This window comes from Sphingomonas sp. LC-1 (assembly GCF_025371035.1).
In the GTDB taxonomy this organism is placed as follows: Bacteria; Pseudomonadota; Alphaproteobacteria; order Sphingomonadales; family Sphingomonadaceae; genus Sphingomonas; species Sphingomonas sanguinis_E.
Genome location: NZ_JANZXB010000002.1, coordinates 335,544 through 446,976, shown reverse-complemented (window position 1 = coordinate 446,976; position 111,433 = coordinate 335,544). Strand labels below are relative to the sequence as shown.

The 111,433-nt window shown below is 66.4% G+C and carries 109 protein-coding genes (1 of these 109 running past the window's edge); 61 read left to right on the top strand and 48 right to left on the bottom strand.

The window, feature by feature from the left end; genetic code table 11:
* The 3 genes from cobT to NZL82_RS04860 all read left to right on the top strand — a co-directional run.
* A protein-coding gene (gene cobT / locus NZL82_RS04870) for a cobaltochelatase subunit CobT (RefSeq protein WP_261268634.1) crosses the window boundary here: on the top strand, positions 1-1,570 show its 3' portion. It extends 254 nt beyond the left edge of the window; only the last 1,570 of its 1,824 coding nucleotides appear in the window; the start codon falls outside the window, past its left edge; the stop codon is at positions 1,568-1,570.
* On the top strand, positions 1,567-1,812 hold the full coding sequence (locus tag NZL82_RS04865; protein WP_261268633.1) for a ribbon-helix-helix domain-containing protein: 246 nt from the start codon (positions 1,567-1,569) through the stop codon (positions 1,810-1,812). The genes cobT and NZL82_RS04865 overlap by 4 nt, the downstream gene beginning before the upstream one ends.
* Positions 1,813-1,988: 176 nt before the next feature.
* Positions 1,989-3,065 (top strand): PepSY domain-containing protein, encoded by a 1,077-nt coding sequence (locus NZL82_RS04860; RefSeq protein ID WP_261268632.1) that lies wholly within the window; start codon positions 1,989-1,991, stop codon positions 3,063-3,065.
* On the opposite strand, the gene NZL82_RS04855 is transcribed toward NZL82_RS04860, so the two are convergent.
* Positions 3,008-3,364, bottom strand: coding sequence for a GntR family transcriptional regulator (locus tag NZL82_RS04855; protein WP_261268631.1), 357 nt, complete (start codon positions 3,362-3,364; stop codon positions 3,008-3,010). The genes NZL82_RS04860 and NZL82_RS04855 overlap by 58 nt on opposite strands.
* A 73-nt stretch (positions 3,365-3,437) precedes the next feature.
* On the bottom strand, positions 3,438-4,037 hold the full coding sequence (locus NZL82_RS04850; protein ID WP_261268630.1) for a nitroreductase: 600 nt from the start codon (positions 4,035-4,037) through the stop codon (positions 3,438-3,440).
* A 128-nt stretch (positions 4,038-4,165) separates the two neighbouring features.
* On the opposite strand from NZL82_RS04850, the gene NZL82_RS04845 reads away from it, so the two are divergent.
* Positions 4,166-5,752, top strand: coding sequence for a peptide MFS transporter (locus NZL82_RS04845; protein WP_261268629.1), 1,587 nt, complete (start codon positions 4,166-4,168; stop codon positions 5,750-5,752).
* Positions 5,753-5,879: 127 nt separating this feature from the next.
* Here NZL82_RS04845 and NZL82_RS04840 read toward each other — a convergent pair whose 3' ends face one another.
* Together NZL82_RS04840 and NZL82_RS04835 are read right to left on the bottom strand one after the other, a co-directional pair.
* Complete coding sequence (locus NZL82_RS04840) at positions 5,880-6,872, bottom strand: aldo/keto reductase (protein WP_261268628.1); 993 nt, start codon at positions 6,870-6,872, stop codon at positions 5,880-5,882.
* Positions 6,869-8,113 (bottom strand): dicarboxylate/amino acid:cation symporter, encoded by a 1,245-nt coding sequence (locus NZL82_RS04835; protein WP_261268627.1) that lies wholly within the window; start codon positions 8,111-8,113, stop codon positions 6,869-6,871. The genes NZL82_RS04840 and NZL82_RS04835 overlap by 4 nt, the downstream gene beginning before the upstream one ends.
* Positions 8,114-8,208: 95 nt before the next feature.
* Between NZL82_RS04835 and glmM the strand changes: the two genes are divergently transcribed.
* The 5 genes from glmM (at position 8,209) to NZL82_RS04810 (ending at position 12,511) form a co-directional block, all read left to right on the top strand.
* Positions 8,209-9,549: a phosphoglucosamine mutase gene (glmM, locus tag NZL82_RS04830; RefSeq protein WP_261268626.1), complete on the top strand. Its 1,341-nt coding sequence runs from the start codon at positions 8,209-8,211 to the stop codon at positions 9,547-9,549.
* On the top strand, positions 9,549-9,773 hold the full coding sequence (locus NZL82_RS04825; protein ID WP_261268625.1) for a DUF1272 domain-containing protein: 225 nt from the start codon (positions 9,549-9,551) through the stop codon (positions 9,771-9,773). The genes glmM and NZL82_RS04825 overlap by 1 nt, the downstream gene beginning before the upstream one ends.
* A gap of 66 nt (positions 9,774-9,839) precedes the next feature.
* Positions 9,840-10,526, top strand: coding sequence for a 2,3-diphosphoglycerate-dependent phosphoglycerate mutase (gpmA, locus tag NZL82_RS04820; protein WP_261268624.1), 687 nt, complete (start codon positions 9,840-9,842; stop codon positions 10,524-10,526).
* A 445-nt stretch (positions 10,527-10,971) separates the two neighbouring features.
* On the top strand, positions 10,972-11,451 hold the full coding sequence (purE, locus tag NZL82_RS04815) for a 5-(carboxyamino)imidazole ribonucleotide mutase (RefSeq protein ID WP_261268623.1): 480 nt from the start codon (positions 10,972-10,974) through the stop codon (positions 11,449-11,451).
* 4 nt (positions 11,452-11,455) lie between these two features.
* Positions 11,456-12,511, top strand: coding sequence for a 5-(carboxyamino)imidazole ribonucleotide synthase (locus tag NZL82_RS04810; protein ID WP_261268622.1), 1,056 nt, complete (start codon positions 11,456-11,458; stop codon positions 12,509-12,511).
* A gap of 10 nt (positions 12,512-12,521) precedes the next feature.
* Here NZL82_RS04810 and NZL82_RS04805 read toward each other — a convergent pair whose 3' ends face one another.
* The 4 genes from NZL82_RS04805 to NZL82_RS04790 all read right to left on the bottom strand — a co-directional run bounded on the left by NZL82_RS04805 (position 12,522) and on the right by NZL82_RS04790 (position 18,593).
* Complete coding sequence (locus tag NZL82_RS04805) at positions 12,522-13,334, bottom strand: energy transducer TonB (protein WP_261268621.1); 813 nt, start codon at positions 13,332-13,334, stop codon at positions 12,522-12,524.
* A 46-nt stretch (positions 13,335-13,380) separates the two neighbouring features.
* The gene (locus NZL82_RS04800) at positions 13,381-15,186 is read right to left on the bottom strand and encodes a DUF885 family protein (protein ID WP_261268620.1); all 1,806 of its coding nucleotides are present in this window, start codon (positions 15,184-15,186) and stop codon (positions 13,381-13,383) included.
* A 240-nt stretch (positions 15,187-15,426) separates the two neighbouring features.
* Positions 15,427-15,726: a hypothetical protein gene (locus NZL82_RS04795; RefSeq protein WP_261268619.1), complete on the bottom strand. Its 300-nt coding sequence runs from the start codon at positions 15,724-15,726 to the stop codon at positions 15,427-15,429.
* 26 nt (positions 15,727-15,752) lie between these two features.
* Positions 15,753-18,593, bottom strand: coding sequence for a pitrilysin family protein (locus tag NZL82_RS04790; protein ID WP_261268618.1), 2,841 nt, complete (start codon positions 18,591-18,593; stop codon positions 15,753-15,755).
* A gap of 210 nt (positions 18,594-18,803) precedes the next feature.
* Between NZL82_RS04790 and clpB the strand changes: the two genes are divergently transcribed.
* Entirely contained in the window at positions 18,804-21,383 is a 2,580-nt protein-coding gene (clpB, locus tag NZL82_RS04785) for an ATP-dependent chaperone ClpB (protein WP_261268617.1), read from the top strand.
* Positions 21,384-21,449: 66 nt separating this feature from the next.
* On the opposite strand, the gene NZL82_RS04780 is transcribed toward clpB, so the two are convergent.
* From NZL82_RS04780 to NZL82_RS04760, 5 genes are all read right to left on the bottom strand, one after another.
* The gene (locus tag NZL82_RS04780; protein WP_261268616.1) at positions 21,450-24,680 is read right to left on the bottom strand and encodes a TonB-dependent receptor; all 3,231 of its coding nucleotides are present in this window, start codon (positions 24,678-24,680) and stop codon (positions 21,450-21,452) included.
* Between the two features lie 413 nt (positions 24,681-25,093).
* Entirely contained in the window at positions 25,094-28,165 is a 3,072-nt protein-coding gene (locus NZL82_RS04775; protein WP_261268615.1) for a TonB-dependent receptor domain-containing protein, read from the bottom strand.
* A gap of 525 nt (positions 28,166-28,690) precedes the next feature.
* Positions 28,691-29,986, bottom strand: a complete 1,296-nt coding sequence (locus tag NZL82_RS04770; RefSeq protein ID WP_261268614.1) for an aspartyl/asparaginyl beta-hydroxylase domain-containing protein — start codon at positions 29,984-29,986, stop codon at positions 28,691-28,693.
* A gap of 110 nt (positions 29,987-30,096) precedes the next feature.
* Entirely contained in the window at positions 30,097-30,252 is a 156-nt protein-coding gene (locus NZL82_RS04765) for a hypothetical protein (RefSeq protein WP_261268613.1), read from the bottom strand.
* A gap of 146 nt (positions 30,253-30,398) precedes the next feature.
* Positions 30,399-33,344 carry a TonB-dependent receptor domain-containing protein gene (locus NZL82_RS04760; RefSeq protein WP_261268612.1) on the bottom strand — a complete coding sequence of 982 codons (2,946 nt, stop codon included), beginning with the start codon at positions 33,342-33,344 and terminating at the stop codon, positions 30,399-30,401.
* Positions 33,345-33,566: 222 nt separating this feature from the next.
* Between NZL82_RS04760 and NZL82_RS04755 the strand changes: the two genes are divergently transcribed.
* The gene (locus NZL82_RS04755) at positions 33,567-34,079 is read left to right on the top strand and encodes a hypothetical protein (RefSeq protein ID WP_261268611.1); all 513 of its coding nucleotides are present in this window, start codon (positions 33,567-33,569) and stop codon (positions 34,077-34,079) included.
* Positions 34,080-34,096: 17 nt separating this feature from the next.
* On the opposite strand, the gene NZL82_RS04750 is transcribed toward NZL82_RS04755, so the two are convergent.
* Genes NZL82_RS04750 through xseA form a run of 3 tightly spaced genes read right to left on the bottom strand, consistent with a single transcriptional unit; the run spans position 34,097 to position 36,676 of the window.
* Positions 34,097-35,005 (bottom strand): M23 family metallopeptidase, encoded by a 909-nt coding sequence (locus NZL82_RS04750; RefSeq protein ID WP_261268610.1) that lies wholly within the window; start codon positions 35,003-35,005, stop codon positions 34,097-34,099.
* Positions 35,002-35,202: a DUF2093 domain-containing protein gene (locus NZL82_RS04745; protein ID WP_261268609.1), complete on the bottom strand. Its 201-nt coding sequence runs from the start codon at positions 35,200-35,202 to the stop codon at positions 35,002-35,004. Before NZL82_RS04745 ends, NZL82_RS04750 begins: the two co-directional genes overlap by 4 nt.
* Before the next feature lie 19 nt (positions 35,203-35,221).
* A complete protein-coding gene (xseA, locus tag NZL82_RS04740; RefSeq protein WP_261268608.1) occupies positions 35,222-36,676 on the bottom strand; it encodes an exodeoxyribonuclease VII large subunit in 1,455 nt (484 codons plus the stop codon).
* Here xseA and purD point away from each other — a divergent pair.
* Genes purD through NZL82_RS04725 form a run of 3 tightly spaced genes read left to right on the top strand, consistent with a single transcriptional unit; the run spans position 36,675 to position 39,306 of the window.
* Entirely contained in the window at positions 36,675-37,958 is a 1,284-nt protein-coding gene (gene purD / locus NZL82_RS04735) for a phosphoribosylamine--glycine ligase (RefSeq protein ID WP_261268607.1), read from the top strand. The genes xseA and purD overlap by 2 nt on opposite strands.
* A gap of 50 nt (positions 37,959-38,008) precedes the next feature.
* On the top strand, positions 38,009-38,710 hold the full coding sequence (locus NZL82_RS04730; RefSeq protein WP_261268606.1) for a hypothetical protein: 702 nt from the start codon (positions 38,009-38,011) through the stop codon (positions 38,708-38,710).
* Positions 38,711-38,745: 35 nt separating this feature from the next.
* The gene (locus NZL82_RS04725) at positions 38,746-39,306 is read left to right on the top strand and encodes a hydrolase (RefSeq protein ID WP_261268605.1); all 561 of its coding nucleotides are present in this window, start codon (positions 38,746-38,748) and stop codon (positions 39,304-39,306) included.
* 87 nt (positions 39,307-39,393) lie between these two features.
* Here NZL82_RS04725 and NZL82_RS04720 read toward each other — a convergent pair whose 3' ends face one another.
* A complete protein-coding gene (locus NZL82_RS04720; RefSeq protein WP_261268604.1) occupies positions 39,394-40,269 on the bottom strand; it encodes a hypothetical protein in 876 nt (291 codons plus the stop codon).
* A gap of 238 nt (positions 40,270-40,507) precedes the next feature.
* Here NZL82_RS04720 and NZL82_RS04715 point away from each other — a divergent pair, with 238 nt between their 5' ends.
* Complete coding sequence (locus NZL82_RS04715; RefSeq protein WP_261268603.1) at positions 40,508-40,810, top strand: hypothetical protein; 303 nt, start codon at positions 40,508-40,510, stop codon at positions 40,808-40,810.
* On the opposite strand, the gene NZL82_RS04710 is transcribed toward NZL82_RS04715, so the two are convergent.
* Positions 40,797-42,098 carry a hemolysin family protein gene (locus tag NZL82_RS04710; protein WP_261268602.1) on the bottom strand — a complete coding sequence of 434 codons (1,302 nt, stop codon included), beginning with the start codon at positions 42,096-42,098 and terminating at the stop codon, positions 40,797-40,799. The two genes, NZL82_RS04715 and NZL82_RS04710, sit on opposite strands and share 14 nt — an antisense overlap.
* Positions 42,099-42,242: 144 nt before the next feature.
* Here NZL82_RS04710 and NZL82_RS04705 point away from each other — a divergent pair, with 144 nt between their 5' ends.
* Together NZL82_RS04705 and NZL82_RS04700 are read left to right on the top strand one after the other, a co-directional pair.
* A complete protein-coding gene (locus NZL82_RS04705) occupies positions 42,243-42,920 on the top strand; it encodes an OmpA family protein (RefSeq protein ID WP_261268601.1) in 678 nt (225 codons plus the stop codon).
* A 231-nt stretch (positions 42,921-43,151) separates the two neighbouring features.
* Positions 43,152-43,286 carry a hypothetical protein gene (locus tag NZL82_RS04700; RefSeq protein ID WP_261268600.1) on the top strand — a complete coding sequence of 45 codons (135 nt, stop codon included), beginning with the start codon at positions 43,152-43,154 and terminating at the stop codon, positions 43,284-43,286.
* Between the two features lie 7 nt (positions 43,287-43,293).
* On the opposite strand, the gene NZL82_RS04695 is transcribed toward NZL82_RS04700, so the two are convergent.
* Both NZL82_RS04695 and NZL82_RS04690 read right to left on the bottom strand, forming a co-directional pair.
* A complete protein-coding gene (locus tag NZL82_RS04695) occupies positions 43,294-43,722 on the bottom strand; it encodes a nucleoside deaminase (RefSeq protein ID WP_261268662.1) in 429 nt (142 codons plus the stop codon).
* Positions 43,723-43,808: 86 nt separating this feature from the next.
* Entirely contained in the window at positions 43,809-44,021 is a 213-nt protein-coding gene (locus NZL82_RS04690) for a hypothetical protein (RefSeq protein WP_261268599.1), read from the bottom strand.
* A 161-nt stretch (positions 44,022-44,182) separates the two neighbouring features.
* Between NZL82_RS04690 and rpmB the strand changes: the two genes are divergently transcribed.
* Positions 44,183-44,491, top strand: coding sequence for a 50S ribosomal protein L28 (rpmB, locus tag NZL82_RS04685; protein WP_056432158.1), 309 nt, complete (start codon positions 44,183-44,185; stop codon positions 44,489-44,491).
* A gap of 183 nt (positions 44,492-44,674) precedes the next feature.
* Here the strand turns inward: rpmB and NZL82_RS04680 are convergent, their stop codons facing one another.
* Positions 44,675-45,688: an esterase-like activity of phytase family protein gene (locus tag NZL82_RS04680; RefSeq protein WP_261268598.1), complete on the bottom strand. Its 1,014-nt coding sequence runs from the start codon at positions 45,686-45,688 to the stop codon at positions 44,675-44,677.
* A gap of 190 nt (positions 45,689-45,878) precedes the next feature.
* On the opposite strand from NZL82_RS04680, the gene NZL82_RS04675 reads away from it, so the two are divergent.
* Positions 45,879-46,217, top strand: coding sequence for a glycine zipper 2TM domain-containing protein (locus tag NZL82_RS04675; RefSeq protein ID WP_261268597.1), 339 nt, complete (start codon positions 45,879-45,881; stop codon positions 46,215-46,217).
* 112 nt (positions 46,218-46,329) lie between these two features.
* Here the strand turns inward: NZL82_RS04675 and phbB are convergent, their stop codons facing one another.
* The 3 genes from phbB to NZL82_RS04660 all read right to left on the bottom strand — a co-directional run bounded on the left by phbB (position 46,330) and on the right by NZL82_RS04660 (position 50,364).
* On the bottom strand, positions 46,330-47,052 hold the full coding sequence (gene phbB / locus NZL82_RS04670) for an acetoacetyl-CoA reductase (protein ID WP_261268596.1): 723 nt from the start codon (positions 47,050-47,052) through the stop codon (positions 46,330-46,332).
* An 85-nt stretch (positions 47,053-47,137) separates the two neighbouring features.
* Positions 47,138-48,151: a ferrochelatase gene (hemH, locus tag NZL82_RS04665; protein ID WP_261268595.1), complete on the bottom strand. Its 1,014-nt coding sequence runs from the start codon at positions 48,149-48,151 to the stop codon at positions 47,138-47,140.
* Positions 48,151-50,364 carry a xanthine dehydrogenase family protein molybdopterin-binding subunit gene (locus NZL82_RS04660; RefSeq protein WP_261268594.1) on the bottom strand — a complete coding sequence of 738 codons (2,214 nt, stop codon included), beginning with the start codon at positions 50,362-50,364 and terminating at the stop codon, positions 48,151-48,153. Before NZL82_RS04660 ends, hemH begins: the two co-directional genes overlap by 1 nt.
* 313 nt (positions 50,365-50,677) lie before the next feature.
* On the opposite strand from NZL82_RS04660, the gene lgt reads away from it, so the two are divergent.
* From lgt to NZL82_RS04635, 5 genes are all read left to right on the top strand, one after another.
* Positions 50,678-51,559, top strand: a complete 882-nt coding sequence (lgt, locus tag NZL82_RS04655; protein WP_405051344.1) for a prolipoprotein diacylglyceryl transferase — start codon at positions 50,678-50,680, stop codon at positions 51,557-51,559.
* A 40-nt stretch (positions 51,560-51,599) separates the two neighbouring features.
* A complete protein-coding gene (locus NZL82_RS04650; protein WP_261268593.1) occupies positions 51,600-52,682 on the top strand; it encodes a class I SAM-dependent methyltransferase in 1,083 nt (360 codons plus the stop codon).
* On the top strand, positions 52,679-53,188 hold the full coding sequence (locus tag NZL82_RS04645) for a GNAT family N-acetyltransferase (protein ID WP_261268592.1): 510 nt from the start codon (positions 52,679-52,681) through the stop codon (positions 53,186-53,188). The genes NZL82_RS04650 and NZL82_RS04645 overlap by 4 nt, the downstream gene beginning before the upstream one ends.
* Complete coding sequence (pgeF, locus tag NZL82_RS04640) at positions 53,185-53,949, top strand: peptidoglycan editing factor PgeF (protein ID WP_261268591.1); 765 nt, start codon at positions 53,185-53,187, stop codon at positions 53,947-53,949. The genes NZL82_RS04645 and pgeF overlap by 4 nt, the downstream gene beginning before the upstream one ends.
* An 80-nt stretch (positions 53,950-54,029) precedes the next feature.
* Positions 54,030-55,361 (top strand): cystathionine gamma-synthase family protein, encoded by a 1,332-nt coding sequence (locus tag NZL82_RS04635; RefSeq protein WP_261268590.1) that lies wholly within the window; start codon positions 54,030-54,032, stop codon positions 55,359-55,361.
* Positions 55,362-55,394: 33 nt separating this feature from the next.
* Here NZL82_RS04635 and NZL82_RS04630 read toward each other — a convergent pair whose 3' ends face one another.
* Both NZL82_RS04630 and NZL82_RS04625 read right to left on the bottom strand, forming a co-directional pair.
* On the bottom strand, positions 55,395-55,970 hold the full coding sequence (locus tag NZL82_RS04630; protein WP_261268589.1) for a TetR/AcrR family transcriptional regulator: 576 nt from the start codon (positions 55,968-55,970) through the stop codon (positions 55,395-55,397).
* 2 nt (positions 55,971-55,972) lie between these two features.
* Positions 55,973-56,434, bottom strand: coding sequence for a nuclear transport factor 2 family protein (locus NZL82_RS04625; RefSeq protein WP_261268588.1), 462 nt, complete (start codon positions 56,432-56,434; stop codon positions 55,973-55,975).
* A gap of 248 nt (positions 56,435-56,682) precedes the next feature.
* Here NZL82_RS04625 and NZL82_RS04620 point away from each other — a divergent pair, with 248 nt between their 5' ends.
* Together NZL82_RS04620 and NZL82_RS04615 are read left to right on the top strand one after the other, a co-directional pair.
* Positions 56,683-57,105, top strand: coding sequence for a globin family protein (locus NZL82_RS04620; RefSeq protein WP_261268587.1), 423 nt, complete (start codon positions 56,683-56,685; stop codon positions 57,103-57,105).
* A 149-nt stretch (positions 57,106-57,254) separates the two neighbouring features.
* Complete coding sequence (locus NZL82_RS04615; protein ID WP_261268586.1) at positions 57,255-57,902, top strand: methyl-accepting chemotaxis protein; 648 nt, start codon at positions 57,255-57,257, stop codon at positions 57,900-57,902.
* A 480-nt stretch (positions 57,903-58,382) separates the two neighbouring features.
* Here NZL82_RS04615 and NZL82_RS19775 read toward each other — a convergent pair whose 3' ends face one another.
* Complete coding sequence (locus NZL82_RS19775; RefSeq protein ID WP_314732869.1) at positions 58,383-59,237, bottom strand: cold-shock protein; 855 nt, start codon at positions 59,235-59,237, stop codon at positions 58,383-58,385.
* Between the two features lie 298 nt (positions 59,238-59,535).
* Here NZL82_RS19775 and NZL82_RS04600 point away from each other — a divergent pair, with 298 nt between their 5' ends.
* From NZL82_RS04600 to NZL82_RS04570, 7 genes are all read left to right on the top strand, one after another.
* Positions 59,536-60,156: a ribonuclease D gene (locus NZL82_RS04600; RefSeq protein WP_261268585.1), complete on the top strand. Its 621-nt coding sequence runs from the start codon at positions 59,536-59,538 to the stop codon at positions 60,154-60,156.
* A gap of 28 nt (positions 60,157-60,184) precedes the next feature.
* Positions 60,185-60,811 carry an LPS export ABC transporter periplasmic protein LptC gene (gene lptC, locus NZL82_RS04595; protein WP_261268584.1) on the top strand — a complete coding sequence of 209 codons (627 nt, stop codon included), beginning with the start codon at positions 60,185-60,187 and terminating at the stop codon, positions 60,809-60,811.
* Positions 60,812-60,829: 18 nt separating this feature from the next.
* A complete protein-coding gene (locus tag NZL82_RS04590; protein ID WP_261268583.1) occupies positions 60,830-61,372 on the top strand; it encodes an LptA/OstA family protein in 543 nt (180 codons plus the stop codon).
* A 60-nt stretch (positions 61,373-61,432) separates the two neighbouring features.
* Positions 61,433-62,233, top strand: a complete 801-nt coding sequence (gene lptB, locus NZL82_RS04585; protein ID WP_261268582.1) for an LPS export ABC transporter ATP-binding protein — start codon at positions 61,433-61,435, stop codon at positions 62,231-62,233.
* Between the two features lie 66 nt (positions 62,234-62,299).
* Complete coding sequence (rpoN, locus tag NZL82_RS04580; protein WP_261268581.1) at positions 62,300-63,784, top strand: RNA polymerase factor sigma-54; 1,485 nt, start codon at positions 62,300-62,302, stop codon at positions 63,782-63,784.
* A 71-nt stretch (positions 63,785-63,855) separates the two neighbouring features.
* Positions 63,856-64,221 (top strand): hypothetical protein, encoded by a 366-nt coding sequence (locus tag NZL82_RS04575; RefSeq protein ID WP_261268580.1) that lies wholly within the window; start codon positions 63,856-63,858, stop codon positions 64,219-64,221.
* A gap of 690 nt (positions 64,222-64,911) precedes the next feature.
* The gene (locus tag NZL82_RS04570; protein WP_261268579.1) at positions 64,912-65,412 is read left to right on the top strand and encodes a MucR family transcriptional regulator; all 501 of its coding nucleotides are present in this window, start codon (positions 64,912-64,914) and stop codon (positions 65,410-65,412) included.
* A gap of 279 nt (positions 65,413-65,691) precedes the next feature.
* On the opposite strand, the gene NZL82_RS04565 is transcribed toward NZL82_RS04570, so the two are convergent.
* The 13 genes from NZL82_RS04565 to flgB form a co-directional block, all read right to left on the bottom strand.
* Positions 65,692-66,582, bottom strand: a complete 891-nt coding sequence (locus NZL82_RS04565; protein ID WP_261268578.1) for a flagellar motor protein MotB — start codon at positions 66,580-66,582, stop codon at positions 65,692-65,694.
* 3 nt (positions 66,583-66,585) lie between these two features.
* Positions 66,586-67,449, bottom strand: a complete 864-nt coding sequence (motA, locus tag NZL82_RS04560) for a flagellar motor stator protein MotA (RefSeq protein WP_261268577.1) — start codon at positions 67,447-67,449, stop codon at positions 66,586-66,588.
* A gap of 114 nt (positions 67,450-67,563) precedes the next feature.
* The gene (gene flgL / locus NZL82_RS04555; protein WP_261268576.1) at positions 67,564-68,454 is read right to left on the bottom strand and encodes a flagellar hook-associated protein FlgL; all 891 of its coding nucleotides are present in this window, start codon (positions 68,452-68,454) and stop codon (positions 67,564-67,566) included.
* A 5-nt stretch (positions 68,455-68,459) separates the two neighbouring features.
* A complete protein-coding gene (gene flgK / locus NZL82_RS04550; RefSeq protein ID WP_261268575.1) occupies positions 68,460-69,803 on the bottom strand; it encodes a flagellar hook-associated protein FlgK in 1,344 nt (447 codons plus the stop codon).
* Positions 69,804-69,818: 15 nt separating this feature from the next.
* Entirely contained in the window at positions 69,819-70,127 is a 309-nt protein-coding gene (locus NZL82_RS04545) for a rod-binding protein (protein WP_261268574.1), read from the bottom strand.
* Positions 70,128-70,135: 8 nt separating this feature from the next.
* Positions 70,136-71,233, bottom strand: a complete 1,098-nt coding sequence (locus NZL82_RS04540; protein ID WP_261268573.1) for a flagellar basal body P-ring protein FlgI — start codon at positions 71,231-71,233, stop codon at positions 70,136-70,138.
* Positions 71,234-71,244: 11 nt separating this feature from the next.
* Positions 71,245-71,904, bottom strand: a complete 660-nt coding sequence (locus NZL82_RS04535) for a flagellar basal body L-ring protein FlgH (protein ID WP_261268660.1) — start codon at positions 71,902-71,904, stop codon at positions 71,245-71,247.
* Positions 71,905-71,978: 74 nt separating this feature from the next.
* On the bottom strand, positions 71,979-72,767 hold the full coding sequence (gene flgG, locus NZL82_RS04530; protein WP_261268572.1) for a flagellar basal-body rod protein FlgG: 789 nt from the start codon (positions 72,765-72,767) through the stop codon (positions 71,979-71,981).
* 13 nt (positions 72,768-72,780) lie between these two features.
* Positions 72,781-73,536: a flagellar basal body rod protein FlgF gene (locus NZL82_RS04525; RefSeq protein WP_261268571.1), complete on the bottom strand. Its 756-nt coding sequence runs from the start codon at positions 73,534-73,536 to the stop codon at positions 72,781-72,783.
* Between the two features lie 32 nt (positions 73,537-73,568).
* Positions 73,569-74,855: a flagellar hook protein FlgE gene (locus NZL82_RS04520; protein WP_261268570.1), complete on the bottom strand. Its 1,287-nt coding sequence runs from the start codon at positions 74,853-74,855 to the stop codon at positions 73,569-73,571.
* Between the two features lie 38 nt (positions 74,856-74,893).
* A complete protein-coding gene (locus NZL82_RS04515) occupies positions 74,894-75,595 on the bottom strand; it encodes a flagellar hook assembly protein FlgD (RefSeq protein WP_261268569.1) in 702 nt (233 codons plus the stop codon).
* Between the two features lie 2 nt (positions 75,596-75,597).
* Complete coding sequence (gene flgC / locus NZL82_RS04510; RefSeq protein ID WP_261268568.1) at positions 75,598-76,008, bottom strand: flagellar basal body rod protein FlgC; 411 nt, start codon at positions 76,006-76,008, stop codon at positions 75,598-75,600.
* A 3-nt stretch (positions 76,009-76,011) separates the two neighbouring features.
* Entirely contained in the window at positions 76,012-76,368 is a 357-nt protein-coding gene (gene flgB, locus NZL82_RS04505) for a flagellar basal body rod protein FlgB (RefSeq protein WP_261268567.1), read from the bottom strand.
* Positions 76,369-76,613: 245 nt separating this feature from the next.
* Between flgB and NZL82_RS04500 the strand changes: the two genes are divergently transcribed.
* The 9 genes from NZL82_RS04500 to NZL82_RS04460 all read left to right on the top strand — a co-directional run bounded on the left by NZL82_RS04500 (position 76,614) and on the right by NZL82_RS04460 (position 84,344).
* The gene (locus tag NZL82_RS04500; protein ID WP_261268566.1) at positions 76,614-77,303 is read left to right on the top strand and encodes a MotA/TolQ/ExbB proton channel family protein; all 690 of its coding nucleotides are present in this window, start codon (positions 76,614-76,616) and stop codon (positions 77,301-77,303) included.
* Positions 77,300-77,848 carry a hypothetical protein gene (locus NZL82_RS04495; protein ID WP_261268565.1) on the top strand — a complete coding sequence of 183 codons (549 nt, stop codon included), beginning with the start codon at positions 77,300-77,302 and terminating at the stop codon, positions 77,846-77,848. The genes NZL82_RS04500 and NZL82_RS04495 overlap by 4 nt, the downstream gene beginning before the upstream one ends.
* Positions 77,845-78,342 (top strand): flagella basal body P-ring formation protein FlgA, encoded by a 498-nt coding sequence (locus NZL82_RS04490; protein WP_261268564.1) that lies wholly within the window; start codon positions 77,845-77,847, stop codon positions 78,340-78,342. Before NZL82_RS04495 ends, NZL82_RS04490 begins: the two co-directional genes overlap by 4 nt.
* 93 nt (positions 78,343-78,435) lie before the next feature.
* Entirely contained in the window at positions 78,436-78,735 is a 300-nt protein-coding gene (flgM, locus tag NZL82_RS04485) for a flagellar biosynthesis anti-sigma factor FlgM (RefSeq protein WP_261268563.1), read from the top strand.
* Positions 78,722-79,033: a flagellar protein FlgN gene (locus NZL82_RS04480; RefSeq protein WP_261268562.1), complete on the top strand. Its 312-nt coding sequence runs from the start codon at positions 78,722-78,724 to the stop codon at positions 79,031-79,033. The genes flgM and NZL82_RS04480 overlap by 14 nt, the downstream gene beginning before the upstream one ends.
* Positions 79,034-79,264: 231 nt before the next feature.
* A complete protein-coding gene (locus NZL82_RS04475; RefSeq protein WP_261268561.1) occupies positions 79,265-80,122 on the top strand; it encodes a lytic transglycosylase domain-containing protein in 858 nt (285 codons plus the stop codon).
* A 3-nt stretch (positions 80,123-80,125) separates the two neighbouring features.
* Positions 80,126-82,207, top strand: coding sequence for a flagellar biosynthesis protein FlhA (flhA, locus tag NZL82_RS04470; RefSeq protein ID WP_261268560.1), 2,082 nt, complete (start codon positions 80,126-80,128; stop codon positions 82,205-82,207).
* Positions 82,204-83,013: a sigma-70 family RNA polymerase sigma factor gene (locus NZL82_RS04465; RefSeq protein WP_261268559.1), complete on the top strand. Its 810-nt coding sequence runs from the start codon at positions 82,204-82,206 to the stop codon at positions 83,011-83,013. Before flhA ends, NZL82_RS04465 begins: the two co-directional genes overlap by 4 nt.
* 101 nt (positions 83,014-83,114) lie before the next feature.
* Positions 83,115-84,344, top strand: a complete 1,230-nt coding sequence (locus NZL82_RS04460) for an ABC transporter permease (protein WP_261268558.1) — start codon at positions 83,115-83,117, stop codon at positions 84,342-84,344.
* 144 nt (positions 84,345-84,488) lie between these two features.
* On the opposite strand, the gene NZL82_RS04455 is transcribed toward NZL82_RS04460, so the two are convergent.
* Both NZL82_RS04455 and NZL82_RS04450 read right to left on the bottom strand, forming a co-directional pair.
* The gene (locus tag NZL82_RS04455; RefSeq protein WP_261268557.1) at positions 84,489-85,325 is read right to left on the bottom strand and encodes a flagellin; all 837 of its coding nucleotides are present in this window, start codon (positions 85,323-85,325) and stop codon (positions 84,489-84,491) included.
* Between the two features lie 200 nt (positions 85,326-85,525).
* Entirely contained in the window at positions 85,526-86,377 is an 852-nt protein-coding gene (locus tag NZL82_RS04450; protein ID WP_261268556.1) for a flagellin, read from the bottom strand.
* A gap of 297 nt (positions 86,378-86,674) precedes the next feature.
* Between NZL82_RS04450 and NZL82_RS04445 the strand changes: the two genes are divergently transcribed.
* From NZL82_RS04445 to NZL82_RS04360, 18 genes are all read left to right on the top strand, one after another.
* Positions 86,675-87,958, top strand: coding sequence for a sigma-54-dependent Fis family transcriptional regulator (locus NZL82_RS04445; protein ID WP_261268555.1), 1,284 nt, complete (start codon positions 86,675-86,677; stop codon positions 87,956-87,958).
* Positions 87,955-88,332, top strand: coding sequence for a flagellar hook-basal body complex protein FliE (fliE, locus tag NZL82_RS04440; protein WP_261268554.1), 378 nt, complete (start codon positions 87,955-87,957; stop codon positions 88,330-88,332). Before NZL82_RS04445 ends, fliE begins: the two co-directional genes overlap by 4 nt.
* A 1-nt stretch (position 88,333) precedes the next feature.
* Positions 88,334-90,190 (top strand): flagellar basal-body MS-ring/collar protein FliF, encoded by a 1,857-nt coding sequence (fliF, locus tag NZL82_RS04435; protein WP_261268553.1) that lies wholly within the window; start codon positions 88,334-88,336, stop codon positions 90,188-90,190.
* Entirely contained in the window at positions 90,187-91,215 is a 1,029-nt protein-coding gene (gene fliG, locus NZL82_RS04430) for a flagellar motor switch protein FliG (RefSeq protein ID WP_261268552.1), read from the top strand. The genes fliF and fliG overlap by 4 nt, the downstream gene beginning before the upstream one ends.
* Entirely contained in the window at positions 91,208-92,032 is an 825-nt protein-coding gene (locus tag NZL82_RS04425; RefSeq protein ID WP_261268551.1) for a flagellar assembly protein FliH, read from the top strand. The genes fliG and NZL82_RS04425 overlap by 8 nt, the downstream gene beginning before the upstream one ends.
* Positions 92,026-93,363, top strand: a complete 1,338-nt coding sequence (locus NZL82_RS04420; RefSeq protein ID WP_261268550.1) for a FliI/YscN family ATPase — start codon at positions 92,026-92,028, stop codon at positions 93,361-93,363. The genes NZL82_RS04425 and NZL82_RS04420 overlap by 7 nt, the downstream gene beginning before the upstream one ends.
* Positions 93,364-93,373: 10 nt before the next feature.
* Positions 93,374-93,814, top strand: a complete 441-nt coding sequence (locus tag NZL82_RS04415; protein WP_261268549.1) for a hypothetical protein — start codon at positions 93,374-93,376, stop codon at positions 93,812-93,814.
* 13 nt (positions 93,815-93,827) lie between these two features.
* Complete coding sequence (locus NZL82_RS04410; RefSeq protein WP_261268548.1) at positions 93,828-95,261, top strand: flagellar hook-length control protein FliK; 1,434 nt, start codon at positions 93,828-93,830, stop codon at positions 95,259-95,261.
* An 11-nt stretch (positions 95,262-95,272) separates the two neighbouring features.
* Complete coding sequence (gene fliL / locus NZL82_RS04405; RefSeq protein WP_261268547.1) at positions 95,273-95,977, top strand: flagellar basal body-associated protein FliL; 705 nt, start codon at positions 95,273-95,275, stop codon at positions 95,975-95,977.
* A gap of 3 nt (positions 95,978-95,980) precedes the next feature.
* A complete protein-coding gene (locus NZL82_RS04400) occupies positions 95,981-96,961 on the top strand; it encodes a flagellar motor switch protein FliM (RefSeq protein WP_261268546.1) in 981 nt (326 codons plus the stop codon).
* A complete protein-coding gene (gene fliN / locus NZL82_RS04395) occupies positions 96,958-97,248 on the top strand; it encodes a flagellar motor switch protein FliN (RefSeq protein ID WP_007406148.1) in 291 nt (96 codons plus the stop codon). The genes NZL82_RS04400 and fliN overlap by 4 nt, the downstream gene beginning before the upstream one ends.
* A gap of 8 nt (positions 97,249-97,256) precedes the next feature.
* On the top strand, positions 97,257-97,610 hold the full coding sequence (locus NZL82_RS04390) for a flagellar biosynthetic protein FliO (protein ID WP_261268545.1): 354 nt from the start codon (positions 97,257-97,259) through the stop codon (positions 97,608-97,610).
* A complete protein-coding gene (gene fliP / locus NZL82_RS04385) occupies positions 97,607-98,500 on the top strand; it encodes a flagellar type III secretion system pore protein FliP (RefSeq protein ID WP_261268544.1) in 894 nt (297 codons plus the stop codon). Before NZL82_RS04390 ends, fliP begins: the two co-directional genes overlap by 4 nt.
* 146 nt (positions 98,501-98,646) lie before the next feature.
* Positions 98,647-98,916 carry a flagellar biosynthesis protein FliQ gene (fliQ, locus tag NZL82_RS04380; protein WP_261268543.1) on the top strand — a complete coding sequence of 90 codons (270 nt, stop codon included), beginning with the start codon at positions 98,647-98,649 and terminating at the stop codon, positions 98,914-98,916.
* A gap of 1 nt (position 98,917) precedes the next feature.
* Complete coding sequence (gene fliR, locus NZL82_RS04375; RefSeq protein WP_261268542.1) at positions 98,918-99,691, top strand: flagellar biosynthetic protein FliR; 774 nt, start codon at positions 98,918-98,920, stop codon at positions 99,689-99,691.
* The gene (locus NZL82_RS04370; RefSeq protein ID WP_261268541.1) at positions 99,691-100,818 is read left to right on the top strand and encodes a flagellar biosynthesis protein FlhB; all 1,128 of its coding nucleotides are present in this window, start codon (positions 99,691-99,693) and stop codon (positions 100,816-100,818) included. The genes fliR and NZL82_RS04370 overlap by 1 nt, the downstream gene beginning before the upstream one ends.
* 103 nt (positions 100,819-100,921) lie before the next feature.
* Complete coding sequence (gene fliD / locus NZL82_RS04365; protein ID WP_261268540.1) at positions 100,922-102,385, top strand: flagellar filament capping protein FliD; 1,464 nt, start codon at positions 100,922-100,924, stop codon at positions 102,383-102,385.
* Position 102,386: 1 nt separating this feature from the next.
* A complete protein-coding gene (locus NZL82_RS04360; protein ID WP_261268539.1) occupies positions 102,387-102,806 on the top strand; it encodes a flagellar protein FliS in 420 nt (139 codons plus the stop codon).
* Between the two features lie 45 nt (positions 102,807-102,851).
* Here the strand turns inward: NZL82_RS04360 and NZL82_RS04355 are convergent, their stop codons facing one another.
* The 5 genes from NZL82_RS04355 to argH form a co-directional block, all read right to left on the bottom strand.
* Positions 102,852-103,805 carry a zinc transporter ZntB gene (locus NZL82_RS04355; protein WP_261268538.1) on the bottom strand — a complete coding sequence of 318 codons (954 nt, stop codon included), beginning with the start codon at positions 103,803-103,805 and terminating at the stop codon, positions 102,852-102,854.
* Positions 103,802-104,575: a bifunctional precorrin-2 dehydrogenase/sirohydrochlorin ferrochelatase gene (locus tag NZL82_RS04350; RefSeq protein WP_261268537.1), complete on the bottom strand. Its 774-nt coding sequence runs from the start codon at positions 104,573-104,575 to the stop codon at positions 103,802-103,804. The genes NZL82_RS04355 and NZL82_RS04350 overlap by 4 nt, the downstream gene beginning before the upstream one ends.
* Positions 104,576-104,699: 124 nt before the next feature.
* Positions 104,700-105,962: a diaminopimelate decarboxylase gene (gene lysA / locus NZL82_RS04345; RefSeq protein WP_261268536.1), complete on the bottom strand. Its 1,263-nt coding sequence runs from the start codon at positions 105,960-105,962 to the stop codon at positions 104,700-104,702.
* Positions 105,962-106,198: a hypothetical protein gene (locus tag NZL82_RS04340; protein WP_042487426.1), complete on the bottom strand. Its 237-nt coding sequence runs from the start codon at positions 106,196-106,198 to the stop codon at positions 105,962-105,964. Before NZL82_RS04340 ends, lysA begins: the two co-directional genes overlap by 1 nt.
* Positions 106,195-107,562 carry an argininosuccinate lyase gene (gene argH, locus NZL82_RS04335; protein ID WP_261268659.1) on the bottom strand — a complete coding sequence of 456 codons (1,368 nt, stop codon included), beginning with the start codon at positions 107,560-107,562 and terminating at the stop codon, positions 106,195-106,197. The genes NZL82_RS04340 and argH overlap by 4 nt, the downstream gene beginning before the upstream one ends.
* A gap of 16 nt (positions 107,563-107,578) precedes the next feature.
* Between argH and NZL82_RS04330 the strand changes: the two genes are divergently transcribed.
* Positions 107,579-108,193: a TlpA disulfide reductase family protein gene (locus NZL82_RS04330; protein ID WP_261268535.1), complete on the top strand. Its 615-nt coding sequence runs from the start codon at positions 107,579-107,581 to the stop codon at positions 108,191-108,193.
* Positions 108,194-108,349: 156 nt separating this feature from the next.
* On the opposite strand, the gene NZL82_RS04325 is transcribed toward NZL82_RS04330, so the two are convergent.
* Positions 108,350-111,343 carry a TonB-dependent receptor domain-containing protein gene (locus tag NZL82_RS04325; RefSeq protein ID WP_261268534.1) on the bottom strand — a complete coding sequence of 998 codons (2,994 nt, stop codon included), beginning with the start codon at positions 111,341-111,343 and terminating at the stop codon, positions 108,350-108,352.
* Between the last annotated feature and the right edge of the window lie 90 nt (positions 111,344-111,433).

The window sequence follows — 111,433 nt, the reverse complement described above, 5'->3', positions numbered from 1 at the left end:
CGAGGCGGTGGCGCGTGCTGTGTACGACGCGGTCGAGACGGCGCGGATCGAGGCGCTGGGCGCGCGTGGCTATGCCGGGATCGGCGACAATCTGGCCCATGCGCTCGACGTCCGGTTGCGCTCAGACCCGTTGACGCGAGCGCGCAATCGCGACGAGGTGCCGCTGTCGACCGCGCTGGGTTTGCTCCTGCGCGAGCGGATGACGGGACGCCCTTCGCCCGCCGAAACCGCGCCCGCGCTGGCGCTGGTCCGCGACTGGCTGGAAGGCGCGACCGATCTCGACGCGCTGGCGGGCGCGATGGACGACCAGAAGGCGTTCCAATCGCTGACCGCCAGGATGCTGGCCGACCTCGAACTCGCCGAGCCCCCCGCCGAACCGGAAGAGGCCGACGAAGGCGGCAATGAGGAAGAAGGCGAGGACGAACAGCAGCAGGACGAGAGCGACGAGGATAACGACGAGCAGGGTCAGGGCGAAGGCGAGGTCGAGGCGCGCGCCGAAAAGCGCGACTCGGACAGCGAGGACGGCGAATCGCAGGACCAGAGTCAGGACTCGCTCGACGATCTCGATGGCGAACCCGGCGAGGATGGCGACGAAGGCAGCCAGCCGACCCGCCCCAACCGCCCGCTGATCGATCCGTCGGCGCAGTTCGACTACAAGCCCTGGACCACCCAGTTCGACGAGGTGATCGCGGCCGGCGAGTTGTGCGACGCCGACGAACTGGCGAGGCTTCGCGGCTATCTCGACCAGCAACTCGCGCATCTGCAATCGGCCGTATCGAAGCTCGCCAACCGGCTGCAACGCCGGTTGATGGCGCAACAGTCGCGATCCTGGGATTTCGACCAGGAAGAGGGCATTCTGGACGCGGCGCGGCTGGCGCGCGTTGTGGTCAATCCCGGCCAGTCGCTGTCCTACAAGATCGAGCGGGACACCGATTTCCGCGATACCGTCGTCACTTTGCTGATCGACAATTCGGGATCGATGCGCGGGCGGCCGATCGGCATCGCCGCCATCTCCGCCGATATTCTCGCGCGGACGCTGGAGCGGTGCGGGGTGAAGACCGAGATCCTCGGCTTCACCACCCGCGCGTGGAAGGGCGGCCAAGCCCGCGAAACCTGGCTCGCCGCCGGACGCCCGCCGCAGCCGGGGCGGCTGAACGACATTCGCCATATCGTCTACAAACAGGCCGACGAGCCGTGGCGGCGTGCGCGCAACAATCTCGGCCTGATGATGCGCGAGGGGCTGCTCAAGGAAAATATCGACGGCGAGGCGCTGCTCTGGGCGCATAGCCGGCTGGTCGCGCGGCCCGAGGAGCGGCGCATCCTGATGGTCATCTCCGACGGTGCGCCGGTGGACGATTCGACCCTGTCGGTCAATTCGGGCAGCTATCTGGAGCGGCATCTGCGCCAGGTGATCGGCTGGATCGAAACCAAGAGCCCGGTCGAACTGGTCGCCATCGGCATCGGCCATGACGTGACCCGCTATTATGCGCGCGCGGTGACGATCATGGATGCCGAGCAGCTGGGGGGCACGATCATCGAGCAGCTGGCCAGCCTGTTCGACACAGAATGAGCCGGATCGCGGCCCCAGCGGAAGGGTTTGTCGGGCCGGTCAAACGTTCGATCACCATCGCCGGGCACCAGACCTCGATCAGCCTGGAGCCGGTCTTCTGGACGGCGCTGGAGGACGCGGCGGTAGCGCACGCTTTGCCGCTGTCGGCGCTGGTGGCGGAAATCGACGCGTTGCGGATCACGGCGGACGACCCGCCCAATCTGGCGAGCGCGATCCGGTCGTGGTTGTTCCTTCGTCGTTGAGGCCGGCTCGCCGCAGCGCACATCCCATGCCCCCCGCTCAGCCTGGACGGAGCAAGGGGAAGGGATGGGGCCATGGGCACGGAGCGGTGGCCATGGTTTCGGCCATGGCGGATACTCCAGCCGATTGACGTCATCCGCCCGCTACGGCAGGTCGCGCCGACTGTTTCGGGGTAATTGTGGCCGGACTTTCGCTTCCTCGCATCGGATTGCGCCTCCACCGCTGGCTGGGTCTGGTGGCGGGGCTGATCGGCATGGCGATCGCGCTGTCCGGGGCGGTGCTGGTCTGGACGCCGGCGCTCGACCGGATCGCCGCGCCGGCTCGGTACCGGACGAGCGGCGAGACGCGTCTGGCGGCGCAGGCCTATGTCGCCGCCGCGCAATCCACGCTCAAGCCCGGTCAGCGGATCGCCGGTCTGTCGCTGGAGCGGGGGTCCTCGCCGGTTCTGGTCCGGCTCGACACTCCACGCCGCGATGCGCGCTACCTGCTGTTCCTCGATCCCCCCACCGCGAGGATCCTCGCCAGCGGGGTGCGCGACGATGGGGCGAGCGGCTGGCTTCGCCGTCTGCATGACCGTCTGTTCCTGGGCGATGCGGGACGCCCGGTCGTCGGCGTCATGGGCGTGGCGCTGCTGCTGATCTGCCTGACCGGGCTGGCCCCCCGAGCCGCCGGACGATCGGTCAAGGCCGGGGGGCGGACGATAAGCTGGCACCGTCGGATCGGCTGGTGGTCGATCCTGCCGATCTCCGTCCTGACGCTGACCGGCACCGCGCTCGCCTTTCCGGACGCATTCGCCGCGCTGACCGGAGACTCGGTGGCGTGGCATTCCGACACCGGCGCACCGCCCGTCTCGCGCACCACCCTGTCGGTCGAGCGCGTCGTCGCCAGCGCACGGCGATGGTCGCGCGGTTCGCTGATCGCGATCGACTGGCCGACCGAGCGCTCGCCCGACTGGACGGTGCACTTTGCCGGACGAGCGCCAAATGTCATCAAGGTCGCGGACGATAGCCGGTCCGCCGTGTCCAGCCCGGCCCGCGCGACCCCGCTCGGCCGGTCATGGGTCCAGCGGCTTCACACCGGGCGGGAAATGCCCTGGATCTGGCGCGCCATCGCCTCGGCCGCCGGACTGGCGGCGGCGTTTCTGGCGGGGTCGGGGCTGATCGGCTGGGCGAGGAATAGCCGGGCCGGGCCCCGTCGTCAGACCCGCTCGACCCGCAACAGGTCGGTGGCGTCGAGGCCCAAAAGCTCAATGTGATCGCGGATGCGCGGCCATTGCACCGTCAGGAAACTCTGCCGCTCGGCCGCGCGCAGACGGTCGGCGGCGCCCGGCATCACGAACATGCCCACCCCGCGCCGAACCTCGACATAGCCGTCGTCCTGAAAGCTCTGATACGCCTTGGCCACCGTCAGGGGATTGGCCCCCTGCTCCGCCGCCAGCGCCCGAACCGAAGGAAGCTGGTCCCCCGTCCGATAGGTGCCGTTCAGGATACCCGCCGCGATCGTCCCGCGCAGGCGGATATATACCGGGCTGTCGTCACCGCTAAGAGCTGTCATGCCGGATTAATACAGCATGGGTAGAACAAAGTCGAGAGGGCTATAGGATAACGTTTGCAGCGGCCTGCCCCCGTCATGCGGCCGGACCATGCCAGGTTGAGACGATCCGCGCCATGTCGGGGCGCGGACGCTCGTCGAGCGGACGGCCGGGCGTGCCGATAAAGACGAATCCGACGATGCGTTCCGGCGCCGCCCCGAACGCGTCGCGAACCGCATCCGAAAAGGCGGGCCAGCCGGTCAGCCACCCTGCGGCATAGCCCATGGCATGGGCGGCATGGAGCAGGTTCATGCACGCAGCGCCCGCGGACAATTCCTGTTCCCACATCGGAATATGGCTGTCGGTCCGCGGGCTGGATAGCATGACGACCAGCGAGGGCGCCTGATGCGGGAACTGCTCCAGCGCGGCGATCTCGGTCACGCTCGCCTGCGGCCGCTCGGCACGATAGGCGGCGGTGATGACCTCGGCCAGTGCCGCCCGCGCGGCGCTGGGCACGATCACGAACCGCCATGGGGCCAGTTTGCCATGGTCCGGGGTGCGCGCGGCGATGGCGAGCATGTCGGACAGTTCGGCCTCGTCCGGGCCGGGGGCGATCAGGTCGCGCGGCTTGCCCGATCGGCGGGTGGCGAGCAGGGTCAGCGGGGTCGAACGGTCGTTGAAGGTCCTATCGGTCATGGGATCGATCCTTACGCCGTCGCGCATGATATTTACAGTCGCGGCTTTGGCGTTAGGTTACCGAACCATTACGCCCCCTCGCGTGCCCACGGTGCGCAGGGGGCGATCCCGATGGAGTAAACGCCGGCATGGCGACTGCGTATGAGGCCGCCGCGCGCGGCAAAACGGTTTTGGGGCATCCCCGAGGCCTGTTCCTGTTGTTCTTCACCGAGATGTGGGAGCGTTTTTCCTTCTACGGAATGCGCGCCATCCTGGTCTTCTACCTGACCAAACACTTCCTGTTCACCGACGAACCGGCCTTCGGCATCTATGCCGCCTATATGTCGCTGGTCTATTTCACGCCGGTGATCGGCGGCTATCTGGCCGACCGCTATCTGGGGGCGAGGCGCGCCGTCTTGGCGGGCGGCGTCTTCATCGCCTTCGGCCATTTGCTGATCGCTGCGCTGGAAGGGCCACAGGGGGCGCAGGGCGTCTATCTGGAGGGCTTCTACCTGGCGCTGGCGGCGATCGTGATCGGCACCGGTTTCCTCAAGGCCAATATCTCGGTGCTGGTGGGACAGCTTTATGCGCGCGACGACATGCGGCGCGATCCCGCCTTCTCGATCTTCTACATGGGGATCAACGGCGGCGGCGCGCTGGGGCCGATCGTGTGCGGCGTGCTGGGCGAGACGGTGGGCTGGGCCTATGGCTTCGGCGCGGCGGGCATCGGCATGTTGCTGGGCCTGGTCGCCTTCATCGGGCTGAAGCGCGAACTCCACGGCGCTGGTGAAGCGCCCTCGCTGCCCGCGTTGCGCGCGCCGGTCGTGGCCGGTCTGTCGCGCGAATGGCTGATCTATCTGGGCGGGATCGCCGCGACGCTGGTGACATGGCAGTTGATCCGGCATCAGGATGCGGTCGGTACGCTGCTGATCGTGTTCAGCGTGGGCACCGTGGGCTTCATCCTGTGGCGGGCGGTATTCACCCTGGCCAAGGTCGATCGCGACCGTATCCTCGCCGCGCTGTTCCTGATCGCGCTGTGCCCGCTCTTCTGGGCCTTGTTCGAACAGGCGGGCTCCTCGCTCAACGTCTATACCGACCGCTCGGTCGACCGTAGCCTGCTCGGCTGGACGATCCCGGCCTCGGCCTTCCAGTCGGTCAACTCGATCTTCATCATCCTGCTGGCCCCGGTCTTCGCGGCGGTCTGGACCCTGCTCGCCAAGCGGGGATGGGAGCCGAGCGCGCCGTTCAAGTTCGGCATCGGCCTGGTCGGCGTGGGCGCGGGCTTTCTGGTCCTGGTGGCGGGTGCCGCGCTCTATGCCGGGGCGCCGACGCCGGTGATTTTCGTCATCCTGGTCTATCTGATCCACACCATGGCCGAACTCTGCTTCTCCCCGGTCGGGCTGTCGGCGATGACGCGGCTGTCGCTGCCCAGCATGACCGGGCTGATGATGGGCACCTGGTTCCTGGCGACGGCAGCGGGCAATTTCATCGCCGGGCTGATTGCGCAGGCGACCGGTGGCGAGGGCGCCGGGCCGGACAAGGTGCTCGACGTCTATACGCGGATCGGCTGGTTCTCGATCGGGATCGGCATCGTCGTGCTGATCATCTCGCCCTTCGTCGCCAAACTGATGCATCTCGACCTGCTCAAGACCGAGGGAGCGCTGGCGGGGGACAAGGAACTGGCCGAGCCGGCGGCGGCCGGGATCGATACCCGGCTGGAGCAAAAGCCGCATTGATCGGCGCGGGGCGGTCGAGGAAAGCCCGACCGCCCCGAACACCCAACCTCCGTTGCAGGCTGAGCGAAGTCCCGTGCATTTCGGCTTCGCTCAGTGCGAACGGAAGTGAGGACTAGGGACGCACGGCTCAGAGCCGCGTCATCGCCATCGCCCGCTCGCCATAGCGGGGCCCGGCGGTGCCGCCGCGCGGCGAGGCTTCGTCGAGCTTCGCCAGATCCTCGGCCGACAAGGTGATGTCCGCCGCCTTCATCGAATCCTCCAGCGTAGCACGCCGCTTGGAGCCTGGGATCGGCACGATCTCATCCCCTTGCGCCAGCAGCCAGGCGAGCGCCACCTGCGCCGCACTGGCGTCATGCGCGGCGGCGATCTGCTTCACCACCTCGACGACCTTCATATTCCGATCGAAATTCTCCGCCGAATAACGCGGGTCGTTGCGACGATAGTCACCCTCCGGCAAATCCTCACGCGTGGTGATCTGCCCGGTCAGGAAACCGCGCCCCAATGGGCTGTACGGCACGAAGCCGATCCCCAGTTCGCGCACGACCGGCAGGATGTCCGCCTCGACATCGCGTTCCCATAGCGAATATTCGGACTGGACCGCCGCGATCGGGTGGACGGCGGCGGCGCGGCGGATCGTCTCGGCCCCCGCCTCCGACAGGCCCAGCCGACGCACCTTTCCCTGCTCGACCAACCGCCCCATCGCGCCGACCGTATCCTCGATGGGAACATGGGGATCGACCCGGTGCTGGTAGAAGAGATCGATCGTCTCGACGCCGAGCCGCCTGAGCGAGCTTTCGCAAGCGCGCTGGACATTGGTCGGCGTGGAATCCGCGCCGGTGATTCCGTTCTCGTCATAGCGAAAACCGAATTTGGTCGCGATCACCACCGCGTCGCGCTTGCCGCGAATGGCACGGCCGACCAATTCCTCATTGACCAGCGGGCCATAGACTTCTGCAGTGTCGAACAGGGTCACGCCAAGTTCGATCGCACGGTGGATGGTGGCGATACTCTCCGCCTCGTCCGCCCGGCCATACATATTCGCCCCAATACCTGCCATCGGCATGCAGCCCAGGCCCAGTGCGGAAACCTCGAATTCGGGGCCGAGCGTGCGGTATTTCATCGTGCGTCCTCATCGATGGTGCGACTCATCCGGGCAACGGTCGCGGTCGCGGCAAGGTCCATGCTGACATTGCCAAGCGTCCGGAAAATATCGGGAATCGTCTCGACTGCGATCAACAGCCCCAGGGGCGCGGCGGGCACCCCCAGCGCGACGCAGACCGGCGCGATCGAGGCGAAGAAGGTGATCTGCGCGGGCAGGCTGGCCGATCCCAGCGAACACAGGATCGCGACCACCCCCGCCGCGACGACCGCGGCCATGTTCGGCACGATCCCGAACCAGTCGGCGATATAGAGCGCGACCGCGACGTTCATCGCGGGCTGGGTCGCGCGGAACATCGCGACCGCCATGGGCAGCACCAGTCCGGCGGTGGCGGGGGCGATCCGCATCGCCTTCGCCCCCTCGATCATCGCCGGCAGGCTGGCGAGCGAGCTTTGGGTGGAGATGGCGACCGCCTGCGCCGGGGCCAGCCCCCGAACGAAGCGTCCCACGGGCACCCGCGCCGCCAGAGCCGCCACGCCATAGGCCATCAGGATGACGATGACGCCGATGCTCGCGATGATCGTGATGTAATGCGCCAGCGCGCGGAACGCCCCGCCCCCCGCCGTCGCCCCCACGACGAAGGCCAGCGCGAACACCCCCAGCGGCGCCAGCCATAGCACCCAGCCGATCAGCACCAGCATTGCGTCGCGGATCGCGGTGAACACGCGCAACAGCGTCTCGCGCCCCTCTCCCTCGATCCGGGTGATGGCGAAGGCGAAGGCCAGGGTGAACAGGATCAGCGAGAGCAGCGCATTGTTGGTCGCCGCCGCAAAGATGTTGGTCGGCACGATTCCGGTCACGAATTCGGCCATGGGCGGCGGCGCGGTGACCGGCTCGGCATGGCCCAGTGCCCCGCGCAGCGCCTCCGCCGCACCGCGCGGAATGGGCAGCAGGTGGAGAAGCAAAGGCGTCACCAACGCCGCCATGGTCGCGGTCAGCGTGACCAGCGTCAGGAAGGTCAGGATCGCCCGCGCCGCGATCCGCCCGGCCTGCGCCGCCTGCGCGGTGGCGGTGACTCCGGTGATCAGCAGCGTGACCACCAACGGGATGACCGTCATCTGCAACCCGTTCAGCCACAAGGTCCCGACCGGTCGCGCGATCGTCACCGCGCCATCGGCCACACCCGGCGACCAGGCGCCCGCTCCCACCCCGACGAGCAGGCCCGCGGCAAGACACAGAAGGATCAGGGTGGCGCGCGACATGAGGCCTCTCGGTAGCTTTGAGCTTTTGGAAAGGTCACGCTAAACGGGTCGCAACCTCATAACGTTTCCTCTTTATTCGGCAGGGACCCGGCCGCATGACAAGAAAATATTTCGGCACCGATGGCATTCGCGGCGCGACCAATGGCGCGGTGATGACCGCCGAGATGGCGATGAAGGTCGGCATGGCCGCCGGCGCCTATTTCCAGCGCGGCGATCACCGCCACCGCGTGGTGATCGGCAAGGACACCCGCCTGTCGGGCTATATGCTCGAATCCGCCCTGGTCGCCGGGTTCACCAGCGTGGGCATGGACGTGGTGATGGTCGGCCCGCTGCCGACGCCCGCCGTGGCGATGCTGACCCATTCGATGCGCGCCGATATCGGCGTGATGATCTCGGCCAGCCACAATCCGTTCGCCGACAATGGCATCAAGCTGTTCGGTCCCGATGGCTATAAGCTGTCGGACGAGGCGGAAGAGGCGATCGAGACGCTGATCGAGGAGAAGGTGCCGCTGGCCCCCTCGGGGAAGATCGGTCGCGCCCGCCGGGTCGAGGACGCCGCCGGCCGCTATATCCACTTCGCCAAGTCGACCTTCCCGCAATCGCTGCGCCTCGACGGCCTGCGCGTGGTGATCGATTGCGCGAACGGCGCGGCGTACAAGGTCGCCCCCGCCGCCCTGTGGGAACTGGGTGCGGACGTGGTCGCGATCGGCGTGACGCCCAACGGCATCAACATCAATGACGGCGTCGGCTCGACCGCGCCGCAGACGCTGGCCGAGACGGTGGTGGCAAGCGGCGCAGACATCGGCATCGCGCTGGACGGCGATGCCGACCGCCTGATCATCGTCGACGAAACCGGCACCGTGATCGACGGCGACCAGCTGATGGCGACGATCGCCACCAGCTATGCCCGTGAAGGGCGGCTGGCGGGCGGTGGGCTGGTCGCCACGGTCATGTCCAATCTGGGGCTGGAGCGGCATCTGGCGGCGCAGGGGCTGGGGCTGGTCCGCACCAAGGTCGGCGACCGCCATGTCCTGGAGGCGATGCGCGCGCGCGGCTATAATGTCGGTGGCGAGCAATCGGGCCATATCATCCTGTCCGACTATGCGACGACCGGCGACGGGCTGGTCGCGGCGCTTCAGGTGCTGGCCGAACTCAAGCGCGCCGGCGCCCCCGCCAGCGAGGTGCTGCACCGTTTCGATCCGCTGCCCCAACTTCTCAAAAATGTCCGCTTCGCGGGCGGCAAGCCGCTCGAGCATGAAAAGGTGCAGGGCGTCATCGCCGCCGCCGAGGCCGAACTGACGGGGCGTGGTCGGCTGGTCATCCGCCCGTCCGGCACCGAACCGGTCATCCGCGTGATGGCCGAGGGAGAGGACAGGCGGCAGGTGGAAACGCTGGTCGATCGCATTTGCGACGTAGTGCGCGAGGTGGCCGCCTGATGCTGGAAATGCGCCCCGATTGCGAGCGCTGCGGCGCGGACCTGCCCCCGTCGCAGGGCGGCGCCTTCATCTGCTCGCTGGAATCGACCTTTTGCGCCGAATGCGCCGACGAACTGGACGAGGTCTGCCCCGATTGCGGCGGCGAACTGCTCGACCGGCCGACGCGGATGGGCCGCGTGCTGAAGGCCAATCCGGCCTCCACCCAGCGCCGCTCCGCCCATTGATCCCACCGGGGTTGGACCCGGCCACCCACCCGTTCTATGCGGGACCATCATCTTCAAGGAGTTTCCATGCCCCAGCTCGTCCTGATCCGCCACGGCCAGTCCGCCTGGAATCTGGAGAACCGCTTCACCGGCTGGTGGGACGTCGACGTCACCGCCCAGGGTGCCGCCGAAGCCCGCGCGGCGGGTGCGCTGATGGCCGAGAAGGGTCTCGACTTCGACCTGACCTTCACCAGCCTCCAGACCCGCGCGATCAAGACGCTGAACCTCGCGCTGGAGGTCATGGGTCGCCTGTGGCTGCCGACCGAAAAGCATTGGCGCCTGAACGAGCGGCATTATGGCGGGCTGACCGGGCTCGACAAGGCCGAGACGGCGGCCAAGCATGGCGACGAACAGGTGAAGATCTGGCGTCGCAGCTTCGACGTGCCCCCGCCCCCGGCCGATGCCGGCGGCGAATATGACGTGTCGGCCGACCGCCGCTATGCGGGCATCGACGTGCCCGAGACCGAGAGCCTGAAGGACACGATCGCGCGCGTCCTGCCCTATTGGGACGAACGCATCGCGCCCGCGCTGCGCGACGGCAATCGCGTGCTGATCTCGGCGCACGGCAACTCGCTGCGCGCGCTGGTCAAGCATCTGTCGAACATCCCGGACGACGAGATCACCGGTCTCGAAATCCCGACCGCGCAGCCGATCGTCTATGAACTGGCCGACGACCTGACCCCGACCGATCGTTACTATCTGTCGGAACGCTAAGCGATCGGGAGACGAGGGGCGGTCTGACGTGCGACCGCCTCGCGCGCCGACCTCTTCGCGCCATCGCGGCTTCGCGTGACCATCTGATTTCACGCGAAGCCGCGAAGACACGAAGATTTTTGTTCGCGCGGAGGCGCGGAGACGCGGAGATTTAGTCCGCGCGGCAGGTCTATTGTTCCCATCGGAGCCTGCCATCGTCTTCCGTTCGACAGGGAGGGCTACGCGGCAGCCCAGACCGACACCTCCGCGCCTCCGCGTCTCCGCGCGAACCCGACTCCATCCTCCGTTCAGGCTGAGCGAAGTCGAAGCCCACGCCCCCCGCTCCGGCAAAAACGCCCGCCACCATGCCCGAACGCATACGGAAACTTGCCCCCCTCGCCTCGCCCCGCTAGGCAGCCCGCTTCCCCGGCAACGGGGCCAAAGGGGCTAAGGCGGAACAGCGGATATGACGTCGGTCGGGATCATCATGGGGTCCACTTCGGACTGGGAAACCATGCGGCATGCCGCCGAGACGCTGGAGGCGCTGGGCATCGCGCACGAGACCCGCGTCGTCTCCGCGCACCGCACACCGCAGCGTCTGTACGATTATGCCACCACCGCCGCCGATCGCGGGATCAAGGTCATCATCGCGGGGGCTGGCGGCGCGGCGCATTTGCCGGGCATGGCGGCGTCGATGACGCATCTGCCGGTGCTGGGCGTCCCGGTCGAATCCAAGGCGCTGAAGGGCATGGATAGCCTGCTCTCGATCGTCCAGATGCCGGGCGGCATTCCCGTCGGCACGCTGGCCATCGGCAAGGCGGGGGCGATCAATGCGGGTCTGCTCGCCGCCTCGATCCTGTCGCTGTCCGACGAAGCGCTGTCCGAGCGATTGCAGGCCTGGCGCCAGCGCCAGACCGACAGCGTCGCCAACGATCCGCAAGGGTAAGCCAATGTTGAAGCCGGGCGCGACGATCGGAATCTTGGGTGGCGGCCAACTGGGCCGGATGCTGGCGGTGGCGGCCGCGCAACTGGGCTATCGCACCCATGTGCTGGCCCCGGACGAGGAAAGCGTCGCGGCGCAGACCGCCTCCTCGCTGACCCGCGCGGATTATCACAACAAGGTCGTGCTGGCCGATTTCGTCGCCGCCTGTGACGTCGTCACCTATGAATTCGAGAATGTCGACGTGACGCCGGTCGAATGGCTGGCCGAGCGGTTGCCCGTCCACCCCTCACCTGCCGCGCTTCGCGTCGCGCAGGACCGGATCGCCGAGAAGAGCTTTGTCGAGAAGGTCGGTGGCCGCCCCGCCCCCTGGGCAGAGGTGAATGGCGCCGCCGACCTGACCGCCGCGCTGGAGCGGATCGGCTGCCCCGCCATCCTGAAGACGACCCGCTTCGGCTATGACGGCAAGGGGCAGGTGCTGATCCGCGACCTGTCCGAGGCCGCCGCCGCGTGGGAAGCGATCGGTGGTCCGGCGGTGTTGGAAGGGTTCATCCGCTTCACCCATGAATTCTCGATCCTGATCGCGCGTGGGGAAGACGGGAAGGCGGTCCGTTACGATCCGCCGCACAATGTTCATCGCGACGCGATCCTGCGCACCTCGACCCTGCCCGCGCCGCCCGAAATCGCCGCCCAGGCCGAAGAGGCGACCGCGCTCGCCATCCGTATCGCCGAAGAGCTGGGCTATGTCGGCGTACTGGCCTGCGAGTTCTTCGCGACCGAGAACGGCCCCGTCTTCAACGAGATGGCGCCGCGCGTGCACAATTCGGGGCACTGGACGATCGAGGGTGCCGAAACCTCGCAATTCGAGAATCATATCCGCGCGATTTGCGGCCTACCCCTGGGCGATACGTCGCTGACCGGCACGCGAGTACAGATGGACAACCTGATCGGCGACGATGCCTGGGAAACCGCTCTGACCGAAAAGGGTGCGCACTTGCACCTCTATGGCAAGGGCGAGGCGCGGCCGGGGCGCAAGATGGGGCATATCACGCGCGTCACGCGGTGAAGGCGACCCGCTATCGTCGGGCGTCGAAGGTCACCGGCACCAGCACCTTGGGCTGAATGACCTGATCCCCCTTCATGACCGGGCGGAGGCGGAATTGCGGATAGAGGCTGAGTGCCGCCGTCCCGAATCCGCGCCCCTTGGGTTTTTCGGCCGCGACCGAGCAGCTTTTGGGCCGACCGGGCGTAGGCACGACGCAGAGCAGCACCGCGACGCCGCTGATGCCGCCGCTTCGCGCCATCTTCGGAAAGGCCGCATCGATCACGGCCTGTGGCGGCTTTTCGATCCATTCGGCCAGCGCAAAGCGTAACCGTCCGTCGCCCGGTCCATCGCCGTCGCCACGCCCATTGCCGGTGCCTCGCCCTTCCCCACCGGTGCCCTGGCCGCTGGCGATGCCCGCGCCACGTCCATCCGACAATGCCGTCCCGATACGCAGCGACGGTTCGGCGCTGACCCCCGCGGCCGGGGCGGGCAGGTCGACCATATCGAAGTGCGCCGTCGCGACCGCAGCGGGGGCGGCTTGCGGCGCGGCGGGGGCAGGCGCAGGACGAGGCGATCCGCCGCCGGCCGTCGGGCGCACCGCCAGGCTTTCGCGCTTGACCGGCGCGGGCTCGATCGGTGGCGGTGGCACGGATAGGGGTGGCGGTTCGGGCAAAGGCGGCACATCGAACAAGGCCAGCGACGACCACCGAGAATCGTCGATCCGCCGAATTCGCGATTGCCCCAGGATCAACAGCGCCACGATCGCAGCATGGACCGCCACCGTGGCGACGACAGCCGCCAGCCGCCGCCACTTGTCCTGCCGGATCCGAACGCCGCCCTGCATCGCGATAATCTCCCGGATGGGAGGATCACCGTGATACCGGCGCCGGTCAAGCCCTGGCCCACTCCTCCCCGATCCGGCGCAGCACGTCGAGCGGCACGCGGCCATGGCGCAGCACGGCGGTGTGGAAGGCCTTCAGATCGAACGCCGCGCCCTTCTGCTTCTTCGCCAGGTCGCGAATGTCGACGAAGACCGAATGGCCAAGCTTGTAGCTCGCCGCCTGCCCGGGATTGACGCAATAGCGTTCCACCTCGCGCGTGGCGAAGCCCTCCGCCTCGCCCTCGGCCTCGACGAAATGGCGGATCGCCTGTTCGCGGGTCCAGCGCAGATGGTGAAGCCCGGTATCGACCACGCAGCGATTGGCGCGGAACAGCAGGAACTTCAGATAGCCCAGCTGCCCCAGCGGATCGTCGTCATACATGCCGATCTCGTCCGCCAATTGCTCGGCATAGAGCGCCCAGCCCTCGCCATAGCCCGAAAAGCCGTTGATCTTGCGGATCAGCGGCAGGCGCGTGTTGGACAGGGCAAGGCCGCCCTCCATCTGATGCCCCGGCAGCCCTTCGTGATAGACGGTCGTCGCCAGACAGAATTTGGGCCAGTCGGCGCTGTCCTTCAGGTTGAAATAGACCAGCCCCGGCCGCGAACCATCGATCGCGGGCGATTGCGCGAAGGCCGCCGCCGCGCCCGCCTCGGTCTGTACGGGAACGCGACGCACCTCGAAGCCATATTGCGGCAGCCGCTCGAACACCTGCGGCAGGCGGGTGCGGATCGCGTCCAGCCGTTCGTTGCAATAGGCGATGGCGGCGCGCTTGCCCTCATCGGTATTGGGATAAAGCTGGTCGGGATTCTTGTAGAGCGCGGCCATGCGCTGGCCGACCGTCCCCTTGGTAAAGCCCTGTTTCCGGAGCAGCGCGTCCAGCCGGGCGGACAGCATCGCCGCCTGGTCGCGGCCGAAGCGGTGGACTTCGTCGGGCGAGAAGCCGGTCGTCGTATTGGCTTTCAGCGCGACCGGATAATAGGCCGCCCCCTCGCGCAGCTTCCACACGCCCGCGTCATGGGTGGCCTTGGCGCGCAGGGACTTGGCATAGGCGATCTGCCGGTCGAGCGCGGGGAGGATTTCGGCCTCATGGATTTTGGCGGCGGCCTGCGCATAGCCGTCCCCCAACCCCTTCTCGGCGGCACGGCGGGCGAGCGACTGGACGACCAGCGCCTGGTCGGCGGGCTGGCGGGTCTTGCCCATCTGTTCGAGCGCGAGGTCGAGGATGAAGTCGGGCGGCACCACGCCCTGTCCCGCATCGTGGCGCATCCGATCGGTCTGCGCATCCATCTGGGTCGCGAAAGCCCGAAGCCGCATCAGATAAGCGTCGGCATCGCCCGCCGTCGCGATCTTGTGCTTGGTATCGAGGAAGTCGGGGACCGACTGATAGGCGCCCGACAGTTGCGACACGACATAGGGGCTGGGGCCATAGGAATAACCGCCAAAGTCGAACGCCTGCACCGCCTCCGCCGAGCGGCGGGTGTAGAGGATCGATTCCAGATCGATCCGCTCCTCGGGCGACAGCGTGGCGGGATCGATCGCCTGAAGGCGGGTCAGATCGGCCTTGGTCGCCGCCTTGGCCGCCGCGATCCCGGCGGGCGACTGGTCGGACAGCTTGCTGCGCAGATCGGCATTGGTGCCGGTGTCGAGGCCGAGATTGGTGGCCCCCTCCGGACTGCGGCGAAGCTGTTCCTGGACCAGCGTGTCGAACAGCGCATTCAACCGGGTCGGCTGTGTCGTCTGGGCGAGGACAGCCTCGCTGTTCGCCGCCACGGCCAGCGCCGCCGTGCCTCCCAGGAAATATCGCCGGTCGATCATGCTTGTCCCCTTTTTGGTTATCGGGACAGCGTAACGGGATTTGCCGGGAATTGAACCGGTTATGTGGTGGGGTTGCTCCCTTGGGCTTCGACTTCGCTCAGCCTGAACGGCTGGTGGGAATGGGGTTGGATACCTCACCCTGGTCAGGCTGAGCGAAGTCGACGCCCATGCCCCACCCAACGAAAAGGGCGGCGCGTCCATCCCGACGCACCGCCCTTCCCCAAATCATGACGGCCAGGCTCAGCCCGCCCGCGTCCCCGACAGCGGGAAGCTGCCGAACGCGCCCGCGCCCACCGATCCGGTCAGCGTGTCGCCATCGGCGGTCGCTTCGCAATCCAGCGTCATCGGCATCGGCGAGCTGATCGACATCTTCCAGCTGATCGTGTTGCCAGACACATCACCCTCGATGTCCATCGCCCCCATCTGGCCGCCGCCCGAGCCAGTGAAACGATCGCCCTCGGTCCGGACGGTCAGGGTCATTTCCTGATCGCCCAGCGGCGACTTGACGGTGCAGTTCCAGGTGCCGTCGATCTCGGCCATTCCTACTCTCCCTTATGATCCGGCACTTATTGCCCGACGAGCGCGGACGCCTCGACCACCTCGACGGGCAGGCCCAGCGTATCGAGCTGGGGCTTCACCGCCTTGGCGTCGCCGACCACGACCCAGACAAAGTCCTTGGGGTTCAACGCCGCCTGGATCGACTTGTTCAGCTCGGGCAGGGTCATCGCCTGATAGCGCTGCGTGATAGTGGCGTAATAGTCATCGGGCCGACGATACAGGTCGTTGGCCTGCATCGCCGACAGCACCGCGTCGGACGTCTCGAAATTGCCCGACAGCGAGCGGATCGCGCCGGTGATGGCGCGGTCGAATTCCACCTGGTCCATCGGTTTGCTGGTCAGGAATTCGGTCACGTCGGTGCGCAGCGCGTCGATCGACGGGCCGGTCTTGTCCGCCTGAACCGGGGCCGACATGATATAAGGCGCCGCGAATTCCGAGGTCTGGAAGCCGCCCCGCACGCCATAGGACCAGTGCTTGTTCTCGCGGATGTCGGTGTTGATCCGGCTGAGGAAGCTGCCGCCCAGCGCGTCGTTGGCGGTATTCTGGATCAACAGATTGTCGATCCCCTTCAACGGCGTCGGCGCGCCCGCCAGGATCATCGACTGTGGGCTGTCGGGCCGGTTGATCAGCACGATCTTGGGTGCCGAGGGCTGTCCGGCGGTGAAGTTCTTCACGCCCGCCGCGCCGGTGCCGCGCCAGTCGCCGAACGCCCGGTCGAGCGCGGCCTTCACCTCGGCCAGCGGGCGGTCGGACGTGACGAAGATCTTCGCCTTGTCGGGACGCAGCCAGGCCTGCTGGAACGCGATCAGGTCGGCGCGGGTCATCGCCGCCACCGCACGCGGATCGCCCGCCCCCTGCGCCTTGGCATAGGGGCTGGTCGGTCCATAGACGAGCGGCGGCAGGACGCGGCTCGCCAGCCCCTGCGGGCTGGTGAGTTCCTGCTTGATCCCCGCCAGCGTCTGCGCCTTGACCCGCGCCAGTTCGGCATCGGGGAAGGCCGGGTTGCGAATGATGTCGGCATAGAGATCGAGCGCGGGCACCAGATTGGCGCTCGGCACGTCCAGGCCCACGGTGGTGCGATCGTTCGACGCGCTCGACCCGATCGACGCGCCCAGCCGTTCCTGCGCCTCCGCGATGGCGATGGTGTTCAGGTGCGTCGTGCCCTCGTCGAGCATCGACTGCACCATCCGCTGCGTCCCCAGCTTGCCCGGCACGTCGGCCGCGATCCCGGCGTCGAACGACATGGCGATCTGGGTCACCGGCACGGCGGTGCGCTGCGCATAGATCAGCTCGATCCCGTTCGCCAGGCGGCTGCGCTCGACGGTCGGGAAGCTCAGCGGCTTGACCTGACCGACATCGGGCAGAGCCCCGCGCGTGCCCTTGACGGGCTGGTCCGGGGCGGCGGGCACGTCGGCGCGCGGCGGCACCTTGGCCTCTTCATAGGCGTCGCGTGCGCCCGGCACGACGGTCAGCGTATAGGCCGGACGCGACAGCCATTTGTCCGCCGCCGCCTTCACGGTCGCCGGGGTCTGCGCCGCGATCGCCATCAACTGCTTCTTATACTTGCCCGGATCGTTCGAGTAGAGCGCGCCCTCGGCCAGCGCCACCGCCTTGCCGCCGAAGCCGCCGACCGATTCCAGCCCCTGGACACGCCCCGAAACATAGCGGGTCACCGCACGCTGAACCTCGTCGGCGGTCGGGCCGTTCTTCAGGAAATCGTCGAGGATCTCTCCCATCCGCTTGTTGACCAGCGCCGGGTCGACGCCGGGACGGACGATCGCCATCATGTTGAACATGCCGACCTGCGAGAAGACGCGGTCGCTGGTCGAGACCTGCACCGCCAGCTTCTCCTGCTTGACCAGGATATTGTCGAGCCGCGACGAGGCGAGCCCGCCCAGGATCGAAGCGGCGACGACCAGCGGCGCGCTTTCGGGATCGTTCAGCCCCGGCACCGCCCAGTTGCGGCTGATCATGACGGCGGCGACGCGGTCCTTCATCTCCTCGTTGACGGGCGCGGGCAGCGTCGGAATGGCGACGGTGGGCAGAACGCTCTTGGGGCCCGGCTTGATCGCGCCGAAATACTTCTCGACCAAAGGCTTGGCAGTCGCGACATCGATGTCGCCCGCCAGTACCAGCACCGCATTGTTCGGGCCGTAATGCTGCCGGAACCAGTCCTTGACCGTGTCGAGCGACGCGGCATCCAGATCCGCCATCGAACCGATGGTGCTGTGGGCATAGGGATGCCCGGCGGGGAACAGCCCCTCCAGCACCTTATATTGGGTCAGGCCATAAGGCTGGTTGTCACCCTGGCGCTTCTCATTCTGGACGACGCCGCGCTGCTCGTCGAGCACGCCTTGCGTCACCGCGCCGAGCAGATAGCCCATGCGATCCGATTCCAGGAACAGCGCGCGGTCGAGCGCGGCGGTCGGCACCGTCTCGAAATAATTGGTCCGGTCGAAATAGGTGGTGCCGTTGTAATCGGTCGCGCCCACCGACTTGAGCGGGGCGAAGAAATCGCCCGGCGCGTTTTCCGATCCGTTGAACATCAGATGCTCGAAGAGATGCGCGAATCCGGTCTTGCCCTTGGGCTCATGCTTCGATCCGACATCGTACCAGACGCTGACCGCGACCACGGGCGCCTTGCGATCGGTATGCACCACGACGCGCAAGCCGTTTTGCAGGGTGAAGCTCTGATAGGGGATGTCGACCGCCTTCACGAGCGTCGAAACGGGTGCGGCCTTTGCCGTGGCGGCCGATTTGGCGGGTGCCGCTTGGGCCAGCACGGCCTGGGTCGGCATGACGAACGCAAGGGTGGCGGCGCCGGTCAGCGCCACAAACTTGATACGCATTTCTCTTGAGTCTCCCCACTCATCTGTGAAGCGAACATAGCGGGCGGGCTGTGGACCGCAATCCCGGTAAGGCAAACCGATCAGGTCGAAATTTCGTCGACCCTTTCGCAATCGAAACGGCCATCCCATGTAGCGCAAGACAAATACCGCCAACCCCTTGTGTTGCTAAATTGCAACACCATCTGACCTGGAAAGCGACAGGAACCCCAGATGAACCTCGAAAAATTCACCGACCGCGCAAAAGGCTTTCTGCAAGCCGCGCAGACCGTGGCGATCCGCAACAACCATCAGCGGATCGCCCCCGAACACCTCCTCAAGGCGCTGATCGAGGACGATCAGGGCATGGCGTCCGGCCTGATTCAGGCGGCGGGCGGCGATCCCAAGCGCGTCGAGCGTGAGACCGATGCCGCGCTGGCAAAGATTCCCGCCGTCTCCGGCTCGGGTGCGCAAAGTTCGCCCGGCCTGGACAACGACTTGGTCCGCGTCCTCGATCAGGCCGAACAGGTTGCCCAGAAAGCAGGCGACAGTTTCGTCACCGTCGAGCGGATGCTGCTCGCGCTGGCCCTCGCCTCCACCACGGCGGCGGGCAAGGCCTTGGCGGCGGGCGGCGTGAACCCCCAAAGCCTGAACGGCGCGATCGAGAAATTGCGCCAGGGCCGCACCGCCGACACGGCGGGGGCGGAGGACCGGTACGACGCGCTCAAGAAATTCGCCCGCGACCTGACCCAGGTGGCGCGCGACGGCAAGCTCGACCCCGTGATCGGCCGCGACGAGGAAATCCGCCGCACCATCCAGATCCTGGCGCGCCGGACCAAGAACAACCCCGCCCTGATCGGCGAACCCGGCGTCGGCAAGACCGCGATCGCCGAGGGCTTGGCGTTGCGTATCGCGAACGGCGACGTGCCCGACACGTTGAAGGACCGCAAGCTGATGGCACTCGACATGGGTGCCCTCATCGCAGGTGCCAAATATCGTGGCGAGTTCGAGGAGCGGCTGAAGGGCGTGCTCGACGAGGTGAAGGCCGCCGAGGGCGACATCATCCTGTTCATCGACGAGATGCACACGCTGATCGGGGCCGGCAAGGGCGACGGGGCGATGGACGCCTCGAACCTGCTCAAGCCCGCTTTGGCGCGCGGTGAGCTGCACTGTGTCGGCGCGACCACGCTCGACGAATATCGCAAATATGTCGAGAAGGACCCCGCGCTCCAGCGGCGGTTCCAGCCCGTCTTCGTCGGCGAGCCCACGGTCGAGGACACCATCTCGATCCTGCGCGGCCTGAAGGAGAAGTACGAACTCCATCACGGCGTGCGCATCACCGACGGTGCGCTGGTGGCGGCGGCGACGCTGTCCAACCGCTACATCACCGACCGCTTCCTGCCCGACAAGGCGATCGACCTGATGGACGAGGCCGCCAGCCGCATCCGGATGGAGGTGGAGTCCAAGCCCGAGGAGATCGAGACGCTCGACCGCCGCATCCTGCGCCTGAAGATCGAGCGCGAGGGGCTGCGCCGCGAAAGCGACGCCGCCAGCATCGACCGGCTCGGCCATCTGGAGGAGGAACTCGCCAATCTGGAGGAACAGTCGCACGCGCTGACCCAGCGCTGGCAGGCCGAGAAGGACAAGATCGCGGGCGAGGCGAAGCTGAAGGAACAGCTCGACCAGGCGCGGATCGAACTCGACCAAGCGCAGCGTTCGGGCGACCTCGCGAAAGCCGGTGAACTCTCCTATGGCCGCATCCCGCAGCTGGAGAAGCAGCTTGCCGAGGCGCAGTCCGCGACCGAGGGCGCGATGCTGCGCGAGGAAGTCACCGCCGACGATATTGCGGGCGTGGTCAGCCGCTGGACCGGGGTGCCGGTCGACCGGATGATGCAGGGCGAACGCGAAAAGCTGCTCCGCATGGAGGAGGTGATCGGTGCGCGCGTGATCGGCCAGGAGGATGCGGTCCGCGCCGTCTCCACCGCCGTCCGCCGGGCACGCGCCGGGCTACAGGACCCCAACCGACCGCTGGGCAGCTTCCTGTTCCTGGGCCCGACGGGCGTCGGCAAGACCGAGCTGACCAAGGCGCTGGCCGAATTCCTGTTCGACGATCCCTCCGCGATGGTGCGCCTCGACATGAGCGAGTTTATGGAGAAGCACAGCGTCGCGCGGCTGATCGGCGCCCCTCCCGGCTATGTCGGCTATGAGGAAGGCGGCGTGCTGACCGAGGCGGTGCGGCGGCGGCCCTATCAGGTCGTGCTGTTCGACGAGGTGGAGAAGGCGCATGGCGACGTGTTCAACGTGCTGCTCCAGGTGCTGGACGACGGTCGCCTGACCGATGGCCAGGGGCGGACGGTCGATTTCTCGAACACGCTGATCATCCTGACCTCCAACCTGGGCAGCCAATATCTGGCCAATGTCGAGGACGGGCAGAGCGTCGAGAGCGTCGAGCCGCAGGTGATGGAGATCGTGCGCGGCCATTTCCGCCCCGAATTCCTCAACCGGCTGGACGAGATCATCCTGTTCCACCGGCTGGGCCAGAGCCATATGGGCCCGATCGTCGACATCCAGGTCGGCCGCGTCGCCAAGCTGCTGGCGGATCGCAAGATCAGCCTGCACCTGACCGATGCGGCGCGCGAATGGCTGGGCCGGGTGGGCTATGACCCGGTATACGGCGCGCGTCCCCTGCGCCGTGCGGTGCAACGGCACCTCCAGGACCCGCTGGCCGAAGAAATCCTGCGTGGGAATGTGAAGGACGGCGCAACCGTCACCGTCGACGAGGGCGACGGGAAGCTGGCGCTGTCGGTAGAGTAATCGAAAAAAAGGGGCGGTTCCCGAAGGAACCGCCCCAAGTCGGGTTCGCCGAAGCGAACCTTGGGGTCAGAAGTTCACACCAAACTGAAGTCGGATATAACGCGGCGCCTGATACTGGGTGACGTAACGATAGTCGCCACGCGGCGCACCGCTGCCCTGCGTACCGCGCTCGTTGAAGTCGATCTTCGCCTTTTCCGCAAAGAGGTTGAAAACGTCGAAACGGAAGAAGGCATCGAACGTGTCGACCGGCACCTTGAACTGGAAGGTGACGTTGGTCTGCGTCAGCCAGTCCGAGGTGAAGACACTGCCGCGCTGGATCGGCTGCAGCGTGCTCTGCGCGGGATTGCCGGTACCGGCCGTCGGGTTGGTCACGATCTGACCGTTCACGACATTGCAGAACAGGCCCTCTGCACCATATTGCCCGGCAAACGAATCGACGCGGTTCGGAACGCGGCCCATGCAGCCGAAGTAACGCTGCGAGGTCGCGCTGAAGTTCGCGCCGAAGGTGAACCAGTCGGAGAACCGGTACGAACCATAGGCCTTAAAGTTGTGACGGCGGTCGGTCGGCAGATAGCCGTACGAACCGATCGTCAGGCCGGGTTGGTCGAACGCGGTCGTCAGACCGGAATCCGACTGGCCATTGTCCGAACGAATACCGCCTTCGATATTACCAATGTTTTTGGCATAAGTATAGTTGGCGGCAAAGCTCCAGATGCCGTCGAACTCGCGCTCGACCAACAGTGTCACGGCCTTGTACTGCCGCTGAGCCCGCGGATAGCCAAGTTGGGCCGCCGTGAAAGTGACGGTGCGCGCCGTGGCTTCGCCGTTTACCGGATCGGCCAGGGTGATGGTTGAATCGGCACCGGGATTGGCCAGCACATACTGGTGGAAAGCATTCCAGATCGGCACTCGGTTATTCGGATTAGCCGTCGTCGGTGCTGCCTGCGTGCAATCCAAGTTGTTACGCGCGCAATAGTTGTTCACCGCGGCGTCGATCGCGATGTCTTCCAGCGACTCGTTTAGTTTGCGATAGGTACCGAAGGCACCAATCTTCCACCGCTGGCCAAGACGTTGTTCATAGCCGACGATGAACTCGTCCATCGACTGCGACTTCAGATTGCGAGCCACGGTCGACTCGGTCGAGGCGGCGGTACCGTCCTGATTGACTTCGCAGTTGTTCGCCGTGCCGGTCGCCCCCGGCGTGGGGCCGGGGCAAGGAACGCCGCCACTGAAATTGGCGGGCGATCCCAGAATCGGAACATTGTTAGCCCCCACCCCGGTGACGCGGTAGAAAGCCGTATAGTCGAGTTCCGCACCCGCCAGACGGATGTTGGTGTTGGTCGGCACCGGCAAATAGTAGCGACCGAAGAAGCCATACAGCTTCGTGCGCTGATCACCGATCGGGTCGATGGCGACGCTGACGCGGGGCGCCCACTGGTTCCCCGACTTGTAATAGGTCACGCCGCTCACGTTGTCGTTCGTGAAACGATCGTTACGCACGCCCGCCTGGATGCTCAGGCGGTTGTCGAACGCCGACCAAGCATCCTGGATGTAGAATGCTTCGTTGCGCGATTTGAACGTACCGCCGGTGACGTAGGTACGGCCGCCAACATACAGCGTGTTCGGGGTGGAAACGCGAGCGTCGCCCGACGGACCGGAATTATAATAGGTCCAGAAGACGTTGCCCGTGTAATCCGTCTGCGCCACCGACGTCAGGTTTTCACGATCATAGCCGCCGCGAACGTGATGCTCACCGGCCAGCTTGAAATACAGGTCCACGTCAGCGCGATAGAATTCGCGCTCGTCGCTGTTGGTGCTGATCGTGACCGACGGATTGCCGATCAGGACGGGGGTAAACAAGCCGCTCTGATCGCTGACGCCGGGGTTCACGGTATCGAAGGGCAGGCCGATGCCACGGCTCTTGGTCTTACCATAGGCGCCCGACAGCGTCAGCCACTTCGTAAACTGGCCTGTGTAGCGACCAACATAGCTTTCGCCGCCGCCGAGATAAACCGACTGACCAGCATAGGGGCCGGTGCGCGGACCCGCCGGATCGACGCGGCTATCATAGCCGCCACCCTGCGCATCGACGACGCTATACTGCGTGGTCGTGCTGCGGTCCTTGGTGTTGAAATAGGTGAACTCCAGCCGCTGCCCATCGACGATCACCGCGTCGATCTTGCCGCCAAACGAGGGTGAGCTCACGCGATAGACGTCGCGGAAGGCGCCGGTGCTGAACGGCGGAACAGCCTGACGGCCGGTCAGGACGCCTTGGTCGTTACGGATTTCGATCGAGGAGTTGGCGTTGGCGGCGAGGCCCGTGTCTTCCGACTTATAGTTGTTCGACTGATAGAAGCCGTAGAAGAACAGGTGATCCTTGATGATCGGACCCGACAGGCTGAAAATCGCTTGCTTGTTCTCGCGAACGTCATCCCGGTTCCACGCATAAAGCGTGTTCGGAGCATTTTCACGCAACGCGTCGAGTTCCATGTTGACCAGCACGCCGCCATGGAACTCGTTGCCGCCCGACTTGGTGGTGGCGTTGATGAACGCACCCGTGAAGCGACCATATTCCGCCGGGATCGAGCCGATCTTGGTTTCGACGGTGTTGTAGAATTCGAACGGCACACCCGCCGAACCCAGGCCGGTGCGCTGGTTCGTGATGTTCAGGCCATTGACAAAGAAGGCGTTTTCTGAAACCGACGAGCCTGCGACGGCGGGTAGGTTGCCGAAGGCCGAATCACCGGCGGCCGTGCCCGGCGCCAGCAGAACGACCGAGGTCAGATCGCGGCTGACGGGAACGCGCGCCGCCAGATCCGCGACTTGCACCACGGCGCCGACCGTGTTGCGGTCGAAGTCGGCGATCTGAATACGCCCTGCCGTGACGACGATGTCGCCGCCCGCCGACGCACCGACCGGAAGCAACGTAAACTGGTTCGCCGCCGATGACTGGTTCAAGTTGACCGAACCGTCCGTGAAGCTGTCATAGCCCGGCGCCGCAACGGTGAAGGTATAAACACCGATCGGCAGCGCCGAGACGCGGTAGTTACCCTCGTTATCGGTCTGAACCGTGCGCGAGAAGCCCTGCGCGTTGGACGTTACCGTAACCGATGCCCCCGCGATCGCCTTACCGTCCGTGCCCTGCACCTTACCGGTCGCGTTGACCTGAGTGAAATCCTGCGCGACCGCCGGAGCGGAGATCGCGATAGCCCCTACGCTGGCTCCCAGCATGGCCAAAGCCTGCAATGCGGCACTGCGGCGCAGCATGGCCTTAGGAAAAAAACCCTGTTCCGTCATCTCATTCCCCCTTTGCAGGCCATTTTGGCCTCGCCACGATGCCCCCTCCTCGGATGGGACACGCACTAACTTATGTCAGGGGCATGACGAACAGTTCAAAGACTAATTGATATATTATCCGATTTTTATAACAACGATTGCATTAAAGTCACACTTTGCCGCTCTCGCAGCATTGATTGTTTTAAACTTGGGCAGCCAAAAAAGGTCGCTGCCTACATCCTTAACAGGAGTGTATTGCTCTATTATATCAGTACATCGGCAGATATTTGAATTCTCAGGCTCGTCATCACAAGCTGCCACGATAATGGTGACGCGGCACATTTAACTTCGGGAAAGCCTGTTCTCAAAAAACGGGGGGCGGCTCCCGTAGGAACCGCCCCTTGCAAGGGGGATCCGCCGAAGCGGACCTGGGGTTAGAAGTTGAACTTGGCGCCGGCGCGGAACTGGCGGCCGAAGATGCCGTCGCCGCCCTGCACCGCGTTGTACAGATACGCGCCGTACGTGACCGGATCGATCGGAGGCAGGCGGTTGAAGACGTTCAGCACGTTCACGTAGAAAGTGAACTTGTCGTTGACCTTGAACGACGCATTCGCATCCGCGGTGATGTAGCTCTTCACACGGCAACCGAAATAGGCCGGGGCCTGACCGCAATCCTTGTACGCGTCGCCCTGGTCCATGGCCGACAGGTCATAGCCCGAGGTGTAGTTGACCGTACCCGACAGTGCGAAGTTGCCGAAGTCGAACGTGTTGACCCAGTTGCCCTTCCATTCGAACGTGCCCGAACCGGCCGTCAGGTTGAAGTTGCCCAGCGTGTCGACATAGGTCTGGCGAACGCCGTCCACCGTCGTGCTCAGCTCCAGGATGAGGCTGGCGTTCAGGTTGGTGGTCCAACGGAACGACCCGAAGTCGTAGAAGCCGTTGACACCGAAATCGATGCCTTCCGACTTGATCGTCTGGGCATTGATCAGCTGCGACCGGACGAAGGCGATCTTCGGCGTGGCGGTCGGGTTGTTGACGTCGACCGCATCCGGGATGACCTCGAACCCGGGCAGCGCCGCGCCGCCCGCATAATAGTTGGCGATCGCGGGCGACAGATCGGGGGTGGTGATCGCCCCGGTCTTGCGGATGTTGAAGTAATCGACGGTCAGCGACAGGCCGCGCACCGGATCGACCTTGATGCCGGCGGTGAAGCTGCGCGACTTTTCAGGTTCGAGATTCTGTGACGCCAGCGTGGTCTGCCCGATCGAATAGCTGGTGATATAGGACGAGCAATATTGCGGGGTCGCCGCCGAGCAGATCTGATTGGCACCCGGATTGATGCTGTACTGGCGCAGGAACGCCGCCGGGATGCTGCTCAGCTGCTGGGTCACGTAACCCGTGGTGGGCAGCGCATTCGCCTCGCCGAACGAGGGGATACGGAAACCACGCGAGTAGGTGCCGCGCAACGACACCTGGCGGATCGGCTTGAAGATCGCGCCGAACTTGGGCGAGAAGGCGCTCTGACCGCTCGAATAATGGTCATAGCGACCCGAGGCGTTGAGCGTCAGCTGATCGACGACCGGCGCGTTGACTTCGTAGAAGGCCGACGAAACGGTACGGTTGCCCTTGGTGCCGAAGGCGTTCAGGCGAAAGTAACGCTGGGTCGGGCCGTTCTCGTCCGAATTGGCGCTGGGCGCGTCGATCGCTTCGTAGAAGATCGAGCCGCCGACCGCCAGGCGCAGGTCGCCGCCCGGCAGCGTCATGATCGCCTTGCCCAAAGTGAACTGGGCCTGCAGCAGATCCGAGCTGTCGTTTGTGATGTTGGTCGGCGTCAGATAGTCCATCGTCGCCTGGCTGTTCAGGCCCGGATTGACGAAGTTGTAGCTGCCGTCCTTGATCACATCGAGCAGGTGCTGGATGTAGACATAGCCGTTCTGCTCCAGGCGCAGATCGGTATGCATCGCCGTCGCGTCGAAGCGGTAATCGACATCGTCGAAGATCGTGCCGTTGATCCCGAAGGCAGCGCGATAGACGCGGCTGCGGGTCCGGGTCGATTCGAAGCTGTTCGGCAGCGTGCCGACCAGACGCGCAACCTGGCCTGCGGCGGCGAACGGATTGTTCGGGTTCAACGTGCCGTTGGTCGCATTGCAGGCGCCGACGGTCGAACGCGGGCAGACATAGACCGGCAGCGCGAGGATCGCCGAATTGGGATCGATCGCGGGCGTGGCGTTCTGCGACGTCGAATATTGCGGGAACAGGATACCGGCCGGGGCATTGGCGCGGATATAGCTGGGCACGCCGGTATAGCCGGTCGTCGCCTGCTGGAAGTTCACCTGCAGATAGGCTTCCGACGTGTCACCGATCTTGGCGGTGAAGCGCGCCGATCCGCCGACACGCTCGATGTCCGGCGTGATGTTGCCGTACAGACGCTGGGTGTCGACCTGGCAGACGGTGCCGGGGGCGGTGGCGTTGGCGGGCAGCGCCAGCTCGGCGGCCGTCGGGTTGTACGGATTGCCGGTCAGACAGCCCGCCGCCGGGTTCAGCAGCTGATAGCGGCCGAGCGCGGTGGTGTTGGTCGCATCCGCCGGACGAACGTAGAAGTTCGGCGTGTTGATCGCGAAGCCGTTGGTATACTGGCCATTCTGGTCCAGCCCGTTGGCGATGTTGTTCGGACCGCAGACCGTGGAGCCGGTGCGGTTGGAGCAGATGCCGCGCTCGTCGCTGCTGTTGAACGGTCCGGGGAGCTGACGCGCCCTCACGCCCTCGGAGCGATAGTAGAAGCCGCTGATATAGGCGTTGTAGCCCTGCTCATCGAGGTCGCCGGTGCCGGCGGTCAGCGACAGGCGCTGATTGGCATTATAGCCGCGCTCGGAGATACCGGCTTCGGCGCGGCCCATGATGCCCTTCACCGAACGCTTGGTGATGATGTTCACCACGCCTGCGATCGCGTCGGCGCCATAGCTCGACGATGCGCCGTCGCGCAGAACTTCGACACGGTCGACAATGTCGTCGGGGATGGTGTTCAGGTCGACGAAGTTGCGCGTGCCGTCGTCCGACAGCGGATAATAGGCGGCGCGCAGGCCGTCGAACAGGACCAGGGTCGAGTTGGTCGACAGGCCGCGCAGCGACACCGACGACGCACCCGTCGCGAACGCGCCATTGGCGGTGAACGAGTTGGTCAGGGCCGGGCCGTTGTTCGACGCCAGCGCCTGGATACCCGCCTGCACGGTGTTGATACCGCGCGCGTCCAGATTCTCGGTGGTGATGGTCGACACGGGCGACGGGCCGACATCCGCACCACGGATGATCGAGCCGGTGACGACGATATCGCCGGTCGAACCGGCATTGGCCTGTTCGGCACCCTGCGCGACCTGCGCGTTGTTCTCGGCATTCTGGTTGGCGTCGGGCACGCTCTGCGCCCAAGCCGGCGAAACGAGCGCCATGGACAGCGGCGCGACCGTCGCAAGCAGGCCAAGCCTGCGCTGACCGATCCACGAATTGGTCATGTTCATTACCCCTTTTCTCACTTCCCTCCGACCTTTTGGCCGGGAGGGGCTCCGTCGGCGTGAAACAAAAATCTTGTTCGCTAACGGAATGTTGCTTGATTGAGACGAAGCATGGCTTCTGTAAAGCCCGGAAAAAGGGGGAAATCGTCACAAGGCTGCGCCTGTCGCATAAATGACACAAGTGCTGACCGATCTGAAATAGTCGTCACGAGCCTGTCAGGATGACAGAATGATGACGCGGACATGTCATGCAATCGATGGCAGCATTACTGACATATGTTATGCAATCGAATGAGGCAGTCGAGGATCGCCGCTGGCAACAGCGTGACGCACCCCGAAGGCAATTCGCCTCCGAAGACGGACTTACATTACGCTCACTGCAAAAACGGGCGGCCGGCGCATACGGTCCGACCTGGCAATCCGTGTCGCGCCACGGTGAAGTGTGCCCGCTCGTATGACGGGGCGGTGACGTCCGCTACATCAACGGCCGCCAGACAGAATCTGCAGGAAAGCCGCGCGCGCGACCTATTCGGCCAAGGCGGCAAGCGCCTTCGCGCCCTCGATCTTTCCAAGTGCGACGAACAGATTTTGCAGCATCGCCCGCTCTTCGTCGGTCAAATGCGGATTCCAGGCGTCGAGAATCAGGACCGCACGCAGTTCCGCACTGTCATTCCACGCTTCATGCTCGATCGTGTCGTCGAAGGCGAAAGCCTGCCCTTCGACCCAGGAGCGCGTCTCGCCACCGACTCGAAAGCCGCATCCATCGGGTACGATCAGCGGCAGATGGACGATCGCACGAACGTTGCTGACCCCGGTATGCGCGGGCAGGCGGGTGCCGGGTTTCAGCACCGAGAAGAAGGCGGTCGGCCCCTTGCCGGGAATATGCGCCAGCGGCAGTCGATCGAGCAGTGCCATGGTCTGGGGACAGGCCGCCGCCATCGCCTCGTCACGCACGCCGTAACGCCACAGATAGCGCGCGCTCCACGCTTCCGAATGATCGAGCGCGGTCCATTTATTCTCCGGCGTTCCGGCCTCCATCGCGACATAGGGCGTAAAACCGCTGTCGGGGAGCTCGAGAAGCGCCTCAAGCTCGGCACGGATCGCCGGCGTGGCGGCCTCCAGATCGGCGAACCAGGGGAAGCGATCGCGTTCGAAGAATTCGTCGGCGGGCAGGAAGGGAAAATGCACGCCGTGACACGCATTGTGATAGATGGCGCGGCGTCCCAGCAGCGCATCGACGCAACGATCGAAGCGTCGGCGTCGATCGGTGGGAATATCGCCCCATTGTGGCGTCAGGACCGCGTCGAGCCGATCCCCCAGCGCCTGCGCCCGCGCCGTGACACGTGCCTGCGCATGGGCCAGCAACTGCTCCAACCCCGGCGAACGCTCGGGTAGCGATTGCAGCACCGTCGCCACGCCATGCCAGCGGAACTGGGCTTGCGATTCCTCGCCCGCCCGTTCGTGCCATTCGGCCATGCGCACATTGGCCATGACGTGCCGCTGATCCCGGTGAAGAACTTGCATGAGGGCGTCGCGTTCACCCGCCACATCGCCCCGATCGCGCCGCGCGGTGGCCAGGTTCATCCAAAGCGGCGGTGCATCGGCATCGCCCGCGATGGCGCGCTCGAACCACGTAGAGGCCTTGGCGGGATCGCTCGCCAACAGGCTCATACCCATCGCGTTGCAGAGAATGGGATGGTCGGCGTCCTGCGCCAGCGCCTGATCCAGCAACCGGCGCGAACCCAGCACATTCCCCGCTGCCTGGGCGGCTTGAGCCTGTTGAAGCAACGACATGGCGGGCGCGGAAAGCGGCTGGGTCATGTCACGCGTTATGCGGTCGGAACCGGCGCGGTTACAAGCATCGTCCGCCCGAACCGGCAATTTCGCCAACGCGCTGGCGGATCGTCCCCACGCGCTCGAACAATCGGTATCTAGCGGCCTGCCATGGCGAACAATCCCAAAACCAGCATCGTCACCGTATAGACAAAGGCGGTACGGCGTAGGCCGACCGAATAGCCTGGTGCCAGAAACGCCCAAACACCCAGTAGCGGAATGGTCAGCATGACGAGGAGCAGCCAAACCGGCATGCGTCTCGGTTGTCGCGGTGGTTCGCAAACCGGCAGCCCAAAGGCCACCTCCCCAGGCTGCGGCATCATCAAACAACCTCAATAAAAAAGGGCGGCCCTTGCGGACCGCCCTTTCCCATAAGCGACATCGGTCGCCAACATCCGACTTAGAAGTGGATGCGGCCGCCGATGCGGAAGCCACGACCCACCGCGTCATAGGTCGACGGATAGGTGTTGCCGCTGTTGTACGAGGTCGAACCGGCATTCGAACCGACGATCGGCGGCTGCTTGTCCAGCAGGTTGGTCACCAGGATCGTGAATTCGAAATTCTCGGCCGCGCGGATACGCGTGCCCAGGTCGAGATAGTTATAGGCCTTGATCCGGTTGAAGTTCCAGTTCTGGCCCGCGATCGACGTGTTGCCGGTGATGACGCCCGAGAAGAGCGGGGTCAGGCCCGGCTCGTAACGGACCGTATCGATATGACGCCACAGCAGCGACAGGTCGACATCACCAAAGGTCAGCGTGGTGCGCTGGTTCCAGGCGAACTTCGGCTGGATGGTCAGGCAGTTGGCGCTGTAATAGCCGACGCATTCACGCGCGACCGAGTTCGGCGAGGCCTGGAAGGTGTTGCTGTTCGTCCAGGTGCCCTGGAAGTTCAGGTTCAACTTCGCAAAGCCCAGGTCCCGGCGATAGTCGACGCCCAGATCGATACCGTCGGTCGCGATACGGCCCAGGTTGGTCAAAGGCTGCGGCAGACCCGCCACCGTCGCCGACGAACCGCTCAGGCGGCCCGTGGTGGTGCTGCGACGGATGCTGGTGCAGGCCGTCGAAGTCGCCGAAGCGGCGGTGATGTTGCCGAAGCAAGCGGCCAGAATGTCCGCCGGGGTCGCTTCGGTGATCGCCTGGTTGATCTTGATGTTGAAGTAATCGACGCTGATGGTCAGCCCTTCGACCAGCGTACGCGGGGTCAGGATCGCGCCGACGGTGAAGGTGTCGGCAACTTCCGGACGAATGTTCGGGTTACCGCCGCCGGTCGCGTTGGGCTGGCCCGAAGCCGGGTTCTGGATCGAGCCGATCACCGCCGCCGGAGCGCCCTGCGCCAAGCAGATCGCCGCCAGATTGGCGTTGCTGGACGGAGCCGTACCGGCGCACGGATCGACGGTCAGGTTGACCAGATAGGTCGAGACCGGCGCGAACAGTTCGCTGATGTTGGGCGCACGAACCGCACGCTGATAGTTGCCGCGCAGCTTGAAGTCGGCAATCGGTTCCCAGCTGCCGCCGGCCTTCCAGGTGGTGGCATTGAAGCTGGGGTTACCGGTGGCGTCGATCTTGTAGCGCGACTGGCGGATACCGCCTTCGACGGTCAGGCTGCGGAAGAACGGCTTGTCCTCGACCAGCGGGGCGATGACCTCACCGAAGAACTCGGTGACGTTGAAGCCGCCATTGACCGGCAGGACCGGGCCGCCCGCACCGCCCAGTTCGCCGGGAACCAGGGCATAAGCGTCTGGAATGCGCTGAGCGCCGTAATCGCGATATTCCGCACCGGCCGCGAAGCTGATCGGGGTGGAGGCTGCGGGCGACGCGAAGCCGAAGTCGCCGTTCAGCAGCGCATGGACCTGCGACAGCTGGGTCTTGGTGGTGATCGTGCTCTGACCGTTCAGGAACGCGGCCTGTTCCGGCGAGATGCTGCCCGCCTGACCGAAGAGGTTCAACGGCACGCAGCCATTGGTGGTGACGGTGCAGGTCGTGGTGTTCGTCGCGTTCAGCGCCTGCTGCACGCGTGACTTCAGCACGTAACCCGACTGGGTCTGGGTGTTCTGGCTTTCGCCATAGGACCCGTACACGTCGAGGCTCATCGACTTGGTCAGGTTCAGGCGGACACCGGCGGTATAGTCGAACAGCGTCGTTTCATACTCGCTGATGCGCGGCCCGAGCTCGACGGTGCGGCGATACACTTCCGGCAACGGAATGGCGGTGCTGCTGTTGCAGGTGGCGCCCAGTGCGATCCCGGCGGCCGAGCAGAGCTGGTCGCGAATGCCGGCGGGCAGATACGGGTTGTTGCCCGGAATGGTCAGCGCTTCGCCGAAGATGCCCGACGGTGCGATGATGGTCGACACCCGGTTCTTCGAGAACAGGCCGCGCGTATAGACGGTGACGGTATCCGACACGTCGTAATGCGCCGAGCCGTACATGTTGTAACGCTTAAACGGCGTGAAGAAGATGTTGTACGGGCTGAAATTGAAGTCCTGATACGGCGTGACCAGCAGGTTGCTGCCGGGATTGACCTGCAACAGGCCCGACTGACCCGCGATGGCGAGCGAGGTCGGAACCGAAGTCGGCGAACCGCCGGCGGCGCGGCCGGTGGTCGAGCTGATCGTGCTCGACGAATAGGGGCGATCGCCCTGATAGATGGGGTCCGCTTCCTGATAGCCGACGCTGAAGACAGCGTTGCCGCGACCGTCGTCGAAATTCGCACCGATGGTCAGGTCAGCACGGAAATAATTGCCGTCGCCGCGCTGCGAAATCTGCTGGCTGGCCGAGGCATCGACGCCCGAAAAGTCCGAACGGGTCACGAAGTTGACGACACCCGACACCGCGTCCGCACCGTAGGAGGTCGACGCACCGCCGGTCAGCACATCCATACGCTCGAGCAGGGCGAGCGGGATGTTGTTGAGGTCGGTCTGACCGCCCAGACCCGCAGTCGCGATACGCTTGCCGTCGATCAGTACGAGGTTGCGGTTCGAACCCAGGTTGCGCAGGTTGACGAACGACGCACCGCCATTGCCGTTGTTCACGGCGGTGCCGATGCTGGGCACCGCGCCGGGCAGCTGACGCAGCACTTCCTCGGCGGTGTTGGTCTGACGCAGGGTCAGTTCCTCGCGACCAACCACGGCGACCGGGCTGGACGATACGAGGTTCGGGTTGCGGATCAGAGTGCCGGTGACGACGATGTCGCCCTGGCTGGACTCGGCGGTAACGGGCGTGCCGTCGCTGTTCGTCTGTTCGACGGCCTGATCCTGCGCAATGACCTGCGCCTGACCGGGCGCGGCGACGAAGCCTGCACCCATCAGCAACGTGGACGCCAGCAGGCGCACGCGAGCATTTGTTTTCATATGCTTAACCCCTTTTGTCGGCCTTATGACCTGACGTTTTCGACCCGAATATATCCGAGTGCTGCCATTTTATTACAAAGGTGTCGGCGATGGTTGCAAACCCAAACCCATCTATTTCATGACGTTGAATTCAGGTTTGTCGTCGCTGTGACATTACCGTCACATAACGCGCATCATAATTTCATCGCAGCCGCTGAAATTGAATGAAGGATACTCAGGCATATGAAATGGCTTCTTTTTCTAGCGTCTTGCATACCTGCGGTCGCGGCGGCGCAGCAAATCGGTGATCGCGGCAAGGCGGTCGACGAGTTGACCGCATGTCGCGACGTTCGCGGCGACGCAGCGCGATTACGCTGTTACGATCGGGCCGCGGAGGCCCTGGCGGGGGCGCGGGCATCGGGTGACTTGCTGGTGCTCGATCGAAAGACCGTTGTGGCACGCAAGCAACAGCGATTCGGACTGGCGACCCCAACCGGTGAGATGTTCGGCGGCGGCGAGGCCGACAAGGCGACCGAAGTCCGCCAGCTCGACAGCCAGATCGTCGCGATCGCGCCCGCCAAGGCCTATGGCCGCTTCGATTTGCAATTGGCCAATGGATCGGTCTGGCAGACCCTGGATGCCTTTTCCTTTCCGCCCAAGACAGGAGCCAAGGTAACGGTGAAGGAAGCCTCGTTCGGCGGGTATCGCCTATCGGTGTCGGGCGAGCGGTCCGTCCTGGCCAAGCGTATCCGGTAACCGCGCGGCGCGCATTATCACGGCATCGGCCCCGTCACCAGCAACGGGTCGAGCTTTCGTCCCTTCCATTGCAGGCTCCAGTGCAGATGCGGGCCGGTGGCGCGCCCGGTGGCGCCCACCGCGCCGATGACTTGCCCCTGCCGCACATGATCGCCGATGCCGACGTCGATGCGCGACAGGTGCAGAAAGGCGCTGTTGAGTCCCTGGCCGTGGTCGAGCATCAGCAAATGCCCTTCCAGCGTGAAGGGCTGCCGGGCGGCCAGGATCACCACGCCATCGGCGGGGGCACGGACGATCGTACCGGTCGGCACGGCGATGTCGGTGCCGGAATGATAGCTGCCCGGTTCGCCGCGATAGATTCGCTGCGCGCCGAACAGGCCGGAAATCCGCCCGGTCACCGGCCATTGCAGCGTCTGGCGCCAGCCCTCCGCGTTGGTCGTCTGCGCACGGGCGGCGCGGATCTGTTCGAGCTCGGCGGGGCGCAGCCGCTGGAATTCGGGATCGGGCACGGGATATTTGGGCAGCCTGTCCAGCCGCTCGATCCGCCAGGCGCGCGGCGCGATGGTCAGCGTCTGGTGCAGGTCCGCGCCAGTGATCCGCGACGTGATGCACAGGTCGGCGGTCGGCTTCGCATCGCGGTCGAAGCCGATCAGGAACGTACCATCCGCATCCGGCACGATCGGTTCGCCGTCCAGCGCGACCGTCGACGACGTGTCGGCAAGCCGTGCGCGGACGAGGCCGCCCTGGCTGAGTTGCCCCGTCCAGCGAATCGGCGTCAACGGCGTGGGCGAAGGGGATACAACCTGTCGAGCCGGCGGCGGCGCGTCCTGGCGCAACGGGGTCTGCGGCGGCGCGGCGTCGGACGGCGTGATGCAGGCAGACAACACCAGCAGGCCGAGCGCCAGCCCCCCGCCCCGTGCCGTCATTCCGGGCTCAGCACCTTGGCGGTCGCCTCCGCATCGGCATAGGCTTCCTGCCGCGCCGCGCTCCAATATTTCAGGTCTTCCAGCGGGATGCGCCGACCCGTGACCGCGCAGACGACATGGTCGCCGGGCGACAGGACGCGAAAGCCATTGGCCATATAGTGAAGCCGTGCGGGGCGATCGGTGTTGGACATCAGCATTGGGGCACTTTCAAGAGCGTCAGAGGAGCGTCGGCTGATCCGGCTTGGCCTGTTTGGGCTGGGGCTGGGGCTGGTCGGCCTTGGGCTCCCGCTTGGGCTTGTCATAGTTTTTGGGCGCGGGCCGCTCAACCCCGACCCGCTCGCCCGCCTGATCCACCGCGACATCGACCGTTCCGTCGCGGAAACGCAGCGTCAGCGTGTCCGCCGCCCGTGCCGCCTCGGCCGAGGACAGCGTCTCGCCGCCGGGCCGTGCGGTGATGCGGGCATAGCCCCGCTCCAGGATCCGGTCGGGATTGAGCGACTGGACCAGCCGCCAGGTCGAGGCCAGCCGGTCGCGACCACGCTCGACCTGACGCTCCAGGATCGCCGGGCGCAGCGCCGCCCCCGCGCGGTCGAGCCCGCCACGCGCCAGCGTAACCCGCCGCTCCAGCCCGCGATCGAGCCGTGCGCCCGCTTCGTCGGCGCGTTGGCGCTGGGGGCCAAGCAACTGGTCGCGCTTGGGCAATAGCCGCGCCATGGCGTCCAGCCGCTCGCGCCCGCGCTCGACATAGCGGCGCGCACAGCGTTCGGTGCGCTGGCGGTGGCTGGCGATGGTCAGGCGCAGATCGGCGAGCACCGGTACCGCGATCTCCGCCGCCGCAGTGGGGGTCGGCGCGCGCAGGTCGGCGGCATAGTCGCAGAGCGTCGTATCGGTCTCATGCCCCACCGCCGAGATGATCGGAATCGCGCAGTCGGCGACCGCGCGAACGACGATTTCCTCGTTGAACGACCATAGATCCTCGATTGAGCCGCCGCCGCGCGCGACGATCACCAGGTCGGGGCGCGGCACCGGGCCGCCGGGCGCGATCGCGTCGAAGCCTCGGATCGCGGCGGCAACCTCCTCCGCCGAGCCCGCGCCCTGCACCTTGACCGGCCAGACTATGACATGGGTGGGACAGCGATCCTCCAGCCGGTGGAGGATGTCGCGGATCACCGCGCCGGTCGGCGAGGTGACGACGCCGATCACCGGCGGCATGAAGGGAAGCGGCTTCTTTCGCTCGCGCGCGAACAGCCCCTCGCCCGCCAGCTTGGCCTTCAGCTTTTCGAGCAGCGCCATCAGCGCACCCGCGCCCGCCAATTCCATCCGCTCGACGACGATCTGGTATTTGGACCGGCCGGGGAAGGTGGTCAGGCGGCCGGTGGCGATCACCTCCACCCCGTCCTGCGGCTGGAAGGGCAGCGTGTTGGCCGCGCCCTTCCACATCACCGCGTCGATGACCGCATTCTCGTCCTTCAGGCTCATATAGACATGGCCCGAGGTGGCGCGCTTATACCCCGAAATCTCGCCGCGCAGGCGGACATGGCCGAATTCGCCCTCCACCATCCGCTTCAGCTTGAGGCTGAGTTCGCCGACGGATAGCGCGAGCGCGTTGTCGCCGGCGATCTCCTCGGCTACCAGCCTCGAACTTTCGTCATAGGGATAAGGATCGGGCATGAACGTCCTGTTGCTGGGATCGGGTGGCCGCGAACACGCGCTGGCGTGGAAGCTGGCACAGTCGAACGGGTTAGATACGCTCTACGCCGCGCCCGGCAACCCCGGTATTGCCGCCCATGCGACCTGCGTCGCGCTGAACGCGACCGATCACGGTGCCGTGGTCGATTTCGCGCGCGCCAACGCCATCGGTCTGGTCGTGGTCGGGCCCGAAGCGCCGCTGGTCGACGGGCTGACCGATTCGCTGCGCGCCGCGGGCATTCCCGTCTTCGGTCCCAGTAAGGCCGCCGCGCAACTGGAGGGCTCCAAGGGTTTCACCAAGGATCTCTGCCGCCGCGCCGACATCCCGACCGCCGGTTATGTCCGCGTCTCCACGCTGGAAGAGGCGCAGGCCGCGCTCGCCAGCACCTTCGGCCTGCCGGTGGTCATCAAGGCGGACGGGCTGGCCGCGGGCAAGGGCGTGACCGTCGCCTTCACCCAAGCGGAGGCGGATGCCGCGATCACCGACCTGTTCTCGGTACCGGGCGCCGAAGTGGTGATCGAGGAATTCCTCGATGGCGAGGAGGCCAGCCTCTTCATCCTGACCGATGGCGAGGCCTTGCTCCCCTTCGGCTCGGCGCAGGATCACAAGCGGGTCAGCGACGGCGATACCGGCCCCAATACCGGCGGCATGGGCGCCTATAGCCCCGCGCGCGTCCTGACGCCCGAACTGGAGCAACAGGCGATCGACCGGATCGTCCGCCCGACCGTCGATACGCTGCGCGCCGAGGGGACACCCTTTTCCGGTGTGCTCTATGCCGGGCTGATGCTGACCGAGCAGGGGCCCAAGCTGATAGAATATAATGCGCGGTTCGGCGACCCCGAATGCCAGGTGCTGATGCTGCGCTTCCAGGGCGATCTGCTGGCGGTGATGCTGGCGGTGGCCGAGGGGCGGCTGGCGGAAATCCCTGCACCGAGCTTCTCGCCCGACCCGGCGCTGACCGTGGTGATGGCTGCGGCCGGCTATCCCGGCACGCCCAAGGCGGGTGGCAGCATCGCGGCGATCGACGCCGCCGAGGCGACCGGCGCGGTCGTGTTCCAGGCGGGAACCCGGATGGACGGCGAGACGCTGGTCGCCAGCGGCGGTCGCGTGCTGGCCGTGACCGCCAGTGCACGCTCCGTGCGCGAGGCGCAGGCCGCCGCCTACCGCGCAGTCGATGCGATCCGCTTCCCCGACGGCTTTTGCCGCCGCGACATCGGCTGGCGCGAGGTCGCGCGCGAAGCGGATGCTGGAACCGGGGACTGACCCCGTCGATTGGGCTCGCGATTGCGGCTGTGGGACAATAGGGTAACGCGATGAACGATACGACGGCAGCAACCGGGGCCGCACCGGCCGAGAGCCTGATCCCCGATGGCGTGGCGACCATCACCACCATCCATTTCGCCCTGATCGCGCTCGTCGCGCTGGCGGCGATCGCGGTGATCATCATCGGCATGCGTTTGAAGCGCCGCCGCACTCATGCCGCACGCCAGGTGCAGGAAAATGCCCAGGATGCGGGCATGACCCTCCGCGCCCCCGATACCGCGCCGTTGAGCGAAGCCTCGCTGACCCAGCCCAAGCCGGTGCCGACACCTGCGCCTGACCCGGCTCCCACCCCCGCACCCGTCCCGCCGCCGGTCATGCCCGTCCCGACGGCGCCGGAGGAGCCGGTGGCCGCCCCGGAGCCGCTGAGCGACGAACCGGTCGCCGCCGCCGCGCCGCTGTCCGCCAGCCCGGCGGCGGAGGCGGCCCCCACCGCCGCCCCGCTCGACCGCCCCGAGGATCAGCCGATCACGCTGCTCAAGGGGCTGGGTCCCAAGCTGACCCAGAAGCTGGCCGAGCATGGCATCGCTACGGTCGGCGACATGGCCTCGCTCAGCGAGGCGCAGGCGCAGGCGCTGGATGCGCAACTGGGGCCGTTTTCGGGCCGTATGGGACGTGATCGCTGGCTGGAGCAGGCGCGCTTGCTGGCGGCCGGCGACCGGGCGGGGTTCGAGGCGGTGTTCGGCAGGCTCTGACGGAACGGCGGAGCGCCTTTGACGGTTCAGCGGCGATGACCACCCTGTCCCCCGCATCGACCGCCTTGATCCTGATCGACTTGCAGGATGGAATTCTTCCCTATGCCAAGGGACCGCGATCGGGCGACGAGGTGGTGCGGACCGCCAAGACTCTCGCCGACCGGTTCCGCGCGGCGGGCGCGCCGGTGGTGCTGGTCCATGTCGGCTTCACCCCCGACACCCTGCCCAGCCAGAATGTCGACCGCCCCGGCTTGCCCTCCGAAGGATCTCCCCCGGAATTCAGCAAACTGGTCGCCGGTCTGCGCCAGCCGGGCGACATTGTCGTGCTCAAACATCATTGGGGGGCATTCACCGGCACCGACCTGGACCTGCATCTCCGCCGGCGCGGCATCCGGACGGTGGTGATCGCGGGAATTTCCACCAATATGGGCGTCGAGTCGACGGCGCGCTCGGCCTGGGAATTGTCCTATGACGTGGTCATCGCCGAGGACGCCTGTGCGTCGCGCTCGGCGGAAATGCACGAATTTGCGGTCGCGAACATCCTGCCCATGATTTCGCGGGTGGTGGCGTCGGAGGCAATCGAACTGCAACGCTGACCCTGAGGCGGTCGATCCGACTATGCCTATGGCTTCGCGCGGGCCATGGCGATCATCCGATATGCCTGGGCCCATCGAGCGAGATGGTCAGGGTGCGGATGTCTTCCCCTCGGTAGCGGGCGCCTCGTCATAGGACTGGCGTTGTTGCTCCTGCTCCGCCAGCGGAGGCACGCGCAGCGCCCGCCGCATGGCGTCGGACGCCAGAGTCCGGTCGTAGGGTTCCTGCGTCGCCTTGCCGCCACGCGGGACCCGATACTGCGTTCCCAACACCTGCGATTGGCCGATCGACTGGAGATACCGATCGAGCGTGGCAGAGGCGATCCATACTGCCTGCGGCTTGCCCCGCGCCACGGCGATCATGGCGAGCAGATGCGCCTTCAGATGGTCGTTCGGCCCATCGCCATGCTGGAAGAGGAAGGCGGCATGATAGAAATCATCCCCGCTCTGCAACGCCCCCGAATCGAGCAGTTGCTGCGTCCTCGCCCTGCGCTTCTTGTCGGCGGCACTCACGACGGTCCAGTCGATCGAGGGGGACATGCGATCCTTCTGATCCGCTTCAAAGATCGCAGTCATCTCGGCATTGGTCGGGCGCGAGGTGACGACCGGATAGGCGCGAGCGACGTCCCACCGCCCCAATGTCGACCTATTGGCCGACGCCCGCGCCAGATGCACCGGATCGGTTTGGAACAGAGCATAGGAGGCGGTCAGCGTTCCGTCCGTCTCGCAATGGACGCGAAACACGTCCGGCTCGCTATTCGGTTCGGGATCGTCGAAGGTCAGTTCCAAATCTTCGCCCATCGGTCGGACCGATCGCGCGATACGCCGGACGATGGGCCCGCGCACCTTGGTAATATATTCCCCATCCGATTCGAAATGTTGCGGCCGCTCCCAGCTCGCCCCCAGTCCTTTTGCCGAGGAATGGATACCGAACTGGAACAATGTCGTTCTGCCCGACTGAAACATCCAGTCTCCATCGGCACAGGGCACGGCAGCAACGGAGGTAGCGGCGAACAATAATGGCAGCAGAATCGGCATGGCGCATCGTGGCACCATTGCCGACAACCGACAACCGGTAAGACAATTATCGGCGCTCGCGCTTTTTAGCGATATTGCATGCAGCTATGACTATCGATAGCCTGTCATGATGAGGTTATGGTCGATCACTATCGCTATGGCGGCCCTTGTGTTTGCCGGAACAGGCATGGCGATCGAACAAGAACCCAAAGATCTCGCTATCACTACGACTTACACACCACCCAACACTTGCCTCGTGCATATCGAAGGAGAGTCCTTCATCCTGCCGAAGGACAGCGCGACCATGACGGCGAAGCTGCAAGATCTGCGCAAAAGCTGGGCGACGGCCTCGATCGTCGGTGGCCCCGCCCTTCCCTATCGCTGCATCGGGGGAATCATCTATTTCGCCCAGAGGGCGGGGTTCGAGCGGATCGGCTTTACCGGAGAGCCGCACCGGGCCGGAAGTGGAGCCGCCCCTAAGCCTCGCTGACCAGCAGCTTGTCGATCCGCCGCCCGTCGAGATCGACCACTTCGAAGCGCCAGCCCTGCTCGACGAAACTCTCGCCCTCGCCGGGCAGATGGCGGAATACGGCGAGCGCCAGCCCGGCCACGGTCGCATAATCGCGGTCGTCGGGCAGGTCGATGCCCAGTCGGTCGGCCAGCGCATCCGCCGCCATCGTCCCCGCGACCAGCAGCGATCCGTCGTCACGCTCGACCACCGAGGGCGCATCGCCCGGATCGGCGTCGGAGGCGAATTCGCCCGCGATCGCCGCCAGCAGATCGGACGGGGTCACGATCCCTTCGAAATGGCCGTACTCGTCATGGATCAGCGCCATCGGCACCTCGGCCTGGCGCAGCGCCAGCAGCACGTCCATCGCGTCGATCCGGTCGATGACGACGGGCGCCTTGCGCATCAACTGCTTCAGGTCGAGCCGCTCGCCCCGGAACAGTGCCATGGCGATGTCGCGCGCCTGGACCACGCCGACCACCGCGTCGATCGACCCTTCGCCCACCGGCAGGCGGGTGCGCGGGCTTTCCAGCAGCTTGGCGCGGATCGCCTCGTCATCCAGGGTGCAGTCGAGCCAGTCGATCTCGGTACGCGGCGTCATCACTTCGCGCACCGGCCGGTCGGCCAGCCGCACCACGCCCGAAATGATCGAGCGCTCATGCTCCTCGATGACGCCGGACTTGGACGCCTCGGCGACGATCAGGTGCAGTTCCTCGGCCGTCACCTGATCCTCATTGTCGCGATTCAGGCCAAGCAGCTTGAAGATCACCCCGCTGGTCGAATCGAGCACCCAGACGATCGGCGCGGTGACGATGGCCAGCCAGCGCATCGGCACCGCGACGAAGGCGGCGATCGGCTCGGGCTTGCGCAGCGCGAATTGCTTGGGGACCAGTTCGCCCAGGATCAGCGAGGCATAGGTGGTTAGCCCGATGACCAGCGCGAAGCCCAGCGTCGCGGCGGTGGCGGCGGGCACGCCCCAGGCCTGCAACCGGGCCGCCGTGGGCGTGCCCAGGCTCGCCCCGGAATAGGCGCCTGCGATGATCCCGGTCAGGGTAATCCCGATCTGAACGGTCGACAGGAACTTGCCCGGATCGGCGGCCAGGGTGAGCGCGGCCTGCGCCCCCTTGCGCCCGCTTCGCGCCATCGCCTCCAGCCGGGCACGCCGGGCGGATACGATCGCCAGTTCGCTCATCGCGAACGCCCCGTTCAACGCGACGAGCGCGAGGATGATGAGGACGTCGATCCACGGAAAGGGGGGCAGCGTTGCCATCGTTGTGAGGTGCTCATAGCGGGCCGGACAGGGCTTCGACAACTCCTCTCGTCATGTTCCGTTCAGTTCACCTGCGGAACAAGGCGGTCCGACGCGGCGTTCCGGGGGTCGAGACGCCGTCCAAAACTAACAAGGATCATGTTTATGCGACTGCCCGCCAAGTTTCTGACTGCCGCTGCGCTGTCCGCCCTCGTCGCCACCTCGGCCTGCACCACCGATCCCGAAACCGGTCAACAGCGTCTCTCCAAGGCCGCGATCGGCGGCATCGGCGGCGCGGTGGGCGGTTATCTGCTGGGCGATCTGGTCGGCGGTCGGCGCGACCGGACCGAGAAGATTCTGGGCGCCGGCATTGGCGGCCTCGCCGGGGCGGGGATCGGCGCGTATATGGACAAGCAGGAACGCGACCTGCGCGCCCGCACCGCGGGCACCGATGTGCAGGTGGTTCGCCAGGGCGACGACCTGCTGCTGAACCTGCCCTCGGGCATCACCTTCGCCTATAACTCGTCGACGGTGCAGCCGCAGTTCCGCCAGACGTTGGACCAGGTGGCCGACATCCTGTCGCAATATAAGCAGACCTATATCGACGTGTACGGCCATACCGATTCGACCGGCAGCGATGCCTATAACCAGCGCCTGTCCGAACAGCGCGCGGTGTCGGTGGCGGACTATCTCGCCTCGCGCGGGGTACAGCCCGCCCGAATCGGCACGCGCGGCTTCGGCAAGTCGCAGCCGATCGCCTCGAACGACACCGAGGAAGGCCGCGCCGCCAACCGCCGGGTCGAGATCAAGATCGTTCCGATCCGCGAGGGCGACCTGCGCTGATGATGAGGCGCTCGGACGCCGCGTGAAGAGGGGCTCGGACGGAATGCCGTCCGGGCCCTTTTCATTGGGCGGCCGCATGTCATGCCCTCGTCATGCCGATGTCACTCGCGATCTGATTTGTCGGTCATGATCGGAAAGAGAGGGCGAACCGGTATGGCGGCGCGCGAAAAGGTCGGAGGATGGCTTGCCGCCCGCTAGGCTCCGGCGTTGTTGACCGGGGTTTTCGTGTTTGTGGCGCTGACGATCCTCGATCGCTGGAATATCGCACCTCATCAGCTCTGGCGCGCGGCGGCGGTCGGCGGAGCCAGTGGTTTCCTCGTGACGAGCCTTATGCGCCGGTTCGCGGCCCACCCACGCCAGAAGTGATGTTCCCTTACCGTCGCGCCGCGAAGAAATCGCGCAACAGAGCCGCCGCCTCCCCTTCCCCGATGCCGGTATAGATTTCGGGCCGGTGATGGCATGTCGGTTGGGCGAAGAAACGGGGGCCATGCTCAACGGCCCCGCCCTTGGGGTCGCTGGCACCGTAATAGAGGCGGACGATTCGCGCATGGGCGATCGCGCCCGCACACATGGCGCAGGGTTCCAGCGTGACCCAGAGGTCGCAATCCTCCAGCCGGTCGCGCCCGAGCGACGCGGCGGCGGCGCGGATTGCCTGGATTTCGGCATGAGCGGTGGGATCGTGCAGTCGGCGCGGCGCATTGGCGGCGACCGCCACGATCTCGCCGTTCCGGACCACCACCGCGCCCACCGGCACTTCGCCCGCCGCCGCCGCCCGGACAGCGGCATCGAGCGCGGCGCGCATCGGGGCGGGAAGCGGGAACATCGCTCCTACCTGCCCCGCGCTGCCGAGCGGGACAAGGGGGCAGACGATATGCGACTCGCGACTTCTTACTGGGCGTTGTCGGCGGGCTTCTCGACCGAGACGGTCGGCACCTCTACCGTCTTCTGGGTCGTGCCGACCGACACCTTGGGCCCTTCGGCGCGGAAGGCCGGGGCTTGGACGACGGCGGGGCGGGTCTGGTCGATGCTGATCCAGCCCATGGCCATGGCACCTGCGGCCAGCAATAGGACGATGCCGATAAGGACGAGAAAGGCGCGCATGGCTCTGGCTCCAACAGGTTCGTGGCCGTAACAACGCGCCTGCCGACAGGGCGGTTGCACGACGATGTGATGGGCCGCGATGGGGAATCGGTTGACGTGCCTGTCGGGACGGGGTATCGGCGCGGCCTTTCCGGGCACTGCCTGAAACCAGGATAACGATCATGTCGCGCATTTGCGAGCTGACCGGCAAGGGCCGGCAGGTGGGCAACAATGTTTCCCACGCCAACAACAAGACCAAGCGGACGTTCCTGCCGAATCTGCAGAACGTGACGCTGATTTCCGATTCGCTGGAGAAGAGCGTGCGTCTGCGCGTCTCGACCCACGGCCTGCGTTCGGTCGAGCATAATGGCGGCCTGGACAACTGGCTGGTCAAGACCTCGGACGATCAGCTGTCGCTGCGCGTGCGTCGCCTGAAGCGCGACGTCGTCAAGAAGCTGGCCGCCGCCAAGACCGAAGCCGCCGCCGCGTAATTCGCGACAGGCCGGTTGACGGGTTGAAGCCCGCCGCTCTTCGGAGCGGCGGGTTTTCGTCGTTGGGGTCAAGATGTGGGTCGGGTATCGCCTTCGGCTTCGGCACCGGGCATCGAATTTTATCCTGAGCGACTGGCTTGTCGTCCACTGGACGGCCCAGGCGAAACCCCAAGCCCCAACGAATCACCGCTCTGCGGGCCGCCGATCCAGCCGGAATTTCAATAGATAGGTGCGCTCTAACGGAAACTGGTTGTCATCCGACACCAGCCACAGGATCGTTGCCCCGGCTTCATGGGTCACCGCCACCCCCTCGAAATTGTCGTGGATCAGCGGCGCGTCGAGTTCCGCCAGCAGGCGCCCCCGCGCCACCCGCCCCGGCGCGACCTCGGCGGCGGGTACGTACATGATGCGATTCGAAAAGCGGAATGGCAGGCGGAATTGCCGCTCGACCACGATCAGCGCGCCATCGGGCAGCGCGGCCACGTCCGCGACATCGTGATTTGGCGAGACCATATAGGCGAAACGCCGGGGCCGGTGGCGCAGCGGATCGCCCGCGAAGATCAACCCTTGGCGACTCCACCGGCGCGCCTCCGCGCTGCCCCGCCAGCGCGGGCGGTCGATCCTCGCTTCTTCCGAGATGGTGACGAATCGCCCATCGGGCATCCGCGCAAGCGATTCGGGACCGCCATTGCCGGGCCAGTCCGCCATGGCGGGTGGCGCGACATAGCCCTCCGCACGGGCGAAGTCGGGGGCGTAGCGCCAGATCTGGTTGAAATTCTCGAACCCCACCCACAGCGTGCCCGTGGTCGGATCGACCGCCAGCGACTCGCTGTCCCGATCGGATTTGAGCCATCCGTTCGCAGGCCCCGAGGGAAGATTGTCGAAGCGCAGGCCATGCGGCTTCCAATCGGCCCCCATGGTGAAACGCGCGACATTGCCCCCATCGCTGAGCAGCATGAAATGCTCGCCAGAGACGGTCAGTGACGAGAACCCGCCAAAGGCCGGGGATCGCCCGGTCAATTCGACCCCGCCCAGATAGGTCAGCGCACCCAGCCGACGCCGCGACGGATCATGCGGGTCCAGCGCGACCCGATGCGCATCCATCTGCGGTGCGCCTTCATAAAGGGGCAGGCGATCACGCCCCGCCCATCCCGGCACCAAGGCCAGAATCAACAGGCAGGACAGGAGGATGCGCATGACGCCTCATACGCGCTGCGGCGCAGCACGACAGCCTTATTCGTTTTCGACGCGGCCCCGTCACCCGACGGGCGGATAGCTGAACGGCGGATAACCGCGGCATTCAGGAAGCGCTCAATCCGAATCGATCATTACGGCTTCAACGACGACGGACGGGACCGTCGATCGATGACGTTTCGGGAGTGAGACCATGATGAAGACCCTGACCCTGGCCGCGACCACGCTGGCGATGATCGGCGGCGCCGTCCTGCCCGCCACCGCGGCGGATGCGCACCGCTATCGTCGGGCCTATCATGCCGATCGCTATGATCGCGGCTATCGCGACGGCGCGGCGGCGGAATATCGCAGCCAGAAGTGCCGCCGTTCGGGCACGACGGGCACCATCGTGGGCGCCGTCGCGGGCGGCCTGCTGGGCCGGACCATCGACACGCAGGGCGACCGCACGCTGGGCACGCTGATCGGCGGCGGCGCGGGGGCGCTGGCGGGCCGGGCGATCGAGCGGTCGGGCCGTCCGGGCTATTGCGGTTAAACGAATAGGGCGGGCGGGCCCACCGGCCCACCCGCCCTTGCTCTCCTCGCGTAGCGTATCGAGGACGGAACGCCGATCTCCCTGACCGGGGAGGTCGGCGTTCTTGCATTCCTCAATACATATGCTGACCGCCATTGATCGACAGGGTCGAGCCGGTGACAAAGCCCGCCTCGTCCGAGCACAGGAAGGCCACGCCGCGCGCGATCTCATGCGCCTGGCCCAGGCGGCCGACCGGAATCTTGGCGACGATCTTTTCCAGCACGTCGGCGGGAACGGCGGCGACCATGTCGGTGTCGATATAGCCCGGCGCGATCGCGTTGACGGTGACGCCGAACCGCGCCCCTTCCTGCGCCAGCGCCTTGGTGAAGCCATGGATGCCCGACTTGGCGGCGGCATAGTTGACCTGACCATATTGGCCTGCCTGGCCGTTGATCGAACCGATATTGACGATACGGCCCCATTTGCGCTCGCGCATGCCGGGGAAGACCGCCTTGGCCATATTGAAGCAGCCACCCAAATTGGTGTCCATGACCTCCTTCCACATCTGGTAGGTCATCTTGAGCAGCGTGCCGTCGCGGGTGATGCCCGCATTGTTGACCACGATGTCGACCGGGCCCAGTTCCTCGGCCACCTGCGCGACGCCGGCCTGCACCGCGTCATGGTCCGCGACGTCCCATTTATAGGCCTTGATGCCGGTCCGTTCGGAGAATTCGCGGGCGCGTTCGTCATTGCCCGCATAATTGGCGGCGACGGTGACCCCCGCCTCCTTCAAGGCCAGGCTGATCGCCTCGCCAATACCGCGCGTACCACCCGTCACAATCGCGACCCGTGCCATCAAACCTCTCCCAATTGTCGATTGTGGCTTAAAAGGGGCACACGCCATCCGCAATGGCAAAGCCGGGACGAAAGCTAATATAACGCTACGGCAACCAGCCTTGCAGTTCGCGTTCGATCAATCCGCGCAGCATCGTCACGCCGATCTCGCTATCGTTGAGGCACGGCAGATAGGCGAAGTGAGTGCCGCCCGCGCCCTCGAAACTTTCGCGCCCGCGAATCGCCAGCTCCTCGAGCGTCTCGATGCAGTCCGCCGAAAAGCCCGGAGCCAAAATGGCCACCTTGCGAATCCCGCGCCCGGGCAAGGCCTCCAGCGTCACATCGGTCGCGGGTTCGAGCCATTTGGCGCGGCCGAAGCGCGACTGGAAGGCGACCAGCAACTCGCGGCCGCTCAGCGTGTCCTTCATTGCCTCGGCCAGCAGGCGCGCGGTCTTGCGGCAATGGCAATGATAGGGGTCGCCCAGTTCGAGCGTCCGTTGCGGCATGCCGTGGAAGCTGGCGACGATCGCCTCGGGCTCGAAATCCAGAACGGCAAGCTGCGCCTCCAACTGGGTCTTCAGCGCATTGATATAGAGAGGATCGTCATAATAAGGCGGCAGGGTGCGAATCGCCGGTTGCCAGCGCATCGTCGCCAGATGCGCGAACGCCTTGTCATTGGCGGTCGCAGTCGTCGCCGCGCAATATTGCGGGTAAAGCGGGGCGAGCAATATACGCTCGCACCCGGCATCCTTCATCGCCTGGACCCGCTCGGCGATGGCGGGGCGGCCATAGCGCATCGCCCAGTCGACCAGCACGCCGGGCCCGAACATATCCTTCACCGCCTCCGCCTGCGCCCGCGTGATCGCGGCCAGGGGCGAGCCGTCGTCGCGCCACACCAGAGAATAGGCATGGGCCGATTTCTTGGGCCGCGTGTTCAGGATGATACCGCGCAGGATCGGCTGCCACAGCAGAGCCGGAATCTCGATCACCCGGCGATCCGACAGGAACTCGCCCAGATACCGCTTCACCGCCCGAGGCTCCGGCGCGTCGGGCGTGCCGAGGTTCATCAGGAGCACGCCGATCTTGGCGCGCGGGACGGGGGGATGGTCGGGGGGCAGCATCAGGCGGACAACTCCATGGGCAGGCTTCGTATCCTTGGGCTTCCGGGCAGGGTAGCCAGCGCATTGGCGATGGCGGGGGCAACCGGGGGCACGGCCAGTTCGCCGACACCGCCGGACGCGTCGTCGGAGGCGATCAGTTCGACCGTGATGTCGGGCGTGTCGGCCAGAAGCGGCAGCCGGAGCGCCCCCAGCCGCGCGGGCTCCGCCAGCCCCTTGGAAAATCCTATATCCGTGCCGAACAGATGGGCGAGGCCGAAGATCAGCCCACCTTCCACCTGCTGGCGCACGATGTCGGGGTTGACCACCCGCCCGCAATCGAGCGCGGCGACCAGCCGGTCGACCACCGGCCGGCCGTCCTCACCCCGATGCGCCTCGGCCAGCACCGCAATATAGCTGCCGCGAAAGGCGTGTACCGCCACCCCCTGGCCGCTGCCCGCACCGCCGCCTTCCCAGCCACCCAGCGAAGCGGCGGTGGACAGGCACCGGGCGAGCCGGGGTTCGTCGCCCAGCATCGCGATCCGCCACGCCAGCGGATCGGCCCCGGCGTGTCCCGCCAATTCGTCGATGAACGATTCGCTGGCAAACACATTGGCGACATGCGCCCCGCCCCGCACATGGCCGGTCGGAATCGGCAGGTCCGCGTCGTGATGATGCACCGCCAGCGCGGGAATTGCATAAGGCGGCACCGCGCCGCCCATGGCATAGGCATCCCCCCTGCCCTGCCCCCGCATCCCCCAGCGCGCCGGTCCGCCTGGCATGACCCGGTGCGCCAGTTCCGGCCCGGTCGAGGGCGTCGCGATCCGGCTTCGCCAGCCGACAATCCCCCCCTTGGCGACCCGCGCGGTCAGCCTGGCCAGAGCGGGCGCGCGAAACGCGTCACGACGCAGGTCATCGGCGCGCGACCATTGCAGATTGACCGGACGCTTCAGCTTCGCGGCGATCGTCGCCGCCTGTATCGCCGCATCCGATTCCAGCGCGACGCCGAACGAGCCGCCGATCGGCATGGGGTGGACGATCACCCGATCCGGGTCCAGCCCCACCGCGTCCGCCGCCAGTGCGCGGACCTGTGCCGGAACCTGGGTGGGCACCCACAGCTCCAGCGCGTCGTCGCGCCATGCCGCCACCGCCGCGCGCGGCTCGATCGCGGCATGGACGCCGACACCGATTCGATAGCGTGCTTCGACCAGTCCTTCGCCGTCCAGGGCATCGGCGACATCGCCGCGCGTCATGACCGTTCGCCCATCCGCGCCCAACGCTTTGTCGAGTGCCTGCGCAATCCCCGCGCTGCTCGGCACCGGCCCGTCGGTCACCGCCCGCGGGGCCGCCGCGTCCAATCCCCGTTGGGCGACCCACCAGCTCGCGGCCGCGACCGCCACCCAGTCACCGCCCTCGATCACATCGACCACGCCGGTGACCTTCATCGCGGCATCCCGATTCAGCCGGATGGCGCGGGTCCTCCCCAGCGGCGCATGGCGGATCGCGACATGCACCATGTCGGACAGGCGGATGTCGGCGGTGAAATTGGCGGACCCGTCGATCTTGGCGGGTGAATCGAGCCGGGGAAGGTCGCCCCCCGCCAGTCGCCCCGCGCCACCGCTCCCCAGCGGCAAGGGCGCGGGCACCGTCTCCCCCGCCGCCGCCTCGGCCAGTTCGGCGAAGCGCAGCCGCTTGCCGTCATGGATGATGAAGCCGTCCTTGGCCTCGCACGCGGTCCAGTCCAAGCCCCAACGGCGCGCGGCGGCCTGCGCCATCAGCGCGCGGGCGGTCGCGGCGGCGGCGCGGGCGGGAGCCTCGAACATGCGGATCGAACTCGAGCCACCGGTCAGCATCACCATGTCGCGCCGCAGCCATTCGGCGCGCATCGCCCCAGACAGTCGATCGAAGGCGCCCTCGAACAGCGAATCGACGCCGACCGGATTGGCGTAGAGCGGATTGATCGGGGCGGGCTTCACCGCGACCGTCTGCCAGTCCGCACCCAATTCGTCGGCGACGATCTGGGCCAGCGTGGTCGTGATGCCCTGCCCATGTTCGGCCTGCGGCACCGCGACCGTGACGATGCCGTCACGCCCGATCTTCAGCCAGGCGCCAAAGGCCTGCTCGCCCGGATTGACGGTCAGATTGGGTGCGTAGGCGCGCGGCCACAGGCTCCAGGCGACGAGCAACCCGACGCCTGCGCCGCCGCCGATGAGTATGTTGCGCCTGTTCACATCCATCGGGTCGAGCCTTAACGCGCAAGGGCAGTCAGGCAAGCCGGGGGTTTCGCTGTCTGATAGCGAAGGGACCGATCGTCCGCGCGAAAGCCCAAAGGTTTTTTGCGCGCGAACCGTAAATCTCCGCGACCTGGCGTGATTTGGTGACCGTCACGGCCTGGCCTTCGACGTCGCTCAGGCTGAACGGAGGTTGGGATGGAGGTTACCTCCGTTCACGCCGAGCCAGGTCGAAGCGCACATTCCGTCCCCAACCCATGGTCTTGGTGTTGTCGCGCGACCCTTCTATGGAAGCGGGTCAGAGATAAGGGAAACGCGCTTGATCCTGCCCATGCTCGCGGCCGCCACCGGCCATATCCGGTTCGAGGATCTGGGGTTGCACCCGGATGTCTTCTCGATCGGCTTCTTCACGCTGCGCTGGTACAGCCTGGCCTATATCACCGGCATCCTGTTCGGCTGGTGGTATCTGGGCAAGATGCTCGACCGGCCGGGTGCGCCAATGTCGCGCGCGCATGCCGACGACCTCGTCTTCTACGCCACGCTGGGCATCATCCTGGGCGGGCGGTTCGGCTATGTGATCTTCTATGCGCCGGAGATGTTCCTGCACCCCTTGCGCATCGTTCGGCTGTGGGATGGGGGCATGAGTTTCCATGGCGGCGCCGTGGGCACCGGGGTCGGTGTCATCCTGTTCGCGCGCAAGCACAAGCTCAACTGGCTGCGCATCCTCGACTATCTGGTCTGCGCCGCGCCGGTCGGACTGTTCCTGGGGCGCCTCGCCAATTTCGTGAACGGCGAATTATGGGGCAAGCCGTCGGACGTGCCCTGGGCGATCATCTTCCCGCGCACCGTGCCCTTCGGCCTGCCCGACCCGGCGCGCCACCCGAGCCAACTTTACGAAGCGGGGCTGGAGGGACTGGTGCTGTTCGCGGTGATGAGCTTCGCCTTCTGGCGGACCAAGTCGCGCTACGATCCGGGCAAGCTGTCGGGCCTGTTCCTACTGGGTTACGGCATCGCGCGCTTTATCGTGGAGTTCTTTCGCGAACCCGACCAGCAGCTCCGCGCCTTTGCGCAGGTGACCGGGCTGCACATGGGCCAGTGGCTGTGCGTGCCGATGATCCTGGGCGGCCTGTATCTGATGAACAGCGCCAAGGGTCGCCGCGTCCGGGTCGAGCCGATCGCGGGGAGCGACAGCGTCGCCTGACGGTCTTGCGGTCGCGAGGTTCGGGGGGCAGAGCGGGGGCATGACGAACCCGCTGATCCCCCCCGCCGGTCACCAGCCCGCGCCAGAGGATGCGCTGCCCGAACGGCTGGCGCGCGCCATTGCGCTGGCCGGGCCGATCCCGGTGGCGCAGTTCATGGCCGCCGCCAATGCGCATTATTACGGCACCCGCGATCCGCTGGGCGCAGGTGGCGACTTCACCACCAGCCCCGAGATCAGCCAGATGTTCGGCGAACTGATCGGTCTGTGGTGCGCCGATCTGTGGGATCGGGCGGGACGGCCTGATATTCACTGGGTCGAACTGGGGCCCGGTCGCGGCACGCTGGCGGCGGATGCCCGGCGGGCCATGGCGAAGGCGGGGCTGACGCCGCCCATCCATTTCGTCGAGACCAGCGCCACCCTGCGCGCGGCGCAGGGCCAGCGGGTGAAGGACGCCCGGTGGCACGAAAGCGTCGAGACGCTGCCCACCGATCGCCCGCTCATCGTCGTCGCCAACGAGTTCTTCGATGCGCTGCCGATCCGGCAACTGGTACGGCGCGGCGATGGCTGGCACGAGCGGCTGGTCGCGGCGCAGGACCTGCTGTTCCTGCCGATCGCGGGGCCACCCGTGCCTGCCGAGGTCATTCCCGAACCGTTGCGCGAGGCGGAGGCCGGTTCGGTCCTTGAGGTTTCCCCCGCCAGCGTCGCGGTGATGCGGACCCTTGCCGCCCGGATCGCCGCACAGGGCGGGGCCGCACTGATCGTCGATTATGGCTATGAAGGCCCCGCCATCGCCGACACGTTGCAGGCAGTCCGGGGCCATGCCTATACCAACCCCTTCGACCGGCCCGGCGAGCAGGATCTGAGCGCGCATGTGGACTTCACGACGCTCGCCGCCGCCGCGCAGTCCGTCGGTCTCTCCGCGTTCGGCCCGGTGACGCAGCGCGATCTGCTCGGCGCGCTCGGCATCGACCAGCGGACTGCCAGCCTGGCTCGTGCGCATCCGGACCGTGCCGATGCGTTGCTCGCCGATCGCAACAGGCTGATGCAGGACATGGGTACGCTGTTCCGCGCGCTGGCGGTGACGCGCCCCGACTGGCCCGTCCCGGCGGGGTATGGCGAATGATCGTCTATCGCGACGCCGCGCCCGGCGATGGCGAGACGCTGGCCGCGATGGCGCGCGCCGCCTTCACCGACACCTTCGGGCATCTCTACCCGCCCGCCGATCTGAACGCCTTTCTCGACGAGGCTTTCGGGCCGGAGGGTTTGCCGAGCCAGATCGGCGACCCCGATTTCACCATCCGGCTGGCGGTCGAGGGGGATGCGATCATCGGCTTTGCCAAGATCGGCCCCGTGGGCTTTCCCGGCGAATGGCCGGCCGATGCGGTCGAACTCTATCAGTTGTACGTCGCGTCGAGCCATTTGGGGGCGGGCGTCGGCCCTGCGCTGATGGACTGGACGATCGCGACCGCACGGCAATGCGGGGCGAGCGCGCTGATCCTGTCGGTCTATGTCGACAACCACCGGGCCAAGGCCTTTTATGCACGCTACGGCTTTGTCGATATCGGCCGCTATGATTTCCCGGTGGGCGACACCATCGATGAGGACCGGATCATGAGATTGTCGCTATGAGCGTCGAAGCGCTGAACACCCCGCTGCTGAACGCGGTGCCGCACGCATTTCTCGGGCGGCGTGGCGGTGTGTCGGGGGGCATCCATGGCGGTCTGAACGTCGGGCTGGGATCCGAGGACGACGCGGACGCCGTCGCGGAAAACCGCCGCCGCGCGCGCGATGCGGTGCTGCCCGGTGGCCGCCTCATTACCTGCTATCAGATTCATTCGGCGGAGGCGGTGACGGTGCTGACCGTACCGGAGGACGATATCCGCCCGCATGGCGATGCGCTGGTGACCGATCGCCCGGGGCTGCTGCTCGGCATTCTGACCGCCGACTGCGCGCCGGTGCTGTTCGCCGACGCCCAGGCCGGGGTGATCGGGGCGGCGCATGCCGGATGGAAGGGGGCGTTTGGCGGCATCACCGATGCCACCCTGATCGCGATGGAAGCGCTCGGGGCGCAGCGCGACCGTATCGCGGCCGCCATCGGGCCGTGCATCGCGCGCGCCAGCTATGAGGTCGATGCCGCCTTCCTGCGCCGCTTCGTCGAACAGGCACCCGAGAATGAACGCTTCTTCGCCGATGGCACGCGGGCGGATCATTACCAGTTCGACCTTGAAGCCTATGTCGCCCACCGCCTCGCCGCCGCCGGGGTCGCACGCGTCGCCGCGCTGAGCGAGGACACCTATGCGCAGGAGGACCGATTCTTCAGCTTCCGCCGCGCCACCCATCGCGGCGAGCCCTCTTATGGTCGCCAGATTTCGCTGATCGGGCTGGCTTGAGCCTCGCCAAAGCCGTTTGCCACGCTATCCTTGGGGCATAGCCGCCGACAGAGCGGCCCTCTTGTCCCAAGGAGACCACCATGCCGACCGAATCCGATCTGACCGGCGTTCCGCCCCAGGGTCAGGCCCCGGCCGACCGCGCGAGCGATGCGACCAGCATCGGCGATCGCAAGCTGAAGCCATCGACGCTGATGATGGGTCATGGCTATGACCCGGTTCTGTCCGAAGGGTCGCTCAAGCCGCCGATCTTCCTGACCTCGACCTTCGTCTTCCCCAATGCGGCGGCGGGAAAGCGCCATTTCGAGGGCGTGACCGGCAAGCGTCCCGGCGGCGCCGATGGCCTGGTCTATTCGCGCTTCAACGGGCCGAACCAGGAGATTCTGGAGGATCGCCTCGCCATCTGGGACGAGGCGGAGGATGCGCTGACCTTCTCCAGCGGCATGGCGGCGATCGCGACCCTGTTCCTGTCGATGGTCCAGCCGGGCGACGTGATCGTCCATTCGGGCCCACTCTATGCCGCGACCGAGACGCTGATCGGCCGCATCCTGGGCCGGTTCGGGGTCAAGTGGCTCGACTTTCCCGCCGGGGCCACCCGCGAGGAAATCGACGGCGTGCTGGAAAAGGCCGCCGCGATCGGCCGGGTCGCGCTGATCTATCTGGAAAGCCCCGCCAATCCGACCAATGCGCTGGTCGATATCGAAGCAGTCTCGGCCGCGCGCGACGCGGCCTTCGCCGATGCCCCCGAAAAGCCCCCGATCGCGATCGACAACACGTTTCTCGGCCCGCTCTGGCAGCGTCCGCTCAAGCACGGGGCCGATCTCGTCGTCTATTCGCTGACCAAATATGCCGGCGGCCATTCCGATCTGGTCGCGGGCGGCGTGCTGGGGTCCAAGGCACACATCGCCACCATCCGTTCGATGCGCAACACGATCGGCACCATCTGCGACCCCAATACCGCCTGGATGCTGCTCCGTTCGCTGGAGACGCTGGAGCTGCGCATGAGCCGCGCGGGCGAGAATGCGGCCAAGGTCTGCGCTTACTTACGCGATCACCCCAAGGTCGAGCGGGTCGGCTATCTGGGCTTTCTGGAGGGAACGCCGGGCCTGGAGCGGCAGGCGGATATTTATCGCCGCCACTGCACCGGCGGCGGATCGACCTTCTCGCTCTACCTCAAGGGCGGCGAGGCCGAATCCTTTCGCTTCCTGGACGCGCTTCGCATCGCCAAGCTGGCGGTCAGCCTGGGCGGGACCGAAACGCTGGCCAGCCACCCGGCGGCGATGACCCATCTTTCCGTGCCCGACGAGCGCAAGGCGGCGCTGGGGATCACCGACAATCTGGTCCGCATCTCGATCGGGGTCGAGGATGCCGACGACCTGATCGCCGATTGCGAACAGGCGCTGGCGGCGATCTGACCGATGCGAGGGGGCGCGCTTCGGCCCGCCCCCTTATTCGGCCGCGGCGAGCGCGGTATAGAGCCGCGCGGTCAACCGCCCCAGCGTCGCGCGGAACAGACCGGCGTCGCCTAGCGCGCGCGACAGCAGGATCGCACCCTGGATGCCGCTGACCACATCCTGCGCCAGCACCGTGGCATGCCCCTCCGCCACGCCGCCGCGCACCAGCACCCCCTGCAACGCGGCGATCCAGCGTTGGAAATAGCCCGTAATCGGCGCGGCAAAGGGCTCACGCGTCGCACCCAGTCCCCAGGCCCCGATCAGGCAGGCGCGCTGCCCCGATTCGAAATAGCGATCCACCGCGACCATCATCGCATCGATTCCCGCGCGCGGCTCCGCCGCCTGCGCGAGCGGGGTGAAGATCGACTCCTCGAACCAGCGCGCGATATCGTCCAGCACGGCGGCGGCCATCTCGCGCTTTCCGCCGGGGAAGAAGTGATACAGGCTGCCCCGCCCCAGTCCCGTCGCGGTCCCGATCAGCGACAGGCTGGCCCCGGCATAGCCATATTCGCGAAATACCTCTGCCAGCCCCGGCAGCGCGTCCGCCCGCTCGGCGATCATCCGGGCCATGGCTACAGCCCCAGCTCGGTCAGCGACGGGTGTCCCTCAGGACGGGCCCCCAGCGGCCAGCGGAACAGGCGATCGGCCTCGCCGATGGGCAGGTCGTTGATCGAGGCGATCCGGCGCCGCATCCGGCCGTCCTCGGCAAAGTCCCAATTCTCATTGCCATAGGATCGAAACCACTGCCCATCCTCATCATGCCATTCATAGGCGAAGCGGACCGCGATCCGCGCCCCCTCTTGCGCCCATAATTCCTTGATGAGGCGATATTCCTGCTCCCGCGTCCATTTGCGGCGAAGAAAGGCGACGATCGCATCATGTCCGGTGATGAATTCGGCGCGGTTCCGCCACTGGCAGTCGGGCGTATAGGCCTGCACCACGCGCGCGGGGTCACGACTGTTCCAGGCATCTTCGGCCGCGCGGACCTTTTGCACGGCGGTGTCGGGCGTGAATGGTGGCAGCGGGGGACGCATATCCCTGACCCCTTTCGACATTGGCGACTGTGTATCGATCGGTACAGTGAGGATGGATCACGGGCAATGGGCATCTGCGCACGATGCCGGGAAAATATGGACGGCGATCGCCGCTGTCGGTCGCCGCGCGCTTCAAGGCCATGACATTGAAATCAATGGAACAGTGCAAATCGTTCCGCTTACTGTCACCGCTGACGATACATTAAATCATTAAGGTTTCTTTGGTACCCTTTCCTTAACCGCGCGCCATGCTTACCGCTCACCAGATCGACCTGATTCAGGACAGCTTCGCCGAAGTCCTTCCCATCACCGACGCGGCAGCCTCCGAATTCTATCGACGGCTTTTCCAGCTCGCCCCCGAAACCCGGCCGCTGTTCCGCAACGACATGGCGGAGCAGGGGCGCAAGCTGTTCCTGACCCTCGCCACGGTGGTGGACGCGTTGGACCGGCTGGATAGCATCATACCCGTGGCGCAGGAGCTTGCGCTCCGCCATGTCGGCTATGGCGCCAAGCCGCACCATTATCAGGCGGTCGGATCGGCCTTGATCGAGACGTTGCGGGGCGGTCTTGGCCCCGCATTCGACCATGAGACCGAAGCCGCCTGGGCCGCCGCCTATACCATCCTGGCCGATACCATGCTGGCGGCGACGCGCTCGAACCAGGCGGGATGACGGCCCCATCGCCGCCCGCCCGCGCGCCGAGCCTGGATTCGCATCTGAAAGGCATTGCGGGCCGACTGATCGATATTGCGGGCTGCGTCGCGTCGGAGGCGGAGGCGGCCACGGCGAGCGTCCGGGGCATGAGCAGCCAAGCCGCCCGCGTGGCGGCGCTGGCCGCCGATCTCGATTCGGCGGCGGGCTTGATGGCGGACGCGGTCCGGCAGCAGGGCGAGGCGCTGGCCATGGCCCGCAAGGCGTTGATCGCCAACAAGCCGATCGTCGGGGCGCTGGAACAGTCGGTCGACCGCGTCGCTTCGATCAGCGCCGCCATCGCGACGATCGCGCAGGAAAGCCGCATCCTGAGCCTGAACGCACGAATCGAGGCCGCCCGCGCCGGATCCGAGGGCAGCGCCTATGCCGTGGTGGCCGCCGAAATGTCGGTGCTGGCGACGCGCACGAAAGCGGCCACCGACGATATCGGCGCGAGCGCCCTGGCCATCGCCGATGACGTCGGTGCCACAGGAAAGGTCGTCGCCGCGTACGAAATGCTGGTGAGCGAGCAGGACGAACTGCTTGCCCGCTCGCTCAATCACGCGTCCGGTCAACGCAGCACCGCCCGCCAACTCGCGGCGATCACGGCGGAAGCGGCCGCCGCAACGGATCACGCCGCCTCGGCGATCGGTCGGGTGGGTGCCCATGCGGTGGCCGTCAAAGTGCTGGCGCGCCAGCTCGCCAAATTGGGCCGGAATGACGATCCCGCACGCGATACGCAGTCGGCTGAGGCTGCGGACAAGGCAATCGTGGTTTAGACCGAGTCGACGTCCACGCAGAGCGGCATCCTCTCGTCCCCAAGTGAAGGGATGCTACTCGTTTGGCAGATGGTTGGAGGTGTGCCCGGTGCTGCCTCTCCATCAGGCCTTCCGGTCTGCCAGCGTCCCTATGAGGAGAAGGCATGGCGTGGAAGTCGCTCGGCATGGAGCGTTTTGCGTCGCCGTGACGGCCTCGCGGACGTGGGTTCGCACGGCGCGGCGCTTTCGATCCCCGGCCATTTCGCGCGGCGGCCGCGATGCCCGGGCGTCGCTCTTCCTCGCACGTCGCCCCGAATCGCAATCACCCCTGCCGATGATTCAGACCTAGCGGGGCACGCTCCAGGCGTGGCGGCGGTCGGACGGTCCGGCGGGCCATCTCATGCGGTGCCCGACGCCTGACATACGAAAAGGCCCGGCGTCGCATCGCTGCAACGCCGGGCCCTGTCGCCCGAAAAGGGATGGCTTACTCAGACGAAGGGATCAGCCTTCGTTCTGCAGGTTCACGGCAGCGTACTTGCCGCGACGATCGACTTCGATCTCGAACTGCAGGCGGTCGCCTTCGTTCAGCGAACCCATGCCGGCACGCTCGACGGCCGAGATGTGGACGAACGCGTCAGGCTGGCCATCGTCGCGCTGAATGAAGCCGAAGCCCTTCATCGCGTTGAAGAACTTGACCGTGCCGGTCGCCTTCTCGCCGGTCAGCTGACGCTGGGGCGCGCCGCCGAAACCGCCGGCGCCTGCGCCGCCACGCGGACCACGATCGCGGTCGCCGCCGAAGCCGCCTTCACGCGGTTCGCGAGGCGCACGTTCCTGAACCGGGAGCGGCTCGCCCTCGATCTTCAGTTCGGTGGCCGAGATGCGACCGCCGCGATCGACCAGGGTGAAGCCGAGCGGCTGACCCTCGGCCAGACCGGTCAGGCCCGCCTGCTCGACGGCCGAGATGTGAACGAACACGTCTTCGCCGCCATCATCACGCACGACGAAGCCGAAACCCTTTTGCGCGTTGAAGAACTTGACGACACCGGTGCCTTCGCCAACGACCTGGGGGGGCATGCCGCCGCCGCCACGGCCGCCGCCGAAGCCGCCGCCACCACCGCCACGGAAACCGCCGCCACCGCCGCCGCCGAAGCCGCCGCGGTCACCACCGCCGAAGCCACCACGGTCGCCGCCGAAGCCGCCGCCACCGAAACGGTCGCCGCCGCCGAAGCCGCCACCACCGAAGCGGTCACCGCCACCGAAGCCGCCGCCACCGAAATCGTCGCTACCGCCGAAATTGTCCCGCTTGTCGCGACCACGCGTGCCGCGGTTGCCTCGGCTACCTCTATCGAAACCCATAAGCCCTGTTCGTCTTCCCGGTTCGCCCGCAAATGCTATCCTCAAGAACCGTGCGCCGGACGAAGAGCGCGGGTCTTTCGGCGCCAAACCTTTTGCGCCTAGTTGCCAGTCATAACGCAGATGCCGACACATCGCGAACGAAATCGTGCGAGCCCGTCTCGGTTTGGCGCGAACGAGGCAGATTGCGTCGGAATTGTGGCCGAAACTCCACAACATCGGTAAAACCCGGATGCACGACAGCCCCCAAGTCCGTCGATCGCGGTTGAGGCTTGGGGGATCGCCCGCTAGGGCAGAGCATATGACCGTTCATCTGCACGAAGAAGACATTCCCGCCGACCTGTTCGCGCCCGGAGCCTCGATCGCCGTCGATACCGAGACGATGGGCCTGATCACCCCGCGCGATCGGCTCTGCGTCGTCCAGCTGTCCGATGGCGGACCGGACGAGCATCTCGTCCGCTTCGGGCCCGACAGCGACTATGCTGCGCCCCATCTGCGCGCGCTGCTCGCCGATCCGGCCCGGTTGAAGCTCTATCATTTCGGGCGGTTCGATATTGCCGCGATTCGCCATTATCTGGGCGTCGTCGCCGGGCCCGTCTATTGCACCAAGATCGCCTCGCGCCTGATCCGCACCTATACGGACCGCCATGGCCTGAAGGAGCTGGTGCGCGAGTTGCTCGGCGTCGAGCTGTCCAAGGCGCAGCAATCCTCGGACTGGGGCGCGCCCGAACTGTCCGACGCGCAGCGCGAATATGCCGCATCCGACGTGCGCTATCTGCACCGGATGAAGGTGGAACTGGACAAGCGCCTCCTGCGCGAAGGGCGGATGGAACTGGCCCAGGCCTGTTTCAATTTCCTTCCCGCGCGGGCCGAACTGGACCTCGCCGGCTGGCCCGAGGTCGATATCTTCGCCCACGCCTGATCCGCGGCTCGCAGGGAGAGGCACCAGCATGTCCGAAATCGCCGACCGCGTCCGCACCCAGCGCCAGCACTGGGCCGCGCCGGGCAGCCGCCACGACCGGTTCGTGACGCTGGCCCGCTGGATGCTGCCCAGCGCGATCGGCGTGCTGACCGCCTTTCTGGTGATGGCGCCGGTCTATTCGTCGAGCGAAGTGTCCTTCGTGCTCGACAAGAAGAAGGTCGAGGTCGCCAAGGAGCGGCTGAAGATCCAGGCGGCGCAGTATCGCGGTGTCGACGACAAGGGGCAGCCCTTCTCGCTCGATGCCGGTTCGGCGATCCAGCGCAGCTCGGCCGAGCCGGTGGTGCAGCTCAACAATCTGGCCGCCGCGATCCGGCTGTCCGACGGTCCCGCCACGGTCAGCGCCAATTCGGGCCGCTACGACATGCGCACCGAACAGGTGAAGCTGGACGGGCCGCTCGACTTCAAATCGGCGGGCGGATACGATCTTCAGACGCATGACGCGACCGTCGATCTTCAGCAGCGAACGCTGGAATCGGGCGGTGCGGTGACGGGCCGCGTGCCGCAAGGGACGTTCAGCGCGAACAAGCTGCGTGCCAATCTGGAGGATCGCACCGTCCGGCTGGAAGGCAACGCCCGCTTGCGCATCGTGCCGTAAAGACCGAAATAGCCGCCCATGCACAAGCTTTTCGCCGCGACGGCCCCGGCCCTACTCGTTCTCGCTGCCTCCGCCGCGGCGCAGACCCGGCATGACAGCCGTGCGCCCGTCGATTTCGGCGCGGACGTCATCGAGTTGCAGGACAAGGCGAATCGCGGCGTCCTGTCGGGCAATGTCGTGCTGCGCCAGGCGGAGATGACGCTGACGGCCGCGCGGATGGTCATCCATTATACGGGGCAGGTGATCGGCGGAAAGCCGCAGGTGTCGCGGTTCGAGGCGTCGGGCAATGTCGTCGTCAAGCGCCCCAACCAGACCGCACGCGCCAATTACGGCATCTATGACCTGAACCGCCGGGTCATCACCATGCTGGGCAATGTCACGCTGACCCAGGACGGCAACACCGTGAATGGCGGGCGCCTGACGCTGAACCTCGATACCGGTCGCGCGGTGATCGACGGATCGTCGGTGGCGGGTGGCGCATCGTCGGGCAATGGCGGTACGGTGAGCCGCGCTCCATCGGGCCGGGTCACGGGCACCTTCTCGGTTCCCGATCGCAACTGAGGCGTGACGCGCGGGGGCGGCCCGCGCTAACGTCGCATCAGGTAAGGAAAGAACGGGCCGATGGACATGGAAACCCCGATTCGCGAGGCAGATCAGCGCTCGGGCCATCGCACCAGCCCCGTGTCGGAGCCGCCGGTCTCCAACGGCCTGCAGGTCGTGTCCATCGCCAAGAGCTATGACAAGCGCACCGTCCTGACCGATGTGTCGGTGTCGGTCGGGCGCGGCGAGGTGATCGGCCTGCTCGGCCCCAATGGCGCGGGCAAGACGACCTGCTTTTATTCGGTCATGGGACTGGTGAAACCCGATTCGGGTCGCATCATGCTCGATGGCGAGGATATTACGGGGCTTCCCATGTATCGCCGCGCGATCCTGGGCCTGGGCTATCTGCCGCAGGAAACCTCGATCTTTCGCGGACTGTCGATCGAGAAGAATATCCTGACCGTGCTGGAACTGGCCGAGCCCGATCCTGCGGAACGCGCGCGCAAGCTGGACAAGCTGCTGGAGGAATTCGGGCTGACCCGGCTGCGCACGGCACCGGCCATGGCGCTGTCGGGGGGCGAGCGTCGCCGGGCGGAGATCGCGCGCGCGCTGGCCGCCGATCCGTCGATCATGCTGCTCGACGAGCCCTTTGCGGGCATCGACCCGATCTCGATCGCCGACATTCGCGATCTGGTGAAGGATCTGAAGCGGCGTGACATCGGCGTTCTGATCACCGACCATAATGTCCGCGAGACGCTCGACATCGTCGATCGCGCTTACATCATCTATGACGGTCGCGTGCTGTTCTCGGGATCGCCCGAGGAACTGGTCGCCGACGCCAATGTCCGTCGCCTTTATCTGGGCGAGGGCTTTTCGCTCTGATCCGATGACCGCGCGCCGCCGATCCATTCCCCTCGATGGTCCCGGCGCGAACCGGCGGGCGGCGGCATGAGCCTGTCCCCCCGGCTGGACATTCGCCAGTCCCAATCGCTGGTGATGACGCCGCAGTTGCAGCAGGCGATCAAGCTGCTGGCGCTGTCCAATCTGGAGATCGAGGCGTTCATCGCGGAGGAGGTGGAGAAGAACCCCCTGCTCGACGCGACCGCCGTCCGAGAGGTGGCCACCCCCGAGCGCCCCGAGCGCGACGCCCCGGCCGGCGCGGACGAGCTGGTCACCGGCACCGCTCCGCCCGAGGATCGCGGGCTCGACCTGGACTATGCGACCGAGAGCCATCAGCAGGACAGCATCGCCGATGGCGGCACCGGCCGCGACGGCGCATTGTCGCTGAACGGCGGGACGGGCAGCGGCGGGCTTGGCGGCGAGGATGGCCCCGACTGGGACGCGCTGCCCGACGACGCGCCTCATCTGGCCGAACATCTGGGGGCGCAGGTCGCGCTGATCCTGTCGGGGGTGGAACTGACCATCGCCGCGCACATCATCGATCAACTGGACGAGGCGGGCTATCTGACCGTGCCCCTGGCCGAGATCGCCGAGCGTCTGGGCGTGCCGCTGCCCCAGGTCGAATCGGTCCTGACGGTCATACAGAGCCTGGAGCCCACCGGCGTCGGTGCGCGCGATCTGGCCGAATGCCTGGCGCTCCAAGCCAAGGAGGTCGATCGCTACGACCCCTGCATGGCGCGGCTGATCGCCAATCTCGACCTGCTGGCACGCGGCGACCTCGCCCGGTTGAAGCGGCTGTGCGGCGTCGATGACGAGGATATGGCGGACATGATCCGCGAGCTTCGCGGTTATGATCCCAAGCCCGGCTGCCGCTATGGCGGAGAACCGACCCAGGCGGTGGTGCCCGACCTGTTCGTCACGCGGATCAGGAATGGCTGGGGCATAGAGCTGAACACCGCCACCCTGCCCCGTGTGCTGGTCAACCGCCGCTATTATCAGGAGCTGCGCCACGGGCCGCAGGACAAGGGGTCGAAGGCGTGGCTGGCCGATTGCTTGGCCAGCGCCAACTGGCTGATGAAGGCGCTCGACCAGCGTCAGCGGACGATCATTAGGGTGGCGACCGAAATCGTGAAGCAGCAGGAGGCGTTCTTCCTCCACGGCGTCGCGCATCTGAAGCCGCTGACCCTGGCTCGGGTGGCGGAAGCGATCGGGATGCACGAATCGACGGTCAGCCGCGTGACGAGCAACAAGTATCTCAGCTGCGCGCGCGGGCTGTACGAGTTGAAATATTTCTTCACGAGCGGAATCGCGGCGGCGGATGGTGGCGATGCGGTATCGGCGGAGGCGGTGAAGAGCGCGATCCGGGCATTGATCGCTGGCGAAGGCGCCAAGATCCTGTCCGACGACACGCTCGTCGAACTGCTTCAGGCCAAAGGCTTCGACATCGCGCGGCGGACCGTCGCCAAATATCGCGAGTCGCTGGGGATCGGCAGTTCGGTCCAGCGGCGTCGCGCGCGCGCACTGAACGGCTGACCGCGCCCGCATCTTGTCGCACGACCCCAGTGTATTATATCAAAGATACACCAGATCCGGAGTATCCCGCGATGGGCAAGAAAAAGCACAAGAAGAAGCAGAAAAAGGCGGCGCAGGCCGAACAGGCCGCATCGGCTGCCCCCTCGCCGCTGCACCGCATGGGGCAAGCGTTGCTCGATCAGGCGCGCAGCCCGATGGGGCGACAGCTGATCGCCTCCGGCCTGGTCGTCGCCGCTGCGGCTCTGGCGCGAGAGACCACCCGATCGACACCGGACGACGCTGCACGGGCCGAGACGGAGGGTGAAGCGAAAGACGGGCTGCCGCGCGACCCCGCCCGATCGCACCCGGCAGCCTCCGAGGCGGCTGCGCTTGCCGGACTGGCGCTGTCAGCGCTCGACCAGTTCATTCGCCGCAAGACGCCCGAGGACAAGGCCTAGATCGAACCGTCACGATTGCCTAGCCGCCGCCATCCCCCCGGCCACGGGGGATGGCAGGAATGTGCGCTTGGAAACTTATCGACCGGTAAGAGAAGCGACAGCGGTAAACGGGGGGAGCGACCCTATCGCCCAACCCCCGGCACCGACGCGCGATGCCGGTCTTTCCGGCGGCTTCCACTCCTGCTTATCTTATTATGATGCGCGGCGATGCGGCAGCCTAGGCCGACCCGCGTCAGAAGCATAGCAAAAAAAAGGCTGGTCCGAGGACCAGCCGTGAAAGTTTTTAGGAGAGGATGCCTGAAAGGCCCGTCCTCTTTGGCCGAGAATCGCGATTAACACAAATGCAAGCTCATCAATTTTACTTGCAATTTATGCATTCGCATATGCGTCCCTTGGTTTCTTGCGGCAGATCAATAATTTTCCGCTCTTCCGGGGTGCCGCGTGAAATGCCGTCCATCGACCCGCTAACATAGAGCATGACTGACAAGAACATGTTGAAACACTGTGGCGTTTATAGCCTTCGAATGCCCAGGCTTTACTCCCGGTTGTGCAGCGCTCCCATCATGTGAAAATTCTTTCAGAACGAAAAACTACCGTTGATTGTGGCTGTTTTTGGACAAATGGAGCAATCTATAGGTTGACGTCCCGTTATTGACGGTTAGGTCAAGCTGAAAATAACAGGAGCGTATCATGGCCGACGAACCTATCGATGTGAATGCCGTAGAACTGGCGACCGAATTGACGATCGCGTGGCTCGGAAATCCGAATACCCGCACGTCTTCTGAAGAGGTTCCGGCGTTCCTGAACAAGATGCACGAAACCGTGTCTTCGCTTCTGGGCAGCGCGCCGCAGACGGCCGATGTCGAATCGCCCGCCGAGTATGTTCCGGCGGTTTCGGTTCGCAAGTCGCTGGCGTCGAAGGATCACATCGTCTCGATGATCGACGGCAAGCCCTACAAGACCTTGCGTCGTCATCTCGCGACCCATGGCCTGACGCCGGAAGAGTATCGCGAACGTTATGGCCTGAAGCCCGATTATCCGATGGTCGCCGAAAGCTATTCGGAAAGCCGTCGCGCCATGGCCAAGAAGATCGGCCTGGGCCGCAAGCCCGGCGCTCGCAACGCCGCCGGTGCCGCGCCCGCGCCCGCGCGCAAGCCGCGCAAGGGTGAAAGCGCCGCCGACGCCGAATAAGATCGCCGCGATCCTCCCATCGCGCGGACGGCCCGTTCGATCGATGTCACTCATCTCCCGGAGTGGCATCGGTCGGGCGGGCCGTTTTCGTTGAGCCGAAAGGCGCGGCCGGCACGCCCTTTCCCGCCTATGCTGCCCTTTGCGGCTATCGAGCGCGCAGGCTCCTGCCACCGAGCATCCCGTGCATGGTCCTGCGTTTGCAACTCGGAGGCCTGCACCCCGGTCCACAAGGATTCGGGTGCCCAACTCGGCGCCCGCCAGACGGCGGTGGAGCGCTCCTTACTGCCCGAAACTTCCCTTGCGATAGAGCAGCGTGATCGCGACACGGCGGTTGCGCGGGTCGGACGGATTGTCGGTGATGATCGGCTCGCGATCGGCGACGCCCTCGATCCGCTCGAAGCGCGACTCGGGGATGCCTCCGGCGGCCAGGCGGCGTCGGGTCGACTCGGCGCGGCTGGACGACAGCATCCAGTTGTTCATCGCACGCGGATCGCCATAGCTCACCGCATCGGTATGCCCGCGGATCATGATCGTGTTGGGCAGGTCGGAAATCGACTTGGCGATGGTGCCGATCAAGGTCGACGCCTCGGGCTCCAACTGGGTCGTGCCGCTGGCGAACATCGAATAATCGGCATTGTCGACCAGATCGATGCGCAGCCCGTCCTGGGTCGGTATGAAGCGGACCTGTCGCGCCAGCTTCTTGAGGCCGGGCGTCGATTCCATCTTCTGCTGCACCGCCTTTTGCAGTTCGGCGAAGCTCTTGCGATCCTGCGCCATCGCATTGGGATTGCGCAGCGACCCCTTGGGGCCGGTACCGACCTGCTCGCCGCCCTCGCCCGAGACCTTGGGCACGATCAGCTGCACCAGGCCGGAGGAGCCGCTCTGTCGCTCGCCCGCCCCCGGTCCGCCCGACAGGACGCCGCCGCCGATCCCCATCGAACGGGTGTCGAGCAGCGTCGGCGCGAAATAATCGGCAATGCCCTTGCGCTGCTTTTCGGTCGTCGCGCCCAACAGCCAGAGCAGCAGGAAGAAAGCCATCATCGCGGTCACGAAGTCGGCATAGGCCACCTTCCACGCGCCGCCATGATGCCCGCCATGACCATCCGCGATGATCTTCTTGACGATGACGATCTTGGGCGGCTCGTTCTTGCCGTGCGGTGCGCGCGCCATGGCTTACTTGCCCCGCAGACCGTCGAACACCTCGGCGAAACCGGGCTGGTCCTTGTGCTTGATGCCCGAGCGCGCGGCTTCGATGACCAAAGGCTGGGGATGGCCGTGGAGCGAGGCGATGATGATCTGCTTGACCACGTGATAGATGGCGGCGTCGGCGTCGATCACCTGCTTCAACCGGCCCGCAAACGGGTTGACGATGCCATAGGCGAGCAACACGCCCATGAAGGTGCCGACGAGCGCCGAGCCGATCATCCCGCCCAGCACGCTCGGCGGCTTGTCGATCGAGCCCATGGTCTTCACGATGCCGAGCACGGCGGCGACGATGCCCAGGGCGGGCAGCGAGTCGGCCAAACTCTGCAACGTGCCCTGCGGCCCTTCGACCTCGTGATGATGGGTCTTGATCGCGTTATCCATGACCTCCTCGACCGCATGCACGTCGAGCGTACCCGACGACACCACGACCAGGCGCAGCGTGTCCGCGATCAGGTTGACCAGCGTATGGTCGGCGGCCAGGCGGGGATATTCGGCGAAGACCGAGGAGGACTTGGGGTCCTCGACATGCGGTTCCAGCGCGATCGGGCCCTCGGTGCGCAGCATCTTCATCAGCTTGGAGACGAGGAAGATGACGTCGAGATAATCCTGCTTCTTGTATTTGGGCCCCTTGAAGATCTTGCCCATCGCGCCGCCCAGCGCCTTCAGCTCGGCGCCGGAGTTGCCGATGACGAGCGCACCGACGGCCGCACCGCCGATGATGAGCATTTCATGGGGAATCGCCTCGAACACGGGCCCCAGCGCGCCGCCAGTGATGGCGAAGCCGCCGAAGACCATGCCGAGCAGAATGACAAGGCCGATGGCAGGAAACATGGTGAACCGATTCTCCAGCAGGGACCGGCACGGAGGCCGTCAGATGTCTGAATTAACCGGATTTGGTCACCATAGGGTTACCGCGCGGAAAAGGAGGCGCGGACCCCATGGCGATTATTTCAGATAATCGAACAGCGACAGGCCCGACAGCTTCGTAAAGCTGGCCTGGGTCGCCTGAAGCACGGTCATGGTCTGTTGCAACTGCGCGATATTGGTCGCGATGTCGACATCTTCGACGCTCGAGCGAAGCGTGGCGCGATCGGTGCTGGCGGTCTGCAGCATCGTCTCTTGCAGTTCGACCCGCGTGCCCCGCGCACCGACCGAGGCCTGCACCGCGCCGACATTGTCGTTGGCCGCGTTCAACTGGTCGATCGCGCTGCTGATCGTGGAGGTGGCGCTGCCCGGCGTCTTGAGCGCGGTGATCAGGTTATTCAGCACCGTGAAGGTGTCGGTGCTGCCCGACTTGAAGACGCGCTCGGCCCCGACCGTGATCTCGACCGACTGATCGCTGTCGATCGGTATCGCCGACGTCTTGGGGTCGGCATAGCTGTAGCTGCCGTTGGACACCTGAACGGGATTGGTGCCGTCGACCGTGCCGAACAAGGGCTGGCCGCGCATGTCGCGCGTATTGCCCAGCGTCACGAGCTGGTCGCGAATGGCGGTCAACTGATCGCCGATCACCGAACGGTCATAGTCGCTGAGCGTGCCGTTGGCCGCCTTGGTCGCCAGTTCGATGGCATTCTGCAACTGGCCGGCGATCGAGCCCAGCGTGGTATCGACCTGCTGGAGCACCGATTTGGCGACCGATACATTGCTCTTATACACCTCGGCATCGGCGTCGGCGCGGTTGAGCTGCGCGACCTGTGCCGAGGCGGCGGCATCGTCGGACGGCTTGAGCAGTTTCTTGCCCGTCGCGTTCTGCGTCATCAGCTCGTTGGCCTTGCTTTGCAGGGCCGTCATGCGACGCGTGGCGCTTTCATACAGGGTGGAGGTCGAAATCTGCATCGCCGTCACCGAATCTCAAGAATGGATTGAAGGGTCTCGCGCGCGACCTGGATGACGCGGCTCGACGCGGAATAGGCCTGTTGGAAACGCATCAGCGACACCGCCTCATCGTCCAGAGTGACGCCGGTCGCGCCGGTCAGGGCGGCATTGGCCCCGTCGCGGATCGCGGTCTGCGCATCCGCGATCGTCTGACGCTGTTTGAGCGCGGAGGCGTTTTCGGTGATGATCTGGGTGACGCGGGTTTCGAACTGGCCGCTGTTGCGCGCCGATTCCAGCGCAGAAAGATTGTCGGTATTGCGCGGTCCCTGACCGACGCCTGCCGCCGCGATCTTCGAGGCATCGGTCAGCGCGACCGTCATCGATGCGGTGCCTGAGGTCAGGCTGAACATGGCCGTGCCGGTCGCGCCATCGGCATCCTGCCCCTGACGCTGGATCGCGTTGACCGTGTCGGTGAAATCCTTGGCGACCGCGTTGAAACTGTCGCGCATCGTCGCGATTCGCTCCGCCCCGTCGACCAGGCCGCCCAGCGTGCCCCCGGCCGGCACCACCTCGGTCGCCTTGCCCAGCGAAACGACCGTGAAGCTGATCCCCCCGCCGCTCTTCCGCGAATAGCTGACCGAACCGAGCGAATCGGGCGAGGCGAGGACCGGCCCGGCGCGATCACCCATCCGCACCGTCGCCCGGCCCAGTTCGTCGGTGGTCACGCTGATGTCGGACAGGGCGCTCATCTGCGACAGCAACTGATCGCGCTGATCGGCAAGCTGGGCAGCGGCAGAGGTGCCCGCCTGGGTCCGGCTCAGGCCGTCATTGACCTTGGTGAGCGAGAGCGCGAGCGAAGACAGCCCACGCGCCGCATCGCGTGCCTGACCGTCGAAATCGGCCTGCATCGAATCGAACGCCTTGTCGGTCGCGGTAAACGCGAAAGCCGCCGAATTGGCGGCTTCCAGCATCGTGGTACGCAGTGCGGACGAGGTCGGGTCCGCCGCCAGGGCGCGCGAGGCGGTAAAGAATGATGTCAGGCGACTGGAAACCTCGTCCCCGGTCATCACGTCCTGGATACGGCTGAGCCAGACTCCACCCGCTTCGGTCCGCTTCAGGTCGGAGGTCGCGGATCGCACCGTCGCCGAGGCATAGGCGTCGCTTGCGCGGACGATGCCGGTGACGGTCACGCCCGCCCCACCCGACAATCTGTTGGCGGTCAATCCACCAGCGGACGCGACCTCGCTCAACCCGGCCGAACGACGCGAATAGCCGTCCGTGCCGGTGTTGGCGATATTCTCGCCAACCGCCGTCAACGCGGTCTGATACGCGCGGACGCCAGAAGCGCCGATGGAGAGCAGATCGCCCATGCGACTCGGACTACGTTATCCGTGGTTAAGATCGGGTTTCGATTTGGCGAGGAAGCTGGTCACCGCCTTGCCGATCCCCATCGGGGCATGGGCGGCCATGGTCTGTGCCACCTGCTGGTCCTGCATGTCGCGGAAGGTGTCGAGCGCCTTGGACTCGAACAGCGTGTCGCCCAGCTTGGTCTGGCGCATCGCCTTCAGCATCATGCCGTTGAAGATCGCCTCGAACTGGGTACCCGCCTTGTCCAGATTGGCGCCATTGGCCAGCCGTTTGGTATCGGTGGAAACCGTCCCCGTAATGGGCGAGGTCGATGGGATGGATGACATGCTCTGGGTCACAGGACGATCAACTCCGCCTTGAGGGCACCGGCTTCCTTCAGCGCTTCGAGGATCGCGACCAGATCGGACGGGGCCGCGCCGATCGCGTTCACCGCCTTGACCACATCGGCCAGCTTGGGTCCGGGGTTCAGCAGGAACATCGGGCGACGTTCCTCCTCGACGGCGACGCCCGATTTCTGGGTCACCGCGGTCTGGCCGCCGCTCAGGGGCCCGGGCTGGCTGACCCGCTGATTTTCGTCGATCTTGACGGTCAGCTTGCCGTGGGTGACGGCGGCGGGGCCGACGCGGACCGCCGAGTTGATGACCACGGTGCCGGTGCGCGCGTTGACGATCACCTTGGCGGGCGGTTCGGCCGAGGCGACGTTGAGATTCTCGATCTCCGACATCAGCGTGGCGCGGACATCGGCACCCATCGGCGCCCGCACCGCGACCGACACGGCGTCCATCGCCTGCGCGGTGCCCAGCCCCAGGCGCGCATTGATCGCCTGCGCGACATTCTGCGCGGTGGTGAAGTCGGCACGCGCCAGATTGAAGGTCAGCGCCGGCGCGGTGTCGAAACCGGTGGCGACCGCCCGTTCGACAGTCGCCCCCTCGGGGATACGGCCGGTCGAGGGGACGTTGACGACGATCTTCGATCCGTCGGCACCCTCTGCGCCCAGACCGCCGACCGCGAGATTGCCCTGCGCCATCGCATAGATCTGGCCATCGGCACCCTGGAGCGGAGTGAGGATCAGGCTGCCACCGCGAAGCGACTTGGCCTTGCCCATCGAAGAGACGGTGATGTCCAGCTTCTGCCCCGGCTTGGCGAAGGGCGGCAGCTCGGCCGTGACCATCACCACCGCCGCATTCTTCATGCCCGGATTGGCGTTGGGCGGCAGTTGCAACCCGAAGCGCGAGACCACGGCCTTCAGCGACTGGACGGTATATTCCAGATTGTCGTCACCCGTGCCCGGCAGACCGACGACGACGCCGTAACCGGTCAGCTGGTTGGTGCGGATGCCCTGGAACCCGCCCAGGTCCTTGATCCGGTCGGCCGAAGCCGGAACCGCGATGGACAGGGTGGCAAGAAGCGCGAGGAGGAAGCGGAGGATCATGTGCTATTGCCTCAGAACGGGCTGACGGCCTGGAAGAAACGGCTGAGCCAGCCCTGGCGGCTGGCGCGGGCGACGTCGCCGCGCCCGGTATAGGCGATCTGCGCATCGGCGACGCGGGTTGAGGGGACGCGGTTGTCGATGCCGATGTCCGCGCTGCGCACCAGCCCCTTGATCTGGATGAACTCGTCACCCCGATTGAGCGTCACGCGCTTCTGCCCCTGGACCAGCATGGTGCCGTTGGGGAACACCTGCGCCACCGTCACACTGATCTCGCCCGACAGCGAGTTGGACTGGTCGGCGGCCCCCGAGCCGTTGAAGTTGCGGCTGCCGCTCATGCCGAGGTCGGTCGACTTAAGCAGCGAGCCCAGCGGTCCCGTGGTGGGCGGGGTCAGGCCAAAATCGCCCTTGGAGCCGAGCTTGGAGCCCGCCGACTTGGACGCCGCCGTCCGCTCGACGAGCACGATGGTCAGCGGATCGCCGACCCGGCGCGCGCGCCAGCCTTCGTACAGCGCGGCATAGCCGTCCGACGTCTGGAAGATCGAGCCCGTGGGCTGGGCGGCGGGCTGGGCGGGATAGGCGTCGGGGCGGGTGGTGTTAAAATCCTCGGCCGGCTTCTTCTTGCCGAAGATGCTGGCCTGTGCCGGGGCCGGAGCCAGCGCCGCGACGACCATCGCGCCTGCGGCGGCGGCCAGCGCCAGCTCGATTCCATAGCCGAAGCGCGGAGGGGAAAGACGGGTGTCCATCGTCACAGATTCTGGTTCGCGTACTGGAGCATCTCGTCGGTCGACTTGATCATCTTCGAGTTGACCTCATAGGCGCGCTGGGTCTCGATCATGTCGACCAGCTCCTCGACCACATTGACGTTCGAGCCTTCGAGCATGCCCTGGCGGATCTGGCCGCGCCCTTCGAGGCCCGCGACACCCATGTTCGCGACGCCCGACGCGGCGGTCTCGGTCAGGTAATTGTCGCCCTTGGACTGAAGCCCGGCGGGATTGGGGAAGCTGGCGATCTGGATCTGCCCGATCTCGGCGGGCGCGGTCTGGCCCGCCAGCGTCGCCGACACGGTGCCGTCGGTGCCGATGGTGATCTGGGTCGTCCCTTCGGGCACGGTGATGCCAGGCATCACCTGATACCCTTCGGACGTGACCAGCAGCCCCTCGGCCGAGCGCGAGAAATTGCCCGCGCGGGTATAGCCCAGCGTGCCCCCCGGCATCTGCACCTGAAAATAGCCCTCGCCGTCGAGCGCGAGGTCGAGGCTGTTGTTGGTGGTCTGCATCGCCCCCTGGGTGTTGATGCGCGCGGTGCCCTGGACGCGGACGCCGGTGCCCAGGTTCAGACCGGTGGCATATCTGCTCTCGGTCGAACTCGCCGCGCCGGGCGCGGTGACGACCTGATAGGCCAAAGTCTCGAACGCGGCGCGGTCGCGCTTGAACCCGGTCGTGTTGACGTTGGCCAGGTTGTTCGAGATGACCCGCATGCGCATATCCTGGGCATCGAGCCCGGTGCGCGCGACGTGCATGGCGGCGGAAGACATGACTTTCTAATCCTCAGCTCGGCAGCCGCATCAGCGATGCGCTGTTCTCGTCCATCGACTTGGCCTCTTTCATGAGGTTGGCCTGCACCTCGTAACTGCGCTGGTTCTCGATCATGTCGACCAGCGTCTGCGTCATGTTGACGTTGGAGCCTTCCAGCGCGCCCGCCTGGACGGTGGCGTCCATGTCCTGCGGCAGGGCTCCCCCACCCTTGACCCGCAGGAGGTTGTCAAGCCCCTTGACCGTGGTCGACCCGCGCGTATCGGCCAGCTTGAGCCGGTCGATCACTTGCGGCTGCGTATCGGGGCCCGAGCCCAGCGGTACGATCGACACGGTGCCGTCGGGCGCCACGGTCAGCGAATTGTACGGCGGCACCGTGACCGGCCCGGTCTGGCCGATCACCGGATAACCGTCGCCCGTCTGGAGCACGCCGGAGGCCGTGACCTCCAGGTCGCCGCGCCGCGTATAGGCTTCCGACCCGTCGGGGGCCTGCACCGCCAGCCAGGCGGTGCCGGTGGCGATCGCCACGTCCAGCGGATTGCCGGTCTGCTGCACCGTGCCCGGCGCGCGGTCGGCGTCGGTCACTTCCTCGGCGGTGGGCATCCGCGCCTCGAACGCCGCGCCGCCACCCTTCAGGTCGATGCGGTCGAACACGACGCGATCGGAGCGGAAACCGATCGTCGAGGCGTTGGCCATGTTGTTGGCGATCGCCGTCTGCGCCGCCATGTGCGCACGCAGGCCGGTGGCCGCCGTATAGACCAGCTTGTCCATCGCTCTTTCCTGTCAGCCCCCGTGTCGCGCGCTTAGCTGCGGATGTTGAAGATGGTCTGCGAGATCTGGCTGGCGGTATCGAGCGCCTTGGCATTCGCCTGGAAATTGCGCTGCGCCGCGATCAGGTCGACCAGTTCCTCGGTGATGTCGACGTTCGATCCCTCGATGGTGCTCGACTTGATCGCGCCGTACGTGCCCTCCGCCGGCGAACCGATCGAGGGATTGCCCGACAGGCCGGTCGCCTGCCAATAGCTGTCGCCCGCCTGGCGCAGGCCCGGCATGTTGACGAAATCGGCCAGCGCGACCTTGCCCAGCTTGGCGGTCTCGCCGTTCGAAAAGGATGCAACGACCAGCCCGTCCTCGCCCACCGACACACCGGTCAGCGTGCCGATCGCCTTGCCGTCCTGCGAACGCGAGGCGACCGAGAAGACCGATCCCGCCTGCGACGTACCGGTATAGTCGACCGACAGCGGCTGCGACTTGGTCGAGTTGCGCGAGGTGAAATTGTCGAACGTGATCGGCTGGGTCGGCGCGGTCATGTTGCCGTTCTTGTCGAAGGTCAGCTCGGACGGAGCGGTGGAACCGCCCACCTTCATCTGCTCGTCGTCGACGAAGCTATAGACCAGCCACGTGCTGCTGCCGTCGGCAGGCTGGACCGCATTGCCATTGGCATCGACCGGCAGCGGCTTGCGGACATAATAGTTGGTCAGCGTCATCGCATTGCCCGACGGGTCGTAGATCTTGGTCTGGGTGGTGTTGTTGTAGGTGGCCATGTTGGACCGGTTGAACGCGATGGTGGGCGCGGTCGCCGATGTGGACAGGTTGAGGTCCATCGTCACCTTCGAGGTGGCGATGGGCTGGCCGCTGGTGGCGGGCAGTTGCAAAGAGGCAAGGCCGTCGACGCCGGTGGCGGTGACGTTGCCGTCGGCATCGACCGGCAGGATCTGCAAGCGGGCACCGCTCGAATCGGTCACGTAATTCTGCTGATCGACCTGGAACGCCCCGTTGCGGGTATATTGCAGCGGCCCCCTGCCCGGGGTCTGCACCGCGAAGAAGCCGTCGCCCGAAATGGCGAGGTCCAGCGCGTTGGACGAGCTCTTGTAATTGCCCTCCTTGAACTCCTGGCGGTTCGCCTTGACCACCGTGCCCGATCCGACCTGCTTGGTCGGGTCGGTCGCGAAGTTCGACGCCATCACGTCGGCGAACTGGGCATGGCTCTTCTTGAAGCCATCGGTTCCGACATTGGCGATGTTGTGCGAGATCACGGACAGGTCGGTCTGCGAAGCCTGGAGACCGCTCAGCGAGGTGTAGAAGGACATGGGCGGGATACCTTAGGTAGGAATGGGATGGGGCGGGCTCAGCCGACCGAGCGGACGGCGGCGAGATTGATCTGGCCGAGGCCCGCGACGGTCAGGACGGGGTCGCCGCTGGTGGGCATCGACACCGACTGGACGGGCGCCCAGACCAGCGTGCGGCCCGACACGGCAGAGACGCCGTCATTGGCGTTGAGCATCACGGTGAAGGGGCCGGTGCCCGCGTCCTCGCCATTGTCGGTCTTGCCGTTCCAGTCGAAGCTGGCGGTGCCCGCCTTCTGCGCGCCCAGCGACAGCGTCTTGATCGGATTGCCCTCCGCGTCGCCGATCGTGACCGAGACGTTCGCCGCCGCCTGATCCAGTTCGACCGCGCCGGCCAGGCCGCCGCTGGTCCGGCCATAGGCGACCGATCCCGGCGTCAGCACCGTCTTGCCGACATAGCTCATCGCGTCGGCCTTGGTCGTGCCGTTCATCTTGGCGGCCATTGCCGACAGGGTGGTGTTCATCTCGGAGATGCCCGCCACGCTGGAGAATTGCGCCATCTGGGCAACCATCTGCGTATTGTCCATCGGCGAGAAGGGGTCCTGATTCTTCAGCTGTGCGGTCAGCAGCTTGAGGAAGGCGGACTGGTCCAGCGTGTCGGACTTCTTGGCGGCCGTGCTGGTGGACGACGCACCGCTGGCGGTGCCGGAGCGACGCACGCCGAGCGCGTCGAGCGTCGAGTCCATGGAGGTGGAGGTGGTCATGATCAGCGGCCCAGCTTGAGGGTGTCGAGGATCAGCGACTTGGCCGTCTGCATCACTTCGACATTGTTCTGATAGGTGCGCGCCGTCTCCATCATGTCGACCAGCTCGCGGGTCTCGTCGACGGCGGCCTCGTAGATATTGCCGTCCTTGTCGGCCAAGGGGTTGTTCGGGTCGTGGCGCTTGGTGGGGTCCTCGCCCGCCGTGACGATCCTCTCGACATCTACCGTCGACAGGCCGGTCGCCGCGTCGAAGCTGGTGCGGAAGACCGGCTTCATCGTGCGGTACGCAGTGTCGGCCGATCCGGTGACGTCGCCCGCATTGGCCAGGTTCGACGCGGTGGTGTTCATCCGCACCAGCTGCGCCGACATGGCGCGCCCGGCGACCTGGAAGATGGAAAGAGGTGCGTTCGCCATGGATTACTCGCCCTTCAGCGCACGGGTGATGGTGGCGATGCGACCGTTCAGGAACGACAGGGTCGTCTGATACTGGACCGCATTTTCGGCAAAGGCGGTCTGTTCCTGGTTCAGCTCCACCGTATTGCCGTCGAGCGAGGTCTGGATCGGCACGCGATACTTCATCGCGGCACCGATGCCCCGGCCCTGCTCCTGCCCCTGTTCTCCCTCGACCGCGGCGAGCGCGGCCTTAAAATCGATGTCGCGTGCCTTGAAGCCGGGCGTGGAGGCATTGGCGATGTTGGACGCCAGCACGCCCATGCGCTGCGCCCGCACCTCCAGCGCTGCTCCATGCACGCCGAACAGTGTTTCATTGGCCATCGTCGATCCTCCTTTCCGGCGCGAACAATCACGCCAGCGGGGATACGCAACCTCCATGCCAATTCGCCCGCTACGAAGGAGACCGTCCCTGGCGGCAGCGAACGGCAGGCGGCATCCGGCAATGGTTTGCCGCTCGCTTGCCGGGCGGCGGCAAAGGGCGGCAAGCCGTCCGGCAATTCCCGCAGAATTTCGCGTGTCGGGACGATGCCGGGCAAATTGGCCCGCCCCTTGCACAGCATGAGCGCATGAACGGATTGCCACCCCTCTCGCAGTTCCTCGACCCCGCCGCGCTGGCCATCGTGCTGGGCGGTACGTTGCTCGCGACGTTGTTGCGCACGCCATGGCGCGATGCGCGGCGTGGCGTGCGGGCATTGGGGGTGCTGTTCCGCGCGCCCTATTCGGCCGATCCGCTGCTGGAACAGCTGACCCATCTTTCCCGCATCGCGCAGCGCCACGGCGTGGTGACGCTCGACCGCTCGGTGATCACCGATCCCGATCTGGCCGAATCGATCGGTGCGATCGTCGATGGCGAACGGCCCGACACCGTCCTGGCGCGCACGCGACAGGCGCGGCTGGCGCGGGTAGAGCGGCATCTGGCGGTGGCGGAGATGTGGGCGGGCGCGGCGGAAGCGGCCCCGGCCATGGGCATGGTCGGCACGCTGATCGGCTTGGCCGCGATGTTCGCGACGATGAACGATCCGCAGCAGATCGGCGGCGCGATGGCGATCGCCCTCCTCGCCACCCTTTATGGCGCGCTGTTCGCGAATCTGGTGGCCCAGCCCATCGCCGCGCGCCTGCGCCGTGCGGCCCGGATCGAGGCGTTCGAGCGGGCGCGGATCGAGGTGCCCCTCGCCGCGCTGGCCGCGCGCGAGGCGCCGGTCGTGGCGGTCCGCGCGCCGACGCCGCCGCGTCGTCCGCTGGCGACCGTCGCATGACCGAGTTCGACTTTCCCACCCCGGCGCCGTCGCGACCACTCTGGCTGATCACGCTGGCCGATCTGGCCTTGTTGCTGGTCGGCTTTCTGGTGCTGGTCCAGGCCATGGGGTCGGAACGGCGGCCCGCGCTGCTCGATTCGCTGCGCGCCGAATTCGGAACCGGCGCTCCCCTCGCCAAAGCCGTCGCTCCCATGCCGGCTCCGTCGCCGGTCATGCCGGTCGCCGCCGCCGCGCTGACCTTCGCGACCGGATCGGCACAGCCGCTCGATCCCGATCCCGCCCTGGCCGAATGGGCGCGCGAGGCGCTGGCCGATCCGCGCGTCCGACTGTCGATCGTCGCGGCGACCGATGGCAGCGCCGCCGATGTCGATTCGATGACGCACAGCCCGGTCGTTCTCGCCGCCGATCGCGCGCGCGCCGCCGCCGCGCTGATCGGGCCGGCCGCCGCCAACCGCCTCACCCTGTCCACCGCCACGGCCCCCGGCCGACGAAGCGCGGTGGTCACCCTCGTCTTCTCCGGTGAATCCCAAAGGAAGTCCCGATGATCCTGTCCCTGTTGCTGGCCGGTGCCGCCGGTTTTCAGGATGTCGCCGCGCTCGACGCGGCGGTCACCGCCTTTACCGGCCGTCCGGTCGGGGTAGAGGGCGGGCCCCGATCCCCGATCGATTCGCGGTTGAAACTCGCGCAATGCCCGACCGTCTCGCTATCCTGGCGGACCGAGGCGCATGACGCGGTGGTCGTCGCCTGTTCGACTCCGCAATGGCGCATCTTCGTGCCGGTGCTGGCACCCCCGCGCGCGGTGGCCGCCATCGCCGCCGCGCCCGCCGTCGCGGTGCGGCAGGAGCCGGTCATCCGGCGCGGCGATCCGGTGACGGTGGAGGCGGGATCGGACGGATTTTCGATCACCCGCGACGGAATCGCCATGGCGGACGCCGTGCCGGGCGCGCATTTCCCCGTGCGGATCGACGCAAGCCGCCAACCAATTCAGGCGGTTGCCCTGTCCAGCGGTCGTGCCACCCTGCCTGGCTGGACCGAATAACCGCATTGCTACGGGGTTGGGCCGAATTTCTTTCTAAAGAATTTCATCAAACGGCCGTTTCCATGAATGTCAGCGGGACCGATAGGTGCGGGCATGGTGGAAATAACAACTTCAAGGCTGAATGCCGGAGACACGAGGGTCGCGCGGATCGCGACGACCCGCGGGTCGGCGACACCCGAGGCAGCCTCTGTCCCGGCCAAGCTCGACACCGGCGATTCGAGCGTGCTGAGCGGCCTGTCCGCCTCACTCGCCTCGCAGCCCCCGGTCAACTCAGAGCGCGTCGCCCAGATCAAGAAGGCGATCGCGGACGGTCACTTTCCGATCCTGCCGGCGACCATCGCCGACCAGATGATCGCCCTGAAGCTGAGCTGGAACAAAAATGACGCGGCGTGACGCCCTGATTCGGGTCATCGAGGCCCTTCATCGTGAAATCGCGGCTCTGAAGGTCAATGACGTCGCGGGTCTGGAACGCGCGACGTCCGACAAACTGGCTGCGATCGAAGAGGTCGCCGCACTGGGCACCGGCCCGGCGGGCCCCGAACTGCGCGAGCTGGCCGATGAAGCCAATCGCCTGAACGAGACCTGCCGCATCTATGTGAACCTGATGGCGGCCAATGTCCGTCGCCGGTTGCAGACCCTGACCGGCGAGTCCGGCGCGGGCTATCGCCCGCTGATGCGCGCCTTCGCCTGATTGCCGTCTGCCGGCGGCAATCGCTTGCCGCTTTGCCGGCCCCCCGCTTGCCGTGGCGACGCCGCCCACCGCCCCTGATGTTTCCACGGCATCGATGATGTGACGCAAAGCCCGGTTTTCCGGGCTTTTTCTATGCCCTAACCCCGTATCGAGCAGCGCCGGCCAAGTGCCGATCGGGATTGGCACGTCCCTTGCTAGTTATGGCCCGAACCAGGGCTTTAACCAGATAGCATGACCGTCCAACCCGTTTCCCACGCCAGAATCCAATCGGCCATCGCGCTGGCGTCCAGCCGCACGGGGGTCGATTTCGGCTATCTGCTGGGTCAGGCCAAGCTGGAGTCCGGGCTGAACGCCAATGCGCGTGCGGGCACCTCCTCGGCCTCCGGCCTGTACCAGTTCGTCGAGCAGAGCTGGCTTGCCGTGCTCAAGAAGCATGGCGCCGAACATGGGCTGGGCTGGGCGGCGGATTCGATCGGCCAGTCGGGCGGACGCTATTATGTGTCGGGCAATGCACGCACGGCGATCATGGGGCTGCGCAACGATCCCACCGCCGCCTCGTTGATGGCGGCCGAACATGCCTCGGACAACAAGGCCGCGCTGGAGTCGACGCTGGGCCGCGAGGCGAACGGCACCGACCTGTACATGGCGCATTTTCTGGGGCTGGGCGGCGCGACCAAGTTTCTGGGCACGATGGCTGCGAACCCGCAGGCCAGCGGCGCGGCGCTATTCCCCGCTGCTGCCCGCGCCAATCGCTCGGTCTTCTACGCCGCGAACGGTCAGCCCCGCTCGCTTTCCGACATTTACGACCGTTTCGCCAACAAGCTGGCCGGGACCAGCGCCGACAGCGACGAGACGCGCGCCGCCAATCTCCAGTTCGCGGCGCAGGCGCTCGCGCTGAAGGCAATGGGCGACGACGCGACCGTGGTCACCGGCAACAATGAAAGCGCCGCCGATGCCATCGCCTGGGCGAACAGCACGATGAACCAGCTCGGGATGCGTGGTGCCGCCACCACCGGCGACAGCGTACTGCGCCCCAAACCCGATCATGCGCGCCTGGCATATATGATGCTGGCGAGCATGGGAGGCTGATAGATGGGCAAGTTCCTCTCCAGCGGCCGCACCATGGCCCTGCCCGCCGCGATCCTGTTGCTCGTCCTCGTGATGGTCGTGCCGATCCCGCCGGCGTTGCTCGACATCTTCTTCGTGGCGAACATCGCGATCAGCCTGGCCGTGCTGATGGTCGCGCTGAACGCCGAAAAGCCGCTCGACTTCTCGGCCTTTCCGACCGTCCTGCTCTTCGCGACGCTGTTCCGTCTGGGCCTGAACGTCGCCTCGACCCGCATTGTGCTGGTGCACGGCCATGAGGGCGAGAGCGCGGCGGGTCACGTCATCGAGGCGTTCGGCACCTTCCTGATCGGCGGCGACTATGTCGTCGGTCTCTTCGTCTTCGCGATCCTGATGATCATCAACCTGATCGTCGTGACGAAGGGCGCGGGCCGTGTGTCGGAAGTGTCGGCGCGCTTCACCCTCGACGCGCTGCCCGGCAAGCAGATGGCGATCGACGCCGACCTGAACGCCGGTCTCATCACCCCGGACCAGGCCAAGGCCCGCCGTCTGGAAGTGTCGACCGAGGCCGATTTCTACGGCTCGATGGACGGTTCGTCCAAGTTCGTGAAGGGCGACGCGGTCGCCGCGATGCTCATCCTGGCGGCCAATGTGATCGGCGGCCTGATCCTGGGCCCGGTCAGCCATGGCATGGGCGTCGGCGACGCCGCCAAGACCTATATCCTGCTCGCCATCGGCGACGCGCTGGTCGCGCAGCTGCCCTCGCTGATGCTGTCGATCGCCGCCGCCGCCATCGTGACGCGCGTCTCGTCCGACAAGGATCTGGCCGGCCAGATCGGCTCGCAGTTCGGTGCGTCCAAGACATGGCTGCCGGTCGCGGTGATCCTGGGCCTGCTGGGCGTGCTGCCCGGCATGCCGCACCTCATCCTGCTGCCCGCCGCCGCCATCGCCGGCTTCACCGCATGGAAGCTGCGCCAGATCGAGAAGCGCCCGGTCGTCACCGCGCCCGCCCCCGTGGCCGAGCCGGTCGACCCGTCGCGCATCGCCTGGGAAGACGTGACCGACGGGATGCAGGTGCATATCGACATCGGTTACGGCCTGGTCCCGCTGGTCGACGAGCGTCGCGGTGCCCCGTTGATGGCGCGCATCACCGGCGTCCGGCGCCAGCTGTCCAAGGACCTGGGCTTCGTCGTGCCGCAGGCGCGGGTCCGCGACGACATCAGCCTGGCACCCTATAGCTATCGCATCCTCATCAACGGCGTGGTCGCCGCCGAGGACCAGGTGTCGCCCGACGAGATGCTGGCGCTCGACACCGGCCAGGCGTTCGGCACGCTGAACGGCAAGCCGGTCAAGGACCCGACCTTCGGCCTGCCCGCCACCTGGATCATGAAGGGCGACGCCGATGCCGCCACCGGCATGGGTTATCTCGTGGTCGATCCGGGCACGGTGATGGCGACGCATCTCAACCATGTCCTGGGCTCCAACGCGTCCGAACTGCTCGGCCCCGACGAGGTGCAGGCGCTGCTCGACGGGCTGAAGGAGCGCGCGGCGCAACTGGCCGCCTCGCTCTGCCCGACGCCGCTGCCGCTGACCACGCTGACCCAGGTGCTGAAGGGCCTGCTGGCGGAGAATATCTCCCTCAAGGAGTTCCGCCGGATCGCCAGCGCGGTCGCGGTCGCCGCGCAGCGGACGGTCGATGCCGAAGAGATTATCGAGATGATCCGTCCCAGCCTGGGCGCGCTGATCATCCAGAAGCTGTGCGGCGTTCGCGAGCCGTTGCGCGTCATGACCCTGGACGGACAGCTCGAAGGGCTGCTGGGCCAGGCGATGCGCGCCGACGTGTCGCGCCGCCATGTCATCGAACCCGATCTGGGCCAGCGCATCACCACCGCGCTGACCCAGGCCGCCCAGCCGCTGATCGCCGAGGCCAAGCCCTTTGCCCTCGTCGTCCAGCCCGGCGTGCGTCTGGCCATGCGCAAGCTGCTCCGCACCTGCCTGCCCGACGTGCCCGTCCTCTCCTTCTTCGAAGTACCGGAAGACAAGCCGGTCGAAGTCGTCGCCGTCATCGGCACCCCCCATCACTCCCAGCAACAGGCGATTGCTGCATGACCTCGCACCCTCTCAGCGGCGCTTTCATGAATGCCCAGCCGGTCAACCCGGTCAGCTTCGACCCCGCGCTCGTCAACCCGACGCTGGCGGACCAGCCCCTCACCTATCGCCCCGCCGCGCGCGGGACCGGCCGCGACACCAGCGCGCTGATCCGCCAGCACCTGCCGCTGGTCCGACGCATCGCGTGGCATGTCCACGGATCGATGTCGAACCTGGTCGAGATCGAGGATCTGGTTCAGGTCGGGCTGGTCGCGCTGGTCGAGGCCACCACCTCGTTCGAGGAGCGCGGCGTCGAGTTCGTCCATTATCTGCGGGCGCGGCTGCGCGGCGCGATGATCGACGAACTGCGGCGCCAGGCCACCACGACGCGCGGCGCGATGCGCCGCCGCCGCGACTATGCCAAGGCGGTCGCCGCGCTGGCCCAGTCGAACGGCCAGGCTCCAACCGACGAGGCGGTGGCGCAGAAGCTGGGCGTGCCGGTCGACCGTCTCCGCACCGAATACAAGACGGCCGAAGCGGTGCGGATGGAGGCGATCGACGATGTCTATTCGGACGATCTGCCCTGGTTCGCCGACGACACCCCCGATGCCTTTGAGCAACTGGCCGAAAGCGACCTTCGCGAGGCGTTGATCGCCGCCATCTCCGCCCTGCCCGAGCGCGAGGCGATGGTGATCCAGCTTTATTATGTCGAGGAACTCAACCTCGAGGAAATCGGCCAGGTGCTGAACGTCGGCGCCGCGCGCGTCTGCCAGATCAAGAGCGCTGCGCATGCCAAGCTGAAAAAGGCGCTCGCCGAACAGGCGTGAGGCCCGGCGCGGCGGGGCTCGCCACCCCGCCCGCGCCATGATTTTGCTTTAACGGCGCACGACCTTGCGCCTAAGCCTTCTCCCGAATCCGGGGGAAGAGCATGTTCGCGACCTACGAACGTCGACTGATCGCACGCTATCTCTGGCCCGGCGCCGGTGGGCGGCTGGTCCTGCTGGTGGGCGCGATCGGTTGCATCGGCGTCGCGATCGGCGTTGCGTCGCTGGTGTTGGTCATCGCCGTCATGAACGGCGCACAGGCCAAGCTGGCCAGCAGCGTCGCACCGATCGACGGGCATCTCAGCATCACCGCCGCCGCGCATCAACGGATGGACGAGGCGCGGGTCGCCGCCATTATCGCCCGCCTGCCCGGCGTCGCCCGCGCGGAACCGCTGCGCGAGATGACCGCCGCGCTCAGCATCGATGGGCGGGTCAGCCCGATTCGCTTGCAGGGCCTCTATCCCGATGGCCTCGCGCGCCATCCCGTGCTGGCGCACTTGGCGATGGGGCGCCGTCCCGATTTCCCCGACAGCATCGTGGCGGGTGAGAATGCGGCGCTGCAACTGGGGCTGCTCCCCGGCATGCCGGTCGCGATCGGGCGGGTGGAGGTCGCGCCGGACAAGGCGGTCGCGCTGCAGCTCTTCGACGCACGGGTCGCCGGACTATATCATGACGACGAGGCGTCGGGGGGTCAGCCGCCGGTCGCGATCGGCCCGGTCGAAGGATTGCCGGTCCTGAGCGAATCGGCCGCGGTGACCCGCCGCGTCGCCGTGGCCCTGGCCCGCCCCGCCGACGAAGCGCGGGTGGCGGGCGAAATTCGCGAACGGCTGGGCCCCGCTTATCGCATCACCAGCTGGACCCAGAGCAATCGCGCCCTGCTGTCCGCGCTGGCGATGGAGAAGCTCGGCATGAGCATCGCGGTCGGCCTGGTCACGCTGGTCGCGCTGTTCAACATCCTGTCGTCGATGACGTTGCTCGCCCGATCGAAGCGGCGCGAGATCGCGGTGTTGCGCAGCATGGGCGTGTCGGCGCGGAGCATCGCGCGCATCTTCACGACGGTGGGCACGGTGATCGCGACGATCGGCGCGTCGGCGGGGCTGGCCTTTGCCGGCGGCGTCCTGACCCAGCGCGCCCATATCACCGCGCTGGCGCTGTGGATCGCGCCGTCGCGGGAGGCGGATCTGGACGTTTTCCTGTCCCTGCCGATCGGCATCGCCGCCCATGAGGTGGCGATCATCGCGGTCGTCGTGCTGGCGGGCGCTGTGCTGGCCAGCCTCTACCCGGCCCGTCGGGCGGCGCGTGTGTCGCCCGCCCTGGTCCTGCGCGGCGAATGATCATGTTCGCCGCATGCAAGTAAACCCCGGCGGTCCGAAGACCGCCGGGGTTTTTCCTGCAAACCGTGCCGCGCGCGAAGGCGCAGCCGGTTGGCCCCGGCACCCGAGTGGGGGCGCGGTGCCAGGGCGCTCAGGAAACCGGTGTTACTGTCCGAGCAGCTTGAGCACGCCTTGCTGCGACTGGTTGGCCTGGCTCAGCATGGCGGTCGACGCCTGGCTGAGGATCTGCGCCTTGGCGAGCGCGGTCGTTTCCGCCGAGAAATCGGTATCCTCGATGCGGCTGCGCGCGGCCGAAAGATTGGTGGCGTTCGACGTCAGATTGTTGATTGCCGACTGAAGACGGTTCTGCACCGCGCCCAGGCCCGACCGGAAATTCGCCACTTTGGCGATCGCCGTATCGAAATCCTCGAGTGTGGGCGGCGTCGTCGATTGCAGCTTCTGGTTGGTGAAATCGATGATCGTGGTCAGGGTCGAGTCGGTCTTCAGATTGCCGAACGTCATGGTCAAGGCGTCCGTGGAATAGGCGCCCGCCTGGATCTGCACCTCCCCGGAATTGCCCGCGGTGCCGTCGAACAGCTTCTGGCCGTTGAACGTGGTGTTGGTCAGGATGGTCGAAATCTGCGCGGACAGGGCGTCTTGCTCGACGGTGATGCTGGTCTTGTCCTGCGACGAATAGGTCGCGTTGGCCTTCTGCACCGCCAGTTCGCGCATCCGCTGCAGCATGTTGCTGACTTCCTGGAGCGCGCCTTCGGCCGTCTGCGCCATCGAGATGCCGTCATTGGCGTTGCGAACGCCCTGATTCATGCCCCGGACCTGTGCGGTCATCGAGGAGGTGATGGCCAGCCCGGCCGCGTCGTCCATGGCGGAATTGATCCGCTTGCCCGTCGAAAGGCGGTTCATCGAAACATCCAGCCCGGTCTGGGCTGCTATCGACGCATTGGCGGCGCGTAAGGCCGAGATATTGGTGGCGATCACCGTCATGGTTGTTCTCCAAAGCTGGAGCTCTCCGCCGCCCCCAAGGCGAAGGTCGAGCTGCCACAACGGAAAACGGCCGCCTTTCGCCGCACTTTAGGAAAAAAGTGCAGCGGGCGACGATTCTTTTTGACTGCCCCCTGCCATCTCTTTGAAATGGCAGGGGAACAGTTATCGGGGGTTCAGGGGATCAACCCCCGATCCGGGGATTAGCCGAGCAGCTTGAGCACGCCCTGCTGCGACTGGTTGGCCTGGCTCAGCATCGCGGTCGACGCCTGGCTCAGGATCTGCGCCTTGGCGAGCGCGGTGGTTTCGGCCGAGAAGTCCGTGTCCTCGATGCGGCTCTTGGCTTCCGACAGGTTGGTCATGGTCGAGGTCGTGTTGTTGACCGCCGACTGAAGCTGGTTCTGCGTCGCACCCAGGCTGGCGCGGGCCGTCGCCACTGCGCTGATCGCCGAGTCATACTGGTCGAGCGTCACATCCCCGACCGAGGTGGCCGTTGGCGCGGTGCCACCGGCACCACCGGTAACCGCCTTCATCGCGGCGTTGCCGTTCGTGCCACCGGTGAAATCGGTCGACTTCATTGTGACCGTATCGTTGGCACCCGCACCGGTCTGGATTTTGAAACCGGTCGCCCCAGCGTCGGCGTCAAACAGGCCCTTGTTGTTGAACTTGGTGTTGCCCAGCACGCTGTTGATCTGATTGGCTAGCGCCAGCTGCTCGTTTTTGATGTTGTCGGTGTCGGAGGTCGAATAGGTGCCGTTGGTCGACTGGACCTTCAGTTCGCGCATCCGCTGCAGCATGTTGTTGACTTCGTCCATCGCGCCTTCGGCCGTCTGGGCCATCGAGATGCCGTCATTGGCGTTGCGGACACCCTGCGCCATGCCGCGGATCTGGGCCGTCATCGACGAGGAAATCGCGAGGCCCGCCGAGTCGTCGGCTGCCGAGTTGATACGCTTGCCGCTCGACAGGCGCTGCATCGAGGTGCTCAGCGCATTCTGGGCCAGGGCACCGGCGGAGCTGGCACGCATCGCATTCACGTTCGTCGCAATAACAGTCATCGTTCTTCCTCCGAGTAGCTCGACGGGTCCCTCGCTGTCCCCTGGGACCGTCGAGCCGTCGAAGTGGAGAACGGCCGCATTCCGGCAGGTTTTAGCCGCCGACCGGCAAATATCTGCCCTAAAGTTTTGCCGGTTTTGCCGTTTCGCGAGCGGGCGGGCGCGCGGGCCCGTGGCGGCGCGGGCGCGGGCGCCCGCGCCCGCCTGCGCCCGGAAAAAAGTTGCCGGTGCCGTTGCCGAATTAACCGCGGTTTTACCAAAGAGGCCGCATTGACGAGTCACGAAAGGACTTGTCAGCCGATGCCGTCGATTCTTCCCTCTCCTGCCCTGGTTAAGCAGAAATATGCGCTGATCTCGGCGCTTCGTGCCCAGGGTCTGGCGATTGCCGAACCGGGTGCCGCACCGCAGGCCGGGGACATGTTCCTGGTGACGCCGGAAGACGCGGTCACGCACCCGACACGCACCGTGATCGTCGGCGACGGGGCAGAGCCCGCCATCATCCCGATGGCCGATGGCCGCCCGACGACCGTCATCTATCCCGCCAGCGAGGCCGGTGTCGGCAACAGCTTCGTCCGGGCGCTGGTCGCCGGGCCGGAAATGCCGACCGCCGCCGATCCCGAGAGCCTGGCGCTGTTCACCCTGGCCGAGCGTGTCGCGCAGTCGGACATCACCGTCCTGATCAACGGTCCGACCGGCACCGGCAAGGAAGTGCTGGCCCGCGCCATCCATGCGCAGTCCACCCGCGCCACCAAGCCGTTCGTCGCGATCAACTGCGCCGCGCTGCCCGAATCGATGCTGGAGGCCTTGCTGTTCGGCCATCAGAAGGGCGCGTTCACCGGTGCGGCCCAGGCTGGCGAAGGTTTCTTCCGCGCGGCGGACGGCGGCACCCTGCTGCTCGACGAGATCGCCGAGATGCCGCTCCAGCTCCAGGCCAAGCTGCTCCGCGTGCTCCAGGAGCGCGAGGTGATCCCGCTCGGCGCGTCGATGCCGCAATCGGTCGATGTCCGCGTCATCGCCTGCGCCAATCGCGATCTCCAGGCCGAAGTGGCGGCAGGCCGGTTCCGCGCCGACCTTTACTATCGCCTGTCGGTCTTCCCGCTGACCACCAAGCCGCTGGCCGAGCGTCGCATGGACATTCCCGCGCTGGCCGCGACGATGATCCTGCGCCACGCCGCCGGTCGCACCGTGATGCCGTGGCCCAGCATGGCCACGATCGAAAAGCTGTCGATGCACAACTGGCCCGGCAATGTCCGCGAGCTGGAAAATGTGATCCAGCGCGCCCTGCTCTTTGCGGGTGGCGCGACCATCGAACCCGATCATATCGTGTTCGACCGCCCGATGGTCGCAAACGACACCGATGACACGCCGCTGACCGTGACGACCGCGGAAGCGACGCTGGGTAAGGTCGTACAGATGAGCGAATTCGCCGCGATCCGCGAGATGCTGGCGGCCTGTGGCGGCAATCGTTTGGAAACCGCCAAGCGCCTGGGCATTTCGGAGCGCACGCTGCGCTATCGCCTGGCCAAGGCGCGCGAGCAGGGTGAAGAGATCATCCGCCCGTCTAGCCGGGCCGTGATGGCATGAGCGTCGGCGGTGTCGGCGGCGCGATGAGCGTCGACCGGGTGATGGCGCTTCGCGCCCAGATCCTGGAACGCAATCAAGCGCTCAAGGCGGCAAGCCAGGCCGGTGCCAACCAGGCGGCACAGGCCGCCCAGACTCAAGCTCCGGCGGCCCCGGCGAACAGCTTCGCCGACACGCTGGAAACCGCGCTGAAGGGCGTGAACGAAGGCCAGCAACAGGCCGCCCGCCTGTCCGAAAGCTATGAACGCGGCGAAACGGTCGACATCGCTAAGGTGATGATGGCCCGCCAGCAGGCATCGGTCGGGTTCGAAGCGACGCTGCAGGTCCGCAACAAACTCCTGTCCGCCTATAAGGACATCATGAGCATGCCGGTGTAAGATGAGCACTGCCCTCACCCCCGCATCGACCAATCCCGCACCGGCCTTGCCGCCGTTGCCGGAAAAGTTCGCCAACCCGCTTCGCCAGATCAAGTCGGTGATGGCGCAGCCCGCCGTCCGCCGGTCCGCGCCGATGGCGCTGCTGATCGGACTGATCGCCGCCGCCGCGCTTGCCTGGATGGCGCTGTCCAGCCCGCCGCAAAAAACGCTGTTCGAGAATCTCTCGGACGCGGACAAGCAGGCGGTGACGACCGCGCTGTCCGCCGCGAACATCAAGAGCAAGATCAACGACGGCACCGGCGCGCTGACCGTCAACGAAGAGGATTATTCGCGGGCACGGATGCTGCTGGCGGGCCAGGGGCTCCCGAAGCAGGCGCCTGGCGGCTATGCGATCCTCGACCAGTTGCCGATGGGCGTCAGCCGCGCGGTGGAGGGCGAACGGCTTCGCCAAGCCCGCGAAAGCGAACTGGCCCGCTCGATCGAGGAGATCGACGCGGTGGCCGAGGCGCGCGTCCACCTCGCCATGCCGGAGGCTTCGGTCTTCGTGCGCGACCATGCCTCGCCGTCTGCCTCGGTGGTGCTCAAGCTCAATGCCGGACGCTCGCTGTCCGACGCGCAGGTCCAGTCGATCGTCAACCTCGTCGCCTCGTCGGTGCCGGGGATGAAGCCCGAGGATGTGACCGTCGTCGACCAGATGGGCGGCCTGTTGTCCAAGAAGGGTGCCGACGGCGCGAATGGCGACGATCGCCGCATCGATTTCCAGCGTCGCCTGGAAGAGAAATACCGCACCCAGCTCGTCCAGCTGCTGACCCCGCTGGTCGGCGCGGGCAATTTCACCGCGGAGGTGCAGGCCGAGGTCAATCTGGACGAAACCAGCGCGACCCGCGAAACCTATGACAAGGAAGGCGTGCTGCGCGCCGAAACCGGCAACTGGACCGGCAACCAGAAGGATCCGACCACTCCGGGCGGCATTCCGGGTGCGCTGTCCAACACCCCGCCGCCCGCCAGCACCCTGCAACAGCCGCAGCCGGCAACGGGTGCGCCGGGCACCCCGCCCGCCGACCAGAAGCCGGTCGCCGGTGGTCCGGGCGTGAACCCCGAAAAACAGTCCGACAGCTTCCAGCGCGCCTATGACCTGGGCAAGGAAGTCTCGGTCACCCGCGCCGCGCCGGGTTCGATCAAGCGGCTGACCGTCGCGGTCCTGCTGCGCGATCCCGCCACGGGCAAGCGCAGCCAGATGGAGATCGGCCAGATTTCCGATCTGGTGAAGTCGACCGTCGGCTTCGATCAGCAGCGCAACGACAATGTCACCGTCATCAGCCGCAAGTTCGCCGACGCGTCCATGGAGAGCAAGCCCGCCTGGTACGACAATAGCTGGCTGCCCATCGTCGCCCGCAACGCGACCGCGCTGATCATCGCGCTGCTCGTCCTGCTGCTGGGCGTGCGCCCGCTGCTGAAGGCGATCACGAAGAAGAAGGACGAGGACGCCGCCACCAAGGCGTTGCCCATGGGGGCTGCCGATGGCGCGAAGTCGAGCCAGTCCGGCCAGCCGGGGCAGATCGTGACCGGCCCCGACGGCACGCCCATGATCATCGGCCTGGACGGCGTGGCCGTGCCGATCGACGCGACCGTGCTGTCCGCACTGGCCGCCGCCGGGATCAGCGTGACCCAGGCCAACCCCGCGCTCGGTTCCAGCGATCAGATCGCGGTGAACCCGACCGTGACGCTGGACGAGATCGAATCCTCGACCGTGCTCGACGAACGGATCGGCAAGGTACGCGGCTTTACCCGCGACAATCCGGCCCGCGCCGCGCTCGCCATCCGTGACATGATCCGCACCCCGGAGGCTGCGGCGTGACGACTGCGACGGAATCCCCCCGCGCCTATTCGGGGGTGGAACGCGCGGCGATGCTGATGATGCTGGTCGGCGAGGAAGAAGCCGCCGCCATCCTTCAAAAGCTGGACCCGGATGAGGTGCGCGAACTGGGCAAGGCGATGTATTCCATCGCCGATGTCAGCGAGGACGATGTCGGTGCGGTGCTCGACAATTTCGTCGGCTGCGCACGCGCGCGGACCTCGATCGCGTTCGAGCCCAAGCCACTCGTCGAAAATCTAATGAACCGCGCGCTCGGCCCCGAACGCGCCGACAGCGTGTTGTCGCGCATCGTGCCCCCCGAGGCGCAGTGCGAGATCGAGATGCTCGACTGGCTCGACGCCGCCGACATCGCCAAGATCGTCGAGAAGGAACATCCGCAGATCGGGGCGGTCCTGATCGCCAATTGCGATCCGGCGGTGGCGGGCCAGGTGCTCGAACTGCTGCCCGACGTGATGCAGCCCGACATTCTCCACCGCGTCGCGCGGCTGGGACCGGTGACGCCGCAGGCGATCGAGTCGCTGAACGCGATCCTGTCGCGTCGGGCGAGCGGCGGCAATGGCGGCAGCGGCACGAGCAACGGCCTGACCATGGGCGGTTCGCGCGAAGCGGCCAAGATCCTGTCGAGTGCGCGCAAGTCAACCGAGCAGCGGGTCATGCCCAAGCTGTTCAAGATCGACCGCGACGTCGCCAAACAGATCGAGGAGGCCCTGTTCATCTTCGAGAATCTGCTGGAGATGGACGACAAGAATCTGGGCGCGCTCATCCGCAACGTCGACGGCGAAGTGCTTATCCGCTCGCTCAAGGGCGCGGACGAGGCCGCGCGCGAACGCTTCCTGGGCTGTATGTCGGCGCGGGCGGCGGCGGGTATCCGCGACGAGATCGACTCGCGCGGCCCGATGAAGCTGACCGAAGTGCTGGAAGCGCAGAAGGCGATGATCGCCGTGGCCCGCAACCTGGCCAAGGAAGGGACGATCATGATGGGCGGCGGGGAGGACGATTATGTCTGATTTCGTCGCCGGCTTCTCCGCGCGGCAAAACGCCGCCGCCGCCGCGCTGCAACAGGCGTTCGCCCCGCCGGGCGCCTTTGCCCGGTCGGACCTGTCGGGCATGGCCATGGCGCCGGGAACGGGGGTCGGGGTGGGATTCGACATGGGCGCCGATCCGGTGTCCTTCCGGCCCCGCTCGCCCATGCCCGGTGGCGATGCGCCCCGCGATCCCGATATGCAGGCGCGGCCCCGCCACTTCCATCCGGCCAACCCCTCCCAGGACCCGACCCAGGGCTGGGACCCGTTCGCCGCGTGCGAGGAAAGTGCCGAACCCGCCGCCGACCCGATCGCCGCAGCGCGCGCCGCCGGCCATGCCGAAGGCTATGCCCAGGGTGTCGAGGATGCGACCCGCGAGTTCCAGGCGCTGACCGAGGCGCAGTCCCGCGACGAGCAGTTGATCGGCGGCATCTCGCACGCGCTCTCCTCGCGGATCGACCGCGACATGATGGCCAACCAGTTGCGTCATACCGTGATGGCGCTCGTCACCCGTCTGGTGGGCGAGACCGGCATCGACGCCGACCGGTTGACCAGCCGGATCGAGGGCGCGATCGACCTGCTGGCCGAGGCGCATGAATCGGCGATGTTGCGCGTTCATCCCGATGATGTCGCCGCGCTCGAGGGGCGGCTGCCGCAGACGATCTTCCCGGTCGGCGATCCGACCGTCGAACGGGGCGGCTTCGTGCTGGAAAGCGCCTCCACCATCGTAGAGGACGGACCGCGCCTGTGGCTGGATCAGCTGGCGGCGGTCATCGACAAGGTGCCGGTCCCTTCATGCTGAGCCGCTTCACCGCCGATTATCTCGAAACGCTCGCCCAGGCCGATTTCGCGCCGCGCGCGACCGTGTCGGGGCGGCTATCCTCCTATGACGGCCTGTTGATGGAGGCGGTCGGCCTGTCCTTGCCGGTCGGCACCGTTTGCGCGATCGGCGATGCGGCGAGCGAGCGGGTGGAGGCCGAGGTGATCGGTTTCCGCAACGGCCGCACGCTGCTGATGAATCTGGGGGGCCCGGCGGCCCTTCTCCCCCGTGCGCCCGTCCGCCCGCTCGGTCCTCCGGGCGAGGCGGAGGTCGGGGCGGCGATGCTGGGCCGCGTGGTCGATGGATCGGGCAAGCCGATCGACGGCTTGGGCCCCATTCGCGGTGCGGGCCGCTGGCCGCTGGCGGGCAAGATGCAGTCGCCGCTCGATCGCGGTCGGGTGCGCGAGCCGCTCGACGTCGGGGTCCGGGCGATCAACGGGCTGCTGACCATCGGTCAGGGGCAGCGCGTCGGCATCATGGCGGGATCGGGCGTCGGCAAGTCGGTGCTGCTGGGCATGATGGTCCGCGCCGCCCGCGCCGATGTCATCGTCATCGGCCTGATCGGCGAGCGCAGCCGCGAGGTCGCCGACTTTCTGGAAACCAAGGTCGCGGGCGAGGCGCGCGCGCGCTCGGTCGTCGTCGCGGTGCCCGCCAATCACTCGCCGGTGCTGCGTATCCGCGGCGCGCTTCGCGCCACCGCCATTGCCGAGGCCTTCCGGGCCGAGGGCAAGAAGGTGCTGCTCATCATGGATTCGCTGACCCGCGTCGCCCATGCCGGTCGCGAGATCGGACTGGCGCTGGGCGAGCCGGCCTCGGCGCGCGGGTATCCGCCGTCGGCCATTGCGATGCTGCCCAATCTGATCGAGCGCGCGGGGGCAGACGCCCATGGCACGGGGTCGATCACCGCCATCTACACCGTGCTGGCGGATGGCGACGACGGCAACGACCCGGTCGTCGATTCGGCGCGTTCGATCCTGGACGGGCATATCGTGCTCAACCGCCATCTGGCCGAGCGCGGCGTCTATCCGGCGATCGACATCGGCCCCTCGGTCAGCCGCGTGATGACCGACATCGTCGGCAAGCCCCATGCCATGGCGGCACGGACGTTGCGTCGTCATCTGGCGACCTATGAGGAAAATCGCGACCTTGTGCTGATGGGCGCGTACCGTGCGGGCGCGGATCCGGCGATCGACGCCGCCATCGCCTGCCACCCGGCGGTGATGGAATATATCCGCCAGGATGCCGACGAGATCGTGCCGCTCGACCATGCGGTCGAGGAACTGGTCGGCGTGTTCGGCCAGCCTGGCGTCTGAAGGATAGGCCATGCCCAATCGGCAACAAGCGATGCTGAACCGGCTCCACCGGGTGCGCACGCTACAACTCAACCTGACCATGGCCGAGGAATCGCGGGCGCAGCAGCGCGTGACGACCGAGCGGCAGCTATCCGATCGCATCGCGCAACTGGTCGAGGCAGTGGCTCCGACGCCCACCCCGCCGACATCGGCGGCGGCGCTGATGGCGCGGGCACATTTCCGCCACCGCCTGAACGAGTCATCGGACGCCGCCGCCAGCCGTGTCGCCGCCGCCGAGCATCAGGCGAGCCGCGCCGCCGAGCAGACTCGCGAGGCCAAGCGCGACCAGACCGCGGTCGAAAAGCTGCTGGAACGCGCTCGCGCCGCCGCGATCCGCGCCGAAATGCGCGCGCTGGAGGATATGCCCGCCGCATCGCCGCGCCGCTCGCAAAACCGGCACGATCCTTGCTGACGGGTATCACGCCATGTCAGCCATCGCTTCATCCCTATCAGTAGATACCCCGCATCCCCGCCGCAACCTGTCCGCCAAGCCGCACGGTGCCGCGTCGGAAGGCGCCGGAAATCCCGGCAAATTCTCCGATCTCCTGGCGATAGGATTGCCGTCCGCCGACACGGGCCCGGTCTCGCTCGCGCCCAATGACGAGGATGCCGCACCGGACATCGGCGACAAGGCGGCAGCGGACTCCGGCAATGTCTTGCCGACCGGCATGCCGATCGCCTTGCCGGCCTTTGCGGAACTCATGGCACCGCCGATCCAGCCTGCGCCGACGCCCGTCAATCCGACGATAGCCGCGCCGACCATCGAAAGCACCGTCGCCAGTCCGGCCATCGTTGCGAAGGCGACGACCCCGGTTGCACGCTCACCAGACGGCATCACGACGGCTCCGGTTCCGCAGGATGGCAAAGCGCAAGGCCAGGAGGCCATTGCCTTGCCGACGCTCGCCGCATCCGCATCGAGCGCGATCGTCCTGCCCCCGCCATCCGGTTCCGATACGGCCGCCGCACCGCAACCGGCCGGCAGCCCCGCACCGGATAGCCGCGTCGTGCGCGCGGCTTCGAACGCGACGCTGGTTAAGCCGATCGATACCGCGATGCTCGACGCCTTGACCCGCGCCACTATTCCGGCCGCGGGGACAACGCCCCCGACACCGCAAGCCGCCGGCGGAGCGGGCTTTCGACTCGTCTTCGCCGAGCCCCGGGTCGAGCCGATCGTCACAACTCCCGCCGCTCCTGCCCTGCCCAGCGGTCCGCTGAGCGTGACGCAACCGGCGCAGGGCGCGGCGACGATCGGCCTGCTCGCGGGCGCGCTGCGCGGCCTATCGACCGCGCCCGAGGATCGCGACGACGCGACCGAACCCCTCGCCCCCGGCGTGACGGGGCAGGTCGATCCGATCGCGCTGGCCGGCACCGACGGGGCGCGGCCGGTGGTGGCGACGTCGGCCACCGCCGACCAGTCGCCGCTCGACATGACGCAGCAGCATTGGCCGCAGGCGATGATCGACCGGATCGACCGGATGCGCGAGGATGCCGCGACCGCCGACACCCGGATTCAGCTTTCCCCCGACGCGCTTGGCGGGATCGCCGTCGCCATCAGGCGCGACGACGACCGGACGCATATCCACTTCACCGCCGAGCAGTCCCATACCGCCACGATGCTGGCCGACGCGCATGCGACGCTGGCCCGGCTGGCCGAGGACAAGGGGTTGCGGCTGGGCAGCATGGCGGTGAATGCCGGCGCCTTCAGCGGTTCCGATCTGGGCCAGTCGGCGCGGGATCAGCGCCAGCCCACCCCAGCCGCCACCATTCCGGCACGGCCCCCCGCGCCCGATGCCGACCCATTCCGCGAAAGCGCGACGGGCATGCCCGCCGACGCCGCCGCTTCCACCCGAATCGCCTGAGGAACTGAGATATGAGCGACGCGAAAGACACGCCCGAAGCCGATGGTGCGGCCAAGAAGAAGAAGGGCAAACTCGGCAAGATCATCGTCATGGCCGCCGGGGTCGTCGTCCTGCTGGGCGGCGGCGTCGGGGCCGGGCTCTATGCCGCCAATTCCGGCCTGATCGGCGGCCATGAAGCTTCCGCCAAGGACAAGGCCGCAGCGGAAGAGGCCGAGGCCGACGCCAGCCATCCTGGCCCCAAGCTGGTCCCCAAGTCTGAGCAGAAGCGCGCCGGTGAAGGGGGCGAGGGCGGCGAAGGCGGTCATGGCGGCGGCGAAGGTGGCGGCGAGGGCGGCGAAGGCGGCGAGCACCATGAGAATGTCGGCATGAAGACGCCGGTCGGCGACGGTGGCGAACGCTATGCCAGCAATTACTACCAGATGCCCAAGGACTTCACGTCCAACATGCGCAACTCGGTCCACATCATCCAGGTCGGGCTGGCCGTATCGACCCCCTATGACGACACGGTCATCAACAATTTGAAGACCAACGACCTGGCGGTCCGTTCGGCGATCCTGATGACGCTGGGCGATGCCGATGAGGAAGCGGTCTTCTCCAGCGACGGCAAGCGCCAGCTGCAACGCAAGCTGGTCGACTCGATCAACGAGATTCTGCGGCAAAAGGAGGGATTCGGCGGCATCGCTAACGTCTACTTTACCAATTTCGTTGTTCAGTGAGGCATGGTTAACGCCGCCCCTCAGGCCGAACGACGCGAGCGCAATCGGGAACAGCCCGTCGCCGATCATGGCGTGCTGGGTTCGACGAACCTCAACCCGTTCGGCGATCTGCATACGATGCAGCATCTGTCCGCGCGCCTCGCGCGGACGCTGCGGGGGCTGTTCGAATCCCTTCTGCGCGAGGAACTGCGCTGCTGGGCGGAGCCGCTGGTCGTCCAGCGCTTCGCCGATTATCGCGCCGAGCGTGGCGACGGCCTGAGCGCCTGGCTGCCCATGGCGATGTCCTCGCCAAGCGGATCGCCTGCCGACGCACAGGCGCTGATCGTCATAGAGGGCGGCTTCGGCCTGTCGATGATCGACCTGTTCTTCGGCGGCACGGGCGCCGCGCCCGATACCCTTCCGGCCGAATTCTCGCCCGCCGCCGAGGTGATGATCTCGCAACTGGGCGACATGCTGGCCACGCCGCTGCGCAACGCCTGGGAATCGCTCGCCAAGCTGGACTTCCGCGCCGGTCGCCCCGAATCCTCGCCCGCGATGCTGTCGGGGATCGAGGGCGAGGATGCGATGATCGTGACCCGTTTCGGCATCGCCGGACAGACCCGCCGCCCGACCATGCTCGACATCCTCTATCCGGTCAGCGCGTTGAAGCCGCACGGCTCCGCCTTGACCGGCAAGGTCGTCGACCGGCAGGCGGAAGCCGATCCCACTTGGCGCGGCGACCTGACCCGCGCGGTGATGACGGTGCGCTTCCCGGTCCGCTCGGTCCTGGCCGAACCCGTCGTTTCGCTCAGCCGCCTGATGGACCTGAAGATCGGCGACGTGATCCCGATCAGTTTCGGACCGGAAGTGCCGGTGATGGTCGGCGGCGATCTGCTCGGCATGGGCACGGTCGGCACCGCCAATGGTCGCGCCGCCGTCCAGCTTACCTCCCTCAACCGGTCCATCGACGGACTGGCCCGCGCTCACGAAGGATTCGAACAATGAACGATATGGCCGGGGGCTTCCCCGTCGACACATCGGTCGCCGCCAATTTCCGGCTGCTTCAGGATGTCGACGTCAAGCTGACCGTCGAGATCGGATCGACCCAGTTGTCGCTGCGCGAGCTGCTGGCGCTGTCCGAATCGAGCGTGATCGAACTCGACCGTCAGGCCAACGAACTGCTCGACGTGCTGGTCAACGGCACGCTGATCGGACGCGGCGAGGTGGTGACGGTCGGCGACCGCTTCGGCGTGCGCATGACCGAGCTGGTCAATCCCGACAAGCGCGGCTGAACCACCCCATGCTCTGGTCCTATATCCTGAAGCTCGTCATCCTGCTGCCGCTCATCTGCGGCCTGATGATCGGCTGCCTCTATCTCTGGCGGCGGCTGGAAAGCCGGATGCCGGGCCGCCCCGCCACGCGGCTGATCCATGTGCGCGAGACGATGATGATCTCGCCCGGCCTGCGTCTGGCGGTCATCGAGTTCGAAGGGCGCAACCTGCTCGTCTCGGTCGGGCGCGGCGGCGTCCAGCTGGTCGACAAGGTGGAAGGGACCGCAGGGTCGCCGGGGACGCCCGCCCCGGTGCCGCCGACCCCGCCGCGCCGTCCCACCGATTTCGTCTCGCGCTTCGCGCCCAAGAAGTTCGATCAATGACCATCTCCGTGACCCGCCGGGGAACCGGCCCCGCGCTGATCCGGGCGCATGGCCGCGCCGCCAGTCCCGCCGGCCTGTCCGGGCGTAATCTGAAGCCGCTGTGGATCGTCCTGGCCCTGCTGCTCGCGCTGATGATCGCGATGCCCGCCTTCGCCCAAGCGGCCCCCGCCGCTCCGGCCGCCGCGCCCGCACCGGGGGTCGGCGATGCGGTCGACCGCGCGATCGGGCAGCTTGGCGGCGGCGGCAATGGCGGCTCGGGCTCGCTGAGCCTGTCGCTCCAGGTCCTGATCATCATGGGCCTGCTGACGATCCTGCCGGGCATCATCCTGATGATGACCAGCTTTACCCGGATCGTCATCGTGCTGGCCATCCTGCGCCAGGCGCTGGGCCTGCAACAGACGCCGCCCAACCAGGTGCTGATCGGCCTGTCGGTCTTTCTGTCGCTGTTCATCATGGCGCCGACGATCAGCCAGATCAACGCCAACGCGATCGAGCCCTATGCGCAGGGGCGTCTGCCCGGCACCGAGATGATCAAGGCCGCCGGTGCTCCGCTCCACGCCTTCATGGCCAAGCAGACGCGGATCAAGGACGTGACGATGTTCGCCGAAATGGCGAAGTCGGGCCCCTATGCCAGCCCCACCGACATTCCCTATTCGGTCCTGCTTCCTGCCTTCGTCACCTCAGAGCTGAAGACCGCGTTCCAGATCGGCTTCCTGATCTTCCTGCCCTTCATCGTCATCGATCTGGTCGTTGCGACCGTGCTGATGGCGCTGGGCATGATGATGCTGTCGCCGTCGATCATCTCGCTGCCGTTCAAGCTGTTGCTGTTCGTACTGGTCGATGGATGGGCGCTGACCATGGGCAGTCTGGCGAACAGTTTCGCGACGTGAGGACGGGGCAGGGGCTTCGACTTCGCTCAGCGGAATCGGCGGTCAGGACAGGCCTTCGTTAACCAATCTCGACCATATGATCCGTTCGGCCCGAGCGAAGTCGAAGGCCACGGGACACCCTTTCCCACGGAAAGCATGCGAGCATCATGGACGCCGATTATTTCCTGACGCTGGCCAACCAGACCATGTGGGTGCTGGCGCTCGCCGCCGCGCCGATCCTGTTGCCCGTGCTGGTCTCCGGCCTGGTAATCGGCATGGTGCAGGCGGCGACCTCGATCAACGAACAGACGCTGTCCTTCGTGCCCAAGCTGATCGTCGTCGCCTTTTCGATCCTGATCTTCGGCGGGCTGATCGTCGGGCTGCTGAGCGACTTCATGGTCAGCATGTTCGAGCGTATCCCGGATCTCGTGAAATAACATGCTCGGCTTCGGCCTCTCGATCGAGCCGCAAGCCTGGGCGATCCTGTTCATCATGATCCGGATCGGGGCGGCGTTCATCACCGCCCCCGTGTTCGGCGCGGTGTCGATCCCCCTGCCCGTGCGCGTCAGCCTGGCCGGGGCGATCGCCTTTCTGGTCAACTCGGCGCATCCGGTGGTGCCGCCGCCGGTCATCTTCTCGGTCCCCACCATCATGTCGGTCGTGGCAGAGGCGATCGTCGGCCTGGCGCTCGGCCTGATCCTGCAGGTCGCCTTCACCGCGCCGCTTGTCGCCAGCGAGCTGATCGGCGGGTCGATGGGGATCAACTTCGCCGCGACCGTCGATCCGCTCAACGGCCGCTCCACCCAGGCGCTGGGCCAGTTCTTCACGGTCATGCTGACCCTGTTGTTCCTGTCGGTCGACGGGCACCTCGTCCTGGTCGACACGATCGTGAAAAGCTATGAGGCGCTGCCGCCCGGACAGGCCTGGATGGCGCCGGCGCAGTTCCGCGCCATCGCGCTGTTCGGCGGCTATGCCTTTCTCGCCGGACTTCTGCTGGCGCTGCCGGTCGGGTTCCTGCTGCTCTGCCTCAACCTCGTCATGGGCATGATGAGCCGCGCCGCGCCCTCGCTCAACCTCTTCTCGGTGGGTCTGCCCGCCGCGCTGTTCGTCGGCGTCATCGCCATCGCGATCGCCTTCCCCGCCATGGGCGACTATATGCTCGTCATCATCCGCGAGGCACTGGCCGCCACCGAAACGCTGGTGTTCGGCTGATGTCGGAGGGCGGCGAAAAGACAGAAGCCCCAACCCAGAAGCGCCGCGACAAAGCGCGCGACGACGGGCAGATCCTGCGCAGCCGCGACCTGGCGGCCGCGCTCGTCATGATGGCGGGTATCGCCTGGCTGATCTTCGCAGGCCCCACGCTGCTGGGCGCGTGCAAGGCGGTGATGGCCGCCAGCTTCCAGTTCAGCCATGCCGATGTCGAGGATTTCGAACCCTTCCGCCCGTTGATGGAGGCGGGGTGGAGGCTGGCCCCCTCGCTCGCCTCGCTCTTCGCGGTGACCATCGTCGCCACCGTCGCGTCGCAGGCGGGGCTGGGTTCGCTCCACTTCAATCCCAAGGCGATCGCGCCCAAGCCGTCCAAGCTCAACCCGGCCTCGGGGCTGAAGCGCATCTTCGGGGTGCAGGGCTGGACCGAACTGGGCAAGTCGCTGCTCAAGGTCGTGCTGCTCGGCGCGATCGGCGCCTATATGCTGTGGAAATCGTCGCGCACCACCATGGGGCTGGCGCAGAGCGACCTGAACAGCGCGATCGGGTCACTGGGCGGCACCTTCATCTCGGTGTTGCTGGTCATGGGCATGGGGCTGGTGCTGATCGCGGGCTTCGACGTGCCGCTCCAGATCTTCCAGCTGCTCTCCAAGCTCAAGATGACCAAGCAGGAGGTCAAGGACGAGCATAAGGAAAGCGAGGGCAATCCCGAGGCCAAGGCGCATATCCGCGCCAAGCAGCGCGAAATGTCGCATCGCGCCGTGCGCGCGGCGGTGCAGGAGGCGCATGTCATCCTGACCAACCCGACCCATTTCGCGGTCGCGCTCCGCTACGAACGCGGGCAGGACGAGGTGCCGGTCGTCGTCGCCAAGGGGCGCGGCGCGACCGCGCTGGCGATCCGCGAGATGGCGGGCGAATATGCCAAGCCGGTGCTGGAATATCCGCAGCTCGCCCGCGCCGTCTATTATACCAGCCGCGAAGGACAGGAAGTCCGCGCCGATCTGTATCAGGCGATCGCCGTCGTGCTCGCCTTCGTCTTCGGCCTGAATGCAGGGGCGGGCGGCACGTCGCAGCCGCCGGTCGAGGTTCCGGTCGGCGCCCGCTTCGACGAAAACGGCATGCCCCAGCCGTGAACGCCACCATGAATCGCGCCGCCGCGATCGGCTGGTCGCATATCGTTAAATATTCCCGGCACCCCGCCGTTAAGGATGACGAACGCGTGCCGGAGTCCCGTCGATGACGACCATATCCTCAACCTCATCGACGACGGCCAGCACCACGTCGACCCAGTCGACCGCGGACGCGACCAAGACCGCGGCGCAGGCGCTGTTCACCTCGCTTCAGACCGGCTCCGGCATCGACCTGTCCTCGCTCGTCCCCTCGTTGGTGCAGGCGCAGTTCGCGGCCCGCACCGCTGCGCTGAAGGCCAAGGCGGAGACCCTGACCACGCAGATTTCGGCGACCTCGAAGATCATGAGCTCGATCACCGATTTCGCCAGCTCGCTCGCCACGCTCACCAAGGGCGGGACGCTGGCGACGCAGGCGACCAGCAGCAATGCGGCGGTGTTCAGCGTGACGACCGCGGCGGGCGCGAAGCTGTCCGGGCTGAACAAGTCGATTACCGTCAACGCGCTGGCCACCGCACAGACCAGCGTCACGAGCACCAGCTATGACCGGACGGCGTCGATGGGCACCGGCAGCCTGTCGATCAAGGTCGGCTCCAACGCCGCGGTCGACATCACGTTCGACGACGGGACCAGCCCGACGATCGACGACGTGGCCGCCAAGATCAACGCCGCCAAGACCGGCGTCACCGCCTCGGTCATCACCGATGTCGATGGCAAGGCCTATCTGTCCTTCACCGGCGCGACGGGTGCCGCCAACAGCTTCACCGTGACGGCGACCGAGGGCGATACGGCGGGCCTGTCGCGCCTGAATGTCGGCGGCGACGCGACGGGCACCCGCACCACATCGACCGCGACCAATGCCAAGCTGACCGTCGACGGCGTGAACGTGGAGCGCGCCAGCAACGCGATCAGCGATCTGGTCAGCGGCGTGAACATCACGCTCAACTCGGTGTCGACCAATCCGGTCTCGCTGACGGGCACGCGACCGACCGCCGCCCTGACGTCGATCGTGTCGGACTTCGTCGCGACCTTCAACGACAAGATTGCCGAGCTCAACAAGGAACTGGACCCGCAAACGGGTGACCTGCGCAACGATGTGGCCGCGCGGACGCTGTCGCAGTCGCTGGGCCGGCTGACGACCATCAAGATCGTGCCCGGCGACGACAGTTCGCCGGGGCCCAAGACGCTGGCCGACCTGGGGGTGGGTACGCAGAAGGACGGCACGCTGAAGGTCGATACGGTCCGGCTGGCGCAGGTGATGGCGCAATATCCGGACGCGGTGGAGCAGATGTTCCAGACGAGTGGCGACAATCTCGTCGGCCTGTCGGCGCAGATGAACAAGATCCAACTGGCGGCGACCAGCACCATCAGCGGGCTGGGCGCGACTTCCAAGCGATTGGGCGAGGCACAAAGCGCCAACACGCTGGCCCAGAGCGACTTGAGCGACGATCAGAATGCCGCGCAGGACCGGATGACGGCGCAATTCTCCGCGATGAACGCCCGCGTATCGAGCTACAAGTCGATACAGAATTTCATGGACCAGCAGGTCAAGATGTGGACGAAGAGCAGCTGACATGGCCTATGCAACCGGACTGCTGGCCGATCCTGCCGCCACCTATCGCCAGATCGACGTCGTCGGCCGCACCGCGATGGCGGACGGCCCCGCGCTCGTCCAGCTCCTCTACGAAGAACTCATCTCGGCGCTGCGGTCGGCGGCCTGGGCGACCGAACATGGCCAGCTCGCGCGCAAGAGCGAGCGGGTGACGCGCGCCACCGCGATCCTGTTCGCCCTGGAGGCGGGCCTGGATTTCGAGCATGGCGGCGACATATCGAGGACCTTCGCCAAGCTCTATGTCGGGGCGCGGCGGCAGATCGTCGATGGCTCGCTCGACCAGAATCCGCAGGTGTTCCGCGACGTGGCGACCAACATCGCCGACATTGCCGAGGCCTGGGAGACGGTCCGCAAGATGAATACGGCCAAGCCGGCGTCCTGAGCCCACCGCGCCCCAAATCCGCGGTGAGGTCGCTCGACAGTGGTCTTACCGCCGGAACCAGTGCCGCTGCACGAAATAGATGACGATCCCTGCCGAAATCAGCGCGCAGGCGCCCAGAATCGCATCGAACGCCCACGGCTCCTCGGCATAGGGCAGGTTCTTGACGTTCATCCCATATAGGCCGGTGATGAAGGTCAGCGGCAGGAACACCATCGCCACGATCGAGATGACCAGCGCGCGATTGTCGATCTGTTCGGCGCGCAGATCGGTCAGCGTTTCGTGGATCAGCGCGGAGCGTTCGCGGATCGACTCCAGTTCCTCGGCCATGCGCGCCGCACGATCGGCGGCGGCCGATAGATGCAGCCGGTCGTCATCGGCCAGCCAGTCGCCCGGCAGCGCCGCCAGCTTTTCCAGCGCCGCGCGCTGCGGATTGAGGAATCGGCGATATCCGATCGCGGCGACGCGCACCCGGCTGACCGTACGGCGGAGCTGGAACACGCGGTGCTCGTCCAACTGCTCCTCGCAATCGTCCAGATCGTCGCCCAGCGCGGCGACATCGGGGTCGAGGTCGCTGGTGATCGCGGTGGCGAAGGCGGTGATGAGGTCGCCGGGATCCTTCACCTCGCCCCGCTCGACGCATTGGCGCACCGCGTCCACCGCAATCAGTGGGCGCCGGGTGACCGAATAGACGCGGCCCCTGACCGCCCAGATACGCACCGAGGCCAGCAGATCCGAACTGTCGAGCGGCTCGCTGCTTCGTCCGCGCATGTTGAGAAACGCCCCCTCGCCCATCGCCTCGCAGCGGGGGCGCGTCTCTGTGGCGGTCAGCGCATCGACGACATAATGCGACAGATGCGCCTCGTCGCGCAGCCAGGCTTGTGCGGCCTCGCTGTTGGTTTCCAGATGCACCCAGACCAGCCGCGCCTCGACCGAAACGGCCTCGCGCACATCGACCCGTGCCGCCTCGCCGCCGTCGATGCGATAGGCGAAACCGGTCACTCGCGCTGGTCCATGGACAGGTCGACCACCTGCCCATCGCCCGGATCGGCGGGCGCGGCGTCGCTGGCGATCCGCACCGCATCGGCGCGGGCACGATCGAGGATCGCGGGCGGAACATCGGCGCGGTGATAGACCCGGTCCGCAGCGGCCAGCGCGCGGGCCTGGCGAAGGGTCAGATCGTCGGGATCGGGCGAGGTCAGCACGAACGCCTCGAAGCGCGCCGTCGGCCGGTCCGCCCCCGCCAGCCAGTCGGACACATCGCCCTCCGCGCGCAACGGATCGAGCGGTCCGCCGGGCGACAGCGCCGCCCCGATCGCGCGCCGCCGCTCCGCCCCGTCCGGGAACCGCGCGCGCAAGGCGGCACGGGCGGCATAGAGCCCTTCCGCCAGCGCTCCCAGGCGAGCGGGCAACAAGGCCTCCAATCGCTGGCGCAAGGCCGCCGCCAGCCCGGCCGACACGCCACCGGTGCCGATCGCCACGATGACCGGCCCCCGCTCGACGATGGCGGGCAGGGTGAAGTCGCACGCCGCCGGGCGATCGACCGCGTTGACCAGCACGCCGCGTGTCTTCAGCCGCGCGATCGCGGCTTGCGCTTCGTCCTCATCCTCGATCGCGACGATGGCGAGCGCGGCCTGGGCGTCCTCGCCCACCACCTGCGCGCCCGCCCGGTCGAGCAGGCGGCGCTTGGCCTCGGCGGGCTCACCCTCGCCCAGCAGGATCACCGGACGCCCGCCCAGCCGGACGAACAGCGGCAGACTGGCGAGACTCAACGCCCCGCCCCCGTACCGTCGCCCCAGCGCAGGCTAGGGCCTATGGCGACGGGGGCACCGAAAGCCGCCAGAGATCCCAGCCTGCGCTGGGATGAAGGCTGAGACGGCGACCCCGCCCGGCGCGTCACTTCTTCAGCCACTCCGGCACGCGCTCGGCGGCGATGATCGTCTCGGCGGCGATGCGGTCGGCGACGACGGCGAAGCGGTCGCCCTCCACCATCACCTCGGGCACCAGCGGGCGGCTATTATAGGTCGACGCCATGGTCGCGCCATAAGCCCCCGCGGTGCGGAATACGGCGAGGTCGCCCGACTTCACCACATCGATCTCGCGATTCATGCCGAAGGTGTCGCCCGTCTCGCACACCGGCCCCGCGATATTCGCCATCATCGTCTCGCCGGTCGGGCGAACCGCGACAAAGTCGTGATGCGCGTCATACAGCGCGGGCCGCATCAGGTCGTTCATCGCCGCATCGACGATGACATAGGGGTTGGCGACGCCGGGCTTCACCCAGACGACCTCGGTCGCCAGCACGCCCGCATTGCCCGCGATCACCCGGCCCGGCTCGAACATCAACTCGACATCCCAGTCCTTCGTGACGCGCGCGACCATCTCGCCATAAGCGGCGGGGGCGGGCATCACGTCGCCGGGCTTGTACGGCACGCCCAGCCCGCCGCCCAGGTCGACGCGGCTGATCCGGTGCCCCGCCCCGCGCAGCTCGGCGACCAGCTCGCCGACGCGCTTATAGGCGGCCTCCAGCGGCGCGAGGTCGCCCAGCTGGCTGCCGATATGGCAGGCGACACCCTTCAGGTCGATGCCGGGCAGGCCCGCCAGCCGGTCGAACATGCCGAGCGCCTGGTCGATCGGCACGCCGAACTTGTTCTCCTTGCGGCCCGTCGAGATCTTGGCATGGGTCCCGGCATCCACGTCCGGATTCACCCGCAGCGTGGCGGGGGCCACGAGGCCGCGCTCATGCGCCAGCTCGGCGAGGACCGCGCCCTCTTCCTCCAGCTCCAGGTTGAACTGGCCGATCCCGGCCTCCAGGGCGGCGATCAGCTCGGCGCGGGTTTTGCCCACGCCCGAGAAGACGATGTCCTCCGCCTTCATCCCCGCCGCCAGCGCCCGGCGCATCTCGCCGACCGAGACGACGTCCGCGCCATAGCCTTCATCCGCCAGGACACGCAGCACGGCGAGGTTCGGGTTCGCCTTGATCGCATAGGCCAGATGGACGCGCGGCAAGGCGCTCAGCCCTTCGCGGAACACCTGTGCATGGCGACGGAAGGTGGAGGCGGAATAGATATAGACCGGGGTGCCGACTTCGGCGGCGATCCGGGACACGGGCACATCCTCCACATGGAGTTCGCCGTTCGAGAAATGAAAATGGTCCATCAGCGGGGGGGCAAATCGAATTCGTCCGAACGCCGATCCTGCGACTGGGTCATCAGTTCGTCGGAGCGTTGCGGGCGTTGTTGAGGGGTAGCCGTCAGCAATTGCTGCGGCGTCGGAGTGGCGGTGGCGCCGCGCGGCGCGACGGGCAGGCTCTCGCCCTTGGCCGGCTGCAACCGGTTGGCCGCGCCACAGCCGGTCAGCGCCAGCGCCACCAGCAGGGCGAGTGCGGGCTTCACGGCCGCAGGCCCCGCGCGGTCGCGATGGCGGCGCGGACATTGGCGGGCGCGGTGCCGCCGAAGCTGACCCGACTGGCGACCGAGGCATCGACCGACAGCACGTCATAGATGCTGTCGTCGATCCGCGCGTCGATGCCGGTCAGGTCGTCGATGGACAGCTGGTGCAACATCACGCCCTTCTCCTCGGCCAGTTTCACTGCGCGCCCGGTGATGTGATGCGCCTCGCGGAAGGGGATGCCGCCGACCCGGACCAGCCAGTCGGCCAGATCGGTCGCGGTCGAGAAGCCCGCCTCCGCGACGCCGCGCATCCGCTCCGTGCGGAAGGTGGCGCTCTGGATCATGCCGGTCATCGCCGCGATCGACAGCGCCAGCAGGTCGTGTGCCTCGAACACCGGCGGCTTGTCGTCCTGCATGTCCTTGGAATAGGCGAGCGGCAGGCCCTTCATCGTGACCATCAGGCTGGTCATGCATCCCATGATCCGTCCCGCATGGCCGCGCACCAGCTCGGCCGCGTCGGGGTTGCGCTTCTGCGGCATGATCGAGCTGCCGGTCGACCACTGGTCGGACAGCGCCACGAAGCCGAAGGGTTGCGACGCCCAGAGCACGAATTCTTCCGCAAGCCGCGACAGGTGCAGCGAGCAGTTGGTCGCTGCCTGGAGATAGTCGATCGCGAAGTCGCGGTCGCTCACCGCATCCAGCGAGTTGCGCGTCGGTGCGTCGAAGCCCAGCGCCGCCGCCGTCATGTGCCGGTCGACGGGGAAGCCCGTCCCCGCCAGCGCCGCCGAGCCCAGCGGGCACTGGTTCATCCGCGCGCGCGCGTCCGCAAAGCGGCTGGCGTCGCGCACGATCATCTCGTGATAGGCCATCAGGTGATGGCCCAGCGTCACCGGCTGCGCGGACTGGAGGTGCGTGAAGCCCGGCATGACGCTGTCGGCATGCTCTTCGGCGCGAGTCAGCAACGCCTCACGCAGCGCGCCGAGCGCGGTCAGCGTCTCGTCGATCGCGTCGCGCACCCACAGGCGGAAATCGGTCGCCACCTGGTCGTTGCGCGACCGTGCGGTGTGCAGCCGCCCCGCGACCGGGCCGATCAGCGCGGCCAGCTTCGCCTCGGTCTGCATATGGATGTCTTCGAGGGTCAGATCCTCGGCCACGCCGTTCGCGGCATAATCCTCGGCGACTTGGTCCAGCCCGGCGGAAATCGTCGCGGCGTCCTCTGCCGACACGATGCCCTGTTTGCCCAGCATGGCGACATGCGCTTTCGACCCGGCGATGTCCTGTTTCCACAATCGCTTGTCGAAGGGAATGGACGCGTTTATCTCGCGCATCACCGCGGCGGGACCTTCTGCGAAGCGCCCGCCCCACATTGCGTTGGAGCCGCCCATGTCGTCGCGTACCGTGATCGCCTGTCTCCTGGGGCTGATGGTCGCCGGGTGCGATAAGCAAAGCCCCGCCCCGGAGCAAGCCGCCAACACCTCTAGCGGTGAAGTTTCGAGCGGCGAAGTGACCGGTGGCGAAGTGACTGGCGGCGAAGTCGCCTCCTCCTCACCCGAAGCCCCCAAGCCCGCCGGCGCGGTCGACCGCAGCCATAAGGGCGACGCGGCACCGACGCTCGGCTTCACCACCCTTGACGGCAAGCCGGCGACGCTGGCCGATTTTCGGGGCAAGCCGGTGCTGATGAACCTGTGGGCGACCTGGTGCGGGCCATGCGTGGCGGAAATGCCGACGCTTGCCGCCACCGCGGCACGTCTGAAGGGCAAGGTCGCGGTGATCGCGGTGGCGCAGGACGACGCGGCCAAGGTCAAGCCGTTCCTGGCGGGCAAATCGCTGGACGCGCTGCCCATCTATCTCGATCCCAAGCTGTCCCTGAGCGTCCATTACAAGGCGAACCTGCCGACCACGATCCTGTATGGCGCGGACGGCAAGGAAATCTGGCGCGTCACCGGCGGCTTCGACTGGGCCGGGGCGGAGGCGACCAGGTTGCTGGACGAGGCGTAAGCCACCGGACCGAACCGCTGCCACCTCATCACCCGGCGGGTGGAGCGTCGTCCCTGACACAAAAAGACCCCGCCCGGCGTGAACCGGACGGGGCAGGCTGGGGTCGCATGGTCGGACCGGATCGGGGGCGGCGCTCCGGCCACCCCCTCTCCTTCCTTAGAATTCCGCCGTCAGGCCGATGAACACCGACCGGCCAACCGCGTCGTACATGCCCGGATAGGTGTTGCCGTTGCCGAAGGAGGACAACAGGCCCTGCGCGATGATCGGCGGGTCCTTGTCGAGCAGGTTGTTCACACCGGCGCGGAAGGTGATGCCGTCCTGCACCTTGGCGGTCGCCGCCAGATCGAAATAGCTGTACGCCTTGATCCGGCTGTTGAAAATGGACGGCGTGCCGGTCAGGTTCGGGTCGGACGAATTGTTGGTCAGGTTCGTCGCGCCGATATAGCGCCAGTTGAGCGAAATGGTCCCCACCTTCGACGCGTCGGTCCAGGTGAAGCGCGACTGGTGCCGCCATTCGGGCGTCGGCTGTCCGCAAACGGGGCCGAAATAGCCGACGCAGTCATAGGAACCCAGGCCCGGTACCGGCTCGTTCACCAGCTTGCGGTTCCAGGTGCCCTGGAAGTCGATCGCCAGCGACCCCACCGCTCCGAGCGGCTGGGAATAGGCCAGGCCGAAGTCCACGCCCGAGGTGCGCAGCGAACCGGTATTCTGCGTCGTCGAGACGATATAGCCCTGGTCGCCGAAGATGATGCCGCCGCGCGGATCACGCTTGAACAGGTTGCAGAAGAAGGGATTGCCGGTCGCGATGCACTGGCTGATCGTCTGGTTGACCGAGATCGATCCGATATAGTCGCGCACCTTGATGTCGAAATAGTCGACCGAGAAGGACAGCCGTCGCAGGAAGCTGGGCGTCAGCACCAGACCGGCGGTGAAGGTATCCGCCGTCTCGGGCTTGAGCGCCGGATTGCCGCCGAACTGCGCGGTGCAGGTTTCCGCCGGGCAGTCGGTGATGCGGCCATATTGCGCCTGGGTCACGCCGGTACGGGCGCACTGGGCGAAGGTCGCGGTCGGCGTCGCGGTGGCGCAGGGGTCCTGAGCGCTGACATTGCCGTTGAACTGCGGGCCGAACAATTCCGAGACGTTGGCGGCGCGGATCGCGCGGTTATAGCTGCCGCGCAGGCGGATATCGCTGCTCGGCGCCCAGGACAGCTCGGCCTTATAGGTCGAGACGATCTTGGACAGGTTGCTGTAATCCGATCCGCGATAGCCCGCGTTCAGCGACAGCTCCTTGAAGAAGGGGCGATTCTGGATCAGCGGCACTTCGATTTCGGCGAACAGCTCGTTCACGTCGAAGCGGCCCTGGGTCTCCTTCGTCCCCTTTTGCAGCGCCAGCGCGTCGGCCTTGAACTCCAGGCTTTCATAGCGATGCTCGATACCGAGCACGACACCGATGCCGTCGTCCGACCAGGGCGACTTGACGCCATAGGTGCCCAGATCCGCGCTGATATTGCCGCTCAGCACCGTTTCCTTGTCGACGCCGCGGGTCGAGGTCGGTGCGTAGATATAGCTGAACGCCGCGTCCGAAATGCCGTTGTAGCGGAAGATGTCGAGCGGAACGCACTGCGGGTCGCTGCCATCGACCACCGACTTGCAGGTCGGGGTGCCGTTGACGTTGACCACCTGGATACCGCGATTGGCGCGGGTGGGGTCGATGTCGTTCTCATAGGTCTCGTTGTAGAGAACCGTCGAGAACAGCGCGTTGGCGTCATAGCGGATGCCCGGCGCGATCTCGCCGCGCACGCCGCCCGAGAAGCGGTAATCGGTATGGCGCAGATCGTCACGACGCGGACGGGCGTTGCCCGCCACCGGGCGATAGCCGATGTAAAGCTGCTGCGTGGCGCTGGTGCCATAGGCCGATCCGCACAGGATATTGCCCTGCTGCGCACTGAGGAACGGATTGTCGCAGTTGACCGAGTAGGTATAGCCCTGGAACAGCGCGGACGGGGCGACCTGCGAATTGGTGTGGTCGTCCATGAACATCACGCTGCCATAGGCTTCGACCGACGGCGTGATCTCGTAATGCGCAAAGGCACCGGCGGTGTAGCGCGTGTCGTTGCGCTGGAAATAGTTCAGCGGCGCGTAGTTATAGCGGAAGCTGGAGTCGTAGGGCACCCAGGTCCGGTTGCCGTCCCGCGTGTTGTTGAACCGGCCGGTATCGGCGTTCGGGCCGGTGATGGGGTCGAACAGACCATATTGATTGTTGCTCGACCCGCCGCAGATCAGCGTCGAGTTGCCCGCGCCATCGGGATCGAACGCGCAGGACGACACGTCGCGATTGCCCTGCAGAACCGGCTTGGTGTCGCGATAGCCGAAATAGGCGGTCACATTGCCGCGATTGTCGGGGAAGTTGGTGCCGAAGGCGACGTTGACGTCCAGCTTCTGCCCGTCGAGCACGTTGCGATTGGCGAGGCGGTAATTGGCCTGGCTCTGGATGCGGCGGGCGAACGCATTGTCGTTCTGATGCTGGGCGAAGCCGTACTGGATGTCGGTCCGCACGCCTTCCAGATCGTCGCGCAGGATGAAGTTGACCACGCCCGAAATCGCGTCGGAACCATAAACGGCCGAAGCACCGCCGGTCACCACGTCGATCCGCTTGACCAGCGCGGAGGGGATGAAGTTCAGGTCGTTGGCCTGCACCGGCAGCATGCGCTGTCCGTTGATCAGCACCAGGTTGCGGTTGCTGCCCAGGTTACGCAGGTTCACGCGCGCGGTACCGTCCGAGCCGTTCGAGGCGTTCTCGTTTGCGTCCGGGGTCACCTGCGGCAGGCGGTTCAATACGTTCTCGACCTGGACCGCGCCCTGATAGCGGATCTCGGCGGCGTCGACGACGGTCAGCGGGCTGTTGCTGGTCAGGCTGGGACGCTGGAGACGCGTGCCGGTGACGACGATCGCATCACCGCCCGAAGCATTGGAGTCGCCCGACGATGGGGTGGCATCGGGCGGACAGGGCCTGTCCGGCGCCGGTACGCAATCGACCGTATCATCCCTGGCGGCACCAGGTGCCGTCTGTGCCAGAACCGGCGAAACCGACAGCAGCGCAATCGCAATCGCGCCGGCTGAACAGGCCAGCCGCCTGTAATTTACGTTCATGTGGGAGCCCCTCTTTGGTTTATGGTATTATTTCTACCTGAAAACCGGCAACCGTCAAATATATTATACCGTATGCCTGGAAACATCTGG

Excerpts from the sequence above, each read along its gene's own strand:
- fliE (WP_261268554.1), top strand. The coding sequence starts at position 87,955 with ATGAGCGTCGGCGGTGTCGGCGGCGCGATGAGCGTCGACCGGGTGATG.
- motA (WP_261268577.1), bottom strand. The coding sequence starts at position 67,449 with ATGTTTCCTGCCATCGGCCTTGTCATTCTGCTCGGCATGGTCTTCGGC.
- fliP (WP_261268544.1), top strand. The coding sequence starts at position 97,607 with ATGACCATCTCCGTGACCCGCCGGGGAACCGGCCCCGCGCTGATCCGG.
- NZL82_RS04725 (WP_261268605.1), top strand. The coding sequence starts at position 38,746 with ATGACCACCCTGTCCCCCGCATCGACCGCCTTGATCCTGATCGACTTG.
- hemH (WP_261268595.1), bottom strand. The coding sequence starts at position 48,151 with ATGCTGCCCCCCGACCATCCCCCCGTCCCGCGCGCCAAGATCGGCGTG.
- gpmA (WP_261268624.1), top strand. The coding sequence starts at position 9,840 with ATGCCCCAGCTCGTCCTGATCCGCCACGGCCAGTCCGCCTGGAATCTG.
- lysA (WP_261268536.1), bottom strand. The coding sequence starts at position 105,962 with ATGGACCATTTTCATTTCTCGAACGGCGAACTCCATGTGGAGGATGTG.
- NZL82_RS04465 (WP_261268559.1), top strand. The coding sequence starts at position 82,204 with ATGACCTCGCACCCTCTCAGCGGCGCTTTCATGAATGCCCAGCCGGTC.
- NZL82_RS04390 (WP_261268545.1), top strand. The coding sequence starts at position 97,257 with ATGCTCTGGTCCTATATCCTGAAGCTCGTCATCCTGCTGCCGCTCATC.
- NZL82_RS04840 (WP_261268628.1), bottom strand. The coding sequence starts at position 6,872 with ATGAAATACCGCACGCTCGGCCCCGAATTCGAGGTTTCCGCACTGGGC.
- NZL82_RS04575 (WP_261268580.1), top strand. The coding sequence starts at position 63,856 with ATGGGCAAGAAAAAGCACAAGAAGAAGCAGAAAAAGGCGGCGCAGGCC.
- glmM (WP_261268626.1), top strand. The coding sequence starts at position 8,209 with ATGACAAGAAAATATTTCGGCACCGATGGCATTCGCGGCGCGACCAAT.
- NZL82_RS04570 (WP_261268579.1), top strand. The coding sequence starts at position 64,912 with ATGGCCGACGAACCTATCGATGTGAATGCCGTAGAACTGGCGACCGAA.
- NZL82_RS04475 (WP_261268561.1), top strand. The coding sequence starts at position 79,265 with ATGACCGTCCAACCCGTTTCCCACGCCAGAATCCAATCGGCCATCGCG.
- NZL82_RS04835 (WP_261268627.1), bottom strand. The coding sequence starts at position 8,113 with ATGTCGCGCGCCACCCTGATCCTTCTGTGTCTTGCCGCGGGCCTGCTC.
- argH (WP_261268659.1), bottom strand. The coding sequence starts at position 107,562 with ATGTGGGGCGGGCGCTTCGCAGAAGGTCCCGCCGCGGTGATGCGCGAG.
- lptB (WP_261268582.1), top strand. The coding sequence starts at position 61,433 with ATGGACATGGAAACCCCGATTCGCGAGGCAGATCAGCGCTCGGGCCAT.
- NZL82_RS04765 (WP_261268613.1), bottom strand. The coding sequence starts at position 30,252 with ATGCCGGTTTGGCTGCTCCTCGTCATGCTGACCATTCCGCTACTGGGT.
- NZL82_RS04775 (WP_261268615.1), bottom strand. The coding sequence starts at position 28,165 with ATGACCAATTCGTGGATCGGTCAGCGCAGGCTTGGCCTGCTTGCGACG.
- flgK (WP_261268575.1), bottom strand. The coding sequence starts at position 69,803 with ATGGGCGATCTGCTCTCCATCGGCGCTTCTGGCGTCCGCGCGTATCAG.
- NZL82_RS04495 (WP_261268565.1), top strand. The coding sequence starts at position 77,300 with ATGACCGAGTTCGACTTTCCCACCCCGGCGCCGTCGCGACCACTCTGG.
- NZL82_RS04590 (WP_261268583.1), top strand. The coding sequence starts at position 60,830 with ATGCACAAGCTTTTCGCCGCGACGGCCCCGGCCCTACTCGTTCTCGCT.
- flgL (WP_261268576.1), bottom strand. The coding sequence starts at position 68,454 with ATGCAGATTTCGACCTCCACCCTGTATGAAAGCGCCACGCGTCGCATG.
- NZL82_RS04855 (WP_261268631.1), bottom strand. The coding sequence starts at position 3,364 with ATGACAGCTCTTAGCGGTGACGACAGCCCGGTATATATCCGCCTGCGC.
- NZL82_RS04795 (WP_261268619.1), bottom strand. The coding sequence starts at position 15,726 with ATGGCCGAGATCGACGGCACCTGGAACTGCACCGTCAAGTCGCCGCTG.
- flgB (WP_261268567.1), bottom strand. The coding sequence starts at position 76,368 with ATGGCCAATGAAACACTGTTCGGCGTGCATGGAGCAGCGCTGGAGGTG.
- lptC (WP_261268584.1), top strand. The coding sequence starts at position 60,185 with ATGTCCGAAATCGCCGACCGCGTCCGCACCCAGCGCCAGCACTGGGCC.
- NZL82_RS04425 (WP_261268551.1), top strand. The coding sequence starts at position 91,208 with ATGTCTGATTTCGTCGCCGGCTTCTCCGCGCGGCAAAACGCCGCCGCC.
- fliQ (WP_261268543.1), top strand. The coding sequence starts at position 98,647 with ATGGACGCCGATTATTTCCTGACGCTGGCCAACCAGACCATGTGGGTG.
- NZL82_RS04490 (WP_261268564.1), top strand. The coding sequence starts at position 77,845 with ATGATCCTGTCCCTGTTGCTGGCCGGTGCCGCCGGTTTTCAGGATGTC.
- NZL82_RS04730 (WP_261268606.1), top strand. The coding sequence starts at position 38,009 with ATGAACGATACGACGGCAGCAACCGGGGCCGCACCGGCCGAGAGCCTG.
- NZL82_RS04645 (WP_261268592.1), top strand. The coding sequence starts at position 52,679 with ATGATCGTCTATCGCGACGCCGCGCCCGGCGATGGCGAGACGCTGGCC.
- fliD (WP_261268540.1), top strand. The coding sequence starts at position 100,922 with ATGACGACCATATCCTCAACCTCATCGACGACGGCCAGCACCACGTCG.
- fliL (WP_261268547.1), top strand. The coding sequence starts at position 95,273 with ATGAGCGACGCGAAAGACACGCCCGAAGCCGATGGTGCGGCCAAGAAG.
- NZL82_RS04515 (WP_261268569.1), bottom strand. The coding sequence starts at position 75,595 with ATGACCACCTCCACCTCCATGGACTCGACGCTCGACGCGCTCGGCGTG.
- flgC (WP_261268568.1), bottom strand. The coding sequence starts at position 76,008 with ATGGCGAACGCACCTCTTTCCATCTTCCAGGTCGCCGGGCGCGCCATG.
- NZL82_RS04780 (WP_261268616.1), bottom strand. The coding sequence starts at position 24,680 with ATGACGGAACAGGGTTTTTTTCCTAAGGCCATGCTGCGCCGCAGTGCC.
- NZL82_RS04710 (WP_261268602.1), bottom strand. The coding sequence starts at position 42,098 with ATGGCAACGCTGCCCCCCTTTCCGTGGATCGACGTCCTCATCATCCTC.
- NZL82_RS04745 (WP_261268609.1), bottom strand. The coding sequence starts at position 35,202 with ATGCTGATGTCCAACACCGATCGCCCCGCACGGCTTCACTATATGGCC.
- NZL82_RS04650 (WP_261268593.1), top strand. The coding sequence starts at position 51,600 with ATGACGAACCCGCTGATCCCCCCCGCCGGTCACCAGCCCGCGCCAGAG.
- NZL82_RS04660 (WP_261268594.1), bottom strand. The coding sequence starts at position 50,364 with ATGGATGTGAACAGGCGCAACATACTCATCGGCGGCGGCGCAGGCGTC.
- NZL82_RS04420 (WP_261268550.1), top strand. The coding sequence starts at position 92,026 with ATGCTGAGCCGCTTCACCGCCGATTATCTCGAAACGCTCGCCCAGGCC.
- flgG (WP_261268572.1), bottom strand. The coding sequence starts at position 72,767 with ATGTCTTCCGCCGCCATGCACGTCGCGCGCACCGGGCTCGATGCCCAG.
- NZL82_RS04565 (WP_261268578.1), bottom strand. The coding sequence starts at position 66,582 with ATGGCGCGCGCACCGCACGGCAAGAACGAGCCGCCCAAGATCGTCATC.
- NZL82_RS04480 (WP_261268562.1), top strand. The coding sequence starts at position 78,722 with ATGACGCGGCGTGACGCCCTGATTCGGGTCATCGAGGCCCTTCATCGT.
- pgeF (WP_261268591.1), top strand. The coding sequence starts at position 53,185 with ATGAGCGTCGAAGCGCTGAACACCCCGCTGCTGAACGCGGTGCCGCAC.
- xseA (WP_261268608.1), bottom strand. The coding sequence starts at position 36,676 with ATGCCCGATCCTTATCCCTATGACGAAAGTTCGAGGCTGGTAGCCGAG.
- NZL82_RS19775 (WP_314732869.1), bottom strand. The coding sequence starts at position 59,237 with ATGGGTTTCGATAGAGGTAGCCGAGGCAACCGCGGCACGCGTGGTCGC.
- NZL82_RS04715 (WP_261268603.1), top strand. The coding sequence starts at position 40,508 with ATGGCGATCGAACAAGAACCCAAAGATCTCGCTATCACTACGACTTAC.
- flhA (WP_261268560.1), top strand. The coding sequence starts at position 80,126 with ATGGGCAAGTTCCTCTCCAGCGGCCGCACCATGGCCCTGCCCGCCGCG.
- NZL82_RS04680 (WP_261268598.1), bottom strand. The coding sequence starts at position 45,688 with ATGCGCATCCTCCTGTCCTGCCTGTTGATTCTGGCCTTGGTGCCGGGA.
- NZL82_RS04635 (WP_261268590.1), top strand. The coding sequence starts at position 54,030 with ATGCCGACCGAATCCGATCTGACCGGCGTTCCGCCCCAGGGTCAGGCC.
- rpmB (WP_056432158.1), top strand. The coding sequence starts at position 44,183 with ATGTCGCGCATTTGCGAGCTGACCGGCAAGGGCCGGCAGGTGGGCAAC.
- clpB (WP_261268617.1), top strand. The coding sequence starts at position 18,804 with ATGAACCTCGAAAAATTCACCGACCGCGCAAAAGGCTTTCTGCAAGCC.
- NZL82_RS04535 (WP_261268660.1), bottom strand. The coding sequence starts at position 71,904 with ATGGTCGTCGCGGCGCTGGCTCCGGCCCCGGCACAGGCCAGCATCTTC.
- NZL82_RS04400 (WP_261268546.1), top strand. The coding sequence starts at position 95,981 with ATGGTTAACGCCGCCCCTCAGGCCGAACGACGCGAGCGCAATCGGGAA.
- NZL82_RS04800 (WP_261268620.1), bottom strand. The coding sequence starts at position 15,186 with ATGATCGACCGGCGATATTTCCTGGGAGGCACGGCGGCGCTGGCCGTG.
- NZL82_RS04690 (WP_261268599.1), bottom strand. The coding sequence starts at position 44,021 with ATGCGCGCCTTTCTCGTCCTTATCGGCATCGTCCTATTGCTGGCCGCA.
- NZL82_RS04600 (WP_261268585.1), top strand. The coding sequence starts at position 59,536 with ATGACCGTTCATCTGCACGAAGAAGACATTCCCGCCGACCTGTTCGCG.
- NZL82_RS04750 (WP_261268610.1), bottom strand. The coding sequence starts at position 35,005 with ATGACGGCACGGGGCGGGGGGCTGGCGCTCGGCCTGCTGGTGTTGTCT.
- NZL82_RS04370 (WP_261268541.1), top strand. The coding sequence starts at position 99,691 with ATGTCGGAGGGCGGCGAAAAGACAGAAGCCCCAACCCAGAAGCGCCGC.
- NZL82_RS04720 (WP_261268604.1), bottom strand. The coding sequence starts at position 40,269 with ATGTTTCAGTCGGGCAGAACGACATTGTTCCAGTTCGGTATCCATTCC.
- purE (WP_261268623.1), top strand. The coding sequence starts at position 10,972 with ATGACGTCGGTCGGGATCATCATGGGGTCCACTTCGGACTGGGAAACC.
- NZL82_RS04760 (WP_261268612.1), bottom strand. The coding sequence starts at position 33,344 with ATGAAAACAAATGCTCGCGTGCGCCTGCTGGCGTCCACGTTGCTGATG.
- NZL82_RS04810 (WP_261268622.1), top strand. The coding sequence starts at position 11,456 with ATGTTGAAGCCGGGCGCGACGATCGGAATCTTGGGTGGCGGCCAACTG.
- NZL82_RS04520 (WP_261268570.1), bottom strand. The coding sequence starts at position 74,855 with ATGTCCTTCTACACCTCGCTGAGCGGTCTCCAGGCTTCGCAGACCGAC.
- NZL82_RS04755 (WP_261268611.1), top strand. The coding sequence starts at position 33,567 with ATGAAATGGCTTCTTTTTCTAGCGTCTTGCATACCTGCGGTCGCGGCG.
- NZL82_RS04360 (WP_261268539.1), top strand. The coding sequence starts at position 102,387 with ATGGCCTATGCAACCGGACTGCTGGCCGATCCTGCCGCCACCTATCGC.
- flgM (WP_261268563.1), top strand. The coding sequence starts at position 78,436 with ATGGTGGAAATAACAACTTCAAGGCTGAATGCCGGAGACACGAGGGTC.
- NZL82_RS04500 (WP_261268566.1), top strand. The coding sequence starts at position 76,614 with ATGAACGGATTGCCACCCCTCTCGCAGTTCCTCGACCCCGCCGCGCTG.
- NZL82_RS04325 (WP_261268534.1), bottom strand. The coding sequence starts at position 111,343 with ATGAACGTAAATTACAGGCGGCTGGCCTGTTCAGCCGGCGCGATTGCG.
- NZL82_RS04630 (WP_261268589.1), bottom strand. The coding sequence starts at position 55,970 with ATGGCCCGGATGATCGCCGAGCGGGCGGACGCGCTGCCGGGGCTGGCA.
- NZL82_RS04705 (WP_261268601.1), top strand. The coding sequence starts at position 42,243 with ATGCGACTGCCCGCCAAGTTTCTGACTGCCGCTGCGCTGTCCGCCCTC.
- rpoN (WP_261268581.1), top strand. The coding sequence starts at position 62,300 with ATGAGCCTGTCCCCCCGGCTGGACATTCGCCAGTCCCAATCGCTGGTG.
- NZL82_RS04540 (WP_261268573.1), bottom strand. The coding sequence starts at position 71,233 with ATGATCCTCCGCTTCCTCCTCGCGCTTCTTGCCACCCTGTCCATCGCG.
- NZL82_RS04330 (WP_261268535.1), top strand. The coding sequence starts at position 107,579 with ATGTCGTCGCGTACCGTGATCGCCTGTCTCCTGGGGCTGATGGTCGCC.
- NZL82_RS04695 (WP_261268662.1), bottom strand. The coding sequence starts at position 43,722 with ATGCGCGCCGCGCTCGATGCCGCTGTCCGGGCGGCGGCGGCGGGCGAA.
- NZL82_RS04545 (WP_261268574.1), bottom strand. The coding sequence starts at position 70,127 with ATGTCATCCATCCCATCGACCTCGCCCATTACGGGGACGGTTTCCACC.
- fliF (WP_261268553.1), top strand. The coding sequence starts at position 88,334 with ATGAGCACTGCCCTCACCCCCGCATCGACCAATCCCGCACCGGCCTTG.
- NZL82_RS04620 (WP_261268587.1), top strand. The coding sequence starts at position 56,683 with ATGCTTACCGCTCACCAGATCGACCTGATTCAGGACAGCTTCGCCGAA.
- NZL82_RS04460 (WP_261268558.1), top strand. The coding sequence starts at position 83,115 with ATGTTCGCGACCTACGAACGTCGACTGATCGCACGCTATCTCTGGCCC.
- NZL82_RS04865 (WP_261268633.1), top strand. The coding sequence starts at position 1,567 with ATGAGCCGGATCGCGGCCCCAGCGGAAGGGTTTGTCGGGCCGGTCAAA.
- NZL82_RS04455 (WP_261268557.1), bottom strand. The coding sequence starts at position 85,325 with ATGACGGTGATCGCCACCAATATCTCGGCCTTACGCGCCGCCAATGCG.
- NZL82_RS04445 (WP_261268555.1), top strand. The coding sequence starts at position 86,675 with ATGCCGTCGATTCTTCCCTCTCCTGCCCTGGTTAAGCAGAAATATGCG.
- phbB (WP_261268596.1), bottom strand. The coding sequence starts at position 47,052 with ATGGCACGGGTCGCGATTGTGACGGGTGGTACGCGCGGTATTGGCGAG.
- NZL82_RS04415 (WP_261268549.1), top strand. The coding sequence starts at position 93,374 with ATGCCCAATCGGCAACAAGCGATGCTGAACCGGCTCCACCGGGTGCGC.
- NZL82_RS04805 (WP_261268621.1), bottom strand. The coding sequence starts at position 13,334 with ATGCAGGGCGGCGTTCGGATCCGGCAGGACAAGTGGCGGCGGCTGGCG.
- NZL82_RS04825 (WP_261268625.1), top strand. The coding sequence starts at position 9,549 with ATGCTGGAAATGCGCCCCGATTGCGAGCGCTGCGGCGCGGACCTGCCC.
- purD (WP_261268607.1), top strand. The coding sequence starts at position 36,675 with ATGAACGTCCTGTTGCTGGGATCGGGTGGCCGCGAACACGCGCTGGCG.
- NZL82_RS04850 (WP_261268630.1), bottom strand. The coding sequence starts at position 4,037 with ATGACCGATAGGACCTTCAACGACCGTTCGACCCCGCTGACCCTGCTC.
- NZL82_RS04625 (WP_261268588.1), bottom strand. The coding sequence starts at position 56,434 with ATGCGTCCCCCGCTGCCACCATTCACGCCCGACACCGCCGTGCAAAAG.
- NZL82_RS04410 (WP_261268548.1), top strand. The coding sequence starts at position 93,828 with ATGTCAGCCATCGCTTCATCCCTATCAGTAGATACCCCGCATCCCCGC.
- NZL82_RS04525 (WP_261268571.1), bottom strand. The coding sequence starts at position 73,536 with ATGGACAAGCTGGTCTATACGGCGGCCACCGGCCTGCGTGCGCACATG.
- fliN (WP_007406148.1), top strand. The coding sequence starts at position 96,958 with ATGAACGATATGGCCGGGGGCTTCCCCGTCGACACATCGGTCGCCGCC.
- fliR (WP_261268542.1), top strand. The coding sequence starts at position 98,918 with ATGCTCGGCTTCGGCCTCTCGATCGAGCCGCAAGCCTGGGCGATCCTG.
- NZL82_RS04770 (WP_261268614.1), bottom strand. The coding sequence starts at position 29,986 with ATGACCCAGCCGCTTTCCGCGCCCGCCATGTCGTTGCTTCAACAGGCT.
- NZL82_RS04450 (WP_261268556.1), bottom strand. The coding sequence starts at position 86,377 with ATGACTGTTATTGCGACGAACGTGAATGCGATGCGTGCCAGCTCCGCC.
- NZL82_RS04790 (WP_261268618.1), bottom strand. The coding sequence starts at position 18,593 with ATGCGTATCAAGTTTGTGGCGCTGACCGGCGCCGCCACCCTTGCGTTC.
- NZL82_RS04845 (WP_261268629.1), top strand. The coding sequence starts at position 4,166 with ATGGCGACTGCGTATGAGGCCGCCGCGCGCGGCAAAACGGTTTTGGGG.
- NZL82_RS04675 (WP_261268597.1), top strand. The coding sequence starts at position 45,879 with ATGATGAAGACCCTGACCCTGGCCGCGACCACGCTGGCGATGATCGGC.